The 95,938-nt window shown below is 67.3% G+C and carries 82 protein-coding genes and 4 pseudogenes; 50 read left to right on the plus strand and 36 right to left on the minus strand.

The window, feature by feature from the left end:
• Positions 1-766 (minus strand): annotated as a pseudogene (locus tag ADBZ6K_RS20425) (hypothetical protein); the annotation flags it as partial.
• A gap of 433 nt (positions 767-1,199) precedes the next feature.
• On the opposite strand from ADBZ6K_RS20425, the gene ADBZ6K_RS20430 reads away from it, so the two are divergent.
• Both ADBZ6K_RS20430 and rnhA read left to right on the plus strand, forming a co-directional pair.
• Positions 1,200-3,128 (plus strand): cellulose biosynthesis cyclic di-GMP-binding regulatory protein BcsB, encoded by a 1,929-nt coding sequence (locus tag ADBZ6K_RS20430; protein ID WP_526350061.1) that lies wholly within the window; start codon positions 1,200-1,202, stop codon positions 3,126-3,128.
• Positions 3,129-3,280: 152 nt separating this feature from the next.
• Positions 3,281-3,760: a ribonuclease HI gene (gene rnhA, locus ADBZ6K_RS20435; protein WP_526350063.1), complete on the plus strand. Its 480-nt coding sequence runs from the start codon at positions 3,281-3,283 to the stop codon at positions 3,758-3,760.
• 186 nt (positions 3,761-3,946) lie between these two features.
• Here the strand turns inward: rnhA and ADBZ6K_RS20440 are convergent, their stop codons facing one another.
• Positions 3,947-4,387, minus strand: coding sequence for a PaaI family thioesterase (locus ADBZ6K_RS20440; protein ID WP_526350065.1), 441 nt, complete (start codon positions 4,385-4,387; stop codon positions 3,947-3,949).
• The gene (locus ADBZ6K_RS20445) at positions 4,384-4,842 is read right to left on the minus strand and encodes a nitroreductase family deazaflavin-dependent oxidoreductase (RefSeq protein ID WP_526350067.1); all 459 of its coding nucleotides are present in this window, start codon (positions 4,840-4,842) and stop codon (positions 4,384-4,386) included. The genes ADBZ6K_RS20440 and ADBZ6K_RS20445 overlap by 4 nt, the downstream gene beginning before the upstream one ends.
• Positions 4,843-4,935: 93 nt before the next feature.
• Here ADBZ6K_RS20445 and ADBZ6K_RS20450 point away from each other — a divergent pair, with 93 nt between their 5' ends.
• Positions 4,936-5,511: a TetR/AcrR family transcriptional regulator gene (locus ADBZ6K_RS20450; RefSeq protein ID WP_526350069.1), complete on the plus strand. Its 576-nt coding sequence runs from the start codon at positions 4,936-4,938 to the stop codon at positions 5,509-5,511.
• A gap of 28 nt (positions 5,512-5,539) precedes the next feature.
• Here the strand turns inward: ADBZ6K_RS20450 and ADBZ6K_RS20455 are convergent, their stop codons facing one another.
• Positions 5,540-5,986 (minus strand): hypothetical protein, encoded by a 447-nt coding sequence (locus ADBZ6K_RS20455; protein WP_526350071.1) that lies wholly within the window; start codon positions 5,984-5,986, stop codon positions 5,540-5,542.
• A gap of 151 nt (positions 5,987-6,137) precedes the next feature.
• Here ADBZ6K_RS20455 and ADBZ6K_RS20460 point away from each other — a divergent pair, with 151 nt between their 5' ends.
• The 3 genes from ADBZ6K_RS20460 (at position 6,138) to ADBZ6K_RS20470 (ending at position 8,912) form a co-directional block, all read left to right on the plus strand.
• Positions 6,138-6,464 carry a hypothetical protein gene (locus ADBZ6K_RS20460; protein WP_526350073.1) on the plus strand — a complete coding sequence of 109 codons (327 nt, stop codon included), beginning with the start codon at positions 6,138-6,140 and terminating at the stop codon, positions 6,462-6,464.
• A 9-nt stretch (positions 6,465-6,473) separates the two neighbouring features.
• Positions 6,474-7,940, plus strand: a complete 1,467-nt coding sequence (locus ADBZ6K_RS20465) for a hypothetical protein (RefSeq protein WP_526350075.1) — start codon at positions 6,474-6,476, stop codon at positions 7,938-7,940.
• A gap of 603 nt (positions 7,941-8,543) precedes the next feature.
• Positions 8,544-8,912 carry a hemophore-related protein gene (locus ADBZ6K_RS20470; RefSeq protein ID WP_526350213.1) on the plus strand — a complete coding sequence of 123 codons (369 nt, stop codon included), beginning with the start codon at positions 8,544-8,546 and terminating at the stop codon, positions 8,910-8,912.
• A 110-nt stretch (positions 8,913-9,022) separates the two neighbouring features.
• Here ADBZ6K_RS20470 and ADBZ6K_RS20475 read toward each other — a convergent pair whose 3' ends face one another.
• The 4 genes from ADBZ6K_RS20475 to ADBZ6K_RS20490 form a co-directional block, all read right to left on the minus strand.
• Complete coding sequence (locus ADBZ6K_RS20475) at positions 9,023-9,502, minus strand: SRPBCC family protein (protein ID WP_526350077.1); 480 nt, start codon at positions 9,500-9,502, stop codon at positions 9,023-9,025.
• A gap of 139 nt (positions 9,503-9,641) precedes the next feature.
• The gene (locus tag ADBZ6K_RS20480) at positions 9,642-10,292 is read right to left on the minus strand and encodes a nucleoside/nucleotide kinase family protein (protein WP_526350079.1); all 651 of its coding nucleotides are present in this window, start codon (positions 10,290-10,292) and stop codon (positions 9,642-9,644) included.
• Complete coding sequence (locus ADBZ6K_RS20485) at positions 10,289-11,260, minus strand: PfkB family carbohydrate kinase (protein ID WP_526350081.1); 972 nt, start codon at positions 11,258-11,260, stop codon at positions 10,289-10,291. The genes ADBZ6K_RS20480 and ADBZ6K_RS20485 overlap by 4 nt, the downstream gene beginning before the upstream one ends.
• The gene (locus ADBZ6K_RS20490) at positions 11,235-11,504 is read right to left on the minus strand and encodes a hypothetical protein (protein ID WP_526350083.1); all 270 of its coding nucleotides are present in this window, start codon (positions 11,502-11,504) and stop codon (positions 11,235-11,237) included. Before ADBZ6K_RS20490 ends, ADBZ6K_RS20485 begins: the two co-directional genes overlap by 26 nt.
• Positions 11,505-11,884: 380 nt before the next feature.
• On the opposite strand from ADBZ6K_RS20490, the gene ADBZ6K_RS20495 reads away from it, so the two are divergent.
• From ADBZ6K_RS20495 to ADBZ6K_RS20520, 6 genes are all read left to right on the plus strand, one after another.
• Positions 11,885-13,081, plus strand: a complete 1,197-nt coding sequence (locus ADBZ6K_RS20495) for a cytochrome P450 (RefSeq protein ID WP_526350085.1) — start codon at positions 11,885-11,887, stop codon at positions 13,079-13,081.
• A 70-nt stretch (positions 13,082-13,151) separates the two neighbouring features.
• Positions 13,152-14,537 (plus strand): glutamine synthetase family protein, encoded by a 1,386-nt coding sequence (locus tag ADBZ6K_RS20500; RefSeq protein ID WP_526350087.1) that lies wholly within the window; start codon positions 13,152-13,154, stop codon positions 14,535-14,537.
• Positions 14,534-15,235 carry a substrate-binding periplasmic protein gene (locus ADBZ6K_RS20505; protein WP_526350089.1) on the plus strand — a complete coding sequence of 234 codons (702 nt, stop codon included), beginning with the start codon at positions 14,534-14,536 and terminating at the stop codon, positions 15,233-15,235. The genes ADBZ6K_RS20500 and ADBZ6K_RS20505 overlap by 4 nt, the downstream gene beginning before the upstream one ends.
• 1 nt (position 15,236) lies before the next feature.
• Positions 15,237-15,953, plus strand: a complete 717-nt coding sequence (locus ADBZ6K_RS20510) for a gamma-glutamyl-gamma-aminobutyrate hydrolase family protein (protein ID WP_526350091.1) — start codon at positions 15,237-15,239, stop codon at positions 15,951-15,953.
• Positions 15,950-16,750, plus strand: coding sequence for a gamma-glutamyl-gamma-aminobutyrate hydrolase family protein (locus ADBZ6K_RS20515; RefSeq protein ID WP_526350093.1), 801 nt, complete (start codon positions 15,950-15,952; stop codon positions 16,748-16,750). Before ADBZ6K_RS20510 ends, ADBZ6K_RS20515 begins: the two co-directional genes overlap by 4 nt.
• Positions 16,751-16,764: 14 nt before the next feature.
• Positions 16,765-17,721, plus strand: coding sequence for a PDR/VanB family oxidoreductase (locus ADBZ6K_RS20520; RefSeq protein ID WP_526350095.1), 957 nt, complete (start codon positions 16,765-16,767; stop codon positions 17,719-17,721).
• 33 nt (positions 17,722-17,754) lie between these two features.
• Here the strand turns inward: ADBZ6K_RS20520 and ADBZ6K_RS20525 are convergent, their stop codons facing one another.
• The 5 genes from ADBZ6K_RS20525 to ADBZ6K_RS20545 all read right to left on the minus strand — a co-directional run bounded on the left by ADBZ6K_RS20525 (position 17,755) and on the right by ADBZ6K_RS20545 (position 22,541).
• On the minus strand, positions 17,755-18,711 hold the full coding sequence (locus ADBZ6K_RS20525) for a coiled-coil domain-containing protein (RefSeq protein WP_526350097.1): 957 nt from the start codon (positions 18,709-18,711) through the stop codon (positions 17,755-17,757).
• A 258-nt stretch (positions 18,712-18,969) separates the two neighbouring features.
• Positions 18,970-19,773 (minus strand): glycoside hydrolase domain-containing protein, encoded by an 804-nt coding sequence (locus ADBZ6K_RS20530; RefSeq protein ID WP_526350099.1) that lies wholly within the window; start codon positions 19,771-19,773, stop codon positions 18,970-18,972.
• 107 nt (positions 19,774-19,880) lie between these two features.
• Positions 19,881-20,351, minus strand: a complete 471-nt coding sequence (locus ADBZ6K_RS20535; RefSeq protein WP_526350101.1) for a hypothetical protein — start codon at positions 20,349-20,351, stop codon at positions 19,881-19,883.
• A 142-nt stretch (positions 20,352-20,493) separates the two neighbouring features.
• Complete coding sequence (locus tag ADBZ6K_RS20540) at positions 20,494-22,116, minus strand: helix-turn-helix transcriptional regulator (RefSeq protein WP_526350103.1); 1,623 nt, start codon at positions 22,114-22,116, stop codon at positions 20,494-20,496.
• A gap of 29 nt (positions 22,117-22,145) precedes the next feature.
• Positions 22,146-22,541, minus strand: a complete 396-nt coding sequence (locus ADBZ6K_RS20545; protein ID WP_526350105.1) for a nuclear transport factor 2 family protein — start codon at positions 22,539-22,541, stop codon at positions 22,146-22,148.
• Positions 22,542-22,746: 205 nt separating this feature from the next.
• On the opposite strand from ADBZ6K_RS20545, the gene ADBZ6K_RS20550 reads away from it, so the two are divergent.
• A complete protein-coding gene (locus ADBZ6K_RS20550; RefSeq protein ID WP_526350107.1) occupies positions 22,747-23,181 on the plus strand; it encodes a nuclear transport factor 2-like protein in 435 nt (144 codons plus the stop codon).
• A gap of 180 nt (positions 23,182-23,361) precedes the next feature.
• On the opposite strand, the pseudogene ADBZ6K_RS20555 reads toward ADBZ6K_RS20550, so the two are convergent.
• Both ADBZ6K_RS20555 and ADBZ6K_RS20560 read right to left on the minus strand, forming a co-directional pair.
• Positions 23,362-23,463: pseudogene (locus ADBZ6K_RS20555) on the minus strand (ArsR family transcriptional regulator); the annotation flags it as partial.
• 52 nt (positions 23,464-23,515) lie between these two features.
• Positions 23,516-24,589, minus strand: coding sequence for a serine hydrolase domain-containing protein (locus tag ADBZ6K_RS20560; protein ID WP_526350109.1), 1,074 nt, complete (start codon positions 24,587-24,589; stop codon positions 23,516-23,518).
• Between the two features lie 91 nt (positions 24,590-24,680).
• Between ADBZ6K_RS20560 and ADBZ6K_RS20565 the strand changes: the two genes are divergently transcribed.
• The 4 genes from ADBZ6K_RS20565 to ADBZ6K_RS20580 all read left to right on the plus strand — a co-directional run bounded on the left by ADBZ6K_RS20565 (position 24,681) and on the right by ADBZ6K_RS20580 (position 30,743).
• Positions 24,681-25,670 carry a Cof-type HAD-IIB family hydrolase gene (locus tag ADBZ6K_RS20565; protein ID WP_526350111.1) on the plus strand — a complete coding sequence of 330 codons (990 nt, stop codon included), beginning with the start codon at positions 24,681-24,683 and terminating at the stop codon, positions 25,668-25,670.
• 90 nt (positions 25,671-25,760) lie between these two features.
• Positions 25,761-26,234: an RpiB/LacA/LacB family sugar-phosphate isomerase gene (locus tag ADBZ6K_RS20570; RefSeq protein ID WP_526350113.1), complete on the plus strand. Its 474-nt coding sequence runs from the start codon at positions 25,761-25,763 to the stop codon at positions 26,232-26,234.
• A gap of 305 nt (positions 26,235-26,539) precedes the next feature.
• The gene (locus ADBZ6K_RS20575) at positions 26,540-28,582 is read left to right on the plus strand and encodes a toprim domain-containing protein (protein WP_526350115.1); all 2,043 of its coding nucleotides are present in this window, start codon (positions 26,540-26,542) and stop codon (positions 28,580-28,582) included.
• A 10-nt stretch (positions 28,583-28,592) separates the two neighbouring features.
• On the plus strand, positions 28,593-30,743 hold the full coding sequence (locus tag ADBZ6K_RS20580; protein ID WP_526350117.1) for a DNA gyrase subunit A: 2,151 nt from the start codon (positions 28,593-28,595) through the stop codon (positions 30,741-30,743).
• Between the two features lie 67 nt (positions 30,744-30,810).
• On the opposite strand, the gene ADBZ6K_RS20585 is transcribed toward ADBZ6K_RS20580, so the two are convergent.
• Together ADBZ6K_RS20585 and ADBZ6K_RS20590 are read right to left on the minus strand one after the other, a co-directional pair.
• Positions 30,811-31,899, minus strand: a complete 1,089-nt coding sequence (locus ADBZ6K_RS20585) for a coiled-coil domain-containing protein (protein WP_526350119.1) — start codon at positions 31,897-31,899, stop codon at positions 30,811-30,813.
• A 203-nt stretch (positions 31,900-32,102) separates the two neighbouring features.
• Complete coding sequence (locus ADBZ6K_RS20590; protein WP_526350121.1) at positions 32,103-33,089, minus strand: alpha/beta fold hydrolase; 987 nt, start codon at positions 33,087-33,089, stop codon at positions 32,103-32,105.
• A gap of 206 nt (positions 33,090-33,295) precedes the next feature.
• Between ADBZ6K_RS20590 and ADBZ6K_RS20595 the strand changes: the two genes are divergently transcribed.
• From ADBZ6K_RS20595 to ADBZ6K_RS20605, 3 genes and pseudogenes are all read left to right on the plus strand, one after another.
• Positions 33,296-34,225 (plus strand): serine hydrolase, encoded by a 930-nt coding sequence (locus ADBZ6K_RS20595; RefSeq protein WP_526350124.1) that lies wholly within the window; start codon positions 33,296-33,298, stop codon positions 34,223-34,225.
• 470 nt (positions 34,226-34,695) lie between these two features.
• Positions 34,696-35,019 (plus strand): annotated as a pseudogene (locus tag ADBZ6K_RS20600) (substrate-binding domain-containing protein); the annotation flags it as partial.
• A gap of 141 nt (positions 35,020-35,160) precedes the next feature.
• Complete coding sequence (locus tag ADBZ6K_RS20605) at positions 35,161-38,007, plus strand: AfsR/SARP family transcriptional regulator (RefSeq protein WP_526350126.1); 2,847 nt, start codon at positions 35,161-35,163, stop codon at positions 38,005-38,007.
• Between the two features lie 44 nt (positions 38,008-38,051).
• On the opposite strand, the gene ADBZ6K_RS20610 is transcribed toward ADBZ6K_RS20605, so the two are convergent.
• On the minus strand, positions 38,052-39,137 hold the full coding sequence (locus ADBZ6K_RS20610; protein ID WP_526350128.1) for a class I SAM-dependent methyltransferase: 1,086 nt from the start codon (positions 39,135-39,137) through the stop codon (positions 38,052-38,054).
• Between the two features lie 511 nt (positions 39,138-39,648).
• On the opposite strand from ADBZ6K_RS20610, the gene ADBZ6K_RS20615 reads away from it, so the two are divergent.
• Positions 39,649-39,915, plus strand: a complete 267-nt coding sequence (locus tag ADBZ6K_RS20615; RefSeq protein ID WP_526350130.1) for a winged helix-turn-helix transcriptional regulator — start codon at positions 39,649-39,651, stop codon at positions 39,913-39,915.
• A gap of 263 nt (positions 39,916-40,178) precedes the next feature.
• Here ADBZ6K_RS20615 and ADBZ6K_RS20620 read toward each other — a convergent pair whose 3' ends face one another.
• Both ADBZ6K_RS20620 and ADBZ6K_RS20625 read right to left on the minus strand, forming a co-directional pair.
• Positions 40,179-40,745: a dihydrofolate reductase family protein gene (locus ADBZ6K_RS20620; RefSeq protein WP_526350132.1), complete on the minus strand. Its 567-nt coding sequence runs from the start codon at positions 40,743-40,745 to the stop codon at positions 40,179-40,181.
• A gap of 80 nt (positions 40,746-40,825) precedes the next feature.
• Positions 40,826-41,176: pseudogene (locus ADBZ6K_RS20625) on the minus strand (IS256 family transposase); the annotation flags it as partial.
• 194 nt (positions 41,177-41,370) lie between these two features.
• Between ADBZ6K_RS20625 and ADBZ6K_RS20630 the strand changes: the two are divergent.
• The 6 genes from ADBZ6K_RS20630 (at position 41,371) to ADBZ6K_RS20655 (ending at position 46,322) form a co-directional block, all read left to right on the plus strand.
• Positions 41,371-41,700: a hypothetical protein gene (locus tag ADBZ6K_RS20630; protein WP_526350134.1), complete on the plus strand. Its 330-nt coding sequence runs from the start codon at positions 41,371-41,373 to the stop codon at positions 41,698-41,700.
• Positions 41,701-41,736: 36 nt separating this feature from the next.
• Positions 41,737-41,976, plus strand: a complete 240-nt coding sequence (locus ADBZ6K_RS20635; protein ID WP_526350136.1) for a group II intron maturase-specific domain-containing protein — start codon at positions 41,737-41,739, stop codon at positions 41,974-41,976.
• A gap of 17 nt (positions 41,977-41,993) precedes the next feature.
• Positions 41,994-42,707 carry a GntR family transcriptional regulator gene (locus ADBZ6K_RS20640; RefSeq protein ID WP_526350138.1) on the plus strand — a complete coding sequence of 238 codons (714 nt, stop codon included), beginning with the start codon at positions 41,994-41,996 and terminating at the stop codon, positions 42,705-42,707.
• A 204-nt stretch (positions 42,708-42,911) separates the two neighbouring features.
• On the plus strand, positions 42,912-44,390 hold the full coding sequence (locus tag ADBZ6K_RS20645) for an MFS transporter (protein WP_526350140.1): 1,479 nt from the start codon (positions 42,912-42,914) through the stop codon (positions 44,388-44,390).
• Between the two features lie 31 nt (positions 44,391-44,421).
• On the plus strand, positions 44,422-45,339 hold the full coding sequence (locus ADBZ6K_RS20650) for an ABC transporter substrate-binding protein (protein ID WP_526350142.1): 918 nt from the start codon (positions 44,422-44,424) through the stop codon (positions 45,337-45,339).
• Positions 45,340-45,344: 5 nt separating this feature from the next.
• Positions 45,345-46,322: an ornithine cyclodeaminase family protein gene (locus tag ADBZ6K_RS20655; RefSeq protein ID WP_526350144.1), complete on the plus strand. Its 978-nt coding sequence runs from the start codon at positions 45,345-45,347 to the stop codon at positions 46,320-46,322.
• 281 nt (positions 46,323-46,603) lie between these two features.
• Here ADBZ6K_RS20655 and dnaB read toward each other — a convergent pair whose 3' ends face one another.
• From dnaB to ADBZ6K_RS20695, 8 genes are all read right to left on the minus strand, one after another.
• Positions 46,604-48,415 (minus strand): replicative DNA helicase, encoded by a 1,812-nt coding sequence (gene dnaB, locus ADBZ6K_RS20660; RefSeq protein ID WP_526350146.1) that lies wholly within the window; start codon positions 48,413-48,415, stop codon positions 46,604-46,606.
• 666 nt (positions 48,416-49,081) lie between these two features.
• A complete protein-coding gene (rplI, locus tag ADBZ6K_RS20665) occupies positions 49,082-49,540 on the minus strand; it encodes a 50S ribosomal protein L9 (protein ID WP_526350148.1) in 459 nt (152 codons plus the stop codon).
• A 23-nt stretch (positions 49,541-49,563) separates the two neighbouring features.
• A complete protein-coding gene (gene rpsR, locus ADBZ6K_RS20670) occupies positions 49,564-49,818 on the minus strand; it encodes a 30S ribosomal protein S18 (RefSeq protein WP_526350150.1) in 255 nt (84 codons plus the stop codon).
• Positions 49,819-49,853: 35 nt separating this feature from the next.
• Positions 49,854-50,351 carry a single-stranded DNA-binding protein gene (locus ADBZ6K_RS20675; protein ID WP_526350152.1) on the minus strand — a complete coding sequence of 166 codons (498 nt, stop codon included), beginning with the start codon at positions 50,349-50,351 and terminating at the stop codon, positions 49,854-49,856.
• Between the two features lie 126 nt (positions 50,352-50,477).
• Positions 50,478-50,768: a 30S ribosomal protein S6 gene (gene rpsF, locus ADBZ6K_RS20680; RefSeq protein ID WP_003931678.1), complete on the minus strand. Its 291-nt coding sequence runs from the start codon at positions 50,766-50,768 to the stop codon at positions 50,478-50,480.
• 136 nt (positions 50,769-50,904) lie between these two features.
• Positions 50,905-52,521 (minus strand): glycosyltransferase family 87 protein, encoded by a 1,617-nt coding sequence (locus ADBZ6K_RS20685; RefSeq protein ID WP_526350215.1) that lies wholly within the window; start codon positions 52,519-52,521, stop codon positions 50,905-50,907.
• Positions 52,522-52,607: 86 nt separating this feature from the next.
• Positions 52,608-55,124, minus strand: a complete 2,517-nt coding sequence (locus ADBZ6K_RS20690) for a transglycosylase domain-containing protein (RefSeq protein WP_526350155.1) — start codon at positions 55,122-55,124, stop codon at positions 52,608-52,610.
• On the minus strand, positions 55,117-55,539 hold the full coding sequence (locus ADBZ6K_RS20695) for a DUF5318 family protein (protein ID WP_526350157.1): 423 nt from the start codon (positions 55,537-55,539) through the stop codon (positions 55,117-55,119). Before ADBZ6K_RS20695 ends, ADBZ6K_RS20690 begins: the two co-directional genes overlap by 8 nt.
• A 201-nt stretch (positions 55,540-55,740) precedes the next feature.
• Here ADBZ6K_RS20695 and ADBZ6K_RS20700 point away from each other — a divergent pair, with 201 nt between their 5' ends.
• From ADBZ6K_RS20700 to ADBZ6K_RS20740, 9 genes are all read left to right on the plus strand, one after another.
• Complete coding sequence (locus ADBZ6K_RS20700; RefSeq protein ID WP_526350159.1) at positions 55,741-56,589, plus strand: DUF1707 domain-containing protein; 849 nt, start codon at positions 55,741-55,743, stop codon at positions 56,587-56,589.
• 221 nt (positions 56,590-56,810) lie between these two features.
• A complete protein-coding gene (locus tag ADBZ6K_RS20705; protein ID WP_526350217.1) occupies positions 56,811-57,356 on the plus strand; it encodes a PadR family transcriptional regulator in 546 nt (181 codons plus the stop codon).
• Between the two features lie 74 nt (positions 57,357-57,430).
• Positions 57,431-58,531: an inositol-3-phosphate synthase gene (locus tag ADBZ6K_RS20710; protein WP_526350161.1), complete on the plus strand. Its 1,101-nt coding sequence runs from the start codon at positions 57,431-57,433 to the stop codon at positions 58,529-58,531.
• 192 nt (positions 58,532-58,723) lie between these two features.
• A complete protein-coding gene (locus ADBZ6K_RS20715) occupies positions 58,724-60,814 on the plus strand; it encodes a PhoX family protein (protein WP_526350163.1) in 2,091 nt (696 codons plus the stop codon).
• A 22-nt stretch (positions 60,815-60,836) separates the two neighbouring features.
• The gene (locus tag ADBZ6K_RS20720) at positions 60,837-61,634 is read left to right on the plus strand and encodes an LLM class F420-dependent oxidoreductase (protein ID WP_526350165.1); all 798 of its coding nucleotides are present in this window, start codon (positions 60,837-60,839) and stop codon (positions 61,632-61,634) included.
• A gap of 86 nt (positions 61,635-61,720) precedes the next feature.
• The gene (locus ADBZ6K_RS20725; RefSeq protein ID WP_526350167.1) at positions 61,721-62,176 is read left to right on the plus strand and encodes a MarR family winged helix-turn-helix transcriptional regulator; all 456 of its coding nucleotides are present in this window, start codon (positions 61,721-61,723) and stop codon (positions 62,174-62,176) included.
• 167 nt (positions 62,177-62,343) lie between these two features.
• Positions 62,344-63,618 carry a TIR domain-containing protein gene (locus ADBZ6K_RS20730; protein WP_526350169.1) on the plus strand — a complete coding sequence of 425 codons (1,275 nt, stop codon included), beginning with the start codon at positions 62,344-62,346 and terminating at the stop codon, positions 63,616-63,618.
• Positions 63,619-63,624: 6 nt separating this feature from the next.
• Entirely contained in the window at positions 63,625-64,665 is a 1,041-nt protein-coding gene (locus tag ADBZ6K_RS20735) for an AAA family ATPase (protein WP_526350171.1), read from the plus strand.
• A gap of 350 nt (positions 64,666-65,015) precedes the next feature.
• On the plus strand, positions 65,016-69,608 hold the full coding sequence (locus tag ADBZ6K_RS20740; RefSeq protein ID WP_526350173.1) for a WD40 repeat domain-containing protein: 4,593 nt from the start codon (positions 65,016-65,018) through the stop codon (positions 69,606-69,608).
• 16 nt (positions 69,609-69,624) lie between these two features.
• On the opposite strand, the gene ggh is transcribed toward ADBZ6K_RS20740, so the two are convergent.
• Positions 69,625-70,965 carry a glucosylglycerate hydrolase gene (gene ggh / locus ADBZ6K_RS20745; RefSeq protein WP_526350175.1) on the minus strand — a complete coding sequence of 447 codons (1,341 nt, stop codon included), beginning with the start codon at positions 70,963-70,965 and terminating at the stop codon, positions 69,625-69,627.
• Positions 70,966-71,019: 54 nt separating this feature from the next.
• Between ggh and ADBZ6K_RS20750 the strand changes: the two genes are divergently transcribed.
• Positions 71,020-71,685, plus strand: a complete 666-nt coding sequence (locus ADBZ6K_RS20750; protein WP_526350177.1) for an SDR family oxidoreductase — start codon at positions 71,020-71,022, stop codon at positions 71,683-71,685.
• A gap of 53 nt (positions 71,686-71,738) precedes the next feature.
• Here the strand turns inward: ADBZ6K_RS20750 and leuS are convergent, their stop codons facing one another.
• Complete coding sequence (gene leuS / locus ADBZ6K_RS20755) at positions 71,739-74,621, minus strand: leucine--tRNA ligase (RefSeq protein ID WP_526350179.1); 2,883 nt, start codon at positions 74,619-74,621, stop codon at positions 71,739-71,741.
• A 218-nt stretch (positions 74,622-74,839) separates the two neighbouring features.
• Here leuS and ADBZ6K_RS20760 point away from each other — a divergent pair, with 218 nt between their 5' ends.
• From ADBZ6K_RS20760 to ADBZ6K_RS20770, 3 genes are all read left to right on the plus strand, one after another.
• Complete coding sequence (locus tag ADBZ6K_RS20760) at positions 74,840-75,781, plus strand: LpqN/LpqT family lipoprotein (RefSeq protein WP_526350181.1); 942 nt, start codon at positions 74,840-74,842, stop codon at positions 75,779-75,781.
• Between the two features lie 91 nt (positions 75,782-75,872).
• Entirely contained in the window at positions 75,873-76,244 is a 372-nt protein-coding gene (locus ADBZ6K_RS20765) for a hypothetical protein (protein ID WP_526350219.1), read from the plus strand.
• Positions 76,241-77,311: a bile acid:sodium symporter family protein gene (locus ADBZ6K_RS20770; RefSeq protein ID WP_526350183.1), complete on the plus strand. Its 1,071-nt coding sequence runs from the start codon at positions 76,241-76,243 to the stop codon at positions 77,309-77,311. The genes ADBZ6K_RS20765 and ADBZ6K_RS20770 overlap by 4 nt, the downstream gene beginning before the upstream one ends.
• Here the strand turns inward: ADBZ6K_RS20770 and ADBZ6K_RS20775 are convergent.
• Positions 77,308-77,913: a YqgE/AlgH family protein gene (locus tag ADBZ6K_RS20775; RefSeq protein WP_526350185.1), complete on the minus strand. Its 606-nt coding sequence runs from the start codon at positions 77,911-77,913 to the stop codon at positions 77,308-77,310. The two genes, ADBZ6K_RS20770 and ADBZ6K_RS20775, sit on opposite strands and share 4 nt — an antisense overlap.
• Before the next feature lie 92 nt (positions 77,914-78,005).
• Between ADBZ6K_RS20775 and ADBZ6K_RS20780 the strand changes: the two genes are divergently transcribed.
• Both ADBZ6K_RS20780 and ADBZ6K_RS20785 read left to right on the plus strand, forming a co-directional pair.
• Positions 78,006-79,289 (plus strand): MFS transporter, encoded by a 1,284-nt coding sequence (locus ADBZ6K_RS20780; RefSeq protein WP_526350187.1) that lies wholly within the window; start codon positions 78,006-78,008, stop codon positions 79,287-79,289.
• A 39-nt stretch (positions 79,290-79,328) separates the two neighbouring features.
• Entirely contained in the window at positions 79,329-80,114 is a 786-nt protein-coding gene (locus ADBZ6K_RS20785) for a TIGR03084 family metal-binding protein (RefSeq protein ID WP_526350189.1), read from the plus strand.
• Between the two features lie 120 nt (positions 80,115-80,234).
• Here the strand turns inward: ADBZ6K_RS20785 and ADBZ6K_RS20790 are convergent, their stop codons facing one another.
• Positions 80,235-80,735: a pullulanase gene (locus tag ADBZ6K_RS20790; RefSeq protein ID WP_526350221.1), complete on the minus strand. Its 501-nt coding sequence runs from the start codon at positions 80,733-80,735 to the stop codon at positions 80,235-80,237.
• 5 nt (positions 80,736-80,740) lie between these two features.
• Positions 80,741-82,198: a CCA tRNA nucleotidyltransferase gene (locus ADBZ6K_RS20795; RefSeq protein ID WP_526350191.1), complete on the minus strand. Its 1,458-nt coding sequence runs from the start codon at positions 82,196-82,198 to the stop codon at positions 80,741-80,743.
• A gap of 172 nt (positions 82,199-82,370) precedes the next feature.
• Here ADBZ6K_RS20795 and ADBZ6K_RS20800 point away from each other — a divergent pair, with 172 nt between their 5' ends.
• The 8 genes from ADBZ6K_RS20800 to ADBZ6K_RS20835 all read left to right on the plus strand — a co-directional run bounded on the left by ADBZ6K_RS20800 (position 82,371) and on the right by ADBZ6K_RS20835 (position 93,508).
• The gene (locus tag ADBZ6K_RS20800; protein WP_526350193.1) at positions 82,371-83,144 is read left to right on the plus strand and encodes an NUDIX hydrolase; all 774 of its coding nucleotides are present in this window, start codon (positions 82,371-82,373) and stop codon (positions 83,142-83,144) included.
• Positions 83,126-85,585 (plus strand): hypothetical protein, encoded by a 2,460-nt coding sequence (locus ADBZ6K_RS20805; protein WP_526350195.1) that lies wholly within the window; start codon positions 83,126-83,128, stop codon positions 85,583-85,585. The genes ADBZ6K_RS20800 and ADBZ6K_RS20805 overlap by 19 nt, the downstream gene beginning before the upstream one ends.
• Entirely contained in the window at positions 85,582-89,169 is a 3,588-nt protein-coding gene (murJ, locus tag ADBZ6K_RS20810) for a murein biosynthesis integral membrane protein MurJ (protein ID WP_526350197.1), read from the plus strand. The genes ADBZ6K_RS20805 and murJ overlap by 4 nt, the downstream gene beginning before the upstream one ends.
• Positions 89,170-89,273: 104 nt before the next feature.
• Positions 89,274-89,993, plus strand: coding sequence for an RNA polymerase sigma factor SigM (sigM, locus tag ADBZ6K_RS20815; RefSeq protein WP_526350223.1), 720 nt, complete (start codon positions 89,274-89,276; stop codon positions 89,991-89,993).
• A complete protein-coding gene (locus tag ADBZ6K_RS20820) occupies positions 89,986-90,741 on the plus strand; it encodes an RsmA family anti-sigma factor (protein ID WP_526350199.1) in 756 nt (251 codons plus the stop codon). The genes sigM and ADBZ6K_RS20820 overlap by 8 nt, the downstream gene beginning before the upstream one ends.
• 82 nt (positions 90,742-90,823) lie before the next feature.
• The gene (gene trxB, locus ADBZ6K_RS20825; protein WP_526350201.1) at positions 90,824-91,810 is read left to right on the plus strand and encodes a thioredoxin-disulfide reductase; all 987 of its coding nucleotides are present in this window, start codon (positions 90,824-90,826) and stop codon (positions 91,808-91,810) included.
• Positions 91,807-92,139: a thioredoxin gene (gene trxA / locus ADBZ6K_RS20830; protein ID WP_526350203.1), complete on the plus strand. Its 333-nt coding sequence runs from the start codon at positions 91,807-91,809 to the stop codon at positions 92,137-92,139. The genes trxB and trxA overlap by 4 nt, the downstream gene beginning before the upstream one ends.
• Positions 92,140-92,311: 172 nt before the next feature.
• Positions 92,312-93,508: an N-acetylmuramoyl-L-alanine amidase gene (locus ADBZ6K_RS20835; RefSeq protein WP_526350205.1), complete on the plus strand. Its 1,197-nt coding sequence runs from the start codon at positions 92,312-92,314 to the stop codon at positions 93,506-93,508.
• Positions 93,509-93,524: 16 nt separating this feature from the next.
• On the opposite strand, the gene ADBZ6K_RS20840 is transcribed toward ADBZ6K_RS20835, so the two are convergent.
• The 3 genes from ADBZ6K_RS20840 to ADBZ6K_RS20850 all read right to left on the minus strand — a co-directional run.
• Positions 93,525-94,298 (minus strand): acetyltransferase, encoded by a 774-nt coding sequence (locus ADBZ6K_RS20840; RefSeq protein ID WP_526350207.1) that lies wholly within the window; start codon positions 94,296-94,298, stop codon positions 93,525-93,527.
• 230 nt (positions 94,299-94,528) lie between these two features.
• Complete coding sequence (locus tag ADBZ6K_RS20845; protein WP_526350209.1) at positions 94,529-95,551, minus strand: ParB/RepB/Spo0J family partition protein; 1,023 nt, start codon at positions 95,549-95,551, stop codon at positions 94,529-94,531.
• Between the two features lie 25 nt (positions 95,552-95,576).
• On the minus strand, positions 95,577-95,938 hold a 362-nt coding region (locus ADBZ6K_RS20850), incomplete at its 5' end, for a ParA family protein (RefSeq protein ID WP_526350211.1).

The following is a 95,938-nucleotide window of genomic DNA, read 5'->3' on the forward strand; positions in this document are numbered from 1 at the left end:
CGGCCACCGCCGGGCTTCCGGACTCCGCGGAGGCGCCGATGACCAGGACGGTGCCGGTCGTCCCGGGGCACTGTGCGTACAGCGTCTGGCCGAGCCGAGGGCGCGCATTCTCCGGTAGGTCGAGGTCGACCGCAGGGAGCAGCACGGCGTCGACACCGGCGCTGAGAGTCCTGACCAACCCACCGCGGCCGGACCGACGCCGTAGCGCGAGCAGCACCGCGATCACACCGGCCCCACCGACCAACGCGCCGAGGACGGCCCCGATGAGCCACTGCTGGGAACTGGAGTGGTTCGGGGTCGGCGGTTGTACGACCAGCACCGCTCCCGCCTCGGCAGCCTGCAACTCGACGCTCTCAAGCGTCCGTTGCAAGTCCTGCATCCTGGCCGGATCGCCGGAGTCGCGCTGTCGCCATTGCGTCAGCGAGGGCACGATCAGGCGCAGTTGTGCATCGACGCGCTGTTCGAGTTCGTCGTCATAGAGGTCGATGGCGGTCTGCACAGTCCTGATGGCGTCGGCGCTGGATGCGCCACTGGCGCTGATGGTGATGATCGGCGATTCACCTGCCTGAGCGACGAGGAGTTCGGCGGGTTCGTCCTTCGCCATCTTGGCGGCGACGGCCTGCGCGAAGCCTTCCCCCGATAGGAATGCAATCTCGCCAGTGACGTATCGCGAGGTGTTTTCCTGATTGTCGGGGGTGATCTGGTTGGCTCCGCCCGCGATTGCTGTGAGGTCCGCTGGATTCTTAAGTCGCAGGAAAGCGGTCACGGTGGTGTCATTTCCCAGTGTGCCAAGAATGAGTCCTCCGGCGAGCGCACCGAGGCAAAGGCCGATCAATGCACCGACGAGCAATCTGCGCACAATGAAACGGGTTTCGAGATATGCAACCATCGCGACCGCGGAGGACGGCACCTTCGATTCGTGGAAAGACAACCGCGGCGCTCCGTCCTGAACTCACAATGCCTCCCATATGGTAGTGGGATCGGCTTGATTTGCCCGGTTGAGCGCGAATTTGTGGTTACACCGGCAATAGCCCGTCAACTGTTAGGCGATCCGCAAACTCGGTCCGAACAGGATTTGCCCGGTAGCATTCGACGCCAGTATCGATTCGGTGGCGCACTCATGCGGAGCGGGAGCGGCAGTGTTCTTTGGTTTCACTCGTACTCGTCCCGACGAGAATGGGCGAGCCTCGGGCTCCGCTGTGTGCCTGCTGCTTTCGGTGCTGCTGGGAATCACGCTTGCGATTCCGAGTGGCGCGTACGCCCAGCCGGTGACCGCAGGCGACGGTGAGGATCTGGCGCTGGAGTGGTCGACATTGGGTCTGCCCAAGGACATCACGCTGGTCGGCGCCAACACCCCCAGCGAGTACACGGTCAGGGTGCCCGCCGGATTCTCGGTGCGGCGCCTGCGCGGTGTGATCCACGCCCCAGTGGACTTCGGCGCGGGTTTCGTGGAGATCACCGACAGCGCAGGCACATTCCTGGCGACGGTGAGTCTGCCTGCGGTGGTCCCGGAGCAGGCGGTGGTGCCGTTCGACGTCGACATCTCGGCGGCCCGGGCGAACGGATCCGAACTCGGATTGTCGTTCACCGTACGGGAACCCCCGATTCCCGCCGAACAGCGTTGCGGGCTTGGGGAACTGGTGGAACTGAGCGATCTGGTCACCGTGGTCGCGGGAACCGAGCCCGCACCGAACTCGGTCGCCTCGTTCTTCCCGCCGGTGCTGCAGCGGCTGACCATCTACGCGCCGGTCGACGACGACGATGCCGAGTCGCAGGCGGTGCTCACCGTCGCCTCGGCGGTGGCGCGTATGTACCGGCCACAGTCACCGGCGATCACCGTCGTCAAGCAGCCGCGGGGTGCCGCCCCTCCCCCGGCGCCCCAATTCGCCCGCGCGCTGGTGGTGGAGAACGGTGACGCCGGTCTCACGGTCGTCGACCCGAACCGGCCGACCGCCTACCTGAAGCTGACGGGCCGCGGCGGGCAGCTCAGCGACCAAGCCTCGATCCTGGTGAACCAGTTGCAGTCTCTGCTGCAGACGCCCGTCGCACGGGTGGATGCGGCCGGGTCGAGCAGTGCAGGGGACTCCGACGAGTTGACATTCGGCGAACTGGGTATCGAAGGTGAGAGCCAGGTTCTGCGGACCGGCAATCTCACTGTGGGGGTAGACCGTTCGGCGTTGGGCGCCGGTCGCGTGGACGCCATGACCGTGCATCTGCGGGCAACGTATACGCCGGTGGCCGATCTGGACTCGGCGTCCCTCATGGTCGGTGTGAACGGCCAGGCCGTGTACAGCGCACCGCTGACCGCGGCGGGTACGGTCGACGCCACGTTCGAGGTGCCGCCCGAGTTCCTGCGGCAGCGAATCGCTTTCGAGTTCAACCTGGCCTACAGTCCGCGCCAGGTGTGCAATCCGATGATCGCGCCGCTGACGTTCCAGCTCGATCCCCGGTCCACGGTGACGGTGACGCGCGGCGGTCCGCCGCTGGACGGGTTCGGCGCGGTGCCATCGGAATTCAGTCCGGAGTTCCTGGTGGCGTTGGACGGCAGCAGCCCGATTCAGCTCGACTACGCGACGCGGGTGGTGGCCGCTATCGCGCAACGGACCGGCTCGACGCTGATGCCGCGGGTGGTGGCGGTCGAGGATGCCGCCAACGCCACGAAAGGCGCGCTGATCGTGGCCAATGCGGCGACACTTGCGCCGACGTCGCTGCGCCCGCCGATCGGCGGGGAGAGCACCGGTGTGCGGGTCGACCTACCCAGCGAGTTGCGCGCCGACATCACCGGTGGACTGGGATCGATCCAGGTGTTCGCCGATACGCCGCGCAACCGCACCGTCGCACTGGTCACCACCAATGGTCCGTGGGCCTTGGTGGATCCGTTGTTCGCTCACATCGACCAGCTGCCCGACGCGTGGTCGAGTCTCGATGGCGACGTCTTGGCTGCCGGCCCCGACGGAACCGTGACGGATCTGTCGATCGGGCCGGCGGTTGCCACCTCGGCCCCGCCTGACGGCGGTGTCACCGGGGCGACGTGGCTCGCCATCGGAATCGGCGCCGTCCTGGTCGCTCTCGGCCTTGCCGGAGCGGTGTGGTGGCGACGGCGCCGCGGTGTCCGATCATTGTCTTGAGGTCGGTGACTCGCTCAATTTCACCGCGCCGACTTCTGCGCCGTAGTCGGGGACCGGCGCTTGGTCACAGCCCCCACGCAGGTTTCGCGTACGGAACGGGTTTGATGCGTGTCGGGCGCCAACCGCCGGGAGGCACTGCCTATCCTCGGCGCATGGTCCATCCCGCAAACCGCGCACACCCCGACGACGTCGTGGTCATCCACACCGACGGCGGTTGCCGCCCCAATCCGGGTCCCGGCGGCTGGGGAGCGGTGCTGCGGCAGCGTGAGCACGTTCGGGAGATGTGTGGTGGCGAGGCCGGCTTGACGAGCAACAATCGGATGGAGCTGACCGCGCCGATCATGGCGCTCGAAGCGCTCACCCGTCCCGTGATGGTGCACCTCTACACGGACAGCACCTACGTCCGCAACGGCATCACCAAGTGGGTGACCGGCTGGGAGCGCAACGGCTGGCAGACCGCCGCCAAGCAGCCGGTCAAGAACGTCGACTTGTGGAAAAGGCTCCAGAACGCCTGCGCGAGACACCAAGTCGAGTGGTTCTGGGTCAAGGGCCACTCCGGGGTCACCGACAACGAATTGGCCGACGTGCTGGCGACCCGCGGCCTGCAGGAAGCCGTCGCCGCATCCGCCTGATGTGCGGCCTACCGCGAACCCGGTCAGCTCTGCCGGACCGGTGCTGTTTCGCGCCGACATCTGCACCAGGAGTTCTCCACAGCGAAAGACTGCAACCCTGGCGCAGAATTCGGCGACCCGTCCGACCCACCGCGAATCCCCGTGACTCGGGCTGCGGTTCAGGACCTGTTCTTCAATCCGTGAACCTCAGCGGTGGATGATGCAGGTCGTGGTGGCATGCGCGACGAGCTTGCCGTCCTCGTCATGCACCTCCCCGTGCGCCGTGGCGGTGGTGCGGCCGACGTGGATGGTGCGCCCGGTGGCGATGATCCTGCGCCCGTCGGTGGGTACCGACCGGATGTAGTTGACCTTGATCTCCAGCGTGGCGTAGGAGACCCCGGCGGGCAGCGCCGAATGGATCGCACAGCCGACGGCGGAATCCAGCAAGGTGGCGCACACGCCACCGTGCAGTGTTCCCAACGGGTTTCGCATGTCGTCACGGGTCGCCAGGCTGAGGGTGACATGTCCTTCGTCGATCCGGTCGAACCGCAGCCCGAAAAGATCACCGATGGACGCCGGACGCTTCTCACGGGGCAGAGCGGCGGTCGCCCGCAGCATTTCGAGGCCGGTGGGTTCGGTGGTCGTCATCGCGTTTCACCGGTCATGTAGTCGATGCGGACGCTGATCGGATCGGATTGCAGCGCCCGGAACGTGGCCGCGACGAGCGGTCGCAGCAGCGGTGACGAGGCGAAGGATCCGGCGCGCTGGGCTGGATCGTCGTCGACGACGAAACGGGCGATGCCGGTGCGCCACGACGATCCCTGCCGGATCGACACGGTGGGGTTGTCGGCGATGTTACGGGCCCAGCCGGAGCGCCGGCCGTGCTGGCTGATGACCCACGCCCCCGTCGCGTCGAAACTGGCGGATACCGGCACGCGACGGGTCAGGCCTGTCGCGCGGCCGATGGTCTCGAGCTCAGCGGCATAGGTGGTGCGGACGCCGAGGCGCCCTAGCAACGCCACCGCCGGATTGGCGACATAGCGTCCAACGAAGCGTTCGAATCTGAACTTACGCAAGGCTTTCGCCGCCGTCGGGGTGCTCATCGGTGAGGCCTTCCGTCACTCGAAGTAGATCGATCGATCTACTAGATCAAAGGATAGTAGACTAATCGGTCTAGTGCAAAGCGGGAGGCGGCGGTGACGGCACGGCAACGGTTGATCGACAGCACCGTCGCACTGATCCGGCGGCGCGGTGTCGGCAGCGCCAGCGTCTCTGACATCCTCGAAGACAGCGGCCTGGCCCGTCGCACCCTCTATCTGAACTTCCCGAAGGGCAAGCCCGAGCTCGTGGCGGCGGCGACCACCTGGGCCGCATCGATGATCACCGACGCGATGCGGTCACAGCTCTCCGAACGAGATCCCGCCAAGCTGGTCCGGGCGTTCGCCCGGATGTGGGAGAAAGTCTTGACCGACAGCGGGTTCGATGCCGGCTGCCCGATCGTGGCGGCCACGCTGGCGCGCGCCGAGGCGCCCGAAGCAGCCGACGCCGCAGCCGCGGCGTTCACCGAATGGGTACGGCTGGCCGCCGAGGTGAACGAGGAAGCCGGGCTACCCCGTCAGGACGCGATGGACCTCGCCACCACCACGATCGCCGCGATCGAAGGCGCAGTCATCATGGCGCTGGCCGCGCGCACTACCGATCCGATCCGGCGCACGGCCCGCGACGTTGCCGCGCTGATCGAGATGAAGGTGGCGGCGGCGCAGGGCGCTTGACCCTCGGCACCTGCAGACACGTCGCGTTTCAGGCGGACGGGCTCGTGATCCGCATTTCGGCACCGGGGTGGGAACTGAGCGTGATGGCCACCGTACCGCTACCCGTGCCGAAGGTGGTGTTGGCGTATCCGATGAATCCGTAGTGCCCGTCGATCGTCGATACCGCGGTGAGGTCGGTGCTTCCCGAGGCGCCGGAGTCGAGATTCTTCCAATCGACGGTCACGGTGAGCGAACACGAGCCGTCGTAGATGCCGGCGTCGTAATAGATCGCGACTCGGACACCGTCCTCGACCTTGCCGTCGACCTGCACCGGCGTCACCTGCGCGTCTGCGCTCACGCTTCCGGCACACGTCGGGGATGCCACCACCGGGACCCGATCGAGTCGAGCGAACGCCTCGGCGTGAGCCGTCGCCACCCCAAACCAGGGCGCGGTCAGCGTGACGGCGAGCGCGCCGGCAGCACGGAACGAAATCATGCCCCCGTTATCGGCGGCCGCGCGCGCGGCGTTAGCGCGCGGCCTGGTTTGAGGTCAAAGCCCGAACAACCCGGGTTGCGACGTGCCAGAGTCAGGCTGTTGACGGCCCCGACGGATGCCGGGACTCAGCGCCGCGGACCTTGCGAGGGAGATGCCGATGCCGTTCACACAGGGTTACGTCGGAACGATCGATGCCGAGACCAGCGGCGACGCACAACTCTGGTTCAGCCTCACCAGCAACGCAACGGGTAGCGACTGGGTCAAAATTGGCCAGTACCGCGCCTGGTTCGTGATGAGCTTGGAATCCGCCGACCGGCCGACCCACATGGCGCAGCTCACGCTGTTGCTCGAGGCCATGCGGAGCGGACTGCCGGTGCAGGTGAAACACGGCGCCGTGGCATCTTTCACCAGAAGGGATCCCAACGATTCGTTCGCGACCGAGGGCGTGCGCATCCTGCGCGCGGGGTTGCAGTTCTAGGCGCGCCTCGTGGCGGATCAGTCAATCGTCAATCTCGACCCGGCACTGAGCGATTCGGTGCGCTACGAGCTGGGTGCAGGCAACTGGCGTCCGTCCGGCGGCGGGCCATGGATACCCGACCTGGCGAATGCGGGTGGCACCGTCCGGCTCGCCGACGATCAGGTCATCGACGTGGTGATTCTGGGTGATGGCTACCAAACACGCGAAAGCTTCGAGGGCCAACTGACGGAGTGGCTGGCCGACTTCTACGGCGTCGAGGTCTATGACCGCTTCGCGGGCGCATTTCGGATCCGGGCGTACTTTCGCGAGTCAGACAAGCCGTGCACCGGCGGCGACGATCGCGGCTCCTTCTACCGGGTCAAGGTCGGCACAAGCGGCGACGATGACGGCGAGGTCGCGACGGGTGGCTGGTGGGCGGCCGACGGCACCGACAACACCGTCTTTCGCCAGCGCCTATTCGAGAGTTTGGACGCGTTCCGGCTCAATCTGAGGACGTACCCCGGCGACCTCAACGTAGACGGTGATACCGGAAGGCCAGGGACCTCGGACACCAACAAGACGGTGATCCACAATCAGCTCGCGGGTATGTACTCGAACCTCGTCGTGGTGATGCTCGTGCGCACCCCAGGTGTGCCCAACACGAGCGGCCGCACGCGTGAGGTACCCGACATGCGCTACCTGGTACCCGGTGCACCAAAGCCGATGTGGCGCACGGTGAACGTCGCGTTCGGGTCGCACGCGCTGCACGAGTTCGGACATGCCTTCGCCTATCTCGAGGACGAGTACATCAGCAGGCCCAACAGCAGTGCCGACCGTTCGAATCCCCTGCACGGCAGCGTGTTCACTCTGTCGAACCTGTCGTTCAGCACGCAGCTCGATAATGTCCCGTGGCAGCACCTCAGTCCCTGGGGACGGCGCCGCCGCCAGGCGGCGGGCGACGAGGCGTCACCGATTGTGGGCTGGTTATGGCGAGGTGGTGAGGACGGACTGGCGGTGTGGCACTCCGAGTATCACTGTCTGATGAACGGAGGACACCACAACTTCGCCTACAGCACGACCGAGATGCCGCCCGCGGGCGCGGATCTGCGATTTCGCCGCCCACCGCGCTACTGCCTGTGGTGCCAGGAGATCGTGACGATCCGGATCCTGGAGAAGACGGGTCAACTTGCCGCCGATAACGACCCCGCGAACATCGACGAACGCGGCCGGCACTGGTACAGCAGCTGGGTGAACACATGGCGCGATCGCTACTGGGCGGCGTTCGACGTCGACGCGCAGATCGACGAGCGCGAGATGCTCTACGCCAACCCCGCATCCGAACCTGCGACCTTCGCCGAGATACAGAACGGTTACGGTTCCTACAAGCGGCTCGACAAATCGGACCTATATCAAGCCTTTACAGCGGCGCCACCCGTGGGCGGCATCGCACCCGGCGATGACGCGGATGCAATCCTGGCGATGCTGGCCTGCCTCTGATCGCCGCGCTGCCGACAGGTCAATTCGCTTGCGGCGAAGCGGTCGCGATTTCGCCGCTGACCCGCAGACCCGGTCGAAGTCGCCGCCGGTCTGGCCTGGGGCTGCCTGCGGCAGATGGCCGATGTTGGGTGGCCGGTTCACCGATGGGCGAGCTGAAGGTCGAGTTGGCAGCACCACCTCCGACGAACTAAACGAGCGAACACTCTAGTCACTGAGAGCGATGCCGAGGCCTTGGTCGCACAGCCAGTCCTGAGCACAGTCAAGAGGGATGTAAGGAGTGGCTCTCGGGACGGGGGACGTGTTGCTCTTGCGGGCTTCACCCTGCGAGCACAGGGTTAGGGTGTCAGGCCCGCTGGCTGAAATGCAGTCGGCCGCAGCCGGTGGCGGTGCGGCAAGAGTGGAGGCCAGAGCGGCGGACGCCGCGAGCGTCGCGGCGACATAAGTGTGCTTGACCCGCATGGCAGGATCCTTCCCTCGGTAGAGGCCGTAATTGCAGGTTACTGCTGTTTTGCACGATATGTCGCGGTACATTTTGTTTGCCTGTTTTGGCCGCCAACCGTCACCGGTTACGGCGACTTTGATCACCTGTTGAAGGAGCCAGCCATGTTGTCCTCAGCACGTCCCGCGCGCTGCGCGGTAACTTGTGTGATCGGTACTGGCGCAATCGCCGGTGCGATGCTTTGGAGCGCCACCGCGGCGGCCGAACCGCCACCGCCAGTTCCACCGCCGTGTACGGCTGCCGAAATGGCGCGCGTGATGTCAGGCGTCACGTTCGACACGTCGAACTACCTAACCCTGCACCCGAACGTGAACGACTTTTTCACCAGCCTCAAAGGCCAACCGAGGGATCAGATCAGTGCCCAGTTACAGACCTATCTAGATGCCAATCCGCAGGTTCGAGACGAGCTTCGGGCTATCCGGCAACCCTCGGTCGACTTCCGCGAACGCTGTGGGGTTCCCCAGACTCCCTGACCGCTTGGGCAATGTAGTTTGTGACGCCGGTAGGAACTGGGTCAAGCAGGCCATATCTACCGATTAGGCCACACTGTTGTAGATAGCCCTTGACGGAAGCCGGGGACGACCTACGCCCGCTCCTGCGCCAGTCCGGCGAGGTGCTTGAGTGAGTTGTCCAGGTGCTGCGGGTCGAACGGCGGGAACCGTATGTGTTCACGAGTGGCAGGCGGCACCCCCGACCAGTCATATGTCAGGGTGACCTCCGTTTGGTCGTCGCCGACGGGCTCCAGGTCGTAGCGCCAGGTCCAGCCGCCGAAGTCCAGGTTGGCATCGTCAGCACCTTGGCCCGGCAGCCACGCAATCGCGTGCGGCGGCTGGAAGACCTCGACCCGGTTGGCCACCTCATAGTGCATGCCACCGTAGTTCTGGTGATACATCGCCATCCGGAAGACCTGGCCGACTTCGGTCAGCCGCTTGCCGTCGAGCGACTCCCGCACCCAGCCGGTGCCGTCGATCGCCTGATGATTGGTCGGGTCGGCCAGTACCGCGAACACCGCATCGGTCGGCGCGTTGATCGTGTACGCAGTGCGCAAGGTTTCCTCGGTCATGCGCGTACCGACCACTGGCGACCAGGAAACTCATCGAGACCGGTCGGTCAGCAGCAGTTCGGCCGCTGCGGTGGGCTTAGGCGCGAAGAGGTCCGACCATTCGAGACACCTGCAATGCGGGCGACTTCACCCATGGTGGTCATCGGAGACGCACGATACGGTCCGCGCGAACGGCGGTCGATTCGATCAGTTGGGCGTTGCGCTCGTCGGGTCCAAGGGCCCACAACTCCGCATCCTGCGGCGATTTTCCGTAGGCCTCATGTCGCCGACGCAGCCGAGCGTGCCGAACGTCGATGTCGAGGGCCAGGAACCAGACCTCGTCGATGCAGGCGCGTGCCGCCGGCCACGCATCGAATTCCAGCAGAAGGTAATTGCCCTCGGTGACGACCAGCGGCGCCGTGGGCGGAACGGCGATGGACGAGCCGATCGACTCCTCGAGGTCGCGCCGGAACCGCGGCGCGTAGACGACCGGACCGTCGGCACGCTGGGCCCGGAGGTGTTGGATCAGCCGCGCGTACCCGCCGTCGTCGAACGTATCGTGCGCGCCCTTTCGATCGCGGCGCCCCAAGTCGATCAGGACTTCGTTGGCCAGATGGAAACCATCCATGGGAACGAGCACCGCGACATCCGGCCCAAGCGCGGTGACGAGTTGCTCTGCAACGGTCGACTTCCCGGCACCGGGAGCACCGGTGAGACCGAGAATGCGGCGTTCACCGGGAACGACGAGCGCGCGGGCCCTTTCGACCAGCTGGCCGAGCGTGGCGTCCTGCACGTCCCGCTCGATCGTCACCGTTCCCGCTTTCGAGTGTGTCCTGCCGGAAGTTCGCTCAGCCACGCCCGCGGGCCGACCACCGAACACCGTAGTGCCGCTACCCGGGCGGAACGGTCGACGCGCTCGGCAATACCCTTCTCGGTGCCCCTTTCTACGCCCCTCTCTATGCCCCTCTCTATGCCCGTCTCGAGCCTGGTGGAGAAGTACGAATAAGCACCGTGGAAGGCGTCTCCGGCGCCCAGTGTGTCGACCACCACCACCGGCTCCACCGGCACGGACCCCGACGCGCCATCCGACCACCACCGCACGGGATTGCCGCCATGTGTGGTGACGACGGTGCGCACACCCCTGCGCACGAGTGCCGCGGCGGTGGAATCCGGAGCATCGGCTCCGGGCACGCGGAAGTCGTTGGAGCACACCATGTCCGTTGTGTACTGGATAAGTTCGCTCATAACGGGCTTCCATCGACCGGCATCGACGACGAGTGCCGTACCCCGCGCGGCCGCCTCTCGCGCGGCGGTGCGGGCCATCAGCGGGTGGTGCCCGTCGACGAGCACCACGTCGGCATCCGCCACGATGTCACCGAGACCGGGTGGCGGCACCGCGTCGGAGTTCACGGCGTCGAGTGAGACGACCGATCGATCACCTGTCGATTCGACCACCGCCACAGCGGAAACGGGTACCGTTCGGGTGGTGCCCGCCGCCGCGTCGACGACGCTGACGCCGTACGCAGCGAGGTCGGCCCTGATCAGTCCGGCGACCGGATCGTCTCCCAGCGCGGTCACGAGGATCGCGTCACCGCCCAGCCCCGCGAAGGTGACCGCGGCGTTCGCGGCGGGTCCACCCGCAGCGACGAACTGAGCGGTCGACGTGATCTTCTGGTTCGCCGCAGGAGCTTTCGCGATGCGGTGAATCACGTCGAGCGTCGCCAACCCGACGAAGACCCCGACCGGAGCCTTCCTATAGTAGTCCGGCGCGTACCCCATAGGTCAGCTCCTCCGCAACGAACATCTGGACTCCTGCGGCCGATGCGACGCGATCATGCCGCGCGATCCTGTGCTCATTATCCGTTGGGGCCGGGTCAGACAGAGTCATCCGGATGTCGCCGCCGAGCAGTTGAGGGCTCAGCGCGTCGAGTAACCAATTGCGGTAACGCTTCTCGCTCCACCCGCGCTTCCTCTTGAGCAGAGTGGCGATGATGTTCGCGCCCTCGAGTACGAGATGAAGCATCACCTCCGGACCGAGTGCGGACTGTCGCTCTACAACTACACGGTGCTCAGCACATTGTCTCGCGCGCCGGATCGCCGCTTGCAGGTGAAATCGCTGGCCACGGTGATCGTCCCTGACGTGTCACCTACTCGGTTCGCATGCCGTACAGATGCCGCCGGAGGACCTCGGCCCCCGGGTCATCGCGGCGGCGATTTCAAGACCGTAACCAAAAGACTTGAACTATGAACTATGAAGATTTATATTTTAAGCGACGAGGTCGCATAGCCCACACAGAAAGCCGCCCGCCGATGTCGAACACTCCGAGCCGCACAACGAGAGCCCGTCACGACTCGCAGTCCGTCAGCTAGCCCCCCGGCTTTCCATTAGCAGAGAAGAGCGCCATGACCGTCAGTTCCATCAACGAGGCCCCCCGCCTGAGCGTGACCGATCCCTCGTTCTCCATCACCTCCGCCGCGGTGCACGAGGCCCGCGAGGCCAGCTGGTTCGCGCGCACGGAGTACGGCATCGCAGTCCTGCGCTACGACGAAGTCGCCGAGCTCATCCGCCACCCCAGCCTGCGCCAGGGAAGCGTCCAGTGGCCGGCCCACAACGGCGTGACCAGCGGCCCCTTCCTGCGATGGTGGAACAGCTGGATCCTGAACAAAGAGGGCGACGAGCACCACCGGCTCCGTACCCTGCTCAACCCGGCGTTCTCCAAACGGCTGATCAAGGGCCTGGTTCCGCGATTCCAGGCGCTCGCCGGCGAACTCATCGACGGCTTCGCCGACAAGGGTGAGTGTGACTTCGTTGCCGAGTTCGCCGATCCGTACGCGGCACGGGTCATCGCCATCATGCTTGGCCTGCCCGAAGAGGAGTGGCCGATCATCGCCCGCGAGTCGGCGACCATCGGACTGGCCATGGGGGTCACCTTCAAGCAGGAGCTACCTCGGATCGAGGCGGCGCTGGCCACACTGTTCGAATATGCCGACGCCGCGATCGCCGACCGCGCGGCCAACCCGGCCGACGATTTCATGTCGACCCTCGTGCAGGCCAAGAACGAGGGTGGCCTTTCGGCCGACGAACTGCGCGATGCCGTCGTCCTGATGGTCTTCGGCGGTTACGACACCACACGCAACCAACTCGGCCTGGCGATGCAGAGCTTCATCGCCAACCCCGCCCAGTGGGAGCTGCTCGCTGCGAATCCGGCGCTGGGAGGCAAGGCCGTCGAGGAGGTGATGCGGACCAATCCGACGGTCCGCTGGGTCACCCGCGAAGCGATCGAGGACTTCGAACACAAGGGCCTGGTGATCAACGCCGGCACCACCGTCCACCTGTTCAGCGAGTCCGCCGGTACCGACCCCCGGGTCTTCGGGGAGCCCGGCTTCGACATTGCCGCAGAACGCAAGCCGCACTTCGGATTTGGCGGCGGGGCGCACCACTGCCTCGGTCACTTCGTCGCACGTGCCGACATGGCCGAAGCGCTGCCGCTGCTGGCCCGCCGACTGCGGAACCCCCGGATGCTCGACGGCTCCGAATGGCTGCCCGACTCGGGCAACACCGGCCCCAACAAGCTTCCGATCAGCTTCACCCCTGCCTGACCCAACACCTGACCACACCTGACCCAACGCACCCAACCAGCCCAACCCATCCAACCGAAAGGCCGCGTCCGTGAGCATCACAGCTCTTGACCAACACCGCGAAGCCAATTCCGCACCCGGAGCCCTCGACGCCGCGCTCGCGGCGATCGAGGAGTACGGCGTGGAGTTCGTCTACTTCCAGGTCGTGACGATCACCGCAAGGGTGATCGGAAAGGTCGTACCTGCAGACCAGTTCGCACGTCTGGCGAAGCGCGGCGTGATGCAGCACCGCACCGCCATCGCCAACCTGCAGACGACCCGTGAAGGCGTACTGCTCGGCGGTGGCGTCGGAGCAGCCGAGTACTGTGCGGTTCCCGACCTCGACACCTTCTCGGTGCTGCCCTGGGACCACAAGACTGCGCGCGTATTCTGCAGCCTCTACGAACCCGACCACGTGGCAACCGATCCCGGCGCACCGCTGCCCACCGACACACGCGGCCTGATGAAGCGACTGCACGCCAACTTCACCGCGCGCACCGGGCTGGAGCTCCGCACCGGGACTGAGCCCGAAATGACCTGGGAAGGACCGGGTTTCACCACTTCATCGCGCCCCGATGCCAGTCCCGCCTATCACATCGAGCACCTCGAACGCTATCGCGCGGTCTATCAGAAGGTGATCACATACGCGAAATTCATGGGCTTCCAGATGGTCGAGGGCGACTTCGAAGACGCCGGTCAGGTCGAGCTGAACTGGATGTACGACCACAGCGATGCGACGGCCGATCGGCTGGTGACCTACCGGCAGATCTGCAAGCAGGTCGCCCGCGAACTCGGCATCGAGGCCAGCTTCATGCCGAAACCCGGCTTGGGTTACATGGGTAACGGCTGCCATCACAATTTCAGCCTGTGGCGCGACGGGGTCAACATCCTCGCCGAAGACAACCGCGAAGACCTGCATCTGACCGAAGAGGGGCAGTACGCCCTGGGCGGCCTGCTTACCCACTCCCCGGGCGGCATGCTGATCATGGGTTCGACGGTCAACTCCTACAAGCGCTACTGGGACGCCGGCCAGTTCGCGCCGTCGAAGATCAACTGGGGCATGGACAACAAGACCTGCACGGTGCGTCTGTCGGCGAATGGCCGGCTTGAATACAAGCTCCCGGACGCCGCCTGTAACCCGTACCTGACGCACGCGGCGATGCTGGCCTCCGTCGACGACGGCCTGAAGAATCAGATCACTCCCGGTGAGGCCACCGTTGGCTCGAGCTATGAGTCCACCGCCCCCGAATTGTTCGGGAAGCTCCCGCTCACCCTCGGCGAGGCTCTCGCCGCCTTCGAGGCTGACGAGTATCTCAAGGACGCGTTGGGTGCTCCCCTGTCGAATCTGTTGGTGGAGTACAAGACTGACGAATGGGCACGGTTCAACAGCGCGATCACCGACTGGGAGCGCACGATGTACTGGGACGACACCCCGTGACCGCGCCATTGCGACTGGCCTGCATCGACGCCGATGCCCCACCGCTGTTCGGCCTCGCATCGGCACCGGGTGGTCGGGCCGGCTACGAACCCGCGGTTGGCGAACTCATCGCGGCCGAATTGGGCCGACAGCTCGAGTGGGCCATCATGCCCTGGGGCGACATGCTGCCCGCTGTGCGCTCACACCAGGTGGACGGCGTCCTGTGCGGCCAGGGAATCATCCCGGCCCGAATGGAATTGGTCGATTTCACTCGTCCCTACGGGATCTTCCACGAGGGCCTGCTGATGCGCCGCGGCGAGGCAGTGCCTGACCCTTCGGGATTGGCCGGCAAGCGAATTGCCGCGATTCGCGCATCAGCGAACTACAACCTGGCCTCCTCGTTCGCCGGCGCCGAGGTGATCGAATTCGAGTCCGAGCACGTCTACGAGGACATGCTGGCCGCGCTGCGGTTGGGTGAGGTCGATGCCGTCTGTGACGACGACGTCGTCTTCGTCCCGCTCGGCAACTCCGACCCGGACTTCGAGCTCGCGTTCGTCGTCAAGACCAACAACCCGTGGGGCATCGGTGTCGCCAAGGACCGTCCGGAGACCCTTGCGACCGTTGGCGGTGCGCTGACGAGGATCATCGCAGACGGGAGGCTGCGGGCCGCATGGGAGCAGTGGCTGCCGACGCTCGAGTACCCGTTCGAGGTGGCCTGACATGCGACCGATGATCGCGGTGCCGGGCAGGCGCGCCGCCAGCGTGCCGATCCTGCGCTACTCGGCGACGCTCGCTGCAGAGGCCATCTGCGAGGCCGTGTGGGCCGGCGGCGGGGAGCCGCTCGTGCTCCACGGTCCCGACGCAAATCCGGCCGCCGAGCTGGCTGACCGGCTGGCCAGCTTCGACGGCATCTGCATGCCGGGCGGCGCCGATATGGATCCGCGGCTCTACGGCCAGGACCCGCAACCCGATACCGACGCTCCGGTAGCCCACCAGGACACGTTCGACATGGCGGTCATCTCGTGCGCCCTTGAACTCGGCATCCCGACCCTGTTGATCTGCCGCGCCATGCAGATCCTCAATGTGGTCCAGGGCGGCGATCTGGTCCAGCACCTGGCGCCGAGCAGCGTCGCACACGGCGACGCCATCCACGACGTGGTGGTGGCCGAGGACAGCGACCTCTTCCGGGTCGTGGGGTCGACGCGGATCCCGGTGTCGTCGTATCACCACCAGGCGATCGGTGAGATCGGCGCGGACCTTCGGGTGGTCGGCACGGCCGACGACGGCTGCGTCGAGGCTCTCGAGCACGTCGGCGGGAAGGTGCTGGCCGTGCAATGGCATCCCGAAGATCTCCACGCGACCTCACCGAGTGATGCGGCACTCTTCGCCGACCTCGCAGAACGCGCGGCCAAGGCCAGGGCGGAGGCCCGCGCATGACGGGCCCCGTCGTGTTGCGCGAGGAGGTCGAACCTTTCGATGCCCTGATCCGTGCGCCGGGGCGGCCACACGTCGCGGTGCTGGTGTCGCTGAACTTCCCCGATCTCACCGAGTCGGTGGCGGCACTGCACCGGCGCTTCACCCGAACCGCGCTGTCGGCGCTCGCGGAGCTCGGCGCCAGCTTTGAACTGGTGGACACCTCCGAGCCCGGTGCCGTTGATGTGGTTGTCACTGCCGACGGTCTGCTGGTGCTCGGCGGCGGGGACATCGCAGCAGCCTGCTACGGCGGCCCCGACGGGTCGGCGCCGAACTCCTACGGCATCGACGAGCAGGCGGATCGCGTCAGCTTGAAGATGATCCGGGCCTACATCGACGCCGGCCGGCCGGTGCTGGGCATCTGCCGCGGATCCCAGCTGATCAACGTCTGCTATGGCGGCACGATCATCGGTGACCTCGCCGACTACGAGCTGCATCACGGTCGGCCGGGAGAGCACCTGTTCATCGACGAGAAGATCGAGGTGGCACCCGACACCCGGCTCGCTGAGATCCTCGGCGCGGGGCCGGTCGTCGTCCGGTCTGGTCACCACCAGGCCGTCGATGAAGTGGCCACAGATCTCGTCGTGGCCGCCCGGGCTCTCGACGGCGTGATCGAGGGCGTGGAGCATGCGACGGATTGGGTCCTTGGCGTGCAATTCCATCCGGAAGACGACGACGGGCCCTTGACCACTCTCGACAAGCTGTTCGCCGGCTTCCTTGCAGCCAGCGTCCACACCAGCCACCCGAACCAACCAACCTGACCTGGGAGTCAATGATGGAAAACAGCATCGTCGTCCGCATCGATGAAATTCAGGTGGAGACACCCGAGATACGGGGTCTCCGGCTGGAAACCCTCGACGGCTCACCCTTCGACGAGTGGCGCTCCGGCGCACACATCGACGTCACCGGCCCGACCGGGGTGCTTCGCCAGTATTCGCTGGCCGGTTCTCCCAAGGATGATTCGTCGATGTGGATCGCGGTCAAGAAGGAAGGACCCGGTGGCGGCTCAGCTGCCATCCACGCGCTCAAGGTCGGCGACCACCTCAAGATCAGCAAACCACGCAACATGCTCGGCATTGCCGAGGACGCAAGCAAGCACATCCTGATCGCCGGAGGTATCGGCCTCACCCCGTTGATGAGCATGGCTTTCGAGCTCTACAGCTGGGGGGCCGACTTCGAGCTGCATTACTTCGCCCGGTCTCGCGACGAGATGGCCTTTCACGACTTCCTCACCGAGCGGGTGGAATACCGTGACTTCGTCACACTGCACATCGGCGTTCCACGCGCCGAGCGGCCCACGGTCTTCCAGGGGATGGCGTCCGCCCTATCCGCCGACACACACGTCTACACCTGCGGCCCCGACGGGTTCATGAGCCAGGTCGTCGACGCCTTCGCCCCCGCCGTCGGCGCGGACCACGTGCACGTGGAGGCCTTCACTCCGAAGGAGGTCGACACCTCGGGCGACAGGGCCTTCACCGTCGAGCTGGGCAGTGGTGAGGTGTTCGAGATCCCGGCCGACAGGTCGATTCTCGACGTACTGGAAGAGGCCGGATGCGACGTCTTCAGGTCATGCGGGGAGGGCATCTGCGGCTCCTGCGTCTCCGGGGTCGTCGAGGGGATTCCGGATCACCGCGACAACTGCCTTTCGGCGTCGGTGAAGGCCAACAACGAGGAAATGGCGCTCTGCGTATCCCGGGCCCTCACCGACAAACTCGTCATCGAGCTGTATTGATTGGGGGCTCGTGTCGGGCTTCCCGACGGGGGCTCAGGAGACCGTCACGTGGACGTGGTCGAAGTGGGCAGCAACCCGCCACATCGTGTAGCTGATACCGAAGCGCCCCGCCTGACGCTGAAGGTCGGCGTTGATGGCGTCCCCCAGACCCATGTCTGATCCGATCATGATGTCGATGGCGTGCCCGCTCGGGTGATCAGGAATCGGGTCTGCGCGCACGCCACCGATTGACTGCACGCCGGGGTAAGTGGCCATGATGTACGCCGCGAGCATCCTCGCGTTGAGGACCAGGCCACCCATCCCGACGGTGGGGATGGGCGCGCTGGGGCCCAACGCTGCCATGACGGCCGCTGATGGTGGGGGCAGCGCGGCCTGCTGAGCGGGAGGAAGCATGGCGTAGCTCGCGTTGACCACAGCCATCTGTTTTCGCAGCTCAGCCCGCTTGTTCTGCAAATCCGCCCGCGCGGCAGCAGCCGCGTCGACGGCCCCCTTGGCGTCGGCCGCGGACTTTGCTGAGGCCGCCTCGACGAGTTGCGCCTCGTCGTTGACCCGGCGGAGGCCCTGCAACCGCTCGGACATCTCGGTGTCCACCACCCGCGCGATGGCCAGGTTGTCGATCAAGTTGGCCGGCGACGAGGCGGCCAGGATCGCGTTGATGCCCTCGGCTCGCCCGCCCATGTAGACCGCGGCGGCAAAGTCATCAACGCTGCGCTGGTAGGTGGCCAGCTGCGTCTTCGTTGCGTTGAGGGCGGCCAGATCGTCGGCGTGCTTCTTGTCCGCCTCGCTGAGCAACTGCATCTTCTTGTCGAGATCTGGCTGCGCATTGAGGATGGTCTCGGACAGCTCTTCAGCGTGGCGGGACAATTCGTTGACCTTCGCCACGCTGTCCTGGTTCGGTTCGGCGTACGCCACGCCGCCCCACACCGCGCTCAGGGCTGCCAGTCCGACCATCGCACCCACTACCGGCTTGTGGACGACGAGCTTCGCCACACATCGGGGGTGAACCTGCAAGACTACGATCCTTCGACGCTGTCGACGTCTGCACCGTCGATCTGCCTGTCCATCTGCCTTAGTTGTCGAGAAGGTTACGGAGGCGGCATCGCCTCTGTCCAACCAAGAGCCAGGAATTGGGTCAGGACCGGGCGCTGTGGCTAACTCAGAGCCGCACGCTGCCGACGACCCTTCGCACCTCGGATGTGGGTGCCGTCCCCGTCGGTTACGTCGCCATACCCTGGCCGGTTGACGACCTCACGGATGCAGGTTCCACTGGCCGCAATCCAGTGCCAAAACGTCATTGACGTCGACTTCCGTTCCGCCGACCAAGGGCCCCGGCGTCGACGCGGTGCTCACGATGCGTTGGTAGAGAACTGCGGCGGGGTGGATCTGACCGCGCGACCAGGCGCGGGTCTGCCAGGCCCACCGGCGGCCAGGCGTGCGCGAACTCCCGATAACGCCATCGGCGATGGCCCACTGACATACGTCGATGCCGCCGTATACGCCGGTGCGCTGCACCCCGAGCACCGAGTTGATTCCGCGGAACCACTGCAGTGCGACGGCGTCCCAGGTGTTGCGGCTGATGTCCTCGTCGACGCTGAAGAAGATCGGAGCGCTGCGGCCACCACCTGCCGCGGTGTGCAGTTGCCAGGCGGCGTGAGCATCCGCGATCCCGCCCGCGTACCCGCGGGTGAAGTCCGACGGTGCGGTCCCGCCCGGCTTGCCGTACTGGTAGTTGCTGACAATCACGAGTCCCGCATTGGTCAGTGACTGGGCGTAGGGGCGGGTGATCGGCTTGGCGCCGAAGTTCGAGCCGGGACGCGAGACGGACACGTAGTTGATCACCCCGGCGTAGCCGGCGGCCCGGATGTGCTCGGCTGGAATCTGGCGCGCGGCGAAGTCGATCAGCTGGGGAGCGGCGGCCGCGGCTGTGGGCAGGCCGACGCCGGCTGACGCCGCACCCAATCCACCGAGCGCGGCGGCCGTGTAGCGCAGCGCGTCACGTCGGGAAACCGTACCTGATCGCCGAAGGCTGTCTGTCCTCGGCAATTCCCGCATCGGGCGATGTTACCAATGTGACGGTTGTTAACGATGTAGCCTCGCCCGCGCCTCTGATGGCCGTGACGATCACGGCGTCGCAGCGCCATCGTCGACGCGGTGGCACCTCAGGGGCGCAGATGCGGCAGCACGAAGTCGTACCCCTGCGCGAAGTGTCCGTCGCCCGCGCTGCAGCGGCCCTTCTGCGGGTAACCGTCATAGAACATGGCATTGCACTTGCTGCAGAACCGCCACTGCGTCTGGGCGGTCGGCGTGCCCGGAACATCATGCGGCAGACCGAAGTTGTGACGGAAGCGGTTCTCTCTACGGTGGCCGTTACGATTGCCGGGGCAGCGCCCCTTGCTGGGGAAGCCATCGAAGAACATCGCCCAGCACGGTTCACAGAACCGCCACCTGGTCTGCACGGTCGGCGATTCCACACCATGAACCGGGATCTGGAAGGTGTACCCCATTGCTTCGTGGGCACCGCCGGCCGGACACAATCCCTTTGCCGTACCGGCAGGCTCGTTCCTGCCCTCATAGAACAAAGTCTGGCATTTGTGACAGAACCGGAAGGACTGTACGACGGTGAGACTCATGATGGGACTCCCAAGGAAAACGGTATTCCTGCTCGTAACGACACTCTGGACCCGCAATCGAACCGCGTCGCGAGTAGTTGACTACTCGAATGGGCGAGGGGTGCAACCCGCCGGGGGCGGGGGTTGCGGCTGCGCGGTGAGCTCAGGACACGAGGTGGTGCTCGTAGGCGTACGCGGTGGCCGCCGAGCGGGACGTGAGCCCGAGCTTGGTGAAGATGTGGTTGAGGTGGCTGGCGACGGTCTTCTCGCTGATGTAGAGCTGCGCGGCGATCGCCCGGTTGGTCTTGCCCCGAGCGACAAGCGCCAGTACTTCGGCCTCGCGGGCGGTGAGATCCTCCGGCGTCCGGGCGGTCGCGGCAGGCCGCGGCGGATGGGCGCCCGCGCCGAGCGCGTCGAACGTCGACCTGGCGGCGCGTCGTTCCAATGCGGCGCCGTCGAGGTCGGCGAGAACTTCGCACGCATCGGCGATGAGCAGGCGCGCGCGTGCCCCTTCGTACGGTGCGCTCAGCTCGCTCCATTCTCGGGCGGCACGACGCAGAGCCATCAGCGCGGTGGGCGCGTCGCCCAGGGCGAGGTGGACGGAACCGGTCGCGAGTGCGGCGTGGGCCCGCAGCAGTGGTGAGCGCAAGTCGGTGGCGACAGCCGATAGCGCGTCGGCGGCGGAACGGGCGCCCTCGACATCGCCTGCGGCAAGCAGGATCTCGGCTGCGGCGCACAGCACGCGGGCACGAGCGATGGGTTGCGCGGTTTCGGCGAGCAGGCGTCGGATCTGCGCAGCGGCGACGTCGACGCGGCCCTGCGCGAGGCGCAGCAACGCCATCCCGGGTTGGGGTTGGCAGTGGAGTTCGTTGGCACGTTCGTAGGCGTCCTCAGCGAGCCTGAATTCGCCTCGTAGCCGATGCAATTCACCCTCCACGTAGTGAGCACCGCCCAGGGTCAGGGGATTGATCGGTTCGGCGAGCCGCGCACAGGCGTCCCGGACGACGGTCACCGCGTCGGACCAGGCGCCGTGCAGCGTCAGGATCTCGGCGCGGTGCAACAGGCAGTGGCCCCGGTACAGGACAAGGCCGAGCTGGACCTCGCACCATCGCGTGAACGAGTCCGTCCACTGCTCACAGCGGCGAAGGTCGAACAGTTCGTGGCAGGCGTCGATGACCGTGCAGTACGCGTCGCCGATCGCCATCGGCGGGATCTCGCGGGCCTCGACCGCCACCATGGCCTCGTCGAGCAGCGAGAGGCCGTCGGCGATCTCGCCGACGTAGATCAGGCACCGGCCCTCAGCAATGCGCGCAAACGTGAGCAGCTCCCGATCGCGGAACCGCTCACCGATCTTGGCCGCCCGCCCGAACGCCGTGCGTGCGGCCGCGATGTCGCCATCGGTGAAGATGCGGCACATCCCGGCCGCGTGCTCAAGGAACCCGCGCTCGACACAGTCGATGTTGGCCTCGTCCAGCAGACGGTGTGACCGCTCGACCCACCCGCTGGCCCGGGCGATGTCGCCCTTGAACGCTTGCGCCTGGGCCAGCCGCACGCCGAAGCGAGTCGCCCGCGCCACATCGCCCGTCTCAAGGCAGCGCTGATGCCCCCGGCCCCAGAGTTCGAAACTCTCGTCGTCGCGCCCGGTCATGTAGGCGGCGGTCGCCAGTTGGTCAAGCTCCTCGACATCCAGTCCTTGCTCGGCATCGAGCACGGCGAGTTGCCGATACTCCTCACCCCATGCCCGTGGGGTGTTGATGCTGTCGCGTCGCCCGTTGTCGAGACCCACCCCATCAGTGTGGGCCGATCCCGCAGGCGCTAACCGAAGAATGTGGCAGCGGTGCCGGGATCGGCCCCCAGGAACATCCACATCTCGACGATGCGGTCACCGGCGAACCGGTACACGAACGCATTGTCCGACTCGAGTGTTTTGCCGTGCCGGCCGAGCACGGCATGTTCCCACTCGGCGGCCCAGCCGTCGACGCCGACGCAGAACTGCTGCTCGAGCTTGACATCTCCGTCCGTCGCTTCGAACACCGCGCCGATCGCTCCGAGTATGCCGGCCACGCCGAGATGGTCGCCGGCGGTGGCGAACGGGCCGCGAAGGTGCAGCACGAAGTCGTCGGTGAACAACGACGTGAGCGTCTCGCTGTCCTGGTCCACGATCGCCCGGGTCATCCGGTTAACTGTTGTCACGTTCGGGTGCTCGCTCATCGGTGCCTCCTTCCGCGTGGGGTTTCGGTCCGTACCGTACGAGTTGCGGCCGGCCTCGCGCATCGGGCGAACCGTGGAAATCCCAACCGGCGCATCGGTATTTCTGTGGACGGCGACGAGCATCAATCAGCCATTCGCCCGATGCGCGGGCTCCCGGTCGATTCGTACCGTCAGACCAATCGCACCAGCGAGAGAGGGGATCGACATGATCAGCGCGCAAGACCTCATCGTCACCGACGTCGGCACAGCCGAGCGTCTCAGTGAGGCACTCGCCGAGGTGTTCCGCACGGCCGAGGTAGGAGACGTCCTCACCGACGACGTATTCCTCGACGGGAACCCACCGCTATGGCGGTTCCAGCTGCAGGGCATCGAGGCCTTCGCCGCGTGGTACAAGAGCTACGCACCCAACGGCATGGACGAGGTCAACGTCGTGCGCACGGTGCCCACCGCGGCGGGATTCGTCACCGAGCTGACCGAGAGAAATCGCGAAGGCAGCGGCAAGGAGATTTCCGGCCGCAAGATCGTACTTTGCACGGTGCGCGACGGCCGGATCTCCGAGCTGACCGTCTACTGCAGCGGCGACTGGGACGACGAACTGCGGGCTCGTCATGCGGCCGAAGCGCCGATGCTGCGCCCGTGACCGGTCATTTCCGAGCGCCGTAGTAGTAGTTCAGCGGAGTGGATTCGACCCCGCCTTCATTGCCCGCGCCGCACTGCGCGGTGATGCCTGTTCGATCATCGAGTTGGCGGCGACGACCGAATACGAGTCCGAGAGCGCGTTCACCACGGCGTTCCGGCGGGGCCACGCTGAAGTCAGAGCTGTACTCGGGCGGCGCTCGGTCAGCCCGCGTTCTTCCATGCGCCGCAGCTGATGTGACAGCCGGCTGCGTTCCCATCCGATCTGCGCCGCCAAGTCGCTGATTCCGGTCTCAGGCGTTGGCGGAACATGTTCGTCTCACGGAACGCTTCATGTCCTACGACGGAGGCGCCGGCCAGGCGTGGTCGGGGCTGACGATCTTCACGATCTCTGCGAAGAAGTTCCAAACGCCGAGCGGGTCGGCATTCGAATTGACCAAGACCACCAGTGTCTTGCGTTCGGGGGGAAGGTAATAGGCGTAGGACTGGTAGCCCGCGATGTTTCCGTTGTGGCCAATCCAGCCATTCTGGTACTCGAGTCCAAGTCCGTACATCGAACCCGTGCCTTCCGACGGCGCGAGCTGAAACTGCTCCCGCTCGCGCTGAGTGGCCGGTGAGAGCAGCGCGCCCATAGCCAAGTCGCGCGCCCACACCCGCAAGTCGTCGAGCGTCGAAATCATGTTTCCCGCACCGAATCCCCACGACGGGTTCCAGTCGGTCGCGTCGACCGTCTCGCCGGCGGGTGTTCTCGTGTACCCCTGGGCGTGCGGTGACGGCATGGCCGCATCGATGGGAACCACGGTATGTGCGAGATCGCTGGGCCGCGTGACGTGCTCCTCGATGTACGCATGCAACGGTTGGCCGGAGACCTTCTCGACCACGAGACCGAGCAGCGCAGTGTTGGTGTTGCTGTAGTCGAACTCGGTGCCCGGCGGGAAGAGCGGTGGACTGCTGGAACCAATCTCGACGAGTTCCTCGGGAGTCCATTGGCGGTAGGGTTGACTCGGCAGCGCCGGAATCACCACCTCTGAATAGTCGCGAATACCACTGCGCATGGCCGCCAACTGGCGGATGGTGATCACGTCTCCATTGGGGACATGGGACACATACCTCTCGATCGGATCGTCGAGGCCAACCTTCCCCTGATCCACCAATTGCAGCACGGCGGTAGTGGTGAAGGTCTTGGTCAAGCTGCCGACGCGCATGGACAGATCGGTGGTCATGGGTTCGCCGCTGACTGCATCCCGTACCCCGAACGCCTGGGCGTAGGGTGCGGCGCCGTCCTGCCACACACCGACGATGGCCCCCGGAACCGAGGCCTGCGGCATGGCCGTGACAATCGTTTCGGTGAGTTGCGCATCGCGCGCGCCCGGTTGCGCGGCCGACTCGCCGCATCCGACGACGCCGGCCATCAGGGTCACCGCGACCGTGCCGATTCGCCACCCCGAAAGTGCCTTCACCACCGTCCCCCGATCTACACCTGCACATCGATGTGCCCGAAGCTTGCCTTATCGGTTTCCTACTTGGATGGGATTCGGTCAAGTCGTACTCACGTGTCTCACCACACGTTTGCCGGAAGATCACAACGCCCGCCCGGGGAGCACTGGTGGGCTCATAAAATGGGCGCCCATGAATCCTTTGTCGAAACGCGAGGACGCGTCCGACATCACCGCCGGCTCGGAGTTGCGCCGAGTTCGGCTCTGTGTCATCGACGTGGACGGCACACTGCTCGACAGTAATCATCGGGTTTCGGCGCACACCGTCGAGGCAGTTGCCCAGGCCCGGCGGCGGGGCCTTCAGATCCTGCTGGCGACCTCCCGTGGGCCGAAGGCACTGAAACCTGTTCTGGCTGAGATACCTTCGTTGACCGGCGAGGTGTTCATCGGTTCACAAGGCGCGGTGACGGCGCGTTACGGTGAAGATGGCCACCTGGTGGTCATCGCCCAACAACAGATGGCGGCAGACTCAGCCCACTCGTTGGTCAGAATCGCCACCGACCACGAAATCGCGGTCAGCTGGTACTCCGGCGAACAGTGGTATGTGTCGTATGTCGACCACACCGTCGAGCGCGAAGCCGACATCGTTGGAGTCGCCCCCGACATCCGCGACCTCTTCACTCTCGTCGACGGCCCTGACAAGCTGATGCTCGTCGCCCCCGACGGCGATCCGCGGTCACTGGTACCCGTGATCGACGCCATTCCCCCAGATGTGCGAGCCCAAGTTTCCAATCCCACGTACCTCGAAATCACCCGTCATGACGTCGATAAGGCGCACGCCGTCGCGCAGTTCTGCGGCGACTCACACATCGACGCGGCCGAGGTTCTCGCCATCGGAGACGGCCCCAACGATCTGGGCATGTTCGCCTTCGCGGGAACGAGTGTGGCACCCGCCAATGCACGACCGGAAGTCTTTGCAGCAGCAGACTTCACGACGTCCTCCAACGACAACGACGGGGTGGCGAACGTGCTCGATGCGCTCGCGCACGCCAGGTGAACCCATGTACAGATCGTCGAACCGTCGGCCGCGACGAGGCTACGCGGGTTACCGTGGCCGTCGACACCCAAGCGAGTAAGGACCACGACGATGCTCATCGCACTCGCGAGCGACCACGCCGGCCGCGCCCTGAAAGAGGAGATCAAGGTTTTCGCCAGGGCGGGCGGCCACGAGATCATCGACTTCGGCTGCGACACCGACGACCCCGCCGACCTGCCCGACCACGTCCTGCCCGCGGCGCTTGCCGTCGCGCGCGGCGAGGCGGACCGCGGGATCTTCGTCGATGGTGTGGGGTACGGCAGCGCGATGATCGCGAACAAAATCGCGGGTGTGTTCGCCGCCGTGTGCCAGGACCCGTTCTGCGCGGAACTAGCTCGCTCACACTCGGACACCAACGTGTTGTGTATCGGCGGCAAGATCATCGGCTCCGCCATTGCGATCGAGATCGTCCGGGTGTGGCTGGCCACCGACTGGCTTGGGGCCAGCCCGGAAGGTGAGAAGTACGCCCGCCGTGTGCAGAAGGTCAAGGACATCGACACCCGTCACACGCAACCGCTTCAGTGAGCCGAACCCGTCGCAGAACGGGCGGGAAGCGGTGCACCAGCCCGCACCCGCTGCACTCACGCAATGAAGGCGCCGTGCTAACCCGCGATCGAGTCACGCACATCTAGCAGCGCAGCGTCTGCCGCCGCACGCCCGACGCCATTTTGGGCCGCGAGATCCACTTTTTTCAGGCATCGCGCGGGCGCGGAGCTGCAAAGCGTCGATCTCGGCGCAGCGGTCGCACACCCGCCGAGGCTGCGCGAAGATGTCCGGCCGGGCGTCTACGATGCCTGCGGCACACCCATGACCGATGGAAGGGACGAGCAGTGAGTTACACCGCCGCCGACATCACCGAGCTCGATGATGTCCAGCACACGCGACTGCGGCCGGCGGTGAATCTCGGGCTGGACGTGCTCAACACCGCGCTGCGCGAGTTGGTGGACAACGCGATCGAAGAGGTAGCCGATCCCAGTCACGGCGGTTCCACCGTCACCATCACGTTGCACGCCGACGGATCCGTCAGCGTCGCCGACGACGGTCGGGGCCTGCCCATCGATTCCGACCCGGTGAACGGCAAGAACGGCATCGTCAAGACGCTCGGTACCGCACGGGCGGGCGGGAAGTTCTCCGCCCACTCCGACGCCGCGAGCACCGGCGCCGGGCTGAACGGAATCGGTGCCGCGGCCGCGGTGTTCATCTCCGCGAGGACCGACGTGACAGTACGCCGTGCCGGGAAGACCTACCTGCAGAGTTTCGGCAGCGGCTACCCCGGGGTGTTCGACGGCGCCGGGGGCCGGGGGTTCGACGCAAATGCACCCTTCACCCGCTCCGATACGCTGAAGCTGCGCGGCACCGGCAACCGCACGCCTGACGCACACGGCACCACGGTGCGCATCCTCTTCGACCGGGCCGTGGTGCCGGATTCCAGCGTGGACGTCAACGAGGTGCTGCTGCGCGCGCATGCCGCCTCCCGGATGTCCCCCGGGGTGCACCTGATCGTCATCGACGAGGGATGGCCGGGCGAGGAGGTCCGGCCCGAGTTGCTCGAACCGTTCAGCGGCCCCTGGGGCACGGCTACCCTGCTGGACCTCATGTGTACTGCCGCAGGTACTCCGGTGCCCGGCGTGCGCGCCGTGGTCGAGGGCCGCGGCGAATACACCACCGGTCGCGGCCCGACCCCGTTCCGTTGGTCGTTGACCGCGGGCCCCGCCGAGCCGGCCACGGTCGCCGCGTTCTGCAATACCGTGCGCACCCCCGGCGGCGGTTCCCATCTGACGGCCGCGGTGAAGGGACTGTCCGAAGCGCTGGCCGATCGGGCCTCCCGCATCCGCGACCTGGGCCTCGCCAAGGGCGAAGACGGCCCGGAGGCACAGGATTTCGCCGCGGTGACGGCGCTCGCCGTCGACACTCGGGCACCCGATGTGGCATGGGACTCGCAGGCCAAGACCGCGGTGTCCTCGCGCTCCCTCAACGTGGCGATGGCCCCGGACGTGGCGCGCAGCGTCACCATCTGGGCCGCCAACCCCGGCAACGCAGACGCCGTGTCACTGTGGACCAAGTTGGCCTTGGAGTCGGCCCGGGCCCGGCGCAGCGCTGAAGGTGCCAAGGCCCGGTCCCGGGCGGCGTCGAAGGCCAAGGGACTGGGGACGAACCTGTCGCTGCCGCCGAAGCTGCTGCCCAGCCGGGAGACCGGACGCGGTTCGGGCGCCGAACTGTTCCTGTGCGAGGGCGATTCAGCGCTGGGCACCATCAAGGCGGCGCGCGACGCCACGTTCCAGGCGGCCTTCCCGCTGAAAGGCAAGCCGCCCAACGTCTACGGATTCACCGTGAGCAAGGCCAGGGTCAAGGACGAGTTCGATTCGATCGAACGGATCCTGGGCTGCGGGGTTCGCGACAACTGCGATCCCGAACTGTGCCGCTACGACCGCATTCTGTTCGCCTCCGACGCCGACCCCGACGGCGGCAACATCAACTCGAGCCTGATCTCGATGTTCCTGGACTTCTACCGGCCACTCGTCGAGGCCGGCATGGTCTATGTGACCCTGCCGCCGCTGTTCGTCGTCAAGGACGGCACCGAGCGGATCTACTGCCAGGACGAGTCCGAACGCGACACCGCCGTGGCCGATTTGAAGGCCAGGTCCAAACGCAAGGTCGAGGTGCAGCGGAACAAGGGCCTCGGCGAGATGGACGCCGACGACTTCTGGAACACCGTGCTGGATCCGCAGCGCCGCACCGTCATTCGGGTGCATCTCGACGACGGCGACCCGAAGCTGCACCACACTCTGTTCGGTGGGCCGCCGGAGGGACGGCGCACGTGGATGGCCGATGTCGCCTCCCGCGTCGACACCTCTGCTCTCGACCTGACGTAGGAGACACACTGTGACCGCCACCCTGGACGTTCCTGAGCAGAACCCCGATCTGGTGCTCGACCAGAGCGCCGACGACTACTGGAACCACTACCAGCTGACCTTCGCGCTCTATAGCGTGAGCGACCGCGCCATCCCGTCCGCGTTCGACGGGCTCAAGCCCGGCCAGCGGCGACTGCTGTATCAGATGCACGACTCGAGACTGCTGCCCGGCAACAAGCCGCAGAAGTCCTCGAAAGTCTGCTCGGCCGTCACCGGCAACCTGCACCCGCACGGCGGCGCGTCGATGTACGGGGCCGCTGCGCTGATGGCCGCGGAATTCCAGCGCGTCAAAGTCATTGACGGCCAAGGCGCTTTCCCGCGCATCCAAGGTGACATTCCCGCGGCCGATCGCTACACCGAAATGCGGTTGTCCGCACCGGGTGCCGCACTGACCGCTGAGCTCAACGACCACGCCGTGCCGATGGTCTCGACCTTCGACGGTGAGTGGATCGAGCCGACAGTGCTGCCCGCCCAATGGCCGGTGCTGCTCTGTAATGGCGCTGTCGGCATCGCCGAAGGGTGGGCCACCAAGGTGCCCGCACACAATCCGCGTGAGGTGATGGCGGCGTGTCGCGCGCTGCTGAAAACCCCGAACATGACCGACGACAGGTTGCTCAAATTCATTCCCGGCCCCGACTGGGGGTGCGGCGCCACCGTGGTCGGCACGACCGGACTGCGGGAGTACATCACCACCGGTCGCGGTGCGTTCACGGTGCGTGGCACGGTGTCCGTCGACGGCAAGAATTGCATCATCACCGAGCTTCCGCCCGGTGTCGCGAGCAACACTGTGCAAGACAGGATCCGGGCGCTGGTCGAGTCCGGAGAGATGTCGGGTGTGGCCGACATGTCCGACCTCACCGACCGGCGCAACGGGCTACGGATCGTGGTCACTGCCAAACGCGGCCACAATGCCGAAACCATCCGCGAGCAGCTGCTCGCCCTGACCCCGCTCGAGTCGACGTTTGCCGCCAGTCTGGTCGCGCTCGATGAGGACCGCGTGCCGCGCTGGTGGTCGGTGCGTGAACTGATTGCCGCGTTCCTGCACCTGCGCGATTCGGTGGTGTTGCGCCGCAGCGAGTATCGGCTGGAGAAGGTCACCGCGCGACGCCATCTGGTGGCCGGTCTGATGCAAATCCACCTCGATATCGATGCTGCCGTCGCGGTCATCCGCAGCTCCGACACCGTCGACGACGCCCGGCGGGGACTGCAGGAGCGGTTCGGGATCGACACCGAACAAGCCGATTACGTTCTGGCCCTGCAGCTTCGCCGGCTGACGAAGCTGGACGTGATTGAGCTGCAGGCCGAAGCGGAGAAGCTGGACGCCGAGTTTCTGGAGCTCACCGAATTGGTGTCGAATCCTGATGCGCGTCGGGTGGTGATCGACGGGGAGCTGGTGGAGACCGCGAAGCTGTTCAAAGGCGCCGAATTCGACCGTCGCACCGTGCTCGATTTCGACGCGGTGCCGACGGCATCCAGTTCCGACGAGGATGGCTCCCGCGAGCGGAAGTCCAACGCCGCGTGGCGACTTGATGACCGCGGCGTGTTCTCCGACAGCCATGGCGACCTGCTCACCTCTGGTCTGGGTTGGGCGGTATGGACCGATGGGCGGGTGAAGTTCACCAACGGGAACGGTCTGCCGTTCAAGATCCGCGACATTCCGGTGGCACCGGATATCACCGGGCTGCTGCGGTCTGGGGTACTCGCGGCGGGATCGCATCTGGCATTGGTGACGCGACGCGGGAAGGTGCTGCGGATCGATCCGTCGGCGGTGAACCCGCAGGGCGCGGCGGGCAACGGTGTGGCAGGGGTGAAGCTAGGCGTGGATGATCCGATGGACGCAGTGATCGCCGCCCTGCCCCTCACGTGCGAAAACGGTGAGGCCATCCTGTCGATCTCAGAAAAGGGCTGGAAAGTCACCGAGGTCGCCGACATCCCGGTGAAGGGCCGCGGCGGTGCTGGGGTTGGCTTCCACCCGTTCGTCACCGGCGAGGACGCGCTGCTGGCGGCGACGGTCTCGGCGACTGGGTTTGTGCGCGGGAAGAAGGCGGTGCGGGCCGAGAAGCGTGCGAAATCGTCGGTCAAGGGGTCCGGCGGGGACGTGACGCCGGCCATGCCGGAGTGATCAACGGCGCCTCCACCTCGCGGCCCGTGGGGATGGGAGTGCGTGGCCGCCGGTGACTAACAACTGACTAACGGCGTGGCGTCACGGTGATGTGCACGTGGTCGTAGTGGCCGTAACCCGATGCTTGCGGTCCGGCCGGCGTGTAGTAGGTGCCACGCCAGATCACATCCTGTAGTCCGAATCGGGCCGCGTTGCTCATCGCGAACGCGAGTATCTGGTCGCCGAGCGCGATACCTTCGGGGCTGTCGGGGTTGGGAATCATGATGTCGATCGCCAACCCGCTGGGATGCCACGGCTTGGAGTCCGGGCGCACCCCGTCGATGTCGGCAATCTGAGGGAACTGATGACTGACGGCCCTGGCGGCCAGGATCGTGTTGGGCTGCAACCCGGCCTCTGCGGCGACGCCGACGGGCAACGCCTCCGGAACAGCTGCAGGAGGAGCAAGGTCGCCGGGAGGCACGCCGGGCATCGCGACGATCGCCGGGTCGGCCGGAGGCGGCGCACCCGGCGGCGGCGGTGCGTTATCGACGATCGCTTGCTGTTGCGGTGTCAGCGCCGCATACTGCGCTTCCGCGGCGGCGATCTGACGCAGCAGTTCGCTCAACTTGGCCTGCAGTTCTGCGCGCACTGCGGCGGCCGACTCAGCCGCGGCTGCGGCGTCGGCGGCCGATCTCTCTGAAGCCTGAGCGGCGGCGGCCGCGCGCTCACGTGCTGAGCGAAAGGCTGCCAACTGATCGGCGAAACCAGCGCCCGCCGTCCGTTGCAGCGACAGCTGATCGATCAGTTGTTGCGGGGAGGCCGCGGTCAGCACCGCCGCGAACTGACCGTCGCGCCCACTCATGTAGTTCATCGCCGCCACCCGATCGACGGCGGCCTGAAGGGGCTCGAGCTGCGAGTTCGCCGCCTCCAGGGCCGCCCGGTCTGCGCGCTGGCGGTCAGCGGCCGCTTCCTGCTCAGCCAGTCGGGCGTCGGCATCGCGTTGGGCGGCCGTGACGGCCTCGCGACTGCGCACCGCCTGCTGGGACAACTCGTTCAGCGTGGCCAGCGCGTCAGCCGCCGGGTCTGCGTAACCGTCGCTGATCGATAAGCCCAGCACGACGACTGCGGTCGCCAAACCGCACACTGTTCGTCGAACGGAATGGCGCACCCTGGTCACGCGGATTTGTCACAACCCTTGGCTTGAGGACCTACCTTGGCCCAGCTGTCGATGTCCGGGCAAGGCTACGAACCGACACCCATAATGTCTACCCGGGGCGTGATGTCATCGCCGGCCGACGCCGGATGTCGGGCGCGCCCTCGAAGTCCAGCCCCACACGGGAGCTGTTGTCCCACAACGGGATTCATCGTTGCGCTTGCTGATCACCAGGTGCTGGGGTCACGCACGGCGGTAACCACCTGCGCGATGGCGTCGATCACCAGGTCGGGCTGGTCCTGATGGATGTTGTGCCCGCTCTCGGTCGCGGTGACCAGACGGCCGCCCGGCACCAACGTGGCGATGTCCTGCTGCGCGGCGAACATGACCTGTTCCATCTTCTCGGTGGGCCAACCCTCGATCGGAGCGGGGAAAGGAATGCCATGCGCCAGAACGACCAACGGCATCGGGTGCAGCGGCCCTCGTGCGCGTGCCTCCCGCACCTGGGTGAGGCTCGGGGTGTCGGGCAGCGGCGTCGTGAACAGATTCTCGGCGGCGGGGTAGGCGGCCAGCAGTTCGGTCTGGTCGGTGTTGGCGGCTTCGAACGCCGCCCATTGCGCGGGGGGCAGCGCGGCGCTGAAGGCGCGATAGATGTTCTCGTGCGTCGAGTCGATCAGCACCATCCCCACCACCTGATCGGGGTAGGTGGCGGCGTAGAGCCGCTGGGACAGGCCTCCTGCGGAATGTCCGACCAGGACGTAGGGACCTGGTATCGCTGCCGCGGTCAGTAATGCGTGCAGGTCGGTCATGACGTCCTGCGTCGTGCGCGGCTGCGGAACGGGGTCGCTGCGGCTGGGATAGAACTCGGGCCCATCGGGGTCGAGGTCGGGGTCAGCCGCGGTCAGGGTGCCGGGCCGGTCGTACGCGCACACGCGGGTGAATACCGCGACCCCCGGCTCGACCATCGTTCGCTCGCCTGCTGGACGCGAGAGGTCGGTGCTCCAGACGTCGGCGCGGGCCCCTGCGCCGGATTCCAGGATCACTGTGGGGCTGCCCTGGCCGCGACACTCCAGGTACAACGACCGCCCGCCGATGTCCACAGGACCGGAGAAGTCACCGGTGGCCGGTGAGGCCGCCGCCGGGCCGACGGCGAGGGTGCTCGCAGCGGCGAGCAGGGCGGCGAGGACAGCAGCGCGTGTGGCAGGCAGGTTCATCATCGAGCTCCTTGCGACCGTCGCGGTCTCATAGCGGTAAACCTACTTCTGCCAGCGGAAACGCGATAGTTCCGAGAGGTTGAGTACCTGGGACAGGGGCCTTCGGCCTCGTCACGGGCCGGTACGATCCGGGCCCGCCGATTAGGCTGGGGTGACCGGCGGGCGTTGATCCCGCCCCTGGCTCAGGATCTGTTCGGAGGAAGCGTATGCGTCGGCGGCCGCCGAATCGGGCGATGACGACCACGGCGATCGTGTGTGCTGCGTTGCTCCTCAACGGTTGCGAGGCGCAGGTCTGGGGTTCGCCGCCGGCTGCGGAGAACGCGCCGGAGGCACCCGTCAGCGCCCCGCAGGCACCGGTGTCTGCACTGCCCCAAGCCCCGCCCGCCCAACCGACCGAGGCATTCGCCGGACTCGACGCCCGCGTCCGTCAAGCCACCGCCGCCGCGGCCGAGTCTGGCGCCGACATCACTACCGCTGTGCTGGACCGCAACACCGGCCAGATCGTCTCCCACAGCGCCAACAAACCCTTCCCGATCGCATCGGTGGTGAAGCTGTTTATCGCCGACGACCTGCTGCTGCAGGAGTCTGAGGGCAAGACGCAACTATCCGCCGCAGACCGCAAGTCGCTCGACATCATGCTGCGGTCCTCCGACGACAGCGCAGCCCAGAATTTCTGGGACCGTAGCGGCGGAAATGCCATCATCGCCCGCGTGAAGGCGCGGTACGGCTTAGCGGGCACGACGGCGCCCTCCAACGGGCACTGGGACGTAACCACAAGCACTGCAAGCGATCTCGTGCGCTACTACGACATGCTGTTGGACGGCACCGGCGGGTTGCCACCCGAACAGGCCAACGTCATCATCAGCAACCTCGCGAGATCCACACCGACTGGAACCGACGGGTACCCGCAGCGGTTCGGCATCCCCGAGGGCCTCTATGCCGAGTCGGTTGCGGTCAAGCAGGGCTGGTTCTGCTGCTGGAACGGCGGCAATCAATTGCACGTGTCCACCGGCACGATCGGACACGACCACCGCTTCGTGATGGCGATCAGCTCGCTGGACCCCACCAGCGACGCCGCCGCCCGCGAAAACATCACTCAGGCTGTCAAGACGATGTTCCCGGGCGGCAAGATCTAAACCACGGGAGGTCTAGCGATGCAACTCGCGCAGCACCTTAGTAGAACGCGCTCTTGCCTTCGAAGCCGATGCCCGGGATTTCGGTCAGGCCGACCTGGCTGTCGGAGACAACGGCGTCGTCGGCGAAGCCGCCCGTGGGCTGGAATTCGCCGGGGGTAGGACTCGTTGCCGCCCAGCTTGAGCGCGGCGGCGATGTGCAGGCAGAACTGGTGTCCGCCGTGGGGAATGCAGCGACGCGAGGACCAGCCGTGCTCCTTGAGCATTTCCTGGACCCGCAGGTACTCGGTCAACCCGTAGCTCAAGGCGGGGTCGACCTGGATATAGTCGCGATCGGGACGCATCCCGCCGTAGCGGATCAGATTGCGGGCATCCTGCACGGAGAACAGGTTCTCACCCGGTAGCAATCGGTCCGCGGTACTGCTCGGAGACGACGGCGTTCAGGCGGCAATCCACGTGTATTACTCGATGCCGGGAATCGACCCACCGCAATCTTCGCCAACAACGACTACGCGGCGGTGATCGCCATGTCCGAAGCGCAGGAATTGGGACTGGCGGTCCCCCGCGATCTCAGCGTTCTGGGATACGACAACAGCTACTTGGCGCGTATCGGCTACATCGGCCTGACGACCGTCAACAATAACTACGAGGAGATGGGGCGTATCGCGGTCGAGCGACTGCTCCAACGGATCCAATCACCCTGGGCGCCACGAACAATTACCCTGCTCGACCCATCCATCGCATCGCGGTCCACGATCAGCCGGATCGAAGACCACGACCCACATCGATCCCGATGAACTACAAGTTGCGCTCTCACGCCTGATGTCCAGCGGATAACCCGCCCAACGCCTTTATGGACCGCGCGCGAGTCGGACGCCATCGGGCGATGGCGAGTGTGCCGATCGACCGGATTCGGCGCGGTGTGCCTATCGTGGGTCATGGACATCCGTGTCCTCGGATCGCTCGGGGCGTACGCCGACGGCAACGATCTGGCGCTGACCAGCCCCAGCCAACGCACTGTCCTCGCGGTGCTTGCGGCCCACGCGGACGAGTATGTCCGTGCTGACACCCTCATCGACGCGCTGTGGGGGCACGACCCGCCGCCGAGCGCGGAGCGCACGCTGCGTAGCTACGTGTCCCGGCTCCGCTCCGTTGTGGGCCATTGCATTGTCGCCGGCCGTGGTGGATTCTGCCTGTGCACCAAAGAAATTCGTCTCGACTCGGCCGACTTCGAGCGAAGTGTGGCCGCGGCCAAGATGATTGCATACCCCGCGGCGGCCGACATCTTACGGTCCGCGATGGAACTATGGCACGGCCCGGCTTTCGGGGAGCTGGCGGACCTGGACGCCGTTCGCCCGCAGGCTCGAGCGTTGGAGCAACTCAGGATCGGTGCACGCGAGCAGTTCGCAAACGCATTGTTGAGATCCGGCCAATTCTCCGCCGCCATCGCGGAAGCCGAGGCGCTGCTGGCCGAGATTCCACTCGACGAGTGCGCCTGGGAAGTCATGATCCGGGCGTTGAGCGCCGCCGGGCGCAGTGCCGATGCGCTGCAGACCTACCGTCGGGCCTACGACGAACTGGCCGCCGTGGGGCTCGAACCGTCCGAACGGTTGCGTCGGGCCCAACGCGACGCCTTCGACACGCCCGCCCCGGCGCCGGCCGGGCCGGCTGTCGCACCGCGGGGCGACGAGCTGCTGGGCCGCAACCGGGACCTGGCCGCGTTGGCGGAAATCGTCGATCACCGGCCCCTCGTCACGATCATCGGGCCAGGCGGCGTGGGCAAGACCACCCTCGCGCGCGAAGTCATCCGGCGTCGCGCGCCTGCCCATAGCGGGGGCTTCCGGATAGTCGAGCTGGCAGCCGTCACCGATGCCTCAGCGGTACCGGACGCGCTGGTGACCGCATTAGGACTGACCAGCGAAGGCGGCTCGGCGCTGACCACGTTACGGCACGCGCGCTTCCTGGATATTGTTGTCCTCCTTGATAATTGCGAGCATGTGCTGGACGCCGTGTGCGACGTGCTGGGGGCGATGCTTCCGGGCGAGCCCTCCGCTCTGCGCGTGATCGCGACCAGTCGGGAGCTGCTCGGAATGCCCGGCGAACACGCCTGGCCGCTGACCCCGTTGGACTGCTCAACGTCCGATTCGGCGGGGCAGCGATTTTTCCGGCGGCGGTCAGACGCGGTCCGGCCGGGGGCGGTGTCCGCCGCTGATGAGGCCGAGGTGACGACGATCGTTCGGCGGCTCGACGGGCTGCCGTTGGCCATCGAGCTGGCCGCCGCACAGGTCGCCACCTTGAGCATCGCAGATCTGGCAGAGCAGATCGAAACGTCGGTGGGGACGGCGCTAGGGGGCTTGGCTCGCCGGGGTGGCGAACCGCGACACCGGACACTGCGGGCGGCGATTGAATGGTCCGAGCGGCTGCTGCCGGACAGGGTCAAGGATGCGCTGGGGCAATGGACGGTCTTCGCAGGTGCCGTCCGCCGAAGCGACGCCCAGGCGGTGCTTCACGTGGCGCCCGAAGTGATCGACGAACTGGCTCGACGCTCATTGCTCAGCATTGAGATACGTTCCCGCAGAACGTATTATCGAATGCTGCAGACCGTGCGATCGACTGTCGGCCCACCCTCTGAGGCCACCGAACGCAGGCACCTGGAGTACTTCTCGGCGGCAGCGGCGGAGGCCGCGGCGCAGCTGCAAACACCCGATGAGCCTGCCGGCCATCAACGTGTCCTCGAGCTCATCGACGAGCTTCGCCTCGCCCACGCTCGGGCGCGCCGCATCGATATCGACAAGGCGGTACAGATGTCGATGTCGCTGCACTTCTTTGGCGTGTCGCGGCTGCACACCGAACTGTTGGGCTGGGTGGCCAAGCTCGCGCCGCTGGTTCAGGATCGGCCCGACCAGCGCGCGGCGGTTGACTCCTCGATCGCCTACCGGCATGTCATCGCCGAGCAACTCGACTCCGCACGGCAGCGGGCGCACAGCGCCCTCGCCGACGCCGCAGACGACCAAACCCGTTGCCGCGCTCTGGAAGCACTCGAAGATTCAGCTTTGTTCCAAGGCGATCTGGAGGAGGCGCGCAGGTGGTCCTCCGAACTAGTGACCGTGGCCCGCCGCGCGGGCGCGACGTACTACGAAGTGGTCGGCCATTGTGACGTGGTCATGGCATTGGCGTACGGGGGTGATCGGGATGCGGCACGCCGATGTCTCGACGAGGTCGACCGGCGCTTCGCGGGGGCAGCGCTGAGCTCGACTCAGCAGAGCTGGCTGGCCTACCTGCATGGTGAGACACTGCTCGACGACGACCCGGCGACCGCATTGGCCGCGTTCAACAGGGCCATCGAGCTCGCCGACGCGGCCGGCAGTACCTACGTCGGCGGGGTTGCGCGCGTGTCGGCGATCACGCTGCAGTCGAGGACAGCCCCCGCGCGCGAGGCGCTGCCGCTGTACGTCGACGTCATCGAGCGTTGGCTTGATGCCGGGTCGTGGTCGCACCTGCTCACGACGATGCGCAATCTCACGCCGACCTTGACCGAGATCGCAGAATATGCCGCGGCGGCTCAGGCCCTCGGCGCAGTGACCCGGCCGGAGCAGACCCCCACCTATGGCAGCGAACTCGACCGGCTATCGGCGGCGGAGGAAACCCTTCGGACCGAGCTGGGCGTCGTCGACTTCGAATATCAACGTGCTATCGGCGGCGCTCGTGACCTGGCCGCGGCGGCCCGCGCGGCCGTCAACGTGATTCGTGAGATGCTCCGCGATTCGGAATCGGTAGAACCGTGACGCAAGCCGGTCCGATTCGCACTGAAAGCTGCGCTGTTGCGGGCTCACTGCAACCGGTAGAACCGGAAGAAGTCGTGGTCCACGTCCAGCGGTGTAGCCCCGTGGAATCCGGCTGAGCGGGCGTAGCCGTCGAGGGTCGAGGCCCGCATGACCGTCCCGGTTCCAACGCTGCCCTGATGAGACATGCAGTCGGGCAGGCAGCACACGATCGAGTAGCCGTACAGCAGTTGCTCGACCGGACCGGCGTCGGGGTTGAACGCGTCGCCGGTGCGTTCGTCCATCACCACCACCGGTGCGCCCGGCTTGGCGATCCGCCGCATGGTGGATAACACCCCGACTGGATCGGGGAGGTCGTGGACACATTCGAAGGCGAAGACGGCATCGTAGTGAGCGGTGGGAAGGCCGGCGGCGGCATCGGCGACAGTGAACGAAACCCGGTCGGCCACACCGTGGCCTGCCGCGTTGCGGATCGCAGCCCGGATCGACGGCTCGTCGATGTCGTAACCGTGGATCTCGCAGGTCGGATAACCAAGCGCCAGGCCAATCGCCGACCACCCTTCTCCGCAGCCGACGTCGGCGACCCGGGCGTCGGACTGCAGCACTCGATGCAGGTCGGGAATCTGCGGCAGGAGTTGCGAGGTGAGCTGGTGCAGGAACAGAGGACGGTTCAAGGCGGCCTGGGCCTGGCGCGCGTCGTCTCCGAATTGCTCCCAGGACACGCCGCCACCGCTGCGGTACGCCTCGACCAGTTCGTGTATCCGGAGCCCGGTCGCGGTAAAGAACCGGGCGACCGGCGCCATGTAGTTGGTGCTGTCGCCGTCCACCAGAACCTCGGCGTATTCGGCAGGCAGTCTGAACCGTACGGGCTCGTGGTTCAGGTCGGCTACGACAATTCCGGAAACAGCTTGGTGCTCAAGCCATTCCAGGGCGTAACGCTCGACCGTTTCGGTGCGGTGCGCCAACTCAGCCGCCGTCAGCGGCCCTTCGTCGGCCAGCATCGCATACCAGCCGAGCCGATCGCCGAGATACAACGCTTGCACTTGTGCGGCGCCCAGCACCGCGTCGAAGATCTTGCCGGCGAACTGCTCGGTGGTGAGCACGGGCGCGGCCAGGTCGGGTGTCGTCGTCATGGTGTTCTCCTGTACCTCGGGACGCAATCAGCATCAGACCCCGACATTGCAGCGACACTGCAGCACGATTGCAGCCCAGCGCGGGCGCTCTACCGCGATGCGGTGGCCAACCGTCTCCGTCTCACGTTCGCATCCAATTTCAAGTGCGTCCGTCTGGCTGAGTCGGTTGCCGCTTCGATTTGTGCGGCGTTGATCGGCATGGCGCGATAGTGCTCGAAAGCACATCGAAGTGCCTCCTTCCCCGAATACGCGGCAACGAAGGCGCGGCGGATGTCCGGGTCCATTCCGTTCGGGCCCGTCACTCCTTGGTTCAGGAAGTAGTCGAGGTAGTCGGCTTCATGTCCATCGAGGACGGTCTCAGGCAAATCCGCAGCAGCATGGAATCCGAACCACCAAGGCGGTCCCCCGCAGAAGAAGGCCTCAGCACCCGAGAGTCGGCCGATTGTGCCCTCCATCAGAACCAGCCGCCGGATGCGGTCGGGGTGTTCTGGGCGATGAGCATCCTGCCGAGGTGCGATTTGCAGAGCTCAAGCGCCGCATGCCAGGTGTGTCGCAGAAGATGCTCGCGCAGACGCTGCGCAGCCTTGAGCGCGATGCTCTCGTTGACCGCCGAGTAGAAGCAACATCACCACCGCGGGTGCACTACCGCCTCAGCGAGCTGGGCGTGTCCCTGCGGGAGCCGATTGCGGCGCTGCGGAATTGGGCTGAGGACAACATCGCCCGTATCGACGAAGCCGGCCGGGCCTGGGACTGCGGCGACAGGATCCGCTGGACCTGATTGGCAGTCGCTACTGCGGTGCACGACGATCGCGGCACGTGGTTGTCGGCCAAAGAATGGCGCGGGAAAAACCAGCGCCACATACATATTCGGCTGGGAGCAGCTCACCTCGCGCTCGAAGAAGGCGATCGGTCGATCGACATGGTATGCCTGGTCTGCGCTTGGCGGGCATAGTTGCGCAACGGTTCCGGATGCCGGGTTCGCGCCGCTCCAGTCGTGTGTCGCGTAGTGCATCCGCTGCTCGCCTGGCTGTGTATGTCCGATCAGTCGTGCTTCGCCTCGTAGCGCAGCAGGACCGTGCCACCCGGGAAGGTGCGGTTCTCCAACAGTCGCAGCGAGATCCATGACGGCAGGGTCGGGAAGAACGGGGTGCCGCCGCCCACGGCGGTGGGCGCGACCACGATCCGGTATTCGTCCACCAGTCCGGCCAGCACGATCGGTGCGGCCAGCGTCGCGCCGGCCACCTCCAGCCTGCCGTCGGTTTCGGCTTTCAGCTTCGTCACCGCCTCGACCGGGTCGCCGCGTTCCAGACGGGAATTCCAGTCGACGGACTCCAGGGTGCGCGAGAACACGACCTTGGGCATGTCGCGCCAGATGCGGGCGAAGTCAACGATCAACGGGGTGGCATCCGGTGCCTTGTCGGCGGTCGGCCAGTACGCGGACATCAGCTCGTAGAGCCGCCGGCCGTAGAACGAGAGGGCGGTCTCCCGCTCGAAGTCGTTCCAGTACTGGTGCAGTTCTTCGCTCGGATCGGTCCAGTCGATGTTGCCCTGTGCGTCGGCGATGTACCCGTCCACCGACACGTTGAAGCCATAGATGAGTCTGCCCATGCAGATCAGACTGGCCCGGAGGGCAGAACTCATCGCGACGCCACACGAGATGTTGCTCAATCCTCATGGATGGGCGAGCGTCAGGCGGCCTCGTTCGCGGTGGACGAATCGACCGGTCGTTCAATGAGTTTGCCCTTCTTGAACAGGGCTCCCGCCCGAACGAGGGCGACCAGGTGCGGCGCGTTCACGGCGCGCCAGCGTGCCTCATGGCTTCGATCGGTTTGAACGCCATCGCGAGCCCGGCCCCTTGGTGACCTTGCTCCTCAAACATACTGTCGCGAAAGTAGATTCGATGGGATTTGTCGTGCGCCGATGGATCCCATCCTCCGCCGGGTAGCGGTAGATCGCCGCCCGCGCCTTGTCGGCGTCCTCGGCGTTGTAGATCTCCTTCATCGCCGCCAGCGCGCCCTATGCGCTGACGTCGGAAGCGCACCGGAGGGAGCGGTGAGCCGCCCGTCCACGGCCGGGCACTGAACCGCTACGTCTATACGTGCCGGCTGGACACCCACGGCGTCCCGCTGCCCGTCCGCAATTTCGGTACGTACCTCACCGAGGGCGCGCAGTTCGGCGATGCCGGTCCTGGCCATGCACCACAACCTCTAGGCCTGAGCTAGGCTGCCTGACTGTGCCTGACTCGTCGGATCTCGAAGCCCGCGTGGCCGCGCTGGAGGCCCGGCTGGTGGAGGTCGAGCAGCAGGTCAGTACGGCCCAAACAGACGCCAGCGCGGCCCGGGAGCTGGCTGCAGGCGCCGACCGGGACGTCTCTGAGGTCCGGGCCGAACTGCGGGCGCACACCCGCGCACTCAACGCCTTGCGGGAAATCCACGTAGAGCAAGGCCGAGCGATGGACCGAGGCTTCGCCGAGATGCGGGCGCGGCTGGACCAGACAACCGGGGGCCTCGATCAGATCCTGGGCCTGTTGAATACCCCGATCGCCCGCGACGACAAGTCGTAGCTCCGCCGCCCCAGCTCACGCGAGGGTCGGGACCGGGTGGCGACCCGCCTGATCGCCATCAGCGAGATCCAGCGTCACCGCAAACGGGGAACCAGCCGTAACTACGTCTCCACCTTTCCGTCAAAGACAGCCGTTCAGGCCGCCATGCGGAAGGTCAACATGCTTTCACAACAGGTCTCGACCAGCCAGCCGATCGATGACCTGCTGCGCCGCTTGACCGCGACGTTGCGGGGATGGGCTGGGCATTTCCGGGCCGGGGTATTACTCAGGTCGTAAGGGTTCACGTCGAGTCGATGGCTGGCGGCCTGGCCGGGGTAGCGTTCGACGTCATGGGTACCGATCGTCGTCGAGGCGATATGGCCGCTGGAACCGATCGGGCCGAGCATCTCGCGGGGCAGCCGTGGGCACGCAAGGAGTCGACCGGGGATTCGATCGCCCACGCACTACGTGAGGAGATCCTCGCGGGCCGGCTGACCGGGGGTGAACGGCTGGTCGAGGAGGCGATCGCCAAACAGTTCGGGGTGTCGCGGGTGCCCGTGCGCGAGGCGCTGAACCGCCTGCAGTCCGAAGGGTTCGTGACGATCGTGCGGTACCGCGGGGCGGCCGTGTCGGAGACGCCCGTACAGGACAGTCACGAACTACTCCAGATCCGCCGCGGGCTCGAGATCCTGTCCGCGCAACTCGCGGCCGAGAATAAGGGCGGATCGGTCGCGGCCGAATTGACGGCCATCGCCGAGGACCGCGGTCAGGACCGCGGAGCCGTCGGGCCGTCGTTCCACGAACTGGTCGCCCGCGCGGCGGGCAACCGCCAACTGCAGGAGATGCTCGGCAGTGTCAATCGTCGCGTGCAATGGAGCCTGGGCCACAACCCACACGCATCGACCAACGACCACCGGGTGCTGGCCATTGCGATCGTGAACGGATCGGTCATGCAGGCGGGCTATCTGATGGACGAGCACCTGCGTCGCGACGAGCGCTACTTCACGGACAAGTTCGAGCACGGGTAGAGGCTCGGCGCCCCGATGCCTCGCCTGATTGTATTACGATCTAGCCGGAATTTCCGCGTCTGTAACGTATTGCTCCTGATACGAAACAGGTGATTAACACATTTCGTATACAAAGTACTCGGCACGATTTCAGTCAGGGACGACTCGAGGTCGGCTCACCGCCGCGACCAGCGCCGGTGTCGACTCACCCACTCGGAGCACGCCATGTCCCTCACCCGCAAGACCAAAACCCTTCCACCCGAAGACATTTCGACCGGTGCGACCGCGCACACCAGCGCCGAGGATGCCGCGTCACCCGGGCTGACCTCGGCTCTGGACCGCATCGGCTTCGGCCGGGTCCAGGCCGCCCTCATCCTGCTGCTGATGGCGGGATTGTTCTTCGATTCCCTGGAGCAGAACTCCACTGGTGCGATGGGTCCGCTGCTCAAAGACTCCTTCGGCATCGGCAATGGCGAGCTGACTATGATCAACACCGCGACGGTGCTGGGCGGGTTGGCAGGCCGGATCATCGGCGGCTATATCGCCGACCGCTGGGGCCGCCGCGCGGCACTGAGCCTCAACCTGCTCGTCTACACCCTCGGCGGACTGATCAGCGCCGCCGCCGTCAACTACGAGATGCTGCTGGCCAGCCGATTCATCGTCGGCATCGGCCTCGGCGGCGAATTCACCGTCGGCTTGGCGATCCTCGCCGAGATCGTCGCCACCAGGCATCGCGGCACGCTGCTGGCGACCCTCAACATCTCCTCCGGCGGCATCGGCAACATCGCGTCGTTCGGGTTCTTCTGGCTGGTGCTCGGGCCGCTCAACGGTGTCCTCGGCGGCAACGACATGTCGTGGCGCTGGACGTACGTCATCCTCGCCGTGCCCGCCCTGCTGGTCGTCTTCTTCCGCCGGTACCTGCCCGAGTCGCCTCGCTTCCTCCTGTCGAAAGGCCGCATCGAGGATGCGAACAAGAGCCTCACGCGGCTGGCCAGCGGCAGCATCAAAGGACTGCGCAAGCCCGGCATCACGAAACAGTTCGTCACCGAAGCCGACATCCCGGTGCCCGTCAAGAGCAGCTACGCCAACGTGTTCAAGGGCGAGAACCTCAAGCGCACCGCCGCGATCGGAGCCGCGTCGTGGATGTCGTTCGGCGCGCAGGTCACCCTGCTGTTCCTGATGCCGATCCTGCTGGTCTCCCGCGGCTACTCACTGTCGGATTCGTTGGCATTCACCATGATCATGAACATCGGTGCGCTGTTCGGTGCCTGTGCCGCGTCGTATCTGGCGGGCAAGGCGCCACGGCGGTTGACGGTGACCGTCGCCGCGGTGCTGGGCTGCATCTCGGCCATCTGCTTCGCCTCGTTCGCGACCTCGACGGCATTAATCCTGATCCTCGGCATGATCTTCCAGTTCTTCACGATGATGCTCAACACCATGCTCTCGGTGTGGTCGCCGGAACTGTTCCCCACCTCGGTGCGCGCCATGGGCACCTCGGTGGTCAACGGGATCGGCAACGTCGCAGGCGCCGTCATGCCGTTCGCCGCCCTGTTCTTCTTCGACCGTGCCGGCGTCGCAGGCGTCTTCGTGATGATCGCCGTGATGTACGTCCTGCTCGTCGTGGCTGCCCGCTTCGGCCCCGAGACGTTCGGCAAGCCGCTCGAAGCTGTCACCGAGAAGACCGTCCTGGCCGCCGCGACCTGATCCCCACCACCGCACGAAGGAGTCACCAAACATGTTGACAATTAACATCTCCGCCACTGCTCATGGTCTGAACTACCTACCGGAGTACTACGCCGACCACCTTGGCCTGTTCGCCCACCGAGGGCTGAAGGTCACTGCCACGGCGAAGGATCCCTGGACCGGGGTGCTCGACGACCTGGACAGCGGGGCTGCCGACGTCGCACTCGGAGGGCTGTGGGTACCCGCGCTGTACGCGGGCACGCCCCGGCAGCTGTCGGTGTTCGCTCAGGTCAATCATCAATTTCCCAAGGCACTGGTGACCCGGGAGCCTCGACCGGACTTCTCTTGGTCGGAGCTGGTGGGCAAGACGGTGCTCGCCCCCGGCATCGGTGGCAGTGCGCCGTATGCGTTCACCGCCGGCCTGATTCGGGAGGCCGGGGTCGACCCGTGGTCGATCATCTTCTTGCGCGATCTGTCGACGCCGATGTTCGTCGAGCTGTTCGAGGCGGGCCTCGGTGACGCGGTCGTGCTCGACCACACCAATGCGGAAGCCTTGCAGCACAGGGGAACCGGCTACATCGCCAGCGACTATGTCGTGTCGGGCGGGCTCGGGCCCAACAGCGTGTACTACTGCCGGACCGACCGGCTGGAGGAGTTGTCGGACCGGCTCGTCGGCTTCGTCTCCGCGCTCGGCGAGTCGATGCAGCTGATGAAGTCGGTGACGATCGCCGAGCTTCGACCACTGCTCGCCGAACACTGGCCGATGCTGCCCTCGCAGGTCCTGGAGAGCGCGTGCACGCGCATGCTGCACTCGCAGGTGTGGGCCACGCCGGTGATCGATCAGGCCGCCACCGAGCGGTGGATGCGAATCCTGTTCGAGGAGAGGATGGTTGCAGCCGTCCCCGCGTTCGCCGACGTGGTCAACACGTCGATCGTCGCGAAATCAGATTCCGCCGCGGTCGCGGTCTGATCGTCGTGGTACTGATCCTCAACCACTCGGACATCACCGGGCTGCTCGACCGGGAAGAGGTGCGCAAGGCCGTCGAGCTGGCACACGCCGGGCTCGCGCGCGGCGCCTGCCAAAATCCGGCGCCACGGTCGCTGCGGCTGCCCAGGGAGGGCTCGGCGATACCGATGATCGCGACCGACGGCGAGCACGTGGCGGTCAAGATGCTGTGCGACCTACCCGGCAACCGGGATCGGGGGCTCGCCGTGCAGCGGTCTTCGATCATGGTCACTTCGGCACGCACCGGTGAATGCGTCGCCCTTCTCGACGGTCGCGCCATCACAGCGATCCGCACCGCGGCGACCAGCGCCGTGGCAACCGAGCACCTCGCCAGCCCGTCAGCATCGGTGCTAGGACTGGTGGGTGCGGGCAACCTCGCCATGGAACACGCGCGGGCGATCGCCGCCGTCATGCGCGTCGAGGCGATCGTCGTCTGGACCAAAAGTGCGACGACCATAGTGGCCTTTCGCAACGGCGTCGACGACCTCGGCATTCCCGTCGAGACCGCGCCGTCGGCCGAGGCCGTGGTGTCCGTCGCTGACGTCGTGTGCACCCTGACCCCCGCGCGTGAGCCCGTCGTGTTCGGCTCCTGGCTGCGACCCGGCCAACACGTCAACGCCGTCGGCGCCCCACCCCGTCCCGACCACCGCGAAGTGGATGGAGAGGCGATGTCCCGCGCCCACGTCGTCGTCGACAGCCACGCGAACGTGATGGCCAAGTCCGGCGGCGTCCTGCTCGCCATCGCCGAGGGCGCCATCACGACGGACGACGTCCGCACCGAACTCGGCGGGATCATCGTCGGCGCGCAGCCCGGCCGGTCCTCGGCCGACGACATCACCCTGTTCGAATCGGTCGGCGTCGGGTTGCAAGACCTCGCTACTGCGGAACTCGTCATCGCGCGCGCCGAGGAGACCGGCGTCGGAACAACCCTCGACCTCACCATCTGATCCCGTGGCCCCGCCCATTGCACCCCCTGGGCGCAGCCTCGCGTGAGACAAGAAGCGATCACTCCCACATCTCTAGAAACGAGACAGCTGTTGTTCGCTATCGCTGAACAGCTACTCCGACAGACAGGTGCAGGTGGCGTTGCACTCCTGCGCTGAGCGAGGGCAGTCGCCAGCCGCCGCAGCCGCCGCCTCTCAACCGGCAAGAGACTGTCTCATGAGACATTCAGATTCTGGAGAAAATCAGATCTGAAAACCTGTAAGCAGCAGCAGCAGCAGCGTGGCTACTGCTTCGCCATATTCGTGAATCGCGACAAATGAAGCTGGTGCGCAACGGTAATCGTTTTCGTCGGGCCGTTCCGGTGCTTACCAAGGATCATGTCAGCCTCCCCGGCACGGGGGTCGTCGCGCTCGAACGCGTCTGGCCTATGCAGAAGTATGACCATGTCGGCATCCTGCTCGAGGCTTCCCGACTCACGCAGATCCGACACCATCGGCTTCTTGTCGGTCCGCTGCTCGGGCCCGCGGTTGAGCTGACTGATCGCCACCACCGGAACGTCGAGCTCCTTGGCCATCAGCTTGAGGCTTCGCGAAAAGTCCGACACCTCTTGCTGTCTGGACTCGTACTTCTTGCCCGAGGTCATCAGCTGCATGTAGTCGACCACGATCAGCCGCAGCCCGGCCTTCTGCGACAGCCGCCGCGCTTTAGCCCGAATCTCCATCATCGTCAGGTTCGGCGAATCGTCGATATACAGCGGCGCCTCGCTGATCTCACTCATCCGCCGCGCCAGCCGCGTCCAGTCGTCGTCGCTCATCCGGCCCGAGCGCATATCGGCCAGTTTGATCTTCGCCTCGGCACTGAGCAGCCGCATCACGATCTCGGACTTACTCATCTCCAAACTGAAGATCACGCTGGCCAGCCGGTTCTTGATCGAGCAGGACCGCATGAAGTCCAGCCCCAGCGTCGAATTGTGCGTCGGCACCATCCCCCGCCCGGCCAGGTACAGGTGTGCGTCGTTGTCGACCTCCACGCACCGCACCGGCACGCTGTGCACCCGGCGCACCGCGTCGATCTGCAGCACCGGCGCCATCAACGTCGCCCCCGCCCGCTTGTAGCGCGTCATCGACCCGGCGGCGGCGATACTGTCCAGCCCGCACCGCAGTTCGGCCGTCGTTCGCACGCCGTACCCCGTCGGCCACTGATGCAGCGCGTCGGCCACCACCACCGTGCCGTCGGAGAACTCCACCTCGTAGCACGGCCGCCCCAGCATCACCTCGGTGGCGGCCACCACCCTCGTCGGCTCGCCGTTGGCGCCGAGCAGCCGGTCGCCCACGGCGACGTCACCCATCGTCGTCCAACCCGCCGGGGTCGGCAGCGGGGTATCCAGCGCGAGCGCCTTACCGACACCGGGCCGCGCGGCGATGATGATCATCTGCCCCGGATGCAGCCCGTTGGTCACCTCGTCGAGTTCGACGAATCCGGTCGGCACACCACGCGCTATGCCGCCCTGCGACGCGATCGCGTCGATCTCGTCCATCGTCGGCTGCAGCAGGTCCTCCAGCGGAACGAAATCCTCCGACGCCCTCCGCTCGGTGACGTCATAAATCTCGGCCTGCGCACGATCGACGACCTCGGACACGTCGGCGCCCTCGGCGCCCGCGTAGCCGTACTGCACCACCCGGGTACCCGCCTCGACCAGCCGGCGCAGCAGCGCCTTCTCGGCCACGATGCTGGCGTAGTACCCGGCGTTGGCCGCGGTGGGCACCGTGGAGATCAACGTGTGCAGATACGGCGCACCGCCGATGCGCCGCAGCAGCCCGCGGCGGTCGAGCTCGGCGGCGACGGTGACGGCGTCGGCGGGCTCACCGCGGCCGTAGAGATCCAGAATCGCGTCATACACGTTCTGGTGCGCGGGGCGATAGAAGTCGCCGGGCCGCAGCCGCTCGAGCACGTCGGCGATGGCGTCCTTGCTCAGCAGCATTCCGCCTAGGACGGCCTGTTCGGCCGCCGCATCCTGCGGCGGCTGCCGGCCGAAATCCTCGTCGGGCGGTGGAGCGTCCCTGCCCGGATGGCCGAGGTCGTCCACAACAGCCACGCGCTCCCCACCTCCATATAGTCAGTATGGCCAGCGATCGAACGTGTATTCGATACGCGTTCATCGTGACTGTAGGTCATGCCGCCGACGACTGCCCCGCTGCCACCGTCGGAATGCCTTGCGACGGCTCACGCTAGACGTTGCTGGCGACTCCGTAAAACGCACCTGTTCATCGAGTTGTGGATGGAGTGTGGATAGCCGAAGACACCGGTGTTGAGGGCCTGGGGAAAACTTGTGGATACTCACGAGTTTTATTGGCATCAGCGCTGATAAACGCACCGTAGCCTGCATGGACACCTGTGGATAGGAATTTCTCCGGCGTGTCGGGCCAGGTTGCGCATCCGGGCGTGTTGTGTTGCTGGGAGTGACCGGGCAGGTTAACACCGGGTTAGCTTTGCGGGGCGGACATCGCCGTGCAAAGTTCGCCAGGGCAGATAGCAACGGCCGGATGGGGACCGATCAAGGTCCCCACCCGGCCGTCTGTACGTCAGCTCGGGGATCCGGCGACGATCTCAGCGACGCCGCCGCGTCAACTGGAGTCGGCCAGCACCTACTACACCGGATCGGCGAGATGCTGCCCGCGCATGACTGCGCGACGCAGCCCGACCGCAGTGGCCGGGCTTAGCGATCGAGCTGTGCTCAGTTCGCTCAGTTCGCTCAGTTCGCTCAATTGTCCGCGACGACGTCCAGCGATACCGTCGCGACCACATCGGGGTGCAACCGCACCGTGACCGGATGCGAACCGACCGTCTTGATGTGGGCCTTGGGCAGCTCCACGGTCCGCTTGTCCAGATTGGGCCCACCGGCCTTCTTGATCGCGGCCACCACGTCGGCGGCGGTGACCGAGCCGAACAGCTTGCCCGTGTCACCGGCGGCATTCACCGCCAGCGCCACCGCACCCAGCGCCTCGATGGCGGTCTTCAGCTCGGCGGCGTGCTCGACACCGCGCACCGTCTTGACCTCGCGGGCCCGGCGGATCTCCTCGGCCTGCCGCTCGGCACCGCGGCTGGCCACGATCGCCAACCCGCGCGGCAACAGGTAGTTGCGCCCGTAGCCGTCCTTGACCTCAACGGCGTCGCCGGGCGAACCCAAGTGGTCAACCTCGGCAGTCAGAATCAGTTTCATCTCTCAGACTTTCCGTTTCGGTCTCAGCGCGTCGACGAGGTGAACGGCAGCAGCGCCACCTCGCGGGCATTCTTGACCGCGATCGCGATGTCGCGCTGATGCTGCACGCAGTTACCCGTCACGCGGCGGGCGCGGATCTTGCCGCGCTCGCTGATGTAGGTACGCAGCAGCGCGGTGTCCTTGTAGTCGATGTTCTGGCCCTTCTTGGAGCAGAACACGCACTTACGGGTCTTGACCGGCTTCTCCGGGGCCGGCCGCCGCTTGTTGGTCTTGGCCATGTCTATCTCTTTCTCACGTCAATTCTCAAAGTTGATCAGAAGGGCGGTTCGTCGTCGCCGCCGGAGAACGATCCGGACGCTGGGGCGCTGCCCCACGGATCGTCCTTGGGCTCCGAGCCAGCTCGCGACCCTCCGCCGCCGCCGAACCCACCGCCACCGCCGCCGCTGCGGCTGGCCTTGTTCACCTTCGCGGTCGCGTAGCGCAGCGACGGGCCGATCTCGTCCACCTCGACCTCGACGACGGTGCGCTTCTCACCCTCGCGGGTTTCGAACGAACGCTGCTTGAGCCGCCCGGTGACGATGACCCGCGACCCCCGCGTCAGGCTCTCGGCCACGTTCTCCGCGGCCTCGCGCCAGATATTGCAGCGGAGGAACAGGGCCTCGCCGTCCTTCCACTCCCCGCTCTGACGGTCGTAGATCCGCGGAGTGGAAGCCACGGTGAAGTTGGCGACCGCGGCACCCGACGGGGTGAACCGCAGTTCGGGATCAGCGGTCAGATTTCCGACAACGGTGATGGTGGTGTCACCAGCCACGGGTTCCTCCTGGGACGAGCAGCGTGTTTCGCGCGAGCCTACGCAGGCCGCACGACAACGCGGCGATGTTCGGGCTTCAGTGCTTGTCAGTGCTTGTCAGTGCCTGTCAGTGCCTGTCAGTGCCTGTCAGTGCTTGTCGGTGCGCATGACCTTGGTGCGCAGGACAGACTCGTTCAGGTTGAGCTGGCGATCCAGCTCAGACACCGTGGCCGGCTCGGCCTTGACGTCGACGATGGCATAGATGCCTTCGGCGTGCTTGGCGATCTCGTACGCCAGCCGCCGACGGCCCCAGATGTCGACCTTGTCGACACTGCCGCCGTCCTTGCGGATCACGTTGAGGAACGTCTCCAAAGACGGGGCGACGGTGCGCTCGTCAAGAGTGGGGTCAAGAATGACCATGATTTCGTATGGACGCATGGAAACCTCATCACCTCCTACGGTCATAGCGGCCACGGTCGTTCCGTGGCAGGAGGGTCGCCTGCGTCGGCAACCGGCCCAGGCTACAGGAAAGTCCGGTGAGCTGCGAAATCGCCTTCCGTGACCGGTGTCCCGGTCACGCGTCGAGCATCACCTTCGGCTCAACGGGCGGCGCGGAATCGATGCGCTGCCGCGGCCTCAGCCGGGCGGACAGCCAGCGTGGCAGATCATCGGGCGCCCCGTCGAACACCCCGCCCGCCGGGTCGTCGACCCGGCCCCCGGCGCGCACCAGATCCAGCTCGGGCCGATAGATCTGACGAATCACCAAGGTGCACAAGCCGACGACGGCGACGTCGCGCAGCAGCACGGTTGCGGTGAACCACTGCTCCGGCAGTCCCTTGTTGGCCTCGCCGAACAGGTACATCATCCTGGGCACCCAGACCAGCGCGTCGATCGTCATCCACGCCAACAGGATTCGCCGGTGCGGTAGGGCCAGCACCGCCAGTGGCACCAGCCACAGCGAGAACTGCGGGCTCCACACCTTGTTGGTGAGCAGAAAGGCGGCAACCACCAGAAACGCCAGCTGCGCGACCCGCGGCCTGCGTGTAGCCGTGAGCGCGATATAGCCGATTCCGGCACAACACAAGAGGAACAGCACGGCGGTGACGGTGTTCAACACGGTCGGTGGCTCCCAGAAGCCCAGATCGGTGTCGAAACCCCGCCACCCGGTGAACGACTTCACCACGTTGTACAGCGAATCCATGTCGTCGCCGCGGCGGGCGTTGAGCCGGAAGAACTCCGACCACCCGCGCGGGAAGAGCGCCAAGATGGGCAGGTTCACCGCGAACCACGTGGCCGCGGTGGCGGCGCAGCTCTTGACCACTTCGCGCAACCGCCCGCAGCGGACCCCGAGCAGCACCAACGGCACCAGCAACAGCAGGGGATACAGCTTGGCGGCCACCCCCAGCCCGATGAGCGCCCCCGCCAGCACCGGCCGGCGGCGCGCCCAGGCCAGGATCGCACCCGCCGCGCACGCCGTCGCCAGTGCATCGAAGTTCGTGAAGACCTGAAAGATCACCAGCGGCGACGCCGCCACCAGCGCGGCATCCCAGATCCGCCGGCCGGCCACCATCGCCGTCGCCCAGATCGTCGTCAGCCACGCGAGCGCCAGCCCGAACGCGGCGATATTGAAGAACATCACCACCTCGGCGATGAACGGCGTCCCCATCACCTTGGTCACCGCCGAATAGGTCTTGGCCAGCGTCATCGACACGTACTGATACAGGCCGGTCAGCACCGGATACTCCATGTAGCGGACCGCGATGTCGCCGTCGTACTGGATCCTGGGCTGCCCCGAGCTGTCCTTCTCGACCCAGCTCGACTTGTACGGGAACTTGCCGAGGTTCAGCAGCTCAGCGGTGTAGAGCGGGACAGTGTCGGAGTAGCACAGCTCGTAGTAGGCGCGGTTGTTCTGCCAGTTGGCGACGCGCTGATCGGCCGGGCCGGTGCCGACGGTCTGCAGGCAGGCCGCCTTCGTCGCATAGCCCAGCGCCAGGAACACCACCGCGATCAGCAGCATCGCCCGCAGCGGGGTGAAGAAGCGGGCGCGTCCGATCAGCGCGTGCCGGCCGACCGGCCCGCCGATGGTCTGCGACAGCGCGGCCACGATCGTGTCGTTGCGGCTGGGCAGGTCGCGATCGGAATCGCCCCGCCGATCTTCGGCCAGCGGAGCTGGCGAAACAGTCCCGGCCAGCGGAGCTGGCGATACAGTGCCGACCGGCGCCGGCCGCCGCTCCTGGTCGCCGATGCCGGGAGCGCCGCCTTCCGCATCGCTACCCGTCACGGAGGCGGAGGCAGCGGCGACTGTTCGGGCGGCACGGCCGGTGGCACGGCTTCGGGCGGACCCCCGACGGGCGACTGCGGCAGACCGGGGAGGGTGCCCGGGGGCGGGGGCGGGCCGACGGGCACCGTGGTGGGCGGGCCCAGCGGAATGGTGATACCGGGTGCCACTTCCAACGTCGGCTGGATCACTGTCTGTGACGGGGTCGGCGGGACCGTCGTCGACGGCGGCGGCGCCTGCGGCACACCCGCATACCCGCCGATCTCCGTGGGCTTCGGGAACGACTCGTTGTCGGTGCCGTCCAGGGCGCCGTCCATCGTGGCTTTCCAGATGTCCGACGGCAGCCCGGAACCATAGACCGGGGAACCCCACTTGTTCTCCAGCGGCTGGGTGCCGTCGGTGGTGCCCACCCAGACCGCGGTGGACAGCGACGGAGTGAAGCCGACCATCCACGCGTCGCGGTTCGCGCCGGTGTCACCGAGCTGGTTGGTTCCGGTCTTGGCTGCCGACGGCCGTCCGCCGGCAAGGTTGTGTCCGTTGGACCAGCCGGCGATGGGTTGCATCGCGGAGATCACGTTGTCGGCGACGTCCTTGTCGATGCGCTGCTCGCCGTTGGTGTCCTCCTGGGCGGCGTCGAAGAGCACCTGCCCCTCGGAGTTGACCACCTTCTGCACGAAGTGCGGCTTGTGGTAAATGCCGGAGTCGGCCAGCGTCGCGTACGCCGAGGCCATGTCGATCACCCGGCTCTGGTACTGCCCCAGCACGACGCCGTTGTTGGGCGGTCCGCCCTTGCCGTCCTCGGACAGGGTGTGCTCGACGCCCGGAAAGCTCTCGGCGATGCCGGCCTTGTGCGCGGCGTCGGCCACATCCTGGGGGCCGTTCTCGAGCTTCAGCATCAACCGGTAGTAGCTGGTGTTCAGTGACCTCTTCAGGGCCTCGGCGATGTTGCAGGTGCCGCAGCCGCCGCCCTCGACGTTGTTGATCGTGATCCCGTTGAGGGTCAGCGGGGAACTGTCCACCTGATACCCCAGACCGATGCCCTGTTCGAGGGCCGCGACCAGTGCGAACACCTTGAACGACGATCCCGTGGGCAGACCCGCCTGGGCGAAGTCGAAGCCGTTGGCGTCCGAGCCGCCGTAGTAGGCCTTCACCCCGCCGGTGTGCGGATCGATCGACACCACCGCGGTGCGCATATCAGGGTTCTGGCCGTCCATATAGTCCGACACGGCCTCCTCGGCGGCCTGCTGCGCCGTCGGGTCGATGGTGGTGGTGATCTGCAGGCCCTCGGTGTTCAGCGTCTGCTCGCTGATGTTGAACAGGTCCATCAACTCCTTGGTGACCTGCCGCTCGATCAGCCCGTTGGGTCCCGTGGTCTGGTTACGGTTCAGCGCCTGGTCGGGCGGGATGGTCGGCGGGAACACCTGCTGAGCGCGGTCTTCGGGCGACAGCGCGCCGATCTCGACCATGCCGTCGAGCACCCAGTTCCAGCGCGCCGCTGCACCCTGCGGATCGACGGCCGGGTCCAGCGTGGACGGCCGCTGGATCAGCGCAGCCAGCAGCGCTCCCTCGGCGACGTTCAGCTGTTCGACCGGCTTGTCGAAGTAGGCCTGCGACGCCGCGGAGATGCCATAGGCACCACGGCCGAAATAGATGATGTTCAGATAGGACTCGAGCACCTGATCCTTGGACCATTCGCGGGACATCTTCGTCGAGATGACCAGCTCCTTGGCCTTGCGGGTCAGACCGCCCAGCCCCGTGCGGTCCGAACCCACCAGCGCGTTCTTGACGTACTGCTGGGTGATCGTCGAACCGCCCTGCAGGTCCCCGCCGAACAAATTGTTCTTGAATGCCCGGACGAACCCGCTGAACGAGAAGCCGGGATTGGAATAGAAGTCCCGGTCTTCGGCGGCCATCACGGCGTCGCGGACATGCACCGGGATCTGGTCGATGTTGACGTCGACCCGGTTGCCTTCCGGCGGCACGATCTTGGCGAGTTCGCTGCCGTCACTGGCCAGAATCGTCGACACCTGATTGGTGCGGATGTCACCCGGCTTGGGCACGTCGACGATCAGGTACGCCATCGCGAACGTCACCATCGGCAGCACGAGCATCACGATGGCGGTCACCAGCAGTCCGCGGCGCACCCATCTCCAGTTGATCTGCTTCGACCAGGGCGGCCGGGGTCCCGACGGTCCGTCGCCGCCGCCCGGTGAGTTACCGGGCGGCGGCTTGGGCGGCGGGGTGCCGTCGAGTGCGGCCTTGACCGCGTCGATCGGATCCCGCAGATGCGGCTCGACCTCGCCACGGAACGGGGGCGTCACCGGCATAACCGACGTGCGCCGATTGTCGGGCGGCACGGCGGCGCGACTGTGCCGGGGGCCGTCGCCGGACAACCGCCGGGCGGCGGCGTCCACTTCGTCGGGCGGGCCGTTCCGTGGGCGCGCACCGGCGCGGTCAGGCGCAGATCCCTTACGGGCTTCACTGGCTGACCGGTTGTGGCGCCCCTCGCTATTCACTGGCCGTGCGCGCGCCATTGCGCGCGCCCCGCGTGCGGGTACCCTTCGGCGGCCGCGCCGCACCGAGCACATACGACTTCACCAGGTGATTCCAACTGCAGGTCCGGCATACCTCCACCACGTGCACCGCGAACTCGTCGAAGCGCGTCGCCAACAAAACAAGCTCCTCTGCCGTCCGCGCGGATCCCGACACCGCGCCCAGATGTTCGCCGAACACCCACGACACCAACGTCAGCTGTTCCTTACGGCAGATCGGGCACATCACCGAACTCGGTTTCCCGTGGAACTTCGCCGCCCTGAGCAGGTACGGGTTCGCGTCGCAGACTTCCGAGACGCCGGTGCGTCCCGAGTACACCTCGGCCAGCAGGGACCGACGCCGAAGCGCATAGTCCACCACCTGTCGCTGCAATCGCACGATGACAAGCGTACGTCGGCCGCGCGACCGAAGGTGCCCGACTGGGTCGCACAGTTACGGTACCGACACGTCTGGTCTGCGGTGTTGCATCGCCTCTCGTCGGCCATGACATCGGTCACGGCGGCTGGGAGCCGGTACCCGGCGTCGCGGACGGGATCGGTCCGGCCGCCGGAATCGGCGGGCAACTCATACGATCGTCGCGTGGTGACACGGCAAACATCGGGGACGCGGGCCAAGGACAGCGACCGCAACGACACCTGCCAGATCCTCGACACCGCCCTGAGCGAAGGGCAACTGTCGATGACGGAACACCGCCAGCGGGTCGGCGCCGCCACCAACGCCGCGACGCTCGGCGACCTTCAGGCGCTCGTCGCCGACCTGCAGACCAGCAATGCACCGGTGCAGCTGCCTAATCTCAAGCGACGGCCCCGGCTGCAGACCTCGGGCTGGGGTATGCGGGCGGCGGTGGCCGGGGTGCTGGTGGTCCTCGGCATCGGAATCGGCTGGGGGCTCTACGGCAACACCACCTCACCGTTGAGCTTCACCTCCGACCCCGGCGCCAAATCCGATGGCATCACACCGGTGGTGTTGACCCCGCCGCGCCAGCTGCATTCCCTCGGCGGCTTGACCGGGTTGCTGGAGCAGATGAAGCAGAAGTTCGGCGACACCACCGGCTTCCGAATGGTCGTCTATCCCGACTATGCGTCGCTGACGCGCCCCGACCCCGGTGAGGAACGACGCGAGCTGAACTACACCTACCGCGGCGGGTGGGGTGATCCCACCTCCAGTTCCCGCAGCTCCGACGCCCGCGAGGTCGACCTGAACGCATTCGACGCGAAGACGGTCGTCGGCGTGCTGCGCGGGGCGCCGGAGACGCTGGGCATCAAGCCCGCCGACGTCACGAGCACCTATCTGATCTTCGATCCCTCCGGCGATCCGACCGCTCCCAGCGAGCTGTCGGTGTCGGTGTACGTCTCCAGCGACTATGGCAGCGGCTACATCGAGTTGGCGCCCGACGGCACCGTCAAGCAGATCAACTACCCGTCCTGACGCCCCCTCGCCCTTTCTGACGTGCCTCGCCCTTTGTGGCGAGCGTGCCCATTTGTACGCCGTCGCGCGGCGTGTCGCGTACAAACACGCACGCTCGCGGGGAGTTTTCGGGGCGATCTGAGGGGCGATCTGTGGCGCCGAATATATCGGCGCGATACTATGGGACGAGGTGTTGGACCGTCGTAGCGGCGGATGCGTGTGCGCTGAAGGAGGTGACTTCGTTGCTGGAACTGGCCATCCTCGGCCTTCTGCTCGAATCACCGATGCACGGCTACGAGCTGCGTAAGCGGCTCACCGGCCTGCTGGGCGCCTTCCGGGCGTTCTCCTACGGTTCGCTGTATCCGGCCCTTCGGCGCATGCAGACCGACGGGCTGATCGTCGAAGACGCCGCGCCCGCGGGCACGACGATGCGCAGGCGCGCCCGGCGCGTGTACCGCCTGACCGACGCGGGCAAGCAGCGATTCACCGAGCTTGTCGCCGACACCGGTCCCCAGAACTACTCCGACGACGGGTTCGGCGTTCACCTGGCGTTCTTCAACCGCACGCCGGCCGAGGCCAGGATGCGGATCCTGGAGGGCCGCCGCCGCCAGGTCGAGGAACGCCGCGAAGGCCTGCGCGAAGCCGTCGCACGGGCCAGCAGTTCATTCGACCGGTACACCCGCCAGCTCCATCAGCTCGGGCTGGAGTCCAGCGAGCGCGAAGTGAAGTGGCTCAACGAGCTGATAGCGGCGGAACGCACGGCACAGGGTCGCGCCGAGCAGTCATAACAACAGAGCAGTCATTAGAGATCAAACGAAGAGATCCGCACGCGTGATCAGAAGGAAGCTAAGGAGAACGTCGCATGTCTGAGACCACCGGAGTATCGAACGACGTCCGGGTCGCCATTGTCGGGGTGGGCAACTGCGCCTCCTCTCTGGTGCAAGGTGTGCAGTACTACAAGGACGCCGACGCGACCGCGACCGTGCCCGGCCTGATGCACGTGAAGCTCGGTCGCTACCACGTCCGCGACGTCAAGTTCGTCGCCGCCTTCGACGTAGACGCCAAGAAGGTGGGCTTCGACCTGTCCGAGGCGATCTTCGCGTCGGAGAACAACACCATCAAGATCGCCGACGTGCCCCCGACCGACGTGGTGGTGCAGCGCGGCCCGACGCTGGACGGCATCGGCAAGTACTACGCCGACACCATCGAGATCTCCGATAGCGACCCCGTCGACGTCGTCAAGGCGCTCAAGGACGCCAAGGTCGACGTGCTGGTGTCCTACCTGCCGGTGGGCTCCGAAGAGGCCGACAAGTTCTATGCCCAGTGCGCCATCGACGCGGGTGTGGCCTTCGTCAACGCGCTGCCGGTGTTCATCGCCTCGGATCCGGTGTGGGCCAAGAAGTTCGAGGACGCCGGTGTGCCGATCGTGGGCGACGACATCAAGAGCCAGGTCGGCGCGACCATCACCCACCGCGTGATGGCCAAGCTGTTCGAGGACCGCGGCGTCACGCTGGACCGCACCTACCAGCTCAATGTCGGCGGCAACATGGACTTCCTGAACATGCTGGAGCGCTCGCGGCTGGAGTCCAAGAAGGTCTCCAAGACCCAGGCCGTCACCTCCAACCTCACGGGTTCGCTGGCCGGCAAGGTCGAGGACAAGAACGTCCACATCGGCCCGTCGGATCACGTTGCGTGGCTCGACGACCGCAAGTGGGCCTATGTGCGCCTGGAGGGCCGCGCCTTCGGTGACGTGCCGCTGAACCTGGAGTACAAGCTCGAGGTGTGGGACTCCCCCAACTCCGCAGGCGTGATCATCGACGCGGTGCGCGCGGCCAAGATCGCCAAGGACCGCGGCATCGGCGGCCCGATCATCCCGGCCTCGGCCTATCTGATGAAGAGCCCGCCCAAGCAGATCGCCGACGACATCGCCCGCGTCGAGCTCGAGAAGTTCATCGAAGGCTGACACACAGCGTTGAGTCTGCGGGGAGATCGCGTATCCGGGAGCCGGATCGCGATCTCCCCGCAGTCGCAACAGTGCGGGATCGTTGCCGGCTGTTAACCAGCTGCTCGACAACTGCTTGCCAACGTGCCGTAGGTTTCCGCGAGTCCCGGTCGCCAGCCCCGACCGGATCCGCTTCCGGAAGGACCCGCGCACATGGCCCTCGTGCCGCTGAATCTTTTTGTCGCCCATGACGGTAAGTCCAAACGTCAGCATGTGACGTGCCGCTACAAGTGCGGCGACGCCTGCGCGCACCCGGCTCCCAACACGAGCGACAACGAGTACTTCGGCGATATCGCGCGCGCCGTGTCACGGCGGACCGCGCTGCGGGCCGGGGCCGTCACCGTGTTGGCGGTCGGCGCGGGCAGCGCGCTGGCGGCGTGCTCGAACAGCGAGGAGCCCGCCGCGGCACCGACGTCGTCCGAGCTGCCAGCTGAGCCGCCTGCCGGCATGAACTTCGCGGCCGTCGCACCCAATTCCGAAGACGCCGTGGTGATTCCGGACGGCTACCGGCAGTCCGTGGTGATCAGCTGGGGCGATCCGGTGCTGCCCGGCGCGCCGGCATTCGACGTGAACGCGCAGAGCGCCGCGGCGCAGCGCCAGCAGTTCGGGTTCAACAACGACTTCGCGGGACTGCTGCCGATCGACGGATCACCCAACCATTTCCTGCTGGTCGTCAACCATGAGTACACCACCGAACAGTTCATGCACCCCGGCTACAACCCGGACGCGCCGACGAAAGACCAGTTCGACATCGGCGTTGCCGCACACGGGCTGACCGTCGTCGAGGTCGAGCGGACCCCCGACGGACTCACGCCGGTGATGAGCCGCTACAACCGGCGCATCACCGCCGACAGCCCGTTCACGCTGGTCGGTCCCGCCGCGGGCACCGACTTCGTCAAGACCGCAGCCGACCCCACCGGCACCACCGTCGCCGGGACCATCAACAATTGCAGCGGTGGCGTAACACCCTGGGGCACAGTTCTTTCCGGCGAGGAGAACTTCAACGGCTACTTCGGCGCGGCAGAGGGCGCCCAGGCAGCCAACCCGGTGGAGGCCGACCGCTTCGATCGCTACGGCATCGAACTGGAGCCCAGTGAGCGTCGGTGGGAGACGTTCGATCCCCGCTTCGACCTGACCCAGACCCCCAACGAGGTCAACCGCTTCGGCTACGTCGTCGAGCTCAACCCGTGGGACCCCGCGTCGACTCCGGTCAAACACAGCGCGATGGGCCGGTTCAAACACGAAGCCGCCAACATCTACGTCACCGGGGACGGCACCGTGGTGGCCTACAGCGGCGACGATCAGCGGTTCGACTACATGTACAAGTTCGTGTCGGACAAGAAGATTGAGCCCGGTACCGGGGCGACGGGGAAGGGATTCAGCCCGGCGGCGATGGCCCACAACATGACGATCCTCGACGAGGGCACGCTCTACGTCGCCAAGCTGTCCAGTGATATCCCGGGGAGTGAGATCGACGGCTCCGGCAAGCTGCCCGCCCAGGGTGCGTTCAATGGCACCGGCACCTGGATACCGCTGCTGCGCTCGGGCCCCAACGGCCGGGCCGAGTCGCTGGTCGACGGCTTCACCCCTCAGGAGGTCGCGATATTCACCCGCTTCGCCGCCGACAAGGCAGGCGCGACGAAGATGGACCGCCCCGAGGATTTCGAGGCGAATCCGACGACCGGCAAGGTGTACGTCGCGCTGACCAACAACGACGACCGCGGCGCCGACGGCGAACCGGGTCCGGACGCGGCCAACCCACGCAACGACAACAAGAGCGGCCAGATCCTGGAGATCACCGACGATCACGCCGGCACCGGCTTCACCTGGGACCTGCTGCTGGTGTGCGGTGACCCCGCCGCCGCGGACACCTACTACGGCGGGTTCGACAAATCCAAGGTCAGCCCGATCTCCTGCCCCGACAACGTCGCCTTCGACAGCCACGGCAACCTGTGGATCTCCACCGACGGCAACGCGCTGGACTCCAACGACGGCCTGTTCGCCGTGGCCCTGGACGGGCCGAACCGGGGTGAGACCCGCCAGTTCCTCACCGTGCCGATCGGCGCCGAAACCTGCGGACCGATCGTCACCGACGACCTCGTGACAGTGTGCGTACAGCATCCCGGCGAGCACGACGACAACAGCATCGACGACCCCCTGTCGCGCTGGCCGGAAGGCGGCAACGGCACCGCACGCCCGTCGGTGGTGGCGGTCTGGCGGCCCGACGGACAGATCGGCGTGTAGCCGAGACGCCTACGGTGGAGTGGTGACCTTTCCGATCCGCGTCGGCGTGCAGCTGCAGCCGCAACATTCCCCGCAGTACAGCCTCATTCGCGACGCCGTGCGTCGCTGTGAAGACATCGGCGTCGATGTCGCGTTCAACTGGGACCACTTCTTTCCGCTGTACGGGGATCCCGACGGGGCGCATTTCGAATGCTGGACGATGCTGGGCGCGTGGGCCGAGCAGACCTCCCGCATCGAGATCGGCGCGCTCGTCTCCTGCAACTCGTATCGCAATCCCGAACTGCTCGCCGACATGGCGCGCACCGTCGACCACATCTCCGGCGGCAGGCTGATCCTGGGCATCGGCTCGGGCTGGTTCCGGCGCGACTACGACGAGTACGGCTACGAATTCGGCACCGCGGGCGGCCGGCTGGACGATCTGGCAACCGCGCTGCCGCGGATCAAATCCCGGCTGGCCAAACTCAACCCGGCTCCGACACGGGAGATCCCGATCCTGATGGGCGGCGGCGGTGAGAAGAAGACGCTGCGGATGGTCGCCGAGTACGGCGACGCGTGGCACTACTTCGTCGACCGCAGCACCTACCCGCACAAGGCGGAGGTGCTCGCCGGGCATTGCGCCGCCGTCGGCCGCGACCCGGCCACCATCGAACACTCGGCGGGTATCGAGGGCGCCGAGACCCTCGACGAGCTGCTGGCCGAGGCCGACGCGCTGACCGACCTCGGGGTGACGCTGCTGACCGTCGGGGTCAACGGACCGGACTACGACCTGACGCGGGCTGAGGCGCTGTGCCGCTGGCGTGATCGCCGAACGGCGGGCTGACCGGTCCCGTCCGGGGAGCGAAAATCCTGGTCAGACAACCCCAACACGCCATAATGTCAGGGCCAGACACGTTAGACTGGCGAACTATGGTTGAGACCGAACCGCAGGTCACCGAGCTCGCCGGGGAGCTGCACCGGGCACTCTCCAAGGTCTTTTCCGTACTCCGCCGAGGCGACACCAACCGTGGGACGGCGGGCGAGCTCACCCTGGCGCAGCTTTCGATCCTGCTGACCCTGCTGGACAAGGGTCCGATCCGGATGACCGAACTGGCGGCCTTGGAGCGGGTCCGCACCCCCACCACCACCGTGGCGATCCGCCGGCTCGAGAAGCTCGGCCTGGTCAAACGCACCCGCGATCCGTCCGACCTGCGGGCGGTGCTCGTCGACATCACCCCGCGAGGGCTGGCCCAGCATCGTGAGTCGCTGGCCAACCGGCGATCGGCGCTGGCGAGCATGCTGTCCAAGCTCAGCGAAGAGGATCTGCAAACCCTGACCAATGTGATCGCGCCGCTTGAGCGGCTCGCCGGACAGGCCGACGACTAGCTGCATACCCGGGCCGTACTGGTGCGGGCGCGCTGTCACGCCGATTTGCTGCATCAGCGCCACCCCATGCCGGTAATCTGCTTGCCTGCGAGTTCGCGCGTCATGTGTTGGAGACGCGGGACACAGTCGGACGGGACTTCTGAGGGGACGCTTCTTCAAGGGGCTGCATGACTACCGCGTCAGTGTTCATCAGCCACAGCGTCAAGGACGCCGAGAAGGCGCCTCCACCCGATGCGGGCGAGGACCAGCGTGCCCGATGGCGGCGACTCTGTGTCGCGCGGAAGTTGCGGGATGCGATCAAGCTGGCTCTGGAGGACCTCGGGACCGAGCCGTGGCTCGATCAGCGCGACATCGAGCCGGGCATGCTATGGCGCGATGCCATTCACCACGGGCTTCTCCGATGCCATGGAGCCGTGCTTTTGCTGACGCCGGAATCGCTTCAATCGAGGTGGGTGCTCAAGGAGGCAACGGTACTGACATGGATACAGGCATTGGGCTTCCCGATCGTCATCGTGCCGGTATTGATGGGTGTCGATTTGTCGGACCTTGAGGAACACGGGTTCGGTCCGCTGAGTCTCGAGGCGATTCAGTCCGAAGCGGTCAGTGTCGACATCCTCGACGGATCCGACGACGGGATCGACGATACGGCGCGGCTGGTGGCGTCCCGTTTCAATCGGGTGGTGACAAGTCTCGGTGACACCGGGTTGGATATCTGGGCGCGAAAGGTGACGTCATGCTGGCGTGGGATAGAGCTCCCGGACCTCCGCAGGATGATGGAAGCCCTCGGAATGGCCGACCGCGAGGTCTCGGACGCACGGCTGGAACAGGTTTTGGGCAATCCGGGTCAAGGTGTCGCGCGGGAGCTGCTGCTGAACGAATGGCGAACGACGCTGCGGGCGCTGGAACAGCTCGCCGGCTTCGACATCGACTGGCGCCGCATGAGGCAGCATGTTCAGCCGCTCTGGGTGCCCGCGGCCGCCGCCAAGATTCTTCCACTGATCACGGCAAAACCGCCGGGGCAGCGGACGATTCTCGTCGCAGGTACCGAACCGGCAACCGGACGCGACGTCGTCCTCCGCGCGTATTGCGGCCAGCTATCCAGCAATCGTCTGGTTGCACCCGACGATGCGGGCGATGACCCCGAGGTTGTCATCGATCACCTGGAACAGGAGATCATCGAACGAGGCGCCACCGAACCGGGCGACGTTACCGTCGGACGGCCGTTCTTCGTCGTGGTGGGATACGGCGCGGCGACGCCCGAGATCGTTGACCGGCTGCGTACGCGATTCGGTGAGGTCACCTACGTGGTGATGGCGGGCCGGGGCCGAGACGCATTGCTGCAGTTGAACCCTGCGCCATATGTGCTTCGACCGGACCTCGGCGCCGAATGCGAGCAGGAAGCCAGGATCTTCGCCAAGAACCTGATCGAACTGGATGCGTGAGGTGCAATGTCCGCAACTGCCAACGGCTACCGGTCGCTCATCGGCGAACTGACCGACGACTACGCCGCGTGGAGCGCATCCGCCGAGAGAGGCGAAGTGGCCGACCGGCGAGACGGCGCGGTGTACGACGTCGCGCCGGACCTGCTGCTGGCGGTCAACGTTGCGCTGGCCACCGGACGACCGCTGCTGTTGCGGGGGGAGCCCGGGAGTGGCAAGTCGTCGTTCGCGGCTTACCTGGCACGAAATCTCAACTGGCGTTATTACGAACACGTGGTCAGCTCGACCACTGTCGCGATGGACCTCTTATGGCGCTTCGACGCGGTGCGTCGTCTTTCGGACGCTCAGGCGCAGCGGCCCATCATCGACGCGTCCTACGTCGAACCCGGTCCGTTGTGGTGGATGCTGGATCCGGAATCCGCTGCGGGACGCGGTGCCGATGGCTCCGGCGTTTCGCCTGCCGTCGAGCCACTGGCGGAAACGAACGCCTCGCGCAGGCGGGGCCACGCGGTGTTGCTCATCGACGAACTGGACAAAGCGGATCCAGATGTACCCAACGCATTGCTCGTTCCGTTGAGCGCGTGGACCTTCACCGTCGCCGAAACGGGTACACCCGTCGATGGGCGACGCTTCGAAGATCGTCTGCGCGCTCGGGGTGACGGCGTTGCCGGGATCGGCGCGGCGGGCAGGATGCTCGTGATCGTCACCACCAACGAGGAGCGCCAGCTACCGCCGGCCTTCGTGCGCCGGTGCGTTGTGCACACACTGCGGCCGCCGGACTCCACCACCTTGGCGCGCATCGCCGAACTGCATTTCTACGGGCCCGGCGATCACGCTGTAAGTCCAACCGACACCGCGCTATTCGCGGCTGTGGCCGATAAGTTGGCGCAGGTCCGCAAGCATCTCGCCGGCGGCGAGCGGGCGCCGGGAACCGCCGAGTACCTCGACGCGGTGCGGGCCTGCCGTGAGCTCGGCATCACTTCCGAGGAGTCCGACGAGAACTGGCTTCGGCTGGTGCGGGCGACGATGGAGAAACCGGCGTCGGCATGACAACACCTGCCGGTGGTGTCTGGCTGGCCGACGCGGCGGTAGCGCTGAGCAGGTTGGAGGTGTCCGGCGAGTCGACGACCGCCGCGGTGTTCGGGATGCTTGGAATGTCCTTGGCGCCGCGGCCAAGCGCATCGCGCGCAGACCTCACGCCACCGAGAAGCGGCGTTGACGAAACCCCGCACTTGGAGCCTCCTCCACTCGCGAGGACTGCAGTAGCGAATGTGACCGATACTCCGGTGGTTCCGCTCGGCGCAGTGTGCGAGATACCTCCCGATCCTCCCGACTCCGATACGCCCAATCCGTGGGCCCACGTGCGCCCGCTGACCCGGTCGAGGACCGAGGCTGGACCGATGCCGCTGACCTCTCTGTTCCAGTTGCCGTCAGCCCGCCCGATCCTGTCCGCCGCACTATCCACGACCCGCCCTGGACGACGTGTCGATTGGCCGCGCGCGCTCGCCGTGCTGGCGCGCGGCCATCTTCTGCGCGAGGTTCCGTTCGTGCCGGTCCCCACCCTGCGATCGGGTGTCCAGATTCTGGTCGATCGAGGACGGGCGCTGGAGCCGTTCCGTCGCGATTGTCACGATCTGATCGACACGGTGCGTTCGGTGGTGGGCCGATCCGCCGTCTCGGAGCGCCACTACGTCGACACACCGGAGGGCTATCAGCCCCCGGATCGCGGGACCCCGGTGCTCGCCCTCACCGACTTCGGCCGTTCCGGCCACGGTGACGCCGACGCCGTCGCATGGAACCGGATTGCGGCGGCCCTGTCCCACCGCGGCTCGACCCTCGTCATGCTGACGCCGCACCGGGCGCGCCCCCCTGAGCTCGCCCCCACAGTGGCCATGGTGCAGTGGGACAGCAGGACCAGCGTCCGCACCGTCCTGGAAGCGCGGGCAGGCCGGCGGCTGCCCACTGCACTCGGGATCGCCGCGAAATCTGTAGTACTGCAGACACGCGGTGCCGACGGCTTGGTTGCGACCCTGGCCGCCCGCGACCCGGAGCTGGTGCGTCTGGCCGAGTTGCTCGCCCCGGCGGTCACTGTGTCGCCGGAACTGCTGCGACGAATGCGTATTCGACTGGCACCGGGACTGGACGTGTGGGCGGAATCCGAATTGTGGTTCAGCCCATTGGTGCGGGCAGCCGGACGCAACGGTTTCTCCTTCAGCGTGGCGGTCGTCGGCGAGCTGCTCACGCGGCTGCGACACAGGTGGGAGGATCCCGCACAACGTGAAGTCGTCGAGAAGGCGCGCATCCTGATGACGGAGCTGCACGCCGGACTGTCGCCTCCGCTTCGGCTCGAAGAGACGGTGGCGTGGAGCACCGTCACCGGCGAGGGTGCGCATATCGAAAACGCGCTCGCTTCCGCCGTCGTCGCGCTAGTCACCGGCTCGGACCTCAGTTTCTGGGCCCGACAGGCCGCGCCGCGGCTGCCGGACGACGCTCTCCGTTCGACGAGCGGATGGTTGCTGTCCCAACTGGGTGGTCGGGAGGATCCAGGCGTGGGAACAGACATGCTCGCGCTGCCGATCGACGCCGTGATGCGGTCGCTGCCGACGGTGCCGCTGCTGGTCCGCCACAGCGGCACCGCCGTAGAGATGGGATCTGTGCGCGCATCGGACGCCGTGCTGATTCGCGTGCCGCAGACCAATCCCCCGCTGCTCGAGGTCGGCTGGCCCGGCGGTGTCGCACGGGTTTCGGTACCCGCAGGCGAGCGCATCGACGTCGACGTCGGTGCCGGGCCCGTCAGCCTGCGCGATGCGGCCGGTCGCAAATACCGTGCCGACTCCCGGAGTGGCGGGGATCCAGCTGAAAGTTGCGTGTGGATACCCGATCTCGGCCAAACAGGCTTCTTCGTCGGGCCGGATCTGGTGGTTACTGCGGCGAAGGGCATCAGCAGCTTCGTTCTCCATGGCGGGGAGCGCATACCCGTCAGCGCAGTGGTGCACACGGCCGAGGTGTTGGTACTGCGCCTGGCCCGCCCGAGGCTGCATGCTCCGGTGCTGAACGTCGGGCCCGACGATGCGCCGCTGGTCCCTCACGACAGGTGGCGCGGCGCTCTGGCGCGATCGTCGGGACCTCCCCAACAGCTTGGCGGCGGCTTCGAAAACACCTCTGACACCACCCGATTCACCGTCTGGCTCGATCGCAGGGAGGACACCGACGAGTTGACTGGCTGTCCCGTTGTCGTTGATCGGCGGCTCGTCGGCATGATCCTGGGCTACCAATCCTCCTACGCCGTCGGCTTGTCGGTCTTGGCCGCGGCGCTCGGTCAGGTTCCGGCCCGTCCGCACGCGCTGATCATCGGTGAGCCGCCCGGTGAGCTTGGCGATCTCATCGGCGGCACATTGTGGATCTGTGAATTCGACGGCGACGGCCGACTGCGATTGTCCCGGCGTATCCGCTACGTCGCTGGGCGGCCCGACGGACCGCCGTCGGGAGATGTGGACCACCTACCTGCCGTGGACATCACGGATCTCATCCCTGACCGGAATGCGCTGTCCCGCGGACAACTCATCGCCCTCGCCGGGGACACCGTGGACCGCCTGGAGGAGGTGATCGGCCGCGCGCACGCCGGCGCCGCTGAACCGCGAAGCGAACATCCCTTGCTGGCCAGTGCCGGCAATGACGGGACGGTGCGGGTGTGGGATGCGCGGGCCGGAGGGCCGACCGCATCGCCACTGACCGGCCACACCGGGCCGGTGAACAGCGTGGCATTCAGTCCGGACGGCACCCACCTGGCCTCCGGCGGGCAGGACGGCCAGGTGCGCATGTGGGATGCGTTCGGCGGACAGCTCACGGGACGGCCGCTGACGGGCCACACCGGCGGGGTGTGGGACGTGGCATTCAGCCCCGACGGCGCCCGCATCGCCTCCTGCGGCGACGACCAAACGGTGCGGATATGGGACGCCGACACCGGACAGCCGATCGGAGCGCCGCTGGTCGGCCACACGGGGCCGGTGAGCGGTGTGGCGTTCGCCCCGGACGGCGTCCTCATCGCTTCCGGAGCCGACGACCAAACCGTGCGGATATGGGACGCCGACACCGGAATCCCGGTGGGTACCCCGCTGACCGGCCACACCGCAATGGTGACCAGCGTGGCGTTCACTCCTGACGGCGCGCAGCTCGCATCCGGCAGCAACGACGGCACGGTACGGGTGTGGAACGTCAGCACAGGACAGCCGGTGGGAAGACCACTGACCGGCCACACCGGCGGAGTCTGGGACGTGGCAGTCACCCCCGACGGCACCCGCATCGCCTCCGCCGGCAGCGACGGCACGGTACGGCTGTGGAACGTCAGCACAGGACAGCCGGTGGGAACACCACTGACCGGCCACACCGACGAGGTGTTGAGTGTCGCGTTCAGCCCGGCGTCGGCGCCTGTCCGCGAAACGACCCGGAGCCGCGCCCCGGCAGATGCCGACGCGGCCGCTCACCTCGCCGACCTCCTGCAGTCGATCGCCCTGGATTTCCACGTCGGCCTGCCGGGCTTGCGCGACGCAGTCGACCGGTCATATCTGGAACGCATAGTCGACGATGCGCTCGGCACGGAAGTGTTCGAGCTCGTCCGCAAGTACTCCGAGTGGGGCTTCGCCGAATGCGCCGGCGCGGTCATCGATCTCCCGGTTCGTCAAGACCCGCCCGACAACTGGAAGCGCGCGGCAGTCGGCCTGGGGTTGCCGACGGACGTCACCTATGTGGCGGCGCTGCGAGCCGGGTTGCGCGCGGTCGCCGACACTCTGGTGTCGGGCACACGAACCATCCGGTATGCGGCATTCCCACCGGACAACGACGTCGCGCTTCAAAGTTTGGGCATGTCCGTGGACCGGCTGACCCCTCACCAGGCAACGCTGGAAAGTACTGCGCCAGTGTTCCGCAAGACGATCGACTGGCTGTTTGACGTGCTCGAGCGCTCGGATGCCGCCGCGCTCGGCACTGTCGGCGCGGTCACCCAGCCGGACACGCTCGTCGGCTCCGAACTGAGCGGGGCCGCCGCGCTCGCCGGGGAGTTGGTGTCGGCGATTCTCTGGCCCACCGGGCCGCGTCCGCGACTCGCTCCGACTCATCTGCTGGCGTGGCGCGAGTTCCGCGACCAGCTCACCGCCGCAGGCACGCCCGGGTTCTCCGACCGCCTCGACATCTTCGAGTTCCTCGACCACTGGCAGCGCCTGATCGCGGACGGGCTTGACACCGTCGCCCGCACCGTGGCTTGCGATTATGAGATGCGCTACGGGGTCCTACCGTCGACCGCGCAGTGGGTGTCCGGTAGTCCGTTCCAGATTCGGGCCCGCGAGTCCGATTACGGCGTCCTGCTGCGGATGCCCTTCGCGCACCTGGCCGGGTTGTTTTCCTGGGCGGCGCCGCAACTGGTGGCGAGCCTGCGTGCAGCGGCGAACCGCCGAGCGGCGGCGGAGGGATCGCGGGCCGGGCGAGTGATCGCCTTCAGCGGGCCGGTGGACCACTCCGAACCCCGCGCGGTGGACATCGATGAACTACGCAGGAGGATCGACCAACACCTGCACCGGCGGGCCGTCGGCCGTGGCGACGAACTCATCATTGCCGACGTCGGCGACCTGCCCGCGGCCGACGTGGCGCTGCAGCGAGGGGCCACCGTGCGGATCCTGCTCGACACGGTTCCGGATCCGACGGCCGACGACTGGCTCGCACCGGGTCGGGTCGCAGCCATCCTCGATCAGGCCGCGGTCAGCGTCGCGTCGCAGATATGGCCGTCCGAGTCACCGCGCTCCCTTGCGGGCAGAGGCGATCGGTGGATGCTGACCGTCGCCGAAGCAATCGGCGGATCAGCTGCGGCCGTCCTGGTCGTCACCGATCCCCGCACCAACCAACCGGCACGCCGCAGCACAGAGGTGATCATGCGGGCGCAGGAACGCGGGATTCGCGAGATTGACGTGTGGCCGGATTCGGCCGGGAGTGCGTCGAGATGAGCCGGCCCGGACGGACTCAGCCCAGCCAGTCGAGCACCGCGGCGGCGGTCCACGACTGCTGCATGCTGCCCAGCGGCTCGCCGGTGAACGGCTCGTAATACTCGGCGAACGTGCCGTCGCTGGCCTGGCGCAGACCCTCCCTGCGCAACACCGCGGCCCGCTCGGCCCAGCCGCGCCGCGCGAAACACCACGAGAACAGCCATGTCATCACCGGCCACACCGGACCCCGCCAGTACTCGCGGGACCGGAAGTCGCGCGACACCGGCGACGTCGACGGGATCACCGCGTACTTCAGATCTGGGTGCCCGCAGAACCGGGGGCCTTCCAGCAGCCGAAGCAGGGCGCGTTCCTTCTTGTGCGAAAGCCCGCCGCACAGCAGCGGCGCGAACTGGGCGATGGTCTCGGTGGCCACCCACTTTTCCGCGCGCGCGTCGTAATCCTTTGCCGCACCGGTGCGTTCGTCGGTCGTCTCGATGACCCCGGCACGGAACCGGTCGGCCCACGCGTACAGGTCGCGCACGTCGGAATTGGGGCGCTTGTAGTCCTCGCCGATCTCGGCGAGCACCGTGCACGCCACCGACAGGATCGCCGAGACAAAGACGTCCTCGACGGAGAAACTCATCACCTTGGGCAGCAGGTCGTCGTCGTAGCGCGCCGACTTCATCTCCTCGAGCAGCCACAGGTACCGGTCGTACTCGAGGTCCGACGGCCGCTGGGTGGCGTCGGTGTTGATCTTGTTGTCCTCGCGTTGGTACTCGGGCACGTTGCCGGGAATCACGTTGGCGTACGCGCTGTCCCAGCGCGGCGAGTTGTCCATCCCGGACTCCCAGCCGTGGTACAGCGTGACCCGCCCGCGCTCCTTGGGATCGCGCGCTTCGGCCAGCCAGCGGTGCCAGTGCACCAGATCCGTCCACCGTCGGTCCAGGAACGACTCGGCGACGGCGCGGGTGGACCGGCCGCGGTAGCGCGCGTTGTCGAGGATGCGCTGCACCGCGATCGCATGCACCGGCGGCTGCGTGATCCCGGAGGTGTGCCGCGTCCGCGGGGCGTTGGCGGCCAGCGCCGAGCACGCCCACCGGGCCGGGCCGGGGAAGTACCCGTCGACGCCGTTGGCGAACACGATGTGCGGGATCATGCCGTTGCCCCACTGCGCGGACAACAGCGTGTCGAGTTCGACCACCGCGCGCTCCACGCTCAGCGGAGCCAGCCCGATGGAGACGAAGGCGGCGTCCCAGCTCCACATGTGCGGATACAGCAGGGGCGCCGCGGTGGTCATGACTCCGAGGTCGTTACCGCGCAGCAGATAGGCCGCGCGGGCGGCGAGTTGCGTTGGCGCAAAGCTGGGATCTGGTGGCATCGCATCAATGATGCGACGCGATCGCACAACGTGCAGATCGGTAGGGTCTGTGGGATGCCGACCGCGATGATCACCGGCGCCGCCGGCGGCCTCGGCGGGGCCATCGCGGCCGCGCTCGCACCGACCCACACCCTGCTGCTGGCGGGTCGGCAATCAGAGGGACTCGACGCGCTCGCCGCGGAGTTCGGGGCCACCACCTGGCCGATGGACCTCTCCGACCTCGACGAGGTCCACGCTGCGGTCGAGCCGATCGATGCCCTGGACGTACTGATCCACAACGCGGGCGTCATGTTCCCCGCCGAGTTCGCCGACTCAACGGTCGAGGAGTGGCGCACCAGCTTCGACGTCAACGTCGTCGGCATGGTGGCGCTCACACAGGCGCTGCTGCCGGTGCTACGCAACTCCCGGGCGCACGTGGTGGTGGTCAACTCCGGATCGGGGTTGCGGGTGCACTCGGGGATGGCCTCCTACTCGGCCAGCAAGTTCGCCGCCCGGGCGTTCGCCGACTCGCTGCGCCTGGAGGAACCCCTGCTCAGGGTCACCTCGGTGCATCCGGGCCGGGTGGACACCCCGATGCAGAAGCGGCTGATCGCATTCGAGGGCCGCGACTACCGGCCCTCGGATTTCCTACGGCCTGCCGCGGTGGCCGAGGTCATCGCGGGGGTCGTCAATGCACCGCCCGACGCCCACATCCACGAGATCGTCGTCCGCCCGAGCTGAGGCGATTTCGGCGCGCCTTTCGTCGCGGAGCGTACGAAAGCGCGCCGAAATCGCTAGACCACGACGTTGACCAGCCGGCCGGGCACCACGATCACCTTCTTGGGCGCCTTACCCGCCAGGAAGGCGGTGACCTTGTCGTCGGCCAGCGCCGCGGCCTGCACGGCGTCGACGGCGGCGTCGGTCGCGACGGTGATGCGGCCGCGGACCTTGCCGTTGACCTGCACCGGGTACTCCACCGTGTCGTCGACCAGATAGGCCGGGTCGGCCACCGGGAACGGCCCATGGGCCAGCGAGGTGTCGTGGCCCAGCCGCCGCCACAGCTCCTCGGCCAGGTGCGGCGCCAGCGGAGCCACCATCAGCACCAGGGGTTCGACCGCGGCGCGCGCGGCGACGCCCTCCTTGGTCAGGTAGTTGGTGTACTCGATGAGCTTGGCGGCCGCGGTGTTGTTGCGCAGCGACGCATAGTCCTCGGCCACACCGGCGATGGTCCGGTGCAGCAGACGCAGCGTCTCGTCGTCGATCGCCTCATGCTCTGCCACCCGCTTGTCGCCGGTGCTCTCGTCGACGACGACCCGCCACACCCGCTGCAAGAACCTGTGCGCACCGACGACGTCCTTGGTTGCCCACGGCCGCGACGCCTCCAACGGGCCCATCGACATCTCGTAGACCCGCAACGTGTCGGCACCGTAGTTGTCGCAGATCTCATCCGGCGAGACCGAGTTCTTCAGGCTCTTGCCGATCTTGCCGAACTCCTGGAACACCTCCGTCTCACCGTCCGGCGAGGCATAGAAGAACTTTCCGTCCCGTTCGGTGACCTCGGCCGCGGGTACATACGCGCCGCGCGCGTCGGTGTAGGCGAAGGCCTGGATGTAGCCCTGATTGACCAACCTGCGGTAGGGCTCGCGGGATGAGACATACCCCAGGTCGTGGAGGACCTTGTGCCAGAACCGGGAGTACAGCAGATGCAGCACCGCATGCTCGACGCCGCCGACGTAGAGATCCACACCGCCCGGGTCGTGCGCACCGTGCTCGGCCGGCCGCGGGCCCATCCAGTACGCCTCGTTCTCCGCGGCACAGAACTCGTCGGGGTTGTGGGGGTCGGCGTAGCGCAGCTCGTACCACGAGCTGCCCGCCCACTGCGGCATGACGTTGGTGTCGCGGGTGTAGGGCCGTAGGCCGTCGCCGAGGTCGAGGTCGACGTGGACCCACTCGGTGGCCTTGTTCAGCGGCGGGGACGGCTCGCTGTCGGCGTCGTCGGGGTCGAACAGCACCGGCGAGTAGTCGGGCACGTCGGGGAGTTCGACCGGCAGCGCCGACTCCGGCAACGGGTGGGCCTGCCCGTCGGCGTCGTAGACGATCGGGAACGGCTCCCCCCAGTACCGCTGCCGGGCGAACAGCCAGTCCCGCAGCTTGTATTCGATGCGGGCCTGCCCGCGGCCGTCGGCCTGCAACCGGCTGACGATCGCGTCCTTCGCGTCGGCCACCGACATACCGTTCAGGTAGTCGGAGTTGACCAGTTTTCCGTCGCCGCTGTACGCGCCGTGCGAGATATCGCCGCCGGCAACCACTTCCACGATGGGCAGGCCGAACTCGGTGGCGAACTCCCAGTCGCGCTGGTCACCGCTGGGCACCGCCATGATGGCGCCGGTACCGTAACCAGCCAGCACATAATCGGCGATGAACACCGGGATCCGTTGCTCGTTCACCGGATTGGTGGCGTAGGAACCGGTGAACACACCGGTCTTGGTCTTGTTCTCCTGACGTTCCAGATCGGATTTCGCCGCGATCGCGGCTCGGTAGGCCGCCACCGCTTCGGCGGGGGTCGCCGCGCCATACGTCCACCGCGCGTCGGTGCCGCTCGGCCACTCCTCGGTGACGAGCGTGTCGACCAGATCGTGCTCGGGCGCCAGCACCATGTAGGTCGCACCGAACAGCGTGTCCGGGCGAGTGGTGAACACCTCGATATCGCCGGCGTCGGTCGCGAAGTGTACCTGCGCGCCGATCGAGCGGCCGATCCAGTTGCGCTGCATCGTCTTGACCTTCTCGGGCCAGTCCAGCACGTCGAGATCCTCGAGCAGCCGGTCGGAGTAGGCGGTGATGCGCATCATCCACTGCCGCAACCGTTTCCGAAACACCGGGAAGTTGCCGCGATCGCTGCGGCCGTCGGCGGTGACCTCCTCGTTGGCCAGCACGGTGCCCAATCCCGGACACCAGTTCACCATCGAATCGGCGTGGTAGACCAGCCGATGATCGTCGACCACCTCGGCGCGCTCCCCCGCCGACAATGCCGACCAGCTGCGTCCGTCATTCAGAGTTCTTGTGCCGGAATCGAATTCGGCTACCAACTCGCTGATCGGCCTGGCCTTGTTCACGGCGGAGTCGAACCAGGCGTTGTAGATCTGCAGGAAGATCCACTGCGTCCACTTGTAGTAGTCGACGTCGGTCGTCGAAAAGCTGCGTCGCGCATCGTGTCCGAGACCCAGCCTGCCCAACTGGCGGCGGAAGTTGACGATGTTGGCGTCGGTGCGGGTGCGTGGATGGGTGCCCGTCTGCACCGCGTACTGCTCGGCGGGCAGACCGAACGAGTCGAAGCCCAACGCGTGCAACACATTGCGGCCGGTCATCCGGAAGTAGCGAGCGTAGACGTCGGTGGCGATGTAGCCCAGCGGGTGCCCGACGTGCAGACCTTCGCCGGACGGGTAGGGAAACATGTCCTGCACGAACATCTTGTCCGCCGGTACGGCCGTGCCGTCCTCCGGCGCCAGCGAACCCACCGGGTTGGCGACGTTGAACGTCCCCAGCCGGGCCCAGGTCTCCTGCCAGGAGCGCTCGATCTCCCCGGCGAGCGCCGCGTTGTAGCGGTGCCGCGGGACGTCGGCGGCCTGTGCGTCCCTGTCGGGATCCAGCTGCGACTGCGTGGTCGGGGATTCGGTCACGCCCAACAGGGTATAAGGCGGGCTCGGCGCAGTTTACGGCCCACACGGCCGCGGCTCGCTGAGCGCGAGGGCACGGCTTGGTATCGGTTCCGTTGCAGACCGATCAGGGGTTGGTTCCAGGTCAGTTCCAAGCCTGGTGGCTAACACTCGCAGGCCGATAGGGTCGTCCCTTGACGCAGGGCGCACAGAGCCCACATAGGTCGGAAGGATCGAGGTCGATGATCGAGATAGCCCGCCACTGGCGGGTTCTGGCAGGAGGCGCGGCCGTGGCCGTCGCCGGTGTTGTCGGGTTCGCGGGCACCACCGCCGAGGCAGAGCCAACGTTCCCGCTACCACCGCTTCCCGGTCCCGCCACGGTGACTCAGACCGTGACCGTGGCGCCGGGCGCCTCCCCCGACGCAAACCCGCTCGCGGTCCCGCCGACCCCGGCGGCGGCAGAGCCGCCCGCCGACCCGACGCTGCTGGGACCCTCCATCGAACCGCCCGCCCCGCAGACGATCCTGCCTGCCAGTTCCGGCAGCCTGCGCGACTTCTTCAACGAGAAGGGCGTGCGCCTCGAACCACAGTCGAGCCAGAACTTCACGGCGCTCAACATCGTGCTGCCGATGCCGTCGGGCTGGTCCCCGGTGCCCGACCCCAACGTCCCCGACGCGTTCGCGGTGATCGCCGACCGCGTCGGCGGTGACGGGCTGTACACCTCCAACGCCCAGGTGGTGGTGTACAAGCTGGTCGGCGACTTCGACCCGAAGGAAGCCATCAGCCACGGACTCATCGACAGCCAGCAGCTGCCCGCGTGGCGGACCACCGACGCGTCGCTCGCCGACTACGGCGGCATGCCGTCATCGCTGATCGAGGGCACCTACCGGGACAGCACGATGACGCTGAACACCTCCCGACGCCACGTCATCGCCGCCGTGGGCCCCGACAAGTACCTGGTGACCTTGTCGGTCACCACGTCCGTCGACCAGGCAGTCGCAGCGGGCGACGCGACCGACGCCATCGTGACTGGATTCACGGTGGCCGTCCCGGGTGCCGCAACACACGCACCGGCGGCGCCACTCGCGCCGCCCGCGCCCCCTGTCCCGGCGGCACCGCTGCCCGCGGCCCCCGCCGCCGTTCCGGCGCCCGCACCGCCGCAGATGCTGGGCTTGCCCGGGTAACCGGGCGAAGATGTCGGCCCCCGGGCGAAGCCTGGCGCCCGGGGGACGCGCCCACGAGGACGGGCTGAGCTACGCCTCGTATTGTGTGGCCATGCTGATCGCCGCTGTCCTGTGCCTGTGCGCCGCCGTCGGGATCGGTGTCGCCGGGGTGTGGACGCTGGCCCGGCCGCACGCCGGCGACCCCGACCGCCAGCTCCTCCGGGCGCTGGCGCCCGCCCAGTTGGCCGCAGCGGTGATGTTGGCGGCCGGTGGGGCGGTGGCACTGTCCGCGGACGCGACCACCGGCCTGCTGGTGCTGATCCTGTGCGTCGTCGGTGCGGTCGCGACCGTCGCCGCCGGCAGCTGGCACATCGCGAAGGTCGGCGCTACGGCGATGGCCATGCAGAAGACCCCGCAGAAGGCCGGCGGGTCCGACGTGGGCTGCGGGGGCGTCTGCGCTAGTTGCACGTTCTCGTGTCGGTGAGCCCCCGACCGTCCCTGGTGTCGCGGATCGGCAGCCTGCCTATCGACACCTTCGTTCTGCTGCTGCTGTGCGTGGTGGCCGTCGCGACGGTGTTCCCCGCACGGGGCGGATTCGCCGATGCGCTGTCGGTGCTGACCAAGATCGCGATCGCGGTGCTGTTCCTGCTCTACGGCGCGCGGTTGTCGCCGACGGAGGCCTGGCACGGACTGCGGCACTGGCGACTGCACACGCTGGTGCTGGCGTGCACCTACGTCGCGTTCCCACTGCTCGGACTGGCCGCCAACGCACTGGTGCCGACGGTCCTCACCCCCGAGCTCTACACCGGGGTGCTGTTCCTGTGCCTGGTGCCCTCGACGGTGCAGTCGTCGATCGCGTTCACCTCGATCGCGCGCGGCAACGTACCCGCCGCGATCGTCAGCGCATCGGTGTCCAACATCCTCGGTGTGCTGCTGACCCCCGTGCTGGTGGTGTTGTTACTGCACACCAGCGGCGGCAACGTGGACGGTGCGGCCGTGCTGAACATCGTGCTGCAGCTGCTGCTGCCCTTCCTGGTGGGTCAGCTGCTGCGGCCGTGGCTGGCCGGCTGGGTGAAACGGCACGCGGTCGTGACCAAGGCGTTCGACCGCGGCTCGATCCTGCTCGTGGTCTACACCGCGTTCTCCATCAGCATGACCGAGCACATCTGGAGCACCGTGCAGCCGCTTCGGGTGGTCGCGGTCGCGGTGGTGTGCTCCCTGATACTCGCCGTCATGCTGGCCGTGACCGTGCTCGTCGGCCGCGCGGCGAAGCTCAACCGCGCCGACACGGTGGTGCTGCTGTTCTGCGGGTCGAAGAAGAGTCTCGCCTCCGGGCTGCCGATGGCGCTGGTGCTCTTCGGCTCGTCACAGAACACCCCCGTCGGTGTGATCATGTTGCCGCTGATGATCTTTCACCAGATCCAGCTGATCGTCTGCGCCGTCATCGCCAGCAGGCTGGCCCGCCAGCCGCTAGAGACTTCGCCGCCGACCTCGACCGAAGACGCCGAGCCGACCGAAGGCGCCGAGCCGCCGCGCCCGGCCGATCGCTAATTGCGGCTGATGTCGATCGGGTGGGTCGCCAGCAGCGACATCGGAAACGGCTGACGGCGCAACACCCGCGACCACAGGTCGGTGCGCGGCTCGACCAGCACGTCGGAGGGCAACGCGGACAACACGATCCAGTCGTCGCGCTCGATCTCGCCTTCGAGCTGGCCGATGGTCCAGCCGGAATAGCCGGCGAACACCCGCACCCCTTCGACGACCGGTGCGATCGTCTCGGGTTCGGCGTCCAGGTCGACCATCACCATCCGGCCCTGAACGTGCCTGATCCCGGGGATCCCGGCAGGATCCATCCCAACCCGCAACGTCGCAAGGCACAGCGCCGCATCGCGCTTCACCGGTCCGCCGATGAACATCGTCTTGGGTTTGGTGGCCAGTTTCGCCCATTGCGGCAGAACGTTGTACACGGCCGTCTCGCTCGGCCGGTTGAGCACGACGCCGAGGGTTCCGCCGTCGTTGTGTTCGACGATGTAGATGACGCTGCGCCGAAACGTCGGCTCCAGCAAGTCGATGTTGGCAAGCAGCAGAGTTCCCGCCCGCACCCGCTGTGCGGCAGGCGCGATGAAGTCCTCCGGGTCGTCTGACTGCGCCACTGGACCATCATGGCACCAGCGAGGCCGTGACGTGGCGAACAAGCACGGGCGGCTGCGATATTTGTGCCGCGATATTTGTACTGTGGACTCCCGTGGTTGACGCTCGGGCCCCCATCACCTTGTGGCGGTCGGTGCGTGGCATGCCCGAGTTCTGGCGCCTGCTCGAACTGCGCGCTGTCAGTCAGTTCGGCGACGGCCTTTTCCAAGCGGGTCTGGCGGGGGCGATCCTGTTCAATCCCGAGCGCGAAGCCGAGCCTTGGGCGATCGCCGGCGCCTTTGCGGTGCTGTACCTGCCGTACTCGCTGCTGGGCCCATTCGCCGGCGCGCTCCTGGATCGCTGGGATCGCCGGCTGGTGCTGGTCGGCGCCAATCTCGGCCGGCTGTTGCTGGTGCTGGCGGTTTCCGCGTTGTTGGCGATCGGGGCGGACGATCCGACGATCCTGTGTGGTGCGTTGATCGTCAACGGGTTCACCCGGTTCGTGTCGTCCGGCTTGTCTGCGGCGCTGCCGCACGTGGTGCCCCGCGACAAGGTGGTCGCGATGAACTCCGTCGCCACGGCCTTCGGTGCCGCCGCTGCGTTCCTCGGCGCGATCTCCATGCTGGCCCCGCGCTCGCTGTTCGGCGCGGACGACAGCGGCGCCGCCGTGACCATTCTCATCGTCACCGTGCCCGTCGCCCTGGCGCTGCGGTTGTCCATCCGTTTCCCACCCCACGAGCTGGGGCCCGACGACAGTGTGCGAGCCATCCACGGCTCGGCCGCCTACGCCGTAGCCACGGGCTGGGTGCACGGCATCCGCACCGTTGCCGCCGTGCCCACCGTCGCCGCGACGCTCACCGGCCTGGCCGTACACCGCATCGTCGTCGGCATCAACACCATGCTCGTGCTGGTCATGGTCCGGCACTCCGGCACGCAGAATGTCGAGGGCTTCGGCACTGCGGCCCTGTTTCTCGCCGCGGGCGGGACGGGTCAGTTCCTCGCCACCGTCGTCACCCCGAGCGCGGTTCGCCGTTGGGGCCGCTACCGGACGGCCAACGGGGCCCTGGCGGCGGCGGTCCTGATCCAGCTGGCGGGCGCCACCCTGATCTTGCCCGTGATGGTGGTGTGCGGATTCCTGCTCGGCGCCGCCGGTCAGATCGTCAAGCTGTGCGCGGACACCGCCATGCAGATGGACGTCGACGATGCGCTGCGCGGGCACGTGTTCACGGTGCAGGACTCGTTGTTCTGGGTGTCGTTCGTCGTTGCCATGGCGCTTTCGGCGGCGGTCATCCCCGCCGACGGCTACGCACCGGGCCTGGCGCTGGCCGGGATCGCGGTCTACGTCGTCGGGCTGGTCGGGCACGCCACACTTGCCCGCCGTGGGCAGCGGGACGGCTGATCCGGCCGACGGTCACAGGGACGCGGCTACTGTGGCCGGATGGCTGAAGCGGGCCCCGTGGTTGCCGATCTGCGCGCCGAAAGCGATGACCTCGACGCCCTCGTCGCCTACCTGCCCGCCGCCCGCTGGGCGGCGGCTACGCCGGCCGTGGGATGGACCATCGCCCATCAGATCGGGCATCTGCTGTGGACCGATCGCGTGGCACTGACCGCTGTGACCGATGCGGCCGGCTTCGCTGCGGTTCTGCAGGAGGCCGCCGCCAATCCGTCGGGCTTCGTCGACGCGGGTGCCGAGGAGTTGGCCTGCACGCCGCCCGAACGGCTGCTGGCCGACTGGCGCGCCGCGCGGACGCGGCTGCATGAGGCGCTTCTCGCCGCCGAGCCCGGCCGCAAGCTGCCGTGGTTCGGGCCGCCGATGAGTCCGGTGTCGATGGCGACCGCGCGACTGATGGAGACCTGGGCCCACGGCCTCGACGTGGCCGACACGCTCGGCGTCAAACGGCGACCGACGATGCGGTTGCGATCGGTCGCGCACATCGGGGTGCGCACCCGCGACTTTGCCTTCGCCGTCAACGACCTGCCTGTCCCGGCCGAATCGTTTCACGTGGAACTGCGCGCACCGGACGGGTCGGTGTGGGAGTGGGGGCCGGCCGACGCCGCGCAGCGGGTGTCCGGATCCGCCGAGGATTTCTGCCAGTTGGTCACGCAGCGCCGGCCACTGGCCTCGCTCGACGTCACGGCCGTGGGGGCCGACGCCGAGCGGTGGCTGACGATCGCGCAGGCCTTCGCGGGCCCGCCCGGCGCGGGGCGCGCCGATTCAGCGTGAGCGGGGGCCGCTGAGCGCTCGCTGCTCTAGACGCCGAAATCAACGCTTTGCAGGGGTCTTCTCGCACGTTGTCTGCACAACGTGGATCTCGCGGCGGCGCGAAGCCGGGGGCTGAGTGCGTCAAAGCTGGGTCGCCGCGTCGGCGGCGCCGTCCCCGTCCGTGTCGGCCAGTTTCACATCCCAGCGGCCGTCGCCGTCGGTGTCCACATACGCCAGCCCCTGGGATATCACCCGGTCGGCGAGGCCGTCGCCGTCGCTGTCGATGAGGCGGTCGTCCGTCTGCCCGTCGCCGTCGAAATCGACCACCGGTTCCCCGGCTCCGTGCTCGGCCCCGTCGAGCCCGAACCATCGCGCCTGCCCACCGCGGTCCACCCTGACCGCCCAGGTTCCCGACCCGTCATCGGTGAAGAAGCGTTCGGGCACATCGTCGTCATCGGCGTCGAGCACCGCATGCTCGGCCAGGCCGTCGCCGTCCAGGTCGGCCAGTACGTCGTCGAGCCTCACGTCGCCGTCGAGGTCCAGCGCCACCGCATCCAGGCCGCCGTCCCCGTCGAGATCGATGTCCGGCGGCGCCGACCAGATCGTCGCCGAACCGTCACCGTCTCCCAGGCAGTAGTCCACCCCGGTCAGACGTCCGACCCGCCCCGTTCGTTCCACCACTCCACCAATTCGGCGGTCGCCTCGTCGCGATCCATCGGCCCGCGATCCAGCCGCAGCTCTTTGAGATGGCGCCATGCCTCCCCGACCTGCGGCCCGGCCGGTATCCCCAGGATCTCCATGATCGCGTTGCCGTCGAGATCGGGCCGTACCCGCGCCAGATCCTCCTTGGCGGCCAGCTCGGCGATGCGCTGCTCCAGGTCGTCATAGTTGGCCTGCAGGCGCGCCGCCCTGCGCTTGTTGCGGGTGGTGCAGTCCGCGCGCACCAGTTTGTGCAGCTTGTCGAGCAGCGGGCCGGCGTCGGTGACGTAGCGCCGCACCGCCGAATCGGTCCATCTGCCGTCCCCATAGCCGTGGAACCGCAGGTGCAGGTACACCAGCTGGGAGACGTCGTCGATCATCTGCTTCGAATACCGCAGCGCCCGCATGCGCTTGCGGGCCATCTTCGCGCCCACCACCTCGTGGTGGTGAAAGCTCACCCCGCCGTCCGCTTCATGCTTGCGGGTCGCGGGCTTGCCGATGTCGTGCAGCAGCGCCGCCCAGCGCAACACGAGATCAGGACCCGTGGGGCCCTCCAGATCCATCGCCTGGCGCAGCACCGTCAGCGAATGCTGGTAGACATCCTTGTGCTGATGGTGTTCGTCGATCGCCATTCGCATGCCGCCGGCCTCCGGCAGGACCACGTCACCGAGACCGGTCTGCACCATGAGGTCGAGCCCGGCCACCGGGTCGGCGCCGAGCAGCAGCTTGTCCAGTTCGGCGGCCACCCGCTCAGCGGTGATGCGTGCCAGCTGCGGCGCCATCTCCTGCATTGCCGCCCGGACCCGCGCCGCGACGGTGAATCCCAGCTGCGAGACGAACCGGGCGGCGCGCAGCATCCGCAGCGGATCGTCGCCGAACGACACCTCCGGCGCCGCCGGGGTGTCCAGCACCCGGGCGCGCAGGGCGGCCAGGCCGCCGAGCGGATCACGGAACTCGGCAGGCCCGTTGGCGCCGATCCGCACCGCCATCGCATTCACCGTGAAGTCCCGGCGGACCAGATCGTCGTCGAGCCGGTCTCCGAAACGCACCTGCGGATTGCGCGATGTCTGGTCGTAGGTGTCGGCCCGGAACGTGGTGATCTCGATGCGGTGACCCGCCTTGCCCACCCCGATGGTGCCGAACTCGATGCCCGTATCCCACAACGCGTCGGCCCACGGGCGCAGCAGCGTCTGCAGCTGCTCGGGGCGCGCGTCCGTGGTGAAGTCGAGATCGCTGCCCAGCCTGCCCAGCAGCGCGTCGCGAACGCTGCCACCCACGAGGAACAGTTCGTGGCCCGCGTCCGCGAAGAGCACGCCCAGCTCGCGCAGCAGCCCGCCGTGACGGTTCAGCGCCACCAACGCGCCGGCCAGCAGTTCGGCGTCAGCGGCGCTTGGAGATTCGGGCACGGTCGAGGAGCCTAATGCGCGCCGGCCTCACCGCGGAAACGCAACGAAACGCAAATCCCTCCCCCCGATGCCCGTCCGCCACCACGGCGCCGAATCCCAGGCAACGGTCCGCGCGTCCGATCACCGGCGAGTGGGGCGGGAGGGATACCGGGTGGCAGCTACTATCGCTTGGGTGTCGGACGGCGAACAGGCCAAACCACGACGGCGCCGAGGGCGTCGCCGCGGCCGTCGCGCTGCCGGCCCACCCGAGCCCGAGATCCAGCACGAGAGCGATGCCCCACCGCCCGCCTCGACGGCAGACGCGTCCGGCAGGGCCAAGCCGCAGAAGCCCCACACCCGCCGCCCGCAGGACAGGCTGCGCACGGTCCACGAGACCTCGGCGGGCGGCTTGGTCATCGACGGCATCGACGGCCCGAAGGATACGCAGGTCGCGGCGTTGATAGGGCGCATCGACCGCAGGGGACGCATGCTGTGGTCTCTGCCCAAGGGACATATCGAACTCGGCGAGACTGCCGAACAAACGGCGATCCGCGAGGTCGCCGAGGAGACCGGGATCCAGGGCAGTGTGCTCGCCGCGCTGGGCAGCATCGACTATTGGTTCGTCACCGAGGGCAGACGGGTGCACAAGACGGTGCACCACTACCTGATGCGTTTCCTCGGTGGCGAACTCTGCGACGACGACGTCGAGGTCAGTGAGGTGGCCTGGGTGCCGCTGCACGAACTCCCGTCCCGGCTGGCCTACGCCGACGAACGCCGCCTCGCCGAGGTGGCCGGGGAACTGATCGACCGACTGCAAGCCGACGGGCCCGCGGCCCTCCCCCCGCTGCCGAGGTCGGCGCCCCGCCGCCGTCCGCAGACCCACTCCCACACCCGCAATCGTCGTCGCGAAGACACCCCGCAATCCCCACCCGGCCAGCGGACGAACGGATGCGGACAAGGCCCGTGATCTCCGCGGCGCTGCCGCGCTGCAGCCTCCGGTCGACGCTGCCGCGCCTGATCTCGGTCATCGCACTGCTCGTGCTGCTCGCCGCGCCCACGGCGCCGCAAGCCGCGGGCGAACCCGGGTCCCAGACCTTCCTGCAGCTGCGCGTCGACCGGATCACCCCGGAGCTGGTGACCACCACCAGCGAACCCGTCGTCGCGGTGACCGGGGTGGTGCGCAATGTCGGTGACCGACCCGTCCGCGACGTCATGGTGCGCCTCGAGCATGCACCCGCGGTCACCTCCTCCGCCGGTCTGCGCACCAACCTCGCCGGGAACCTCGACCAGTACGAACCCGTCGCCGAGTTCATCACCGTCGCGCCCGAACTCGACCGCGGCCAGAACGTCCCGTTCACGCTGGCCTACCCGTTGCGCTCTGAGGAGGGGCGCCCGTCGCTGCGCATCGAACAACCCGGCGTGTACCCCGTGCTCGTCAACGTCAACGGAACGCCCGACTACGGGGCACCCGCCCGTCTCGACGACGCCCGCTTTCTGCTGCCCGTACTCGGGGTGCCGCCGCAGCCCGCCCCGGACGAGGCGGAGAGTTCGGCCGCCGCCACGCAGGCCGACGCCGTCCCGCCCGATACGTCCGACCCCGTGCGACTGACCGTGTTATGGCCGCTTGCCGACCGGCCCCGACTCGCCGCGGGCGCACCGGGCGGCACCACGCCGGTGCGGCTGATCAACGACGAACTGGCCGCGTCGCTGGCGCCGGGCGGAAGGCTCGACACGCTGCTGTCGGCCGTCGAATTCGCCACCAGCGCGGCCGTGGACCCCGGTGGTCAGGTCGCCCCCGCGCTGTGCATCGCCGTCGACCCCGACCTGCTGGTGACCGTCAACGCCATGACCCTCGGGTACGTCGTCAACAACGCACCCGACGCCGGGCTCGGCACCCCCACCAGGCCCGGCGCCGGGCAGCAGGCCGCGATCGCCTGGCTCAACCGGCTCAGGGTGCTCGCCCAGCGGATGTGCGTGGCGCCGACGCCCTACGCGCAGGCCGACCTGGGTGCGCTGTACCGGGTCGGCGACCCCGGCTTGAGCGCGATCGCCATCGACACGCCGGGCGATATCGTCGACCAGATCCTGGGCATCACCTCGACGCGGGGTGCCGCGTTGATCGCCGACGGCCCCTTCACCGGTTCGGCCTCTGCCCTGCTGTCCGCCCAGGGCCCGATGGTCGCGATCGCCGCAGCCGACGCGGTCGCGCAGGACGACTCCACCGGCGTGCCGGTGACGGCCGACGTGACCCCGGTGCGCTACAGCCCGCAGCTGGTGACCGCCCCTTTCGATCCGGCGGTGGGCGCGGCGCTTGCCGCCGTCGGCACCGACCCGGTGGTTCCGTCCTATCTGGACGACTCGCTGGACATCCCGGTCAAACACGACTCCCCGGTCACGCGCAGGCAGGACGCCCTCGGCGCACTGCTGTGGCGCGGCCTGCTGCCCGACGCGGTGCCGCGCAACCAGATCCTGATGCTGCCCCCGGTCTGGAGCCCGCAGCCCGACGATGCGCAGGCGGTGATGACGGCGGTGGCCACGGCGATCCGCTCCGGGCTGGCGGCCCCGCGACCGCTCGCCGCGGTGATCGCGGAAACGACCGCGGTGCCGCTCGACCCGCTGCACGCCCCGCCGCCGGACAACATCGGCAGTACCCGAGGGCGGTTCGACGACGCCGTCATCTCGAGCATCGCGTCGTCGTCGGGCCGGCTGTGGGGATTGACCGCGGCGCTGACCACCGACGTCCGGACCGGTCTGACCGGTATCCAGTACACGGCGCCGCTGCGGGAGGACATGCTGCGGGCGCTGAGCCAGTCAGTGCAGCCCGACGCCCGCAACGGCCTGGCGCAGCAGCGCCTGTCGATCGTCGCGGACACCATCAACGACCTGTTCGGTGCGGTGACGATCGTGAACCCGGGCGGTTCCTACACGCTGGCCACCGAGCGCAGCCCGCTGCCGCTGGCGCTGCGCAACGATCTGCCGGTGCCGATCCGGGTCCGCCTCGGCGTCGACGCGCCGCCGGGTATGACCGTCACCGATCTGGGGGTGATCGAACTCCCGCCCGGCTACCTACCGCTGCACGTGCCGATCGAAGTGCACTTCACCCAGCGCGTCGCGGTCGACGTCGCCCTGCGCACCGCCGACGGCCTGCCCCTGGGTGAGCCGGTGCGCCTGTCGGTGCACTCCAACGCCTACGGCAAAGTGCTGTTCTTCATCACGCTCTCGGCGGGCGCCGTGCTCGTCGCGCTGGCAAGCCGGCGGCTGTGGCACCGCTTCCGCGGCCAGCCCGACCCGGCCGACCTGGATCGGCCCTTCATGCACCGGCCCAAACCCGACCCCCTCGACGTCGCACTGGCCTACGACCGCGACGGCAAGCATCCGCCGCTGACCCGCACTGGCGACGAGAAATGAGCGCCACACCCCCGCGGCGCACGCCGCGCGGGACGGCACCCCGTCAGGCGGGCCGACCCGAACTGTCCGATGCCGCGGTGGTCTCGCGGTCGTGGGGGATGGCGTTCGCCACGCTGATCAGCCGAATCACCGGCTTCCTGCGGATCGTGCTGCTCGCCGCGATCCTCGGCGCGGCGCTGTCGAGTTCGTTCACCGTGGCCAACCAGCTGCCCAATCTGGTCGCGGCGCTGGTGCTCGAGGCGACGTTCACCGCGATCTTCGTGCCGGTGCTGGCCCGCGCCGAGCGTGACGACGACGACGGCGGCGCCGCGTTCGTGCGCCGTCTGGTCACCCTGGCCACCGCCCTGCTGCTGGTGGCGACCGTGCTGTCGGTCGCCGTCGCACCCCAGCTGGTGCGCCTGATGCTGGGCGATGACCCACAGGTCAACGAACCGCTGACCACCGCGTTCGCCTACCTGCTTCTGCCGCAAGTGCTGTTCTACGGGCTGTCGTCGGTGTTCATGGCGATCCTCAACACCCGCAACGTGTTCGGTCCGCCCGCCTGGGCCCCGGTGGTGAACAACATCGTCGCGATCGCCACCCTCGGTCTGTTCGTCCTCGTCCCCGGCGAGCTGTCCGTCGACCCGGTGCAGATGGGCAACGCCAAGCTGTTGGTGCTCGGCATCGGAACCACGCTGGGTGTGGTCGCGCAGACCGCGGTGCTGTTCATCGCCATCCGCAGGGAGCGGATCAGCCTGCGCCCCCTGCTGGGCATCGACACGCGGCTCAAGAAGTTCGGGGCGATGGCCTCGGCGATGGTGCTCTACGTCCTGATCAGCCAGATCGGTCTTGTCGTCGGCAACCAGATCGCCAGCACCGCCGCTGCGTCCGGGCCCGCCATCTACAACTACACGTGGCTGGTGTTGATGCTGCCGTTCGGGATGATCGGCGTGACGGTGCTGACGGTGGTGATGCCGCGGCTGAGCCGCAATGCCGCCGCCAACAACGTCCCAGCCATTCTCGACGATTTCTCCCTGGCCACCCGGCTCACCATGGTGACGCTGATTCCGATCGTGGCCGTCATGACGGTCGGCGGCCCGGCGATCGGCAGCGCGCTGTTCGCCTACGGGAATTTCGGCGAGGTTGACGCCGGCTATCTCGGCATGGCGATCACGCTCTCGGCGTTCACCCTGATCCCGTATGCGCTGGTGCTGCTGCAGCTGCGCGTGTTCTATGCGCGGGAGAAGCCGTGGACGCCCATCATCGTCATCGTCGTGGTGACCGCGGTGAAGATCGCCGGATCGCTGGCCGCACCCCACCTGACCGACGATCCCGAGCTGGTCGCGGGCTATCTCGGGCTGGCCAACGGGCTGGGATTCCTGGCCGGCGCAACCGTCGGCTACGCGTTGCTGCGCGCCAGCCTGAATCCGCCGGGCGGGCGCCTGATCAGCAGGGTGGTGGTGCGCACCATCCTGGTCACCATCACCGCGTCGCTGACCGCAGGCATGGTCGCACACACCGCCGACAGGCTGCTCGGGCTGGAGTCGCTGACCACGCGCGCCGGCGCCGCCGGCTCGCTGCTGCGGCTGGCCGCGCTCGGTGTGATCATGGCGCCGATCGTGGCGGCAATCATGATCCTCGCGCGGGTCCCCGACGCGCTGGCCACCGTCGCGGTGGTGCGCAGGCGCCTCGGTCGGGGCCCGGCCGTTGCCACGGCACCCGCGCAGCCGCCCGACCGGCCGCGCCCGGACCGCCCGGTCACGTACTCTGATCCGAGAAATTCCCCTCCGGAGCGGCGCCGTCCCTCAGCGGCGCGCACCGGTATGGGGCCTCCGGCTGCGGTTGCCGGAGCGGGGATGCGGAAAGGACGAGCGGTGGCCGACGAATCCGCGGCTGACGCCGCATCGGGCCAAGACGGCACGCCCACCAAACGAGTTCGGCGGCCGAGCGCCGACGAGTTCCAACCCGACGTCGCCGAGGAGTCCGGTGGCACGGCGACCACCGAGGTGGTGGCCCCGCCGTCGGTCCGTCCCCCGGCCGACTACGGCGGTGATCCCACCCGCGAACCGCTCGCGTTCGACCCGCCGCGCGAACCCCCGATCGAGGCGGCCACCGCCGACGAGGACGTGCACCTGATCCCGGGTGCGACGGTCGGGCGTGGCCGCTACCGGCTGCTGGTGTTCCATGGCGGCCCGCCCCACCTGCAGTTCTGGCAGGCCCTCGACACGGCGCTGGACCGTCAGGTGGCGTTGACGTTCGTCGACCCCGACGGGGCGCTGCCGGGCGAGCGGGTGCGCGACATCCTCTCGCGCACCATGCGGCTCGGCCGCATCGACAAGCCCGGCGTGGCCCGGGTGCTCGACGTCACCAACACGGGCTCCGGGGGTCTGATCGTCTCCGAGTGGATCCGCGGCGGATCGCTGGCCGAGGTCGCCGACACCGCGCCGTCGCCGGTCGGCGGCGCCCGCGCGGTTCAGTCGCTGGCCGCGGCCGCCGAGGCCGCCCACCGCGCCGGGGTCGCGTTGTCGATCGACCATCCGAGCCGGGTCCGCGTCAGCATCGACGGCGACGTGGCGCTGGCGTTCCCCGCGACGATGCCCGATGCCACCCCCGACGCCGACGTCCGGGGTATCGGCGGCGCGCTCTACGCGCTGCTCGTCGACCGGTGGCCGTTGCCGGAATCCGGGGTACCCAGCGGCCTCGCGGCTGCCGAACTTGACGCCGCGGGGCTACCGGTCGAGCCACGGGCGGTCAATCGCGACATCCCGTTCCAGATCTCGGCGGCGGCGACCCGCGCCGTCCAGGAGGGCGGTGGCATCCGGAGCGCCCCGACCCTGCTCAACCTGCTCCAGCAGGCGACCGCCATCGCCGACCGCACCGACGTGATCGAGCCCGTCGACGAACCGCAGGACGCGCCACCGGTCCGGTTCCGCGGCGGGCCCGACGACGACCCCGAGGCGGCCGCCCGGCGCAAGAAGGGCCTGTTGATCGGTCTCGGTGTGGGCGGCGCGGTGATCGTGCTGGCGCTGATCATGCTGGCGACGCTGCTGAGCCGGATTTTCGGCGATGTGGGCGGTGGACTCGACGAGGATCAGCTCGGCCTGAACGCACCGTCGGCGACGACGTCGCAAGGCGCCCCCGACTCCCGCGGTGGAGCCGTCGTGAAACCCGTGCGCGCCACGGTGTTCTCGCCCGCGGGTGGTGCCGACTCCCCCGACACGGCAGGCAACGCCATCGACGGCGACCCGGGCACGGCGTGGTCCACCGACACCTACAGCGATCCGGTTCCGTTCCCGAGCTTCAAGAACGGTGTCGGGCTGATGCTGCAGCTGCCGGAGCCGACCCGGCTCGGCTCGGTCGACCTCACCGTGACCAGCACCGGGACCCGGGTCGAGATCCGCTCGTCGCAGTCGCCGACGCCTTCGTCGCTGGACCAGACCACCTCCCTGACGCCGCCGACCCCGCTGCGACCGGGTTCGAACACGATCAACATCACCGACGCCCCGCCCACCTCGAACGTGCTGGTGTGGATATCCACCCTGGGCACCGTGGACGGCCAGAGCCGCACCGACATCTCCGAGATCACGCTGCGGGCCGCGTCCTGACCCGTGGCGGGGACGGTGCCCGCAAACATGTGTCATGGGGGGCCCCGCACGCCGTTTAGGGTTCGGCTGTGGGGAGCTTCGGGGATGTTCACGGGCCATTCGGGGTGCGGCAGGAAACCGCTCCACCTGACCGGGAGTGCGCGACGTCGGGGGCGGCGGGCCGCTCCGACGCCCAGTTGCTGGCAGCGCATGTGGCCGGTGACCGCTACGCCTTCGAAGAGCTGTTCCACCGCCATCATCGCCAGCTCTACCGGCTGGCACGGATGACCAGCCGCACCGCCGAGGACGCGGCCGACGCCCTACAGGACGCCATGCTGTCGGCTCATCGCAGCGCGCCCGGGTTTCGCTACGACTCGGCGGTGAGCAGCTGGATGTACCGGATCGTGGTCAACGCCTGCCTGGATCGCCTGCGGCGCACCAAGGCGCACCCGACCACCGAGCTCTTCGACGACATCGGCCACGTCGGCGACCCGGCTCCGCGCATCGACACCGCGATCGTGGTGCAGCGCGCCCTGATGCGGCTACCCCTCGAGCAACGCGCCGCGGTGGTAGCCGTGGACATGCAGGGCTATTCGGTTGCCGAAACCGCACGCATCCTTGGAGTGGCCGAGGGCACCATCAAGAGCCGCTGCTCACGCGCGCGGGCCAAACTGGCGGAGTCGCTGCGGTACTTCGACCGGACCGCGCCGGACTGCCCCTCGGCGCCCGCATCGGCGACGATGGAACCACACTCCCCGCCCAGCCGTCCTACTCACGATGCGGGTTGGTTGGCCGCGGGACAGAACCGAGGTGCGGGCTGGGGTGTCGGAACCACGAATGACTGACGGCAACGGGTCTGTCCCGGCGTTGACGCCCGCACTACTCGCCGACCTGCAGGCTGGACTGTTGGACGACGCCACTGCCCGGCGGGTCCGTGAGCAGGTGCGCGACGACCCGCAGGCGGCCCGCATGCTGGCCGCGCTGGACCGCGTCCACGCCGATCTCGTAAACCTGGGCGCCGACGCGCCGTCCGCTCCCCCGGTGCCCCGCGAGGTGACAGCCCGCGTGGTGTCCGCACTGCGCGACGCACCCCCGCCGAACGTGGTCACCGGCGACACCGGGCGGGAACGTCCCGCCCATACGGCGCGGCCGGCGCCGCTGCGCAACGGGCGGCTGCTGGCCGCGGGCGCGGGTGCCGCCGCCGCGCTGGCCGCCATCGTCGTCGGTGCGACGGCACTCGTCGGTCCCCCGGCAACGACCCGAACGGCGGGCGTGACCGCCGAACAGATCACCGTCGGCCCCGGGCACGGCGTTCCGTTGTCCGACGCGCAGATCCTCGCGCTGATCACCCGGCCCGCCGAGCTCGGGCCGCTCGGCGACTCCCGACGGTTGGAGTCCTGTCTGACCGGGCTGGGCTATCCCCCCGACGCGAAGGTGCTCGGGGGCCGACCGCTGACCGTCCGCGGCCGCCCGGCGGTCCTGCTGATACTTGCCGCCGACACCCCCGGGCGGCTGGCCGCACTGGCAGTTGCGCCCGGCTGCGACGCCGCGCGCGCAGGCCTGCTGGCCGACACACAAGTCACGCGCCCGTAATCTGTCCCCAACCGACCGGGGAACAGCGCGGCTTAGGCTGGTGTTTATACCCGTGCCGGACAGTAGCGGCAGAAAGGCGCACATGACCTCGACATCCACGGTTCATGACGTGATCGTCATCGGCTCCGGCCCAGCCGGCTACACCGCAGCAATCTATGCCGCCCGCGCCCAGCTCAAGCCGCTGGTGTTCGAGGGCACCCAGTTCGGCGGCGCGCTGATGACCACCACCGAGGTGGAGAATTATCCGGGCTTCCGCAGTGGCATCACCGGGCCCGAACTGATGGACGAGATGCGCGAGCAGGCGCTTCGATTCGGTGCGGACCTGCGCATGCAGGATGTCGAGGCGGTATCCCTGGACGGTCCCGTGAAATATGTCACCGTTGACGGCGAGACGTTTGCGGCCCGCGCGGTCATCCTCGCGATGGGCGCCGCCGCTCGCCATCTCGGCGTGCCCGGCGAGGAGGCGTTGCTCGGCATGGGCGTCAGTACGTGCGCCACCTGCGACGGGTTCTTCTTCCGCGACCAGGACATCGCGGTGGTCGGTGGTGGCGACTCGGCAATGGAGGAGGCCACCTTCTTGACCCGGTTCGCCCGCAGTGTCACCCTCATCCACCGCCGCGACGAGTTCCGCGCATCGAAGATCATGATCGAGCGGGCGCGGAACAACGACAAGATCATCTTCCGGACCAACACCGAGGTGGTCGACGTCAAGGGTGATCCGAAGGTCACCGGGGTTCGGCTGCGCGACACCGTCACCGGCGAGGAATCGGATCTCGCGCTCACCGGCCTGTTCGTGGCGATCGGCCACGACCCCCGCTCGGATCTGGTCCGCGGGCAGATCGACCTCGACGCCGAGGGTTACGTGCAGGTCCGCGGCCGGACCACCAGCACCTCTCTCGAGGGTGTGTTCGCCGCCGGCGATCTCGTGGACCACACCTACCGGCAGGCGATCACCGCGGCGGGCAGCGGTTGTGCCGCCGCCATCGACGCCGAACGCTGGCTTGCCGAAACAGCTTCCGCCGCAGTCGAAACCACCGAAGCCGACAGCCTGATAGGAGCACAGCAGTGACCGAGGACAGTGCAACCGTTGCCGTCACCGACGACTCGTTCGCGGACGACGTCCTGTCCAGCAGCACACCCGTGCTGGTGGACTTCTGGGCCAGCTGGTGCGGTCCCTGCAAGATGGTCGCACCGGTTCTCGAGGAGATCGCATCGGAGCGCGCCGGTGCGTTGACGGTGGCCAAGATCGACGTCGACGCGAATCCCGCGACCGCCCGTGACTTCCAGGTGGTGTCGATCCCGACGATGATCCTGTTCAAGGACGGCAACCCGGTGAAACGCATCGTCGGGGCCAAAGGTAAGGCCGCACTGTTGCGCGAGATCGCCGACGTCGTCTGAACGGCTGTCCGACGCCGTGTTTGGCGCCGGCTCGCCGATGCGGCGCGTCACATGATGGCCTGCCGTTTTCCTTAAATGGGTCGTTGTCTGCGACAATGCCTTCTAGCTTGTCTTGTTTCAGTCAGCGCTGACCGCTGACCCCATGACCGAAAGGCCAGCCTGGAGGGCCAGTATGTCGAGTCTGCGTCGCGGCGACCGCGGAAACGCGGTTACCGAGATCCGGGCCGCGTTGTCCGCGCTGGGACTGATCGACAGTCCCGATGCCGATCTCACCACCGGTAAGCATGTCGCACTGGACGTGTTCGACGCCGAACTCGACGACGCGGTACGCGCCTTCCAGCAGCACCGCGGGCTGCTCGTCGACGGTGTCGTCGGCGAAGCCACCTACCGGGCGCTCAAGGAAGCCTCCTACCGACTCGGCGCGCGCGCACTGAATCACCAATTCGGCGCACCGATGTACGGCGATGACGTGGCGACGCTGCAGGCGCGGCTGCAGGACCTCGGCTTCTACACCGGTTTGGTGGACGGACATTTCGGTCTGCAAACCCACAACTCGCTGATGTCCTATCAGCGGGAATACGGGCTGTACCCCGACGGCATCTGCGGCCCAGAAACGCTGCGCTCGTTGTACTTTCTCGGTTCACGCGTCACCGGCGGTTCGCCGCATGCGATCCGCGAAGAAGAACTGGTGCGTCGCTCTGGTCCCCGCCTGTCCGGAAAGCGGATCATCATCGATCCGGGCCGCGGTGGCGGTGACCACGGGCTGATCATGCAGGGCCCGTCGGGTCCGATCAGCGAGGCAGACATCCTGTGGGACTTGGCGACTCGCCTGGAAGGCCGGATGACCGCGATCGGCATGGAGACCTTCCTGTCGCGGCCCGCCAATCGCAGCCCATCCGATGCCGAGCGTGCCGACACCGCCAACTCCGTCGGTGCAGACCTGATGATCAGCCTGCGCTGCGCCACCCTGGCCAGCCCCGCCGCAAACGGCGTCGCATCGTTTCACTTCGGCAACTCGCACGGTTCCGTCTCGACGATCGGGCGTAATCTCGCCGACTTCATCCAGCGAGAAGTTGTCGCGCGCAGCGGTTTACGCGACTGTCGAACCCACGGACGCACCTGGGATCTGCTCCGCCTGACCCGGATGCCGTCGGTGCAGGTCGACGTCGGCTACATCACCAATCCCCGCGACCGTTCGCTGCTGGTGTCCACCCAGACGCGCGACTCCATCGCCGAAGGGATCCTCGCCGCGGTTAAGCGGCTGTACCTGCTGGGCAAGAATGACCGTCCCACAGGAACATTCACGTTCGCCGAGCTGCTGGCACACGAACTTTCGGTGGAGCAGGCCGGCCGGTTGAGCTCTGGCTGACCAAGCCACAGACCACTTATACGCAGCGGCTCGCGCCCGCACCCACCGGCTGCTGCAGCTGCGCGCTTTCCAGCAGACGCTCCAGCGCCGCCTCGACGTCGGCTTTCCAGCCCAGTCCCTGCTCCAATTCCAGCCGCAGCCGCGGGAAGTACCGGTGCGGTGTCACCACCTTGAACCCGACCTCGCGCAGGAACTCCGCGCCGATCGTGCACTCCTCGACTGAGCAGTCGCCGAGCACTTCCACCACCGCGCGCAGCTCCTCGGGCACCGTCGCCGCGTCCGAAAGCTCCGCGACGTCGGCGGTATGACCGAACGCCTCCAGTGCGCGCACCCCCCGTCGCACCAGATCACCGATGACGGCGGCGAGCAGGCTGGCGGGTAGGCCGTCACAGCCCTCCCCCGTCTCGACCCCGATGGTCGTCAGCAGCACCGCGTCCGCGCTGACCGGGCCGGACGGAAACAGCTGCGCGCGCGGCACCGCGCCGGGCGGCGCGTAAAAGGCATAACCCAGGCAGGGCTCGTCGCCGGTGCCCGAGCGGCGGAGCGGATCATCGGGACCGGCGGATGCGGTGTCCGGGCGGTCGACGGCGAGCTGGCCGCACGAACCCCACTCCAGCATGACCATCGACAGCCACGCTTCCTTCTCAAACTCGGGGTCGGTCAGGTGATGGTGCCCCGATTGCATACCGCGAAGCGTCGACGGATCCATCTCCCAGAACACACATCGCCTGGCGTGTTTGGGCAACTGCTCGAACGCCTCGAGGCGAAGGGGCGCGATACGTGGTGACACTTAGAACTCCCCAGTTTCTACGCGGCATCGATCGACCTGGCGTGGTGCGGCTGCCTCTCCAGGATAGGAGAGCAATCCGTCCGCGGCCCGCCATGGTGGTGTTCGCCAGCCGCCCCGCCCTGAGATTGTCGAAAATGCTTGTTGCACAGGATCTTTCCTTCGAGCACGAAATCCGCGGGCAGTCAGTGTGGGTTGAGTGTCACAGTGACGTAATTACCGTGGGTGGTCGGTCAGGCGTTTGCGTCGCTCATCAGGTCAACGATGCGCTGAAGATCGTCCACCGAACCGAACTCGACCACGATCTTGCCTTTTCGTTTGCCGAGGCTGACCGTCACCCTGGTGTCGAAGGCTGTCGACAACCTCTCGGCGACGTCCTGCAGGCCGGGCATCTGGATGGGTTTGCGTCGCGGCGCCGGCGGGGTGTCGGCATCCCGGTTGGCCAGCGTGACGGCCTCCTCGGTAGCGCGGACCGACAGTCCCTCGGCCACGATGCGCGTGGCGAGCTCCTCCTGCCGTTCGGGTCCGCCCTCGAGGGCAAGCAATGCCCGCGCGTGGCCCGCCGAGAGCACGCCGGCGGCGACCCTGCGCTGCACGGCGATGGGCAGTCGCAGGAGCCGGATCATGTTCGTGATGAGCGGTCGCGATCGCCCGATGCGGGACGCCAGCTCGTCGTGGGTGACCCCGAACTCGTCGAGCAACTGCTGGTAGGCGGCCGCCTCTTCGAGGGGGTTGAGCTGTACCCGGTGGATGTTCTCCAGCAGGGCGTCGCGCAGCATGCTGTCGTCGGCGGTCTCGCGGACGATGGCGGGGATGGCGGCCAGGCCGGCCTCCTGCGCGGCACGCCACCGCCGCTCCCCCATGACGATCTGATAGCGCGGCGCCGGCGTGTCGGTGTCGTCACCTGTCTGCGATTCGACGGTGCGGACGACGATGGGTTGCATCAACCCGAATTCGCGGATCGAATGCACCAGCTCGGCAAGGGACTCGTCATCGAAGACCTGCCGTGGCTGGCGAGGGTTCGGCTCGATCGCGGCCGGATCGATCTCGCGGTAGACGGCACCGAGATCGCTGGTGTCGGCGGTCTCCGCGTACGCCAGCTGCGGGGCGATCGATCCGCCGCCGAGGACGACGTCGGCCGCCGCATCGCCCATCCGCGGCCCGAGGGTGACCGTCGCTCCGTCGGCCGGTCCGGTCGGGATGAGGGACGCCAAGCCGCGGCCGAGACCACTCCTCTTACGTGCCGGCTGAGTCATGCAGTCCTCCTCTGTACGCAAGCGGTCATCGGCTGTTCGGCGCGGGTGCGCCACGTTCGGCAAGTTCGCGACTGGCATCCAGGTAGCTCATCGCTCCGCGGGATCCCGGATCGTAGTCGAGAATCGTCATGCCGTACCCAGGCGCCTCGGATACCTTGACGCTGCGCGGGATCACGGTTCGCAACACGGTTTCGCCGAAGTGTGCGCGCACGTCGACGGCGACCTGATCCGCCAGTTTCGTCCGGGCGTCGTACATCGTGAGGATGACGGTGGACACCGTCAGGTCCGGGTTCAGATGGGATTTCACCATCTCGATGTTGCGCAGCAGCTGACCCACCCCCTCCAACGCGTAGTACTCGCACTGGATCGGGATCATTACCTCCGGTG

This window comes from Mycobacterium sp. (genome assembly GCF_044223235.1).
GTDB lineage: Bacteria > Actinomycetota > Actinomycetes > Mycobacteriales > Mycobacteriaceae > Mycobacterium.

Bases quoted from the DNA above. Each gene is read 5' to 3' on its own strand.
- ADBZ6K_RS20535 (WP_526350101.1), bottom strand. From the start codon at position 20,351: ATGAGTCTCACCGTCGTACAGTCCTTCCGGTTCTGTCACAAATGCCAG.
- rplI (WP_526350148.1), bottom strand. From the start codon at position 49,540: ATGAAACTGATTCTGACTGCCGAGGTTGACCACTTGGGTTCGCCCGGC.
- rnhA (WP_526350063.1), top strand. From the start codon at position 3,281: ATGGTCCATCCCGCAAACCGCGCACACCCCGACGACGTCGTGGTCATC.
- ADBZ6K_RS20530 (WP_526350099.1), bottom strand. From the start codon at position 19,773: ATGCGGGAATTGCCGAGGACAGACAGCCTTCGGCGATCAGGTACGGTT.
- ADBZ6K_RS20545 (WP_526350105.1), bottom strand. From the start codon at position 22,541: ATGAGCGAGCACCCGAACGTGACAACAGTTAACCGGATGACCCGGGCG.
- ADBZ6K_RS20595 (WP_526350124.1), top strand. From the start codon at position 33,296: ATGCGTCGGCGGCCGCCGAATCGGGCGATGACGACCACGGCGATCGTG.
- ADBZ6K_RS20445 (WP_526350067.1), bottom strand. From the start codon at position 4,842: ATGAGCACCCCGACGGCGGCGAAAGCCTTGCGTAAGTTCAGATTCGAA.
- ADBZ6K_RS20710 (WP_526350161.1), top strand. From the start codon at position 57,431: ATGTCTGAGACCACCGGAGTATCGAACGACGTCCGGGTCGCCATTGTC.
- ADBZ6K_RS20515 (WP_526350093.1), top strand. From the start codon at position 15,950: ATGACGGGCCCCGTCGTGTTGCGCGAGGAGGTCGAACCTTTCGATGCC.
- ADBZ6K_RS20610 (WP_526350128.1), bottom strand. From the start codon at position 39,137: ATGACGACGACACCCGACCTGGCCGCGCCCGTGCTCACCACCGAGCAG.
- ADBZ6K_RS20475 (WP_526350077.1), bottom strand. From the start codon at position 9,502: ATGACCGAGGAAACCTTGCGCACTGCGTACACGATCAACGCGCCGACC.
- ADBZ6K_RS20495 (WP_526350085.1), top strand. From the start codon at position 11,885: ATGACCGTCAGTTCCATCAACGAGGCCCCCCGCCTGAGCGTGACCGAT.
- ADBZ6K_RS20715 (WP_526350163.1), top strand. From the start codon at position 58,724: ATGGCCCTCGTGCCGCTGAATCTTTTTGTCGCCCATGACGGTAAGTCC.
- ADBZ6K_RS20605 (WP_526350126.1), top strand. From the start codon at position 35,161: ATGGACATCCGTGTCCTCGGATCGCTCGGGGCGTACGCCGACGGCAAC.
- ADBZ6K_RS20765 (WP_526350219.1), top strand. From the start codon at position 75,873: ATGCTGATCGCCGCTGTCCTGTGCCTGTGCGCCGCCGTCGGGATCGGT.
- ADBZ6K_RS20620 (WP_526350132.1), bottom strand. From the start codon at position 40,745: ATGGGCAGACTCATCTATGGCTTCAACGTGTCGGTGGACGGGTACATC.
- ADBZ6K_RS20845 (WP_526350209.1), bottom strand. From the start codon at position 95,551: ATGACTCAGCCGGCACGTAAGAGGAGTGGTCTCGGCCGCGGCTTGGCG.
- ADBZ6K_RS20455 (WP_526350071.1), bottom strand. From the start codon at position 5,986: ATGATTTCGTTCCGTGCTGCCGGCGCGCTCGCCGTCACGCTGACCGCG.
- ADBZ6K_RS20820 (WP_526350199.1), top strand. From the start codon at position 89,986: ATGACTGACGGCAACGGGTCTGTCCCGGCGTTGACGCCCGCACTACTC.
- ADBZ6K_RS20570 (WP_526350113.1), top strand. From the start codon at position 25,761: ATGCTCATCGCACTCGCGAGCGACCACGCCGGCCGCGCCCTGAAAGAG.
- ADBZ6K_RS20645 (WP_526350140.1), top strand. From the start codon at position 42,912: ATGTCCCTCACCCGCAAGACCAAAACCCTTCCACCCGAAGACATTTCG.
- ADBZ6K_RS20760 (WP_526350181.1), top strand. From the start codon at position 74,840: ATGATCGAGATAGCCCGCCACTGGCGGGTTCTGGCAGGAGGCGCGGCC.
- ADBZ6K_RS20590 (WP_526350121.1), bottom strand. From the start codon at position 33,089: ATGAACCTGCCTGCCACACGCGCTGCTGTCCTCGCCGCCCTGCTCGCC.
- ADBZ6K_RS20785 (WP_526350189.1), top strand. From the start codon at position 79,329: ATGGCTGAAGCGGGCCCCGTGGTTGCCGATCTGCGCGCCGAAAGCGAT.
- ADBZ6K_RS20440 (WP_526350065.1), bottom strand. From the start codon at position 4,387: ATGACGACCACCGAACCCACCGGCCTCGAAATGCTGCGGGCGACCGCC.
- ADBZ6K_RS20740 (WP_526350173.1), top strand. From the start codon at position 65,016: ATGCCGCTGACCTCTCTGTTCCAGTTGCCGTCAGCCCGCCCGATCCTG.
- rpsR (WP_526350150.1), bottom strand. From the start codon at position 49,818: ATGGCCAAGACCAACAAGCGGCGGCCGGCCCCGGAGAAGCCGGTCAAG.
- ADBZ6K_RS20730 (WP_526350169.1), top strand. From the start codon at position 62,344: ATGACTACCGCGTCAGTGTTCATCAGCCACAGCGTCAAGGACGCCGAG.
- ADBZ6K_RS20750 (WP_526350177.1), top strand. From the start codon at position 71,020: ATGCCGACCGCGATGATCACCGGCGCCGCCGGCGGCCTCGGCGGGGCC.
- ADBZ6K_RS20460 (WP_526350073.1), top strand. From the start codon at position 6,138: ATGCCGATGCCGTTCACACAGGGTTACGTCGGAACGATCGATGCCGAG.
- ggh (WP_526350175.1), bottom strand. From the start codon at position 70,965: ATGCCACCAGATCCCAGCTTTGCGCCAACGCAACTCGCCGCCCGCGCG.
- murJ (WP_526350197.1), top strand. From the start codon at position 85,582: ATGAGCGCCACACCCCCGCGGCGCACGCCGCGCGGGACGGCACCCCGT.
- ADBZ6K_RS20550 (WP_526350107.1), top strand. From the start codon at position 22,747: ATGATCAGCGCGCAAGACCTCATCGTCACCGACGTCGGCACAGCCGAG.
- rpsF (WP_003931678.1), bottom strand. From the start codon at position 50,768: ATGCGTCCATACGAAATCATGGTCATTCTTGACCCCACTCTTGACGAG.
- trxB (WP_526350201.1), top strand. From the start codon at position 90,824: ATGACCTCGACATCCACGGTTCATGACGTGATCGTCATCGGCTCCGGC.
- ADBZ6K_RS20735 (WP_526350171.1), top strand. From the start codon at position 63,625: ATGTCCGCAACTGCCAACGGCTACCGGTCGCTCATCGGCGAACTGACC.
- ADBZ6K_RS20560 (WP_526350109.1), bottom strand. From the start codon at position 24,589: ATGGCCGGCGTCGTCGGATGCGGCGAGTCGGCCGCGCAACCGGGCGCG.
- ADBZ6K_RS20520 (WP_526350095.1), top strand. From the start codon at position 16,765: ATGGAAAACAGCATCGTCGTCCGCATCGATGAAATTCAGGTGGAGACA.
- ADBZ6K_RS20640 (WP_526350138.1), top strand. From the start codon at position 41,994: ATGGCTGGCGGCCTGGCCGGGGTAGCGTTCGACGTCATGGGTACCGAT.
- ADBZ6K_RS20725 (WP_526350167.1), top strand. From the start codon at position 61,721: ATGGTTGAGACCGAACCGCAGGTCACCGAGCTCGCCGGGGAGCTGCAC.
- ADBZ6K_RS20470 (WP_526350213.1), top strand. From the start codon at position 8,544: ATGTTGTCCTCAGCACGTCCCGCGCGCTGCGCGGTAACTTGTGTGATC.
- ADBZ6K_RS20805 (WP_526350195.1), top strand. From the start codon at position 83,126: ATGCGGACAAGGCCCGTGATCTCCGCGGCGCTGCCGCGCTGCAGCCTC.
- ADBZ6K_RS20510 (WP_526350091.1), top strand. From the start codon at position 15,237: ATGCGACCGATGATCGCGGTGCCGGGCAGGCGCGCCGCCAGCGTGCCG.
- ADBZ6K_RS20650 (WP_526350142.1), top strand. From the start codon at position 44,422: ATGTTGACAATTAACATCTCCGCCACTGCTCATGGTCTGAACTACCTA.
- ADBZ6K_RS20490 (WP_526350083.1), bottom strand. From the start codon at position 11,504: ATGCTTCATCTCGTACTCGAGGGCGCGAACATCATCGCCACTCTGCTC.
- ADBZ6K_RS20835 (WP_526350205.1), top strand. From the start codon at position 92,312: ATGTCGAGTCTGCGTCGCGGCGACCGCGGAAACGCGGTTACCGAGATC.
- ADBZ6K_RS20485 (WP_526350081.1), bottom strand. From the start codon at position 11,260: ATGGGGTACGCGCCGGACTACTATAGGAAGGCTCCGGTCGGGGTCTTC.